Raw genomic sequence first — 115343 nt, forward strand, 5'->3', positions numbered from 1 at the left:
AATATTGCACTATTCTTTCGAGCTTCTTTACCAACATGGTCAAAATGTGTGTTAAATGTCCAAAAGGTATGCCCAGAAATTTTATCTTCTAAAAGCACAAAAGTACAGACACGATTGCACACCGCATCCCAACCCATAGATACGGTATCAGGTGTTTCAGACAGCCAAAATGTACCCGACTCTAAAACATTAAATTTATCCTTATTGTAAAAAACAGCCGAATATTCACCCTCATCATCACCATCATCTCGTCCAACCCCTACAAAGCTGTAATCCGTTAAAAGGCTATCCATATCCTTCATTTGGTTTGGCATTGCTTCTTGCACACCCAGTACGTCTGGTTCATGGAATTGTATCTGACTAATTAAGAATGGTTGTCTATTTGTCCAACTATTTTTTCCTTCTTTTGGATAATCTAATTTAATATTGTAGGTCATCACCTTAAACTCTTGTCCTTGAGCCGAAACTAATATAGCTACCATAATTATAAATACAAACTGCCTCATAATTTATTCTACATAAATGATTTCACTTTTTTCTGAAATGCCATTTTCGTTGAAAGCCTCAATCTGAAAATAATAGGGCGTATCACGATCCAAATTGCGCATAAAATGTTCGGTAGTATCATAAACTTGCCAAGATTGGTACAACTTGCCCTCAGCTATTCCCCATCGAATATTATACCCTTGGGCGTCTTCAACTGCATCCCATGAAAATGATGCGTCTCTTCGGTCATCTTCACGATTAATTTTAAAGTTAGATACCTTATTTGGCGCTTCACCCAAACCAAGACCAAAAACTCTAACTTCGGACATCGCGAAGTTGTTCCCCGGTACCTTTACGTTGTTGTATCGCACATATTTTGCTTTAACCGGTTCATCTAAAACTAGGTATGCATTTGGTGCATCTATATCGCTATTACTTCTATCGACTACTGTTGTCCAGTTTGTACCATCTTCAGAAGTTTCAATTGTGAATTGATGTTTTAAACCTTCAACACGTGTGTAGATTCCAGATTCATGATCGTGATAATTTAGCTGAATAGCGTGTACTGTTCCTGGATTCAGCAATTCAATAGCTATCCATTGCTTATCGTCGTTAGCTTCGGCAACCCAAAAAGTTTTTGGGTTTTCGTCTGTTAAAACGTTAGAAGTTATTTGTCCTTTGTCATTGGTTTCGGTTGGAATTTCCTTCACTTCAACTTCATCATCATTAGAGGTGAATTTCATGATTTGCTGAAGTGAAGACGATACGGTTACATTTCCTTTATACGATAATAACATCCACCCATTATGCTCGCCAGCTTTTGTTGGGTGATTTGGTCCAAAGCGTGGATAATCGCCATACGATGTGTTGCTGTACATTAAACCATCGTCGTCAAAATAGGTAGGAAACATGCATAAACGACGTTCCCATTGCGCATTAGACGCTAGAGCCATGGTGGCAAAATGCCAGTATTGACCGTTGGTTTGCCTTACAGTTATACCATGCCCTGCACCATTTGTAAATCCGCCAGGTTTAAAACTCATAGGATTGTTTTTCATATAGGTAAATGGCCCAAGAGGCGAATCACCAACATAAACCCCATCAGCATATACGTTAAACTGGGTGCCCGGTGCCGCATATTGCAAATAGTATTTTCCGTTATGCTTAGTCATCGATGCCCCTTCCATATACCCTTCTTTTAAGGTTGGGTGAAAGTTATTTTCTCCAAAACGCTCCCAACCATGCTCTTCCTCAACAAGATTAATCAACTCTTCCCTAACACCGGTTTCTAAAAAACGATCATCTTTATTAAGCATTTTCACTCGGATTGGATGCACATTAGACGAGCCCCAATACAAATACGTCTGGCCATCGTCATCAATAAATAATTCCGAATCTTGAATATTATTTGAAATGGAAGCTGTAGGTGTCCATGTCCCTTTTTTTGGATCATCTGTAAATAGAATACTACCATAACCGGCAGGATCACCAGCAAAATACACTAACGAATCTTTATAATTAAAAGCTGTAGGTGCATTGCTTCCTTCAAAAAACCATTGCTTTGGCTTTATAAAATTCCAGTTTACAAGATCCTTAGAGTGCCAATATCCAAACGATCGTGTGACAAACATATAGTACTCACCCTTGAACTCAATAACAGCAGGATCTGCCCCAGAGCGATAAGATTTATTTCTACTTGAATTATAAACCATATAAGTATAGTCTATATCCAAAGGGTTACAATAGGTTTGATTTTCTATTTTATCTTCTGAATTAGCTTTTACATTGGTGGTTTTTTTTGTGTTATTACACGAAAATGTCAGTAAAACTGAAATTAATATGAATAGATGTTTCATTAAAAAATATGTTTTGCTTTAGACAATCAGGTTTTAAGTACCTGAAAGATCTCGATTGTTATACTATAATTCTATATCCTTGTCAGCTACTGGATCATAAGCTGTGCCTGTTTTGCCTCGTAACCTTTCAAATTGTTTATAGGCACGCTTTACCCGCTCTTTAGGCGCCTGTTTAAATTCTTCATCTGTAACTCCGTATTTTTTTTGAAGCTCTACTAACTTCATCCTCAGTTGAGCTTCAATGGCATCATACTCAGGATTATCAATTTGGTTATGTATTTCTTTTGGATCTTCTTCTAAATCATAGAGCTCCCACGTGTCAATATCATCATAAAAATGCATCAATTTATAGCGGCTTGTCCGCACTCCGTAGTGTTTTTTAACCATATGGAACGCAGGGTAGTCGTAATAGTGATAATAGACGGCATCTCTAAAGTCATCACCTTCAAAAGAGGACTCTAATAAAGGACGCAATGACTTCCCTTGCATGTCATCTGGGATTTCTACTTGTGCATAATCCAAAAAGGTTTCTGCAAAATCCAGATTTTGGGTTAAAGCCTCGATAACAGTTCCTGGAGTAATAGCCTGCGGATATTTAACCAATAAAGGCATTGCCAAGGATTGCTCGTACATGTAACGCTTATCGAACCAACCTTTCTCCCCCAAATAAAAACCTTGATCCGTTGTATAAATAACAATCGTATTCTCTGCTAATCCATTAGTCTCTAAAAAATCCAATATTTTCCCAACTCCCTCATCAACCGAAGCAATAGTTGCCAAATATTCCTGAAGATAACGCTGCCCTTTCCACTTGGCCAATTCTCTACCAGACAAGTTTGCCTTATGGAACGCATCATTTTTTGCCTGGTATGCCCGATCCCATGCAGCGCGCTGCTCAGTAGTCATCCGTTCAAAATCTGTTTTCCATGGGTTCCAAGCTAAATCAGGACTGCCGAACTTTTTGGTCATTTTTAAATCATGCCCTTCATACATATCCTTATAAATGGTTTGCTGTTGCTCTTTTGAACCTAAAGACCCTTCATGATCTGTAAAATAGGTGTCCGGCAAATTAAATTGAATAGAGTCAAATTTATTGGCATGGCGCAAGGCTGGCATCCAATTTCTGTGGGGAGCCTTATGCTGCACCATAACCATAAAAGGCTTATTACTATCTTTAAGTGTACTGAGGTGCGCTAATGCATTCTCAGTTATGAGATCAGTGGCATACCCTTCAACTTGAGTTGTGTCAATTGTCTTTGTCCCTTCATTTTCCGAAATAAAGTCTGGATTATAATAGTTGCCCTGATCCTTCAGTATATTCCAATAATCGAATCCCTCGGGAAAACCATGCAAATGCCATTTACCTATAACAGCTGTATTATATCCTGCTTGTTGCAGTAGCTTTGGAAAGGTCTGTTGACCACCATCAAATTGTTCGCCGTTCATCCTAAACCCATTAAGATGGCTAAACTTACCTGTTAAAACTACAGCTCTACTTGGCCCACAAATAGAGTTGGTACAAAAGTTATTCTTAAAAAGAGCACCTTCTTTAGCAATCCTATCAATATTCGGTGTTGGCGCCAATTTACTTAATGGATGCCCGTAGGCGCTAATAGCCTGTTCTGCATGGTCATCCGCCATTATATAAACAATATTTGGTCGTGGTATCGGCTCAGTTTTCTCAATTTTTTCTGCTTCCCTATTTTTACAGGATTGAAGAGCAAAAAGAGCAATTAAAATGATGCTTATATATCTCATGGTCATTTTGTTTTAATAATTTTTGTTTGAATTACTTCTCCATTGAAAACGGTCTGCTCAAAAAATTGAAACACAGCATCTAGATCCTCAAAGGGAATTCTTGAAATTTCATGCCGACCTCCTTTAACAATATTGAAATAGTACGGTGAATCAAATTCTTCCAGTTTTTCGGAAATAGCTTCCGATCCATCCAACATTATATATCCATCTTTTGTAGGTGCACAATAATGGTGAGGAGCATTTCCATAAGGTACTAGTTGATCGTCAGTACCATGAAATAATACCGAAGGTATTGCATTTTCTTTTGTGATGTAACTGGCATCGACTACTGCACCGGCGCAAGAGAACACGCCTGCAAAAGCCACATTTTTATATGCTTCTGCATTGTCCAAAAAATACTCTCTCATAAATACGGCATTAAGACTGCCTTCTGCTCCAGCACTACTGCCGCCTGCAATAATCTTAGTGCTGTCTATTTGAAACATTTCAGCACGTTCTACTAGAAATTTTGCTGCATCCATATAATCGATAGCTGCTTGTTTAAAGGTCTCTAGTTTTTCGTCTTTAGGGCAATCACATCCAAAACCGGAAGGTTTGTTTTTTCTTAGCAATCGATAATCTATAGATACTCCAATATAGTTTTGCACATTGGAGACATACTTTACCAATTTATTATCATCTGGATAGGCACGGTGACTTCCAGAAAACCCTCCCCCATGCATCCAAAGTAGAACTGGCAAACGGTCATTTTCGGTTATGTTTTCTGGAGTAAATACATCTAATTTTAAGGTGTCAACTCCCTTAATTGAATAGATATAGGTCTCCTTCTTTTGACCAAAAAGCAAATGCCCTATGGTCAGTATAACTATTAAAGGAATGTATTTCATTTAGTTTATTTTTTCAATTAAAATTCCGCTAATCACAGGCTGTCCTTCAATTGGCTTAAGCGAAACCGACAATCCTTCATTACCTAAAACTTCAACCTTAGTACTTAAGGTAATTCCGTATTTTTCAATGTAAGCTTTTGCCATATTGAATTGCTTTTCAATAAGAATTCCGTTCATATAAATATCAAAAATGCGTTCTCTTTTAGTGAGAGATTCATTTGTGTCGGTAAGGTTATATATATTCTCTGAAGGGCGTATTTGAGGCTCAACAAAAAACAATGATACTTCGTAACAACCTTCTACCACATCAACCTTATAGTCTGTACAGGCTTCTAACATGGTTTGGAACAAGGGCTCGGATTCTGAATTTTTAATATTGTGCGGAATACCTTGATTTTTATCTTTTGTCATTGCAAAAGGTTTCCCATTAATAAAACCAAATTGCCCTCTTTTGTATGGTTGGTCTGCGACAAATGTAATCTCGCGTTCTGTATCGTTAAAATAGAAGTGAGCTCCGATATTAATACCAAAACGATTAAATTCTTTAAAATCCAAAGCTTTTATTCTTAAAACATCTACTTCTTTTTCTTCAGAGACTTTAGTATTTGATACTTTAATTCTATTTTCTCCATTTACGAATGGAACATTAATCTTTGCAACTCCATTTTTAAATTGAACGGTTTTCAATTTCTCATCGTTTAAAAAAACAGCAGCTTCCTTTTGATTGGAATACACTTGAATGGGATACGTTTCATCTTCAAATAGTGTTAAACCTTTTAAATGGTTTGTTGCAACCTTTACAAATGGCTCACTATCATCCAAAACTGCTTTGTACCAGTAGTAAATTTCCTTTGGTGTTCTATCATATTGGACTAGCCCTTTTTGATTAACATGCGGAATTGGATCTCCACGAAATTCTGATCCAAAATCTGCAAAATTCCATGCCGTCATCCCTGCTATAAACGGACGATCCATAATTTGTCTGTAATAAGATTGATGTAATTTTGCTTGGTAGCCAGTAGAAAAATCGAACTTTTTGGGTGTATCCGTAAAAATACGAACATCAGCTCCTGGCCCATATTCTGACAAAAACATAACCCGATTAGGAAAACGCTGATGTTGCTCGTCCAAAAAAGGGCCAAGATCTTCAATTTGTTTATCGTACCAGCCAAAATAAAGATTCCATCCCAATAACATAGGTAGATCAGCAATGCCTGTATCATTGTATACCTCATTTAGATGACAGGCCATCACTGTGATGTGGTTTGGAGCTAATTGACGCGTTACATCTTCGAGTTTAGCAGCAAGATTAACTGCGCTTTTTTTGAGATTTTCTTTGTCATTATCTGTCAATTGTCGATTGAACGCCAAGCGAATGAAAATCTCGTTCATATAACCAAACATAACTACTGAAGGATAATTATAATATTGCTTTATATGCTCCTTTTGCATGGCAATACTTGTGTCGAAATACGCTCTAGAATCCGTTACTAGATTAATAACTGGTATTTCGGTCCAAACTAAAATCCCTAATTTATCACACAGATCATAAAGTTTCCGTGAATGAGGATAATGTGCAAAACGTATCACATTTGCACCCATTTTTTTTATTAAATGAATATCATTCTCTTGAAGGTGTATAGGCAGAGCGTTACCGTATCCTTGGTAGTCTTGATGCCGATTTACACCGATTAACTTTATAGGTTCACCATTTAAAAAAAAGCCCTTATCAGAATCAACTGAAACCCATCTAAAACCAACGTTAGTGCTTTTAGAATCTAAAGTTTTTCCATCTTCATTCTTTAACTCAAGTTTTAGATAGTAAAGCCATGGACTTTCTGGTGACCATAACTGCGGATTCTTTACCTCGGGGAGCTCAATTTTTAATTCCTGAGATTGATTTGGTCGAAAATTAATAGTCTCAGAATACTGTATTAGAACATTACCTTGCGGATCGAATAACTCATATTTTAAAACAGAATTAACGGATTGGCTCGATATATTATTCAGTATAGAAGTTACTTCTACCTTAGCCTTTTCATTTGAAACTTCAGGGTAGTTAATATAGAAGCCATCTGATGCAAAATCATCTAAGCTAAAATGCTGCTTCTCTAACGAAATCAATTCCACGTCACGATAGATGCCACCATAAAAAGTGAAATCAGCATCTAGTGGCGGAATATCAACATTATGAGAATTATCCACCTCAACTTCAATTAAATTATAGGCATCAAAACTTAAGTATTCCGTTATGTCAAAATTAAATGCGGTATATCCCCCTTTATGGTTTCCGACCTTATTTCCATTAACATAAACTATTGCCTCTTGGTTAACGGCATTGAATTTTAAATAATGAATCTTAGAATCTCCTTCAGAAGGAATAAAAATCTGTTTCTGGTAATATCCTAATCCCCTACGATAACCTGGTTCATCATCAAAGGCATCCAGAACATTCCATGTATGTGGTAAATTTACACTCTTCCAACTAATTTTATCTTCAGAGTATCGCCACCCTGAATTGATAATCTTTGTTTGAGAAAAAACAATCCATGTAAACGAAAAACATAGCCAAAAAATGGATAATTTTCCAATACTATGTCTTCCAATCTGTTTCAAAATTTTAATTTATCAGAGTGAATTTTGATTTTAAACCTGTGCTAGAATTCGTTCCAACAAACACTTCAAACTCACCAGCTTCAGCAACAAAATCCAAATCATAATTGTAAAATTTTAAATCTTCCACAGTAATTTTAAATGAAACTGTCTGGGTCTGCCCTTTTTTTATCATTATCTTCTCAAAGCCTTTTAGTTCCTTTACTGGTCTTGTCACTGAACCGACAAGATCCCTGATGTACAGCTGAACTACTTCCATACCATCGTAGTCTCCAGAGTTGGTAACATCGACAGAAATGGTAAGCTCCCCGTCCATATTTATGGATGTTTTATCTAACTTTAAGTTACTATAATCAAATGTGGTATAGCTCAACCCGTACCCAAATGGGAATAGTGGCTCGTTGCGCACATCTAAATAGTTGGTTTTAAATTTTTCAAACTTTCCTTCTGTATTTCCTAAAGGCCTCCCGGTATTTTTATGGTTATAATACAGTGGTACTTGTCCAACATTTCGAGGGAAAGTCATGGTCAATTTCCCAGAAGGGTTTACATCTCCAAACAAGACATCGGAGATGGCCAAACCAGCCTCACTACCAGGAAACCAAACATTTAAAATAGCTGGCACTGTATCATTTTCTTCGACTATTGTCAATGGACGTCCTGCAAAAAGGACTAAAACGACAGGTTTTCCGGTTTTTAAAAGTGCATTCAATAAATCTTGCTGAACTTGAGGAATATCAAGGTTTGTTCTGCTACTGCTTTCACCACTAAACTCTGCAGACTCACCTATTGTGGCCACAATTACATCTGATTTAGCTGCTACTTGAAGTGCCTCGTCTAACAATTGCTGATCTGTTCTACCATCTCTTGGAATGGTTTTACCGAAGGTCGTTGCCCGTTTTTCTAATTCTAAATCATAATCTACATTACTTCCTTTAGCGTAAAGAATATTTACCTGGTCACCAACCGTTTGCTTTAACCCGTCTAAAACAGATACTGATTTTTCCTGATCCGTTGCAACACTCCAAGTTCCGGCCATATTATTCGCCGCAGTTGCTAAAGGTCCTATTAGAGCAATTGTCCCAGATTTTTTAAGAGGCAAAAGTTGATTGTCATTTTTTAGTAAGACCATAGACTCGGTTGCTACTTTACGTGCAAAACTTCTATTTTCACTTGTAAACACTTCTGCTTTTGCCCTATCTATATCGCAATATCTGTAAGGGTCATCAAAAAGCCCTAACTGGTATTTGGCTGTTAGAATATTCCTTACTGCATTATCTATCTCATCCTCGGTTACCATTCCCTTTTCAAAAGCAGACTTTAATGACTTTACGTAAGCGGCCGAGGCACTTGGAGAATCGCCAGCCATATCCATATCTATACCTGCTTTTAATGCCAATGAAACGACATCTTCCTCATTGCCCATACCATGTGCCATCATTTCCCAAATACCCGTGTAATCCGTTACCACAAAACCATCAAAACCCCATTGCTCTCTTAACAAGTCCGTTAAAAGCCATTTGTTTCCTGTTGCTGGAATACCATCAATTTCATTAAATGATGCCATTACCGAACCTACGCCAGCGTCAACAGCTGCTTTATACGGTGGAAGATACTCGTTATACATTCTAATACGACTCATATCTACTGTATTATAATCACGTCCGGCCTCAGGTGCGCCATATAGTGCAAAATGCTTAACACAAGACATTAAAGTATGGTTTTTACTTAAATCATCTTGCTGATAGCCTTTTACCATTGCCTTTGCAATTTCACTTCCCAAAAAAACATCTTCGCCATTACCCTCAGATACTCGGCCCCAACGTGGATCTCTAGAAATATCTACCATTGGAGAAAAGGTCCAATTTACACCATCCGCACTAGCTTCTTTTGCTGCTACTTGGGCTGTTTTTTCTATAAGCTCCATGTCCCATGAACATGACAGACCTAATGGAATTGGGAATGTACTCTTATAACCGTGAATAACATCCATTCCAAAAATTAATGGAATTCCTAATCGACTATTCTCAACTGCAATTTTTTGAGCAGCTTTTATTTTTTCTACGGATTTAATGTTGAAAAGACCTCCAACGCTTCCCTCCTTTATTTTTTTTCCTATACCAGAACTTTGAGATTGTCCGGTAGTAATGTCACCTGAAACAGGTAAATTTAACTGACCTATTTTTTCTTCAATGGTCATAAGTCCTAATATAGAATCTACTTTTGAAGCAAAAGGATTATCAGTTGATGATTTCGATGTTGTTTCAGTATTACAAGTATATAGAACTAGCGCTATTAAAATTATAAAACTGTTTCTGAAGTTAATTGATTTGTTCATTTTTTAATTTGTTTTTGAAAAAAGCCAAGGTAATAATCCTGATTCTGCAAAAGCAGGATCCCAACTATTATGGTTGGCATCGGCATATAGTGTAAAATTAGGTTTTCCTCCATTTTTGAGTATGGCGTTTACCATTTCAACAGATCTGAGCGGATTTACGACATTATCATTGGCACCATGAAACACCCACAAATCAACTTTTTCTGCATATTTCTTTGATAGCTCAACATTACCAGCACCACATATAGCAAATGCGGCTGCAAACACATCTGGCATTCTGGAAAGAATCTCAAAAGTGCCCATACCACCCATAGATAAACCGCCAACATATATTTTTTCTTTATTTACAAAAGGCTTCTCTATCATTTGCATCATTAAGTTCATCACCAATTCCATTGGCTTGGTTGGTTCCTTATCTGCAGGAAAGACAAGTTCTATTGGATAACTGCTACGATCTACATCTGCATTAGACCAATAACTATCTCTTGGGCACTGCGGAAATATAACAATTGCAGGAAATGCGCCTCTATTTATTTTATCGGTAAATAATTTGCTGCCGTGCACTAACTGTTTTTTATTATCATTACCTCGTTCACCTGCTCCATGGAGAAATAGTACTAATGGGTACTGTTTAGACTTATCAAAATTTTCTGGCAACAACATTCTATACTTTAAAGTGTCTGTTTCCTTGATGTAGTTTTCTTCAGTAAAAAGACTGTTTTGTTGTGCTAATAGACCCAGATTACTTAACATAAAAAGAGAAACAAACACAAGCTGTATATATCTATGTTTTACAGTCATATTTTTAATTTTAGATTTTAACATTTGTAAATGTAAACTGGTGTTCTGGCTCGGTATTAAACTTATCTAACCATGGTGAATATGTTTTTACCGAAATTGATTTTGCCATTACATCTACTTTTACAATTCTTAAGTAACCCGAATCCCCTTTTTCGACACCTGTTACATTTTTTTGATAGTTAGCTAGCATCTGATAAACATTGTTTCCATAATCGTTTTTGGCAACTAGTTGTCCTACACCAGAACCCAATATATGACCTGAAAATACCATTAAGATATTTTCATTTTTCTTAATGAGTTTTTCCCATATACCACCTCCGTCATTCACAGCATTTTCACCTTCATCTTTACCAATACCATACTTTTGTGGTAAATACCAATCGTCTCCATCTTGTAATGTATTGTCTTCGTACATGTAAGAATGTGTGTTTATAATAACGTGATGGTTCGGATGCTTCTGTATTAATTGATTAACCCAATCCAATGTTTTGTTTCTGGGGCCAAACTCTAAAGAAAAGACAAGCCACTTTTCGCCTGCCAGGTTATATTCTGAACAGTTATTATCAATTGACTCTTTAGGAAAAGTAGCAATACTATTAGAGTGTTTTACGTAATTGGCATGATTGAAGAATCGGTTGGCTAACGTTGTGTTTCTGATATCTGCAAATTTACCCTCTTCACTTCCCATATCATGATTGCCCAATGAGAGGTTATATGTAACTTTACCATCTAGCAAAGCAAATCCGTTTCTTGCAAATGCCCATTCTTCTTCAGAATTGTTTTGGGTAATATCACCTTCGTGCAAAACGAATGAAAATCGATTTTCGTTTTCAGAAATCCACTCCATTTGTTTCATAAACACTTCGGGAAACTCTTCAATGTATGTCTGAGTGTCTGGAAGCACGACAAACTCAAAACTATCTAAGGTACTACTATTACAGCAACCCTGTAGAAGAATAAAAATGAGTATGTAATACCTGTTAAACATATTTTGCTAATAATTAAAACCTAAAGCATCTAATCCGTTTTGAACATCTTCATTTTGCATAAATAAATTCCATAATAATCCTGTACGATAATTTTCTATCATAATGATTTGTGGACCTTGGTCAATTGCCAAATAGCGCTCAGTTACCCAATCGTATTGTGGACTAAACGCATCGTAAAAACCAGCTGGTCCCATTAAATCATTTTCATAGAAATAATGCATTGCAGCCAATGATTTTTCTGGTGTATATGGAATAGAACTTACTGCTGCTGTTGGTGAAATTGTACCATTATCATTTTCTGGGTCGTGGGCAGAGTAGCCTACCGATCCATCAGTATTTCTGGTATAGCTTGCGGTTAATCCCCAACAATCTGGTCCGTAATCGGTAAAATTATTTGGATTATTAACGCAGTATTGATAATTGATGTTGGTGTGATTAACATTTAAATCCCAGTAATTGGCATATTGATCATTTAGGCTCGTTGGATTAAGTCCTAAATACGAATAATGCGCCCAAAACAAAGGACCTGTACCAGTACCTGCATGATCTAAAATCAATGGTATGGAATATTGACTTGAAGAAGACACAATATTTCCATTACTTGCCCAACCTTCATTATAAGCTTCTGTAGGAATAGCATAATCGGGTGAAGCAGCTCCTAAAATAAAAGCTATTAGTGTTTCATTATAACCAACCAATTCTAAATTTATTGAAAATCCATTATTTGGACTCCAATGCCAAAAAAGTGCATTTTGGCTTTGAGTATACCAATTCCATTCTACGCCTTTCCAAAGGCTATCTGCCTGTGTTGCCAATGCCTGCTCTTCCGTTGAGCCATTCTTAAAATACTCCTTTACGCAGATAAGTCCTTGTGCCAAAAAAGCTGTTTCAACAAGGTCTCCACCATCATCTTGTGGGCTGAAAGGAATTGCTGCACCTGTTCCCCCATTAATCCAATGCGACCATGCTCCATGAAAACGATCGGCACCTTCAAAAAAATTGAGTATTTGACTTAGTCTTTGAGTCCCCTCTGCTCTTGTAATATATCCTCTTTCAATACCGACTAAAATTGCCATAACACCAAAACCACTACCGCCCGTAGTCACAACGTTTTGACTATCGCTTGGATTATTGGGATGGTATCGCTCCCTTGCTGCACCTGAATTCGATTCTGCAAAATCCCAAAAATACTTAAAGGTTGCCTCTTGTGTCAAATCCATTAACTCATCGTCAGTAAGAGCTGTTGGCGGCACTTCTGGATCTTCCCCATTAGGATCGTAAGGTTCTTCATACCCAGGGCCATTGTCAGAACCACAACTTATCAATACTATACTTAATAAAAATATCTTTAAAATTTTCATATTAACCCTTCTTTTCATATTTAAAACCAAGCTTATCTAAACCTGCATGAACATCTTTATTTTTCATAAACAGATTCCACAACAAACCTGTTCTATAATTTTCTATCATCACGGGAATTGGGCCTTGATCTATGGCCAAATATCTTGGATTGTACCAATTGTGCTCAAAACTAAACGCATCATAAGGGCCATATTTACCAATTAGACTATCATGGTTTTTATAGAGATTAGCTAACATATCCATGCTCTCTTTTGGAGTGTAAGGGAATGATGACAACGCTGCTGTTGGTGAAATAACTCCTAAGTCATTTCCTGGCCTATGGCCTTTATAGCCTTTTACAGAATAACTAGAAGTCAGTCCCCAAAGACTATCTCCGTAACCTTTAAAATTTTTAGGATTGTCCACGGCATATTTATAATGAATCTTGGCGTGGTTTTGGGTTAATTTCCAATAGTCAGCATACTGATCTGATAAACCCTTTGGATTTAGGCCTAAATAGGAATAATGCGCCCAAAATAAAGGTCCAATTTTAGCATCACTGTGTTCGTAATAATTTAGTACTAAATCTTCATTGTAATACGTTTCATCTGAAACAATAGCACCGTCTTTTGCCCAACCCTTTTCGTAAACAGACTTTGATATAGGATGGGTTGGAGAGGAAGCCGCCAAGACATACATGATTAAACATTCGTTATAACCACCAACTGGGAAATCCATTTCCCAACCAAATTCTGGTGACCAGTGCCAATACAATACATCTTCACCATTTTTGGTGTACCAATCCCATTCTACTTCTTTCCAAAGTTCATCAATTTTAGACACGAGTTGTTGCTCTTCCTCGTTTCCGTTTTTGAAGTATTCGGCAACCGTCAATAAGCCCTGTATTAAAAATGCTGTTTCTACCAAATCACCACCGTTATCCTTCTTGCTAAAGGGATATACTTTCCCCGTTTCACCATCTAGCCAATGTGGCCATGCACCATGAAAACGATCTGCCTTCTCTAAAAAATCTACAATCTTTAAATATCTATCTAAGGCTTCACCACGCTGAATAAACCCCCTTTCAATACCAACCAAAATAGCCATAAGACCAAAGCCGCTACCACCAGTAGTAACCGTATTTTTTGGAGATGTAGGATACACATCATCCATGTGGAGTCGCTCTCTTGCCAAGCCTGAGTTTGGTTCTGCACCATCCCAAAAATAATTAATGGTTTGTTTTTGCACAGTGTCTAAGAGTGCTTCATCCAACCATTCAATGGTTTCAGAAACTTCAGCAGGACCTTTTTGTTGTTTTGTTTTATCATTACAGTTAAAGAAAAGCAATACCGTAACTGTCAAAACAAAAAAGGTAATATGTTTTGATTGTATCATTAGGAAGTTTTAGGTAAACTTTAGCTGCAATTGTACAAAGCAATTGCAGCTAAAGTAGGAAAGACCAACTCAAATAATAATGTGTCTAACCTATTATTAAATTTATTCCATAGCTTGAATCTCAGCTTGCGAGAGCGCCTTTTTAAAGATTCGTAGGTTATCCATTGCACTTTCGTCGGATAAATGATTCCACCCGGTAAACCTAGGTGCACCCGACATAATGGACATGATATCACACTCCGACCAATCTACACCTGTAAAAGTGTTTTGACTTACCACCTGCCCATCTATATATACCACACATTCGGTATCTGAAATTGTAAATGCAATTTGTACCCAACCACTGCCAGGGGCAATGTCTGCTGCCGCGCCACCATCAAACCAACTATCTCCAGTACCGTTTCCAACATTTAATTTAATGCGTTGCATTCCTCCTGCATTTTCACGGAATAACCTAAACCCATTAGTTCTAAGGTTTTGAGTTTCTGGGAAATTTGCATTTTCTGAATCGGGTGGACCAATAACTAAAATTCCTGCTCTATCTGGTGTTGCATTGACATTATAATTGAATACTGCGGAAAATTCATTTCCAAGAAGACCCTCAGTTGGAAATGTTAAGTAAGAGTCTGTTGCCCCCTCGTAGGCATTACTGCCTTCAATAGCACCACCAGCACCAGTGAACCCAGGGCTACCAACCTCGGTACAATCTTCATCACTATAAGCGTCTGTATAACTTCCATTAAATGATAATCTGAAAGTTTCATCACTTTTTGCAATAAGTTCCAATATATCGTCTTGGGTTAAGGCCATATTGAATAGTCGCAGCTCATCCATATAGCTACTGTCAGAGTTATGTCCCCAACCTGTAAATCTTGGTGCACCGGACATGATTGACAGTATGTCACATCCTGTCCAATCTATTCCCGCAAAGGTATTCTGGCTAACAATCTCTCCGTTCTTATAGACTACAGCCTCTGTTGCTGAAATTGTGAAGGCAAAGTGTACCCACTCATCTACTGTTGGATCTACATCAGCAGCTGCGCCACCGTCAAACCATGATTCACCATCACCTCTACCTATATTTAATTTAAATCTTTGATTCCCCGCTGCATTTTCCCGAAAGAACCTAAACCCTGAAGTACGATTATTCTGTGCATCTGGATTGGCTTCGTCTGGTGGGCCAACAACTAATACACCTGCTCTGTCTGGCGTTGCGTTTACTTTTATCCAAAAAGCAGCACTAAATTCCGTACCACCCACAAGACCATCTGTTGGGAAAGTAAGATAAGAATCTGTTGCACCGGCATAGGCACTTGTTCCTACTCTTGCCTCTGGGGCAAACCCTGGATTACCAACTTCAGTGGCGTCTGTTACTGTTATTAATTCACTATAACTCCCATCAAAATTCATATAAAAGGTTTCCCCAGGAAACTGAGGAGTATATGGAGGCTCCTTGCTAAAATTTGTAGTTGCAATGGTCGTATTGCCTGCTAAATCTGTAGCAGATACTTGTAGGGTATGATCTCCGGTTGTAATGTTATCGTAAACAAATTCAGTTGAAAAGATTCTGTAATCAGTAAAGGAGTTATACGATGCTATTTCTTGACCATCTAATGTTACTACAATCAATGAGAGCTCAATATCGTCTTCAGCCCTAAACTCGATTGGAGTTGAAGTTATCGGGTCAGCAACTTGAATTTCAAAACCTTCAGTAGGTTTCATAATTGATACTAACGGTGCACCCGCATCTGGTCCTGGATCTACTTCGGTAATTGGATCTATACCCTCATCGCACGCTGAAAAAAGCATTATGAGGCATAATCCAAAGATATATTTAAATCTGTATTTCATGTCTATTAATTAATTATTGTTAACGTAGTTACGGAGTATAAAACTTAAATCTAATTGCTCTAATGGATAAGGTAAAAAGGCTTTTTCCATTGAGAAATTTCTACCGTCATAGCTCAGTTCATCAGTTTTACCTAATCTTAGCATATCGTAGTATCTGATTCCCCATTCCAATCCTAATTCAGCAAACTTTTCATCCATGACATCATTACTGGTTACCCCCGTTAGACTTGGCATATTTGCTCTTGCTCTAACAGTATTAACAGCTTGATCGGCTGAACCAGCCGTACCGGTAGCTCCACGAGTTAATGCTTCGGCATACATTAAAAGTACTTCAGCATAGCGCATTACTGTATAATTTTTGTTAGTTCCGTAAGCTGTTCTACCTGGTGTTAACTGGTTAGACGGCAGATAATGCTTGCCACTTGCAAAATAGGCTCTTGAATAATCGTTAATGACATCACCATCTCTTGTTGTATTAGAAACAAAACTTGGTAGATCGGAATACGCAGGATCAGTTTGAAGTTCTTCAATACCTCTATCTGTGAATAGGATACTAGTTTCTAAACGGACGGTTTCCCCTCTATCTAACATAAATTTTATGAACTTAAAGCTAGGCTCATAAAAACCCCATCCACTATTTGCTTCTGGTACCGCTGCTGTCCAATTCTGCGGGCCATAAAATGCATATAAATGTCCTACATTTTCACCTGAAGCTTGACCAAAGTCCGAATACTGGATTTCCCAAATATTCTCATTTGCAAGTTTGCCAGGTATCTTGAATAATTCATAAAAATCATTAAATAATTGAAATTTTCCAGAGCTAATGATTTGTCCAGTAGCATCTGCTACTCCTTGATAATCCTCAACTTCGAGATTGGCTATTGCTTGTACAGTTAAAGCGGTATACTTTGTGATTCCACCTGGTAAATCTTCTCTTTGGTTTGGGGCAACATCTAATAGAAACGGTACCGCTTCGTCCATTTGCTCAGAAATCCAAACCATCAGTTCGTCTTTAGGCAATACTTCTATATCAGTTACATTCAATGAGTTTATTTTATAAACATCACCAAAAAGGCGCGAAAGTTGCAGTGTCATAAAACCTCTCAACACTTTACATTCAGCAATATATTGATCTATAAGCGCGGAATTGACACCACCATCCCTAAAACGCTCCAATGCTTCAATCTGAGCTGTAACCTGAAGTATATCTTCAGCCCAATTCTCAAAAAACACATTGTACATCCAAAAGTTATTGTCGTAGATATAATTATCGGTATCAGCAAAGCCCTGTTGGTCTCCAAGACCTCCAGCATTTACATCATCGCCTCTAACAGAAATTAGAGGTATTTGCTCCCATCCAACACTTTGAAAAGATGCATAGGCTCCTACTAGGGCACCAAAAGCACCTTCTTGACTCGTGTAGTCAACGTCATCTGCAACAAGAAAGTTTTCTTGCTCCTCGTCTAATTTGTCCTCACAACCCAAAAATAGAATTGGAATGACTAAATACATTAATTTGAATATATGTTTCATAGCTAAAAAATTTTAAAATTTCACTGTTAAACCAAAAGAATAAACTGATGGTGTAGGGTACGTTTGAGTATCACGACCATCAAAACCAACTTCTGGGTTAAATCCATTAAAGCTTTTAGTCCATAAGAATGGCCTATCTGCAGTTAATGTTATACGCATTTCTGGCAAATTACTCTCTTTAAATGTATAACCAAGTTGGATATTTTGAATTCTAAAGAAGTCCCCGTCTTGCAAGAAAAACTCTGACAATCTTTGGTTCCAAACTTGTCTGTAGCCTTCAGATGAAGGGAAAGCATTTGTAGTTCCTTCTCCTCTCCATCTATTGATTGCCAATTCAGCATCTATATTGCGTCCTTGGGTTCTTATAACTTCTTGTCGGTTAGTATTTAATATAACGTTTCCACCTTGACCATAGAATGCCATATTAAGATCAAAAGCCTTGTAATTAAAACCAATATTACCTCCATAATAAAAGGTCGGTATCGGTGAGCCTAAGTATGCCCTATCGTCAGCATCCAAAATCCCATCGCCATTATTATCCTTAAATCTAAAATAGCCTGGTTGAATATTTGTTCCGTCTGCAATAGCGGCTTGTGCAGTTGGGTCAGCGGCAATTTCACCATCATTTTGATATACACCATTAATTTCCCATCCGTAAAATACATTAATTGGCTGCCCGACAACTACTCTTTGTCGCGCTTCAGCTGTTCCTCTCTCAATTGCAGTTTGCCCAAATAAGTCTGTAATCTCATTATCTAAAGTACTGAAATTACCAGAAATGGTATATCCGAGGTCTTCAGTAATATTTCCTCTCCAAGACGCAGCCACTTCAATACCTTTATTTCTCACACCTCCAACATTTTGAAGACTTACACCTGTACCTACAACTTGAGCCACTCCAATGACTAAGTTATTGGTGTCTTTAATAAAATAATCAGCTTCTAGCGATAAGCGATTATCAAATAAATAGGCCGAGAGACCAACATTTAATTCTTCAGTAAATTCCCAATTGATATCGTCAGAAACGGTTGTGAACTCAAATCCATTATAAAAAGTATCGTTAAAAACAGTATTCACTGTATTGGCACCCAATGGCACACTAACTGGCACAGCGTCATTTGCAACACGGCCCCACCCTGCTCTTAATTTTAAATAATTGAGAAAATCTATTCCTTCCATAAAAGATTCTTTTGAAACCTCCCAACCTACACCAAAAGCAGGTAGATAGACATAGGTTTCATCATATTTGTTGGTTCCTTCAGCTCTGAAAGTGGCATAAGCCAAATATTTATCCATTAACTTATACTCAGCTCTACCAAAATATGAAAACCCAAAGTTTCTAAACCCACCGTCATATGACGTCCTACTCGCTTGGTCGGTATTACCGATATACCAAGTTTTTTCATTATCTCTTAAAAAAGAACCATTGGGGTCAAAATTACCTCGCCCACCAAAGTTACGTCCGTAATCATCTCTATAGGAAGTACCCGCCAACAAGGTAAGGTCATGATCTTCGCCAAAAGTATTTTTATAAGTTAATACGTTGTCCCAAATATAATTTTCAGTCACACTATTGTTACGAACAATAAAAGAATCATCTACACTTCTCTGGTAATCATCTGTTACAAAATAAGGCAATAAAACTATTCTCTCATTAACCCCTAAGTAATTGTAAGACAAGCTAGTTTTGAAACTCAATTTAGAGGGAAGTATTTTAAAATTAGCATAAAAATTTGCCGTAGTTCTCCTTCTTTCTCCTCTTCGATCAGAGTTGTCTAACAATGGAAATGGGTTCTGAGAGCCTCTATACCCTATTTCCCGCGCATCTGAGTATGGCAATGGGTCCGCTTCTGTAAATAGTTCATCGAATACTGGCAATATAGGCACTGCAAAATAGGTCAACTGCCAAGCTGATCCTTCATCAGCGTATTGTACTGCATTACTGTATAACAAACTCCCACCAACATCTAACCAATCATTAACATTTGCATCGACCTTTGTCCTCAAATTATATCTTTGGTACTCATTCTTCATATCCAAAATACCATCTTGAGCAAAAAAGTTCCCCCCTATTGAGTATTTTATTGTTTCAGAGCCTCCATTGACTTGCAAATCATAATTTTCTATATCTGCAACTCTTAAGACTTCATCATACCAATCAGTATTAACGTCTGGCACATTTGGATTAATTCTGCTACGTCCAAATCTTTGAAAGGCTTGGTCAATACTTGAAATTTCGGATCCAGATCCAGACTCTAATGCAAATGTTGTAAACTGCTCAGCATTTGCCATTTTAATCACGTTTTGAGCTTTTTGCACTCCGTAATAACTTGTAAATGTTACTTCTGGTTTTTGATTGAATTTACCACTTTTTGTAGTAATCAAAACAACACCGTTAGCTGCGCGTACTCCATAAATTGAAGCTGCTGAAGCATCTTTTAATATGGATATCGATTCTATTTCACTTGCATTTAGGAAATCGATATTGTCAAAGAAGTTACCATCGACAACAAAAAGAGGAGAGGAATTGCCCGAAAGCGAATTAGTTCCTCTAATTCTAATTTGAGGTGTTTGACCAGGGGAACCCTGACTGCTAATTTGAACACCAGCAACCTGCCCCTGAAGCCCTTGGGCAATCTGAGCAGATGGAGTCCTTTGTAGAGTTTCTGATTCGACAGTGGAAATAGCACTAGTTAAATCAACTTTCTTTTGAGTACCATAGCCAACTACTACTACCTCATCGAGTGTAGAGTAATCCTCTTCTAATGAAATATTGAGTATGCTTTGATTTGTAATGGTAATGGTCTGAGTTTTAAAACCCAAATAACTAAATTCAAGTTTTTCACCAGCACTAACATTAACGGTGTACTCTCCATCAAAATTTGTTGTCGTACCTCTTGCAGTTCCTTGGACAATTACATTTACACCAGGTAAGGGAAGATTATCAACAGAATTTGTTACAATTCCAGTGACCTCTATTTGTTGACTCCAAGAAAACAAAGAAAAAAACAACAATAAAAGACTGAGTTTAGTTTTCATACATTAATTGATTTTGATTGTATTAGTTTAGCTTTAACACCAAATTTATAATGTTGTCAGCATATAATAATGGTTGTTATTTACATTTTAAATACGCCAATTAGGAGAAAATCTAAAAATTCTAGTGAAATTAGGTTTTGACGTAGTCTGAAATTAGCTAAAAATTAATGAAATACCTAATTTTTTAACAAAGTGACGTAGTATTGACGTACTTCATTTATGTCTATTAATTAAAATAAAGGGGTAATTAATCAATATTTAACAAATAATCCGTTAAAGAAATATCATCTTCTAAATTTAATTTCTTTTTCAGCCTATATCTGTGTGTTTCTACACCCCTAATAGATATGTTCATTAAAGGTGCAATTTCTTTAGTAGATAAATTCATTTTGATGTAGGCACAAATCTTTAAATCCCTGGAGTTCAATTTTTGATGTTTGTTATTTAAGCGCTCAAAAAATGCCTTGTGTACTTGATTAAAGTTTTCTTCAAAAACTTCCCATTCATCATTGTGCTCTATAGAATGATCAACACGTTTAATGAGCTTTTTATAATAATACACGTTACTAAACCCATTTTTGTTTGTAGCTAACGCCCTTTTAATATCTTGTAAGGTTTCATTTTTCTTAACCAAAGCCATGGCAGTATTGGCCAACTGCTTACTCTTTATATTAATCTCATTTTGCAGGGATTCATTCTTTAATTGAACAATCCGTTTTTCATTTTCTAATGTCTTTTCTCTTAATAATTTTTGCTGTTCTTTACGAAGTTTAATTTTTATAAGGCGTTGCTCCTTTATAATTTTTTTATGATGCATGTAGTAGAACAAAAGTACTGCAAGTAGTAATAAGAAAGCATATAAAATATAGCCTACCGTACCCTTATACCAAGGCGGCAACACATTAATGGACAAGGTTTTTATAGATGACGTGTCGCCTGAATAATATTTAGTTCTTAATTTGATATCGTACTCTCCACTCTTAAAGTTAGATATATCAAGAGTTCGATGTTCTACAGTAAACCACTCATCACTTAATGTTGGGATACTGTACTGAAAAAAATGATTGTTCGACTTCGGTGAAGACAGTTCTAAAATTAGTCCTTGATTGTGTTTTATTTCTATTAGCTCGTCATTTGATAATGAAGGAGAAATGAAATCGTCACCGACAGATATCGTTTCAATAGTAGGCGAAATAGGTTTATTAGTAGTTTTATAATTTGTATCAATTAGCATAAACCCATTATCCAAATTTAAAACATGAGTTGAATCGGAAATTTTGGAAATACGCTCATAACCAATAATATACCTATTCTTTATAAGGCTATTATCCAATACTCTCTCATTATATGGCTCAGTGAGGTTCTTAAGGCTAGTAATATTGCTTGACCCTTTTAAAGCTATTGGGCTTAAATTTGGCTCTGAAATTATATAACGATCTTTTCCTATTAAATCATTAAGTAAATCATAGGATACGATAGAGTCCAAAATGGGTTGATATTTTCTCCATCCGGTGTTTGTTTTAAAAACTGTCTCATTCTTTAAATTGTAAACCCTAATATTATACAAGGAATTTATTCCCTTTGAATCATAATTCTCTATGGAGGTTATGGATTCATAATTTTTATCAAAATTAACTTTGTATAAACCTTTATATGCATGTGCCACCCATGCGCTATATGTATCCTCGAAAACTAGAAAGCGTGACGGTATCGTAGTTTTTCCCATATGCTTAACAGACCATGCGTTGTTCTCTTTTTCAAACTTTACAAGACCAGAATATGTCCCTTGTATATAGGTCTTTTCTAACCCAGGAACTTTTTTAATTGTCCATCCACCTGTAAAATCTGAAATCTTTTTTATTTGATTACCTTCTACCACAAAAGTCCCTTCATTGTGACCGCAAAACAATTGGTCTTCAATAATTTTCAATTCCCAAACCTGTCCTTGGGAGCCTTCAATAAAATCTAGCTTCTTTTGAGAATTGAGCATAAAAAGCCCCGTGTTACTACCAATATATAATGTGTTTTTAAATGTAATAACGTCGTAAACCGCACCAAGCCTTCCACTTACATCATTATAAAAATAGTTAGGACTATCAATGTCCACACTAGCAATACCGTGATCTAAACCCAGCCATAATTTTCCTTCTGTGTCTATATGTTGACCTAATACAGTATTATTTATTAAACCACTCTCTTTATTTACGTGATATTTTAACTTTCCCTTTATGTTAATTATATAAACCCCGTCCTTAATAGTCCCTAAAGCCATGTCACCTGACTTCAGTAAAGAAAAATCATTCAATTGATTCTCTTCTATTAAGTTGTTAATTTGAAAATTTGTTGGTGTTAACCTATTATTCTCTATAAAGAAACTGCCTTTTAGAGAAGTCATTAAAAGCAACTTGTCATTATGGCTCGACAATGAAATCATTTTAGTATCGACTAGTTCTTGACTGAAAAAAAACTCTTTAAGACCTGTTTCATCAAGAAGAAAAATGCCTTTATTCAAAGTACAGATATACAACTTACCTTTAACAACATTACAAGAAATAATAGATGATTTTGGGTTGTGTTGCTCTATACTATTACCATCATAGATGTAGATATTAGAAAAAGATCTAAAAACAACTTTATCACCAAACTCAACAATCTCCCAAATTTCTTCATTTGAAGAAATTTGATTTTTGATGCTTTCGCTTAAAGAAGAATATTTTAAAAGGCCTTTTTCATTTTTTTGCCAATATCCAAATTCCTCATAGGAACCAGTATAAACCCTATTCCCCAATGCCAACACTGATCTTAGGGTTGTTTTGTTTGGTAGCTGATAAAACCTCCAACCCTTGGCGTCATACTCTAACAGCCCATTATTGTTAGCAACATATACTTTCCCGTTTTCTGCTCTAGTTACGTCCCAGTTTTGGTTTGCAGCTCTATACTCCCCTAAATCATAGTTTTTTATACCTGGCGAAAACTGAGCAAAACAGTGACCTGAAGAAATAAATAAAAAAATAAGCAAGAGTTTATTCACTATGCAGGTAAAATTTATTTGAAACGCTTTAAAAGTAACAATTAATAATGAACTATCACAGAGCTAGAGTATAGGTTAAAACTCAACTAATAATTCAAAATTATAATTAAGAAAAAGCAATAATTAATTTCAATTTTTATGCTAAGCGAAGTAAAAATTCATTTTGCACTGTAATCTATTAGAAGTACCTTCGACCAAACGTACTCATGTATGTTTTTTTAATATCAAAAAACAACTTATGTCTAAAACCTATTACGACCCAGCTGACCTTAGAAAATTTGGCAACATCACAGAATGGAGTGAAGAACTTGGCAATAAATTCTTCGACTACTATGGTAAAGTATTTGAAGAAGGGGCTTTAACAGCACGAGAAAAATCACTAATTGCCCTTGCCGTTGCTCATACCGAACAATGTCCCTATTGTATCGATGCTTACACTAAAGATTCATTACAACGGGGAGTGACTAAAGAAGAGATGATGGAAGCCATCCATGTCGGTGCCGCTATAAAAAGTGGTGCTACATTAGTGCATGGAGTGCAAATGATGAATAAAGTCAACAAACTAGAAATGTAGTTTCACCCATCAAAAACCAATTCTACAGAAATAGAAAACCTAATAGACCATTTATTCGTAAGAATAAATAAAGAATCCTAAAAAAATTTATGGCTACAAAGTCCTTAAAAAAACGCGAAAGCGACTTAGCAAATAGCAACAGACAACTCGAAATACTTTCTAATGGCATTTTTCAGAGTGGGGAACTCCCTAAGTTTAAAGATAAAATCGCTGAAACAAATCAATTTCCTCTAAAGGCTAAAAAATTAGAAATTCTTCAAATCAACGTTGGCTACATGTGTAATCAGGTTTGTGAGCATTGCCATGTCGATGCTGGACCTGATAGAAAGGAAATAATGACACGAGAAACTATGCGACAATGCATCGAAGTCATAAAAAATACAGGAGCACATACTTTAGATTTAACAGGTGGAGCACCAGAAATGAACCCCGATTTTAGATGGTTTGTAGAAGAAGCTTCGAAAGCGGGCATTAAAGATTTTATCGTAAGGTCTAACCTTACCATTATTCGTGCTAATAAAAAATATTACGACTTACCAGAATTTTTCAAAAAACATAACGTACATGTCGTGAGCTCTATGCCACATTGGACAAGAGGTAAAACAGACAAACAGCGTGGTGACGGTGTTTTTGACAAATCGATTAAAGCCTTACAAGAATTGAACGCTGTTGGTTATGGTATGCCTGATAGTGATTTAAAGCTAGATTTAGTTTATAATCCTTCGGGAGCTTATTTGCCAGGCGATCAAGCTTCCATGGAAAAAGATTTCAAAAAAGCATTGCTAGAAGACTTTGGTATTCACTTTCACAACCTATTTGCTATTACCAATTTACCTATTGCGCGTTTCTTGGATTATTTAATTGCATCAGAAAATTATGAAGATTACATGTATGCTTTGGTTGAAGCTTACAATCCGGCTGCAGTAGAAAATGTAATGTGTACTAATACATTATCCATTAGCTGGGATGGCTATTTATATGATTGCGATTTTAACCAAATGTTAGAGTTACCTGTAAATAGTAAAGCCAAACACATTTCAGATTACAATGAAGAATTGCTTGAAGGCAGAAACATTATGATTTCACAACATTGTTACGGTTGTACCGCTGGCGCAGGAAGTAGCTGCCAAGGTTCCGTTGCTTAAATTAAAATTACACTTTTAAAAATCAATACATGAGTTATTTAGATACAACACACGACGTATATAAAGAAGCAGCATTAACACCAGATGTTGGGTTGTGCTGTACAACAAATCCTATATGGGAACTACCTGGACTGAAAATTCCAAGAATTATGCAAGAGATGAATTACGGTTGTGGGAGCACCGTACATGCAAGAGATTTATCTAACAATCCAAAAATGCTATATGTTGGTGTTGGTGGTGGTATGGAGTTATTACAATTCTCATATTTCAATCGACAAAAAGGTGGTGTCATTGGTGTCGATGTGGTTGATGAAATGTTAGAGGCTTCTCGAGAAAATTTTAAAATTGCCGAGGAACAAAATAGCTGGTTTAAAAGCGAATTTGTTGATCTAAAAAAGGGTGACGCACTTAATCTCCCTGTTGAAGATAACAGTATTGATGTTGCGGCTCAAAACTGCCTATTCAACATTTTTAAAGCTGAAGATTTAAAACGTGCGATTGAAGAAATGTACCGTGTTTTAAAACCTCATGGCAAATTAGTAATGAGTGACCCTACATGTGAGCAACCCATGAACGACACTCTAAGAAATGATGAAAGATTGCGTGCATTGTGTTTAAGTGGAAGTCTGCCAATATCAGAATATGTTAAGGCATTGACAGATGTAGGATTCGGAACCATAGAAATTAGGGCACGTAAACCGTATAGAATTTTAAACCCTGAGGATTATCCGACTGATGAACTTATCTATATTGAATCTATAGAAGTTGCAGCTATTAAAGACCCTATGCCAAAGGATGGCCCTTGTGTCTTTACAGGAAAAGCGGCTATATACTTTGGTAAAGACGATTACTTCGATGACAAGAACGGTCATGTTTTGTTAAAAAATCAGCCTTTAGCAATTTGTGACAAAACAGCTTCAGCTCTTGCAAGCCTGGAACGAAAAGATATATTTTTTAGCGAATCTACGTTTCATTATGATGGTGGTGGCTGTTGCTAATGGTCTAAAAATTCATTTAAGCCAGTTATGAGAAAAAGTTGTGTTTTATTACTGCTTTTGTGTTTCACTTGGAATCCGATTTGTGCCCAAGAAAAACTATCAGACTTGTTAGAAAGGTTCAATACAGAATCTGTACCCTACATTTCCGTTCAGGAATTGGCCATGCCAAAATCTGATGCGGTTATTCTAGACGCTAGAGAAATTTCGGAGCATGAAGTAAGCCATATAAAGAATGCGATTCATGTTGGCTACAACGATTTTAATCTTTCAGAAACCCTAAGTCAACTACAAGACAAATCTGCTACGATTGTGGTGTATTGTTCTCTTGGTATTCGTTCAGAAACTATTGCCAATAAACTAAAATCCGAAGGTTATACCAATGTCTTTAATCTTTATGGAGGTATTTTTGAATGGAAGAATAATGGCTTTAAAGTGTATAATTCCGAAGGAAAGGAAACGGAAAATGTAGATGCTTTTTCAAAATATTGGTCGCAATGGCTACATAAAGGCCATAAAGTCTATTCCATCGAAGAAAAAAAGCCTAAGAACTAAATGAAAAACAAACACCAAGACCTCATCATTGTTTTCACCAGAAATCCAGAACTTGGTAAAGTAAAAACACGACTTGCCAAAGGCATTGGTGATGTGGCCGCATTGGATGTTTACAAAAAGTTACTGACCCATACAGAAGAAACCATACTCCCAATCAATGCTGACAAAGCTATTTACTACTCCGTAAAAGTAAGAGACAACGATATATGGAATAATGAAGCATATTTGAAGTATCAGCAAACTGGTGAGGATTTGGGCATTCGTATGTTGAATGCCTTTAAATCTGCATTTAAGTCTGGCTACAAAAAAGTTATCATTGTCGGTAGTGACCTTTATGATTTAAGAGCCACACATCTTGAAAAAGCGTTTTCGGCATTAGACCAAAACGATTATGTTATAGGTCCAGCAAAGGACGGAGGCTATTATCTACTCGGCATGACCCAATTGACTGGATCTGTTTTTAAAGATAAGGACTGGGGCACATCGACAGTATGTCAAAATACTTTGAATGACCTAGAAGGAAACAAAGTCCACATACTCGAAACCTTAAATGATATTGATTTTGCTGAAGATTTAAAGCCCTATGAAGATTTTAAATACGTATTTAAATAACTTCCTTTTTTGATAAAAGGAAGACGATTGTTTACCTTTGAATCAACACTAAAGAAATCAAAAATTAATGCTAAAATACATATTAGAAAGTACTGAATATCTCCAGAGCAAAGGCTTTGACAATCCTGAAGTCGGTATTATACTTGGCACTGGTTTGGGTCAATTATTAGAACATGTCGAGGTTTTGGCAGAGGCCAGTTACAATCACATCCCAAATTTTCCGACTGCAACTGTAGAGTTTCATAAAGGAAAACTTATTTATGGAACCCTTGAAGGCAAGACTGTAGTTATTATGCAAGGACGTTTTCATGTGTATGAAGGTTATTCGCTTCAAGACGTTACGTTTCCGGTTCGTATTATGGAAAAGCTGGGAGTTAAGACTTTATTAGTTTCAAACGCTGCTGGAGCTGTAAATTTAGATTTTAAGAAAGGGGAATTAATGTTAATTGACGACCATATTAACCTTCAAGGGAGTTCCCCGTTAGCATTTAAAGGAGTGTCTGATTTGGGTGAGCGTTTTACAGATATGAGTGCACCTTATGATGCGAAAATCAATTCAAAATTTGAAGCGATTGCCAAATCGAACGCTATTACTCTTCATAAAGGTGTATATGCTTCTGTCGTTGGCCCACAATTAGAAACTCGCGCAGAATACCGCATGCTAAAAATTATTGGTGCCGATGCCGTTGGTATGAGTACTGTCCCAGAAATTATTGTCGCCAACCATCTTAACCTAAAAGTGGCTGCGATTTCGGTATTAACAGACGAATGTGACCCGGATGATTTAAAACCCGTCGATATTGGTGAGATTATGGCTATGGCGGCTAAAGCGGAACCAGAAATGATTACCTTGTTTAAAGAACTGATTAAAACTCTTTAAGTTACTATTGGAAAAGTATTGGGACATACTAAAAAATTCATATTCTGGATACTGGAACTACCTTAAATATGAACTTTTTGATCTCAACCACTGGGACAACTACTTCTATGGCCTTATTATAATTTCCTTAGTGATTTGGATTTTGGAAATCTTATTCCCTTGGCGTAAAAATCAATCTATTTTTAGAAAGGATTTTTGGCTAGACACTTTTTATATGTTCTTTAATTTCTTTGTTCTCAACTTAATTATACTCATTGCTTTATCGAATACAGCCTCAGAGTTCTTTAATGATATATTAGGTTTTATAGGCTTATCGATATCAGACTTACAGTTATTCAACGTCCAAGAATTGCCGCAATGGTTAGGGTTATTTATTTTCTTTATTATTTCAGATTTTGTACAATGGAATACGCATCGCTTACTACATAGAATACCTTTTTTATGGAATTTTCATAAAGTACACCACTCTGTAAAGGAAATGGGCTTTGCTGCACATCTTCGCTACCATTGGATGGAACCTGTGGTTTACAAATCTTTGTTGTACATTCCTATTGCTATTATGGGTAATTATCCTCCACAAGATATCGCTATTGTTTACTTCTTTACTATAGCCATCGGGCATCTCAATCATGCAAATTTAGGTTGGGACTATGGTTTTTTAAAGTATGTTTTTAACAACCCTAAAATGCACATCTGGCACCATTCTAAAGCATTGCCACCACACTCTAAATATGGCTCTAATTATGGTTTAACACTGAGCCTGTGGGACTATCTTTTTAAAACAAACTATATCCCTCATAATGGCCGTGATATTGAATTGGGTTTTAAGGATGATGAGCATTTTCCGAAGGATTTTATAAAACAGGAATTGTATCCGCTTTCAAAAAAATAAAATCAATGTTTAGAATATATACATTTTACAAATCTGTTTTTATTTATTTTCCGTAAATATGAGCATGATAAGTATTGTTATTCCTGTTCTAAATGAAGCCGAAACTATAGAAAAGCTATTGTTTCATTTAGTGGATAATACCGACTTAAATTCTATTTCAGAAATTATTGTCGTAGATGGAGGTAGTACTGATGGTACACAAAAACTAGTCAAAGATTTAGACCTTAGTATACAGGTGTTACACTCAGAAAAAGGCCGTGCCAAGCAAATGAATCTGGGCGCTAAGGCAGCTAGTGGCGGTATTTTATATTTTTTACATGCGGATTCCTTTCCACCTAACAGATATGACAAATACATTATAGAGGAAATCAAAAAGGGAAACAATGCAGGTTGTTTTAGGCTTCAATTTGACCATAATCATTGGTGGCTTAGGTTGGCAAGTTGGTTAACGCAGTTTCGATGGAGAGCTTGTCGTGGTGGTGATCAAAGTCAGTTTATAACAAAGGAATTATTCAATGAGATTGGTGGTTTTGATGAATCTTACATCATCTACGAGGACAACATCCTTATCAATGAGCTTTATGCACGAAATGAGTTCGTCGTTATCAATAAAAAAATAAAAACCTCAGCACGCTTATATGAACGGCATGGCATCTGGAAATTACAATACCACTTCTGGGCCATCTATGTTAAAAAATGGTTTGGGGCTTCTGCTGATGACTTATTTGCTTATTACAAAAAACACATTAGTTGTTGATTTTATTTAAAAATACTGACCAATACCAAAAACAAAACCTTGTGTGGCATCTGGGGTTATTCCATAGCCATAATCAATTCTAAAAATGGCATTGAATATTTTTTTATGGATAAAGCGCAGTCCAATACCAGGATAGACTCTAAAATTTTGTGAATCCCCGAAATCCCCAAAATCACCCCCAGGATTTCTCCAACTACCAGCATCTATAAACGCATTACTTTGTAACACAAACCAGTTTTTTTCATACAATGTATGTCGATATTCAGTATTAAGAACAATCACTCCCGTACCACGATCTATGGTATTCCCTACTCCACGTATATTCAAATTATTATCTACTGAAAAGGGCGCAAAAGGAGAATCATTATTGGTAGCAATTCCTAATCGCAAGCGACTTGCCCAATTTCCTTTTGTCCCAACTCTTAAGAAATAGGAAAAATCATTCCAACCGATTAAAAATTCAGGCAATGCCTCATCTCTTGATGTGACGTATTGCCCATTAAATTGACTTCTAAATCCAGATAAATATTGATAGTAATAGTCAATGTTATTGTACTCGTATATGAATTTATACAACAGTTTTTTCACCCTTAAATCTTGTGGAATATTGGGGTCTGTAGCCCCAAATTTGTATTCATAATCTTCCGTAAAATAGTTTATGCCCAATTCCACACGGTGATTAAAGTTAAATTGATACAACCCCAAAACCTCATAAGATTCATTATTGTACTTATAATCCGCTGTGGTATTATTAAAAAACACAGGTTCTTGAGTCGTTAAATCTTGGTAGTTAATGGCAAGTCCTAAATTCCTTGAGAACAAATAAGGTGCTCTAAAATTTAGTCCTATAGAGTTATAGATATCCTTTTGATAAAATCCACCAAAGGTCATATTCTGACCTAAAAGATTAAACTCATAAAGTCCAAACCGATAGGCAAACTCATCATCATTGGTAGTATAAACGTTTGCTGAAGGAATGATTGTAAAATTTTCTTCAATATTGTAATAAACGTTATAGGTATTGGCTTTGTCGGCAGGAAAGACTTGATAATAAGCATGTGCTATCGAAGGCAAGCGCTTTAGCAGTTTTATATCTTCTTCAATCATAGAAGAATCTAGAACAACTCCTGCTTCAACTCGCGAAACGCGTTTAACAAAACTCGATTTTAGCTTTTTGTTTCCTTGTACTTTAAGGTCTGCAACTTTAGCATTTTGGGCATTCAATATGCTAAAACTAAAAACGAATACTGCTAAAATTAATTTCATCCTGTCTGTTTATAATACTGCCTTATAATATCTTCGGCAGGCTTGTTCTGTGGTGTAAATTGAGAATTGTCCATACCACCAACTTTATTGTGGTCTATGAACCATTTCCAAACAAAACCACCTGCAAACCACTCTTCTTTCCAAAAGGTTTCAAACAATGCTTTAGTTGTATTGACTTGAGCTTCCATATTTACTTGATCCATACTACGATCGTATCTCCATGGTTGTTTCCCAGCGTAATCCACACTTCTATATCCGAATTCCGTAAACAAAACTGGTTTATTATATTTTTCGGATAATTCCTTTATTACTGGTTTATGCTTTTCCCAACCTTTCATACTTGTTTCATACGTTGGTGTTTGTAATTCACACACAGGGAAATAAGCGTCTAAACCGATAAAATCTAATTGTCCCCAAAACGGAGTCCTTTTAAATTCGTCCCAATTAGCGGCGTAGGTCAATTTACCTGTGTAAATCTTTTTTATGTTTGTTATCAATGTGTTCCAATACTCTGGACGACGGTCAATAAATTTTTCAAGCTCAGTCCCTATACATAAAATCGGAACCTTTATTTCTTCTGCCAAATCAGCATATTCCAAAATAAATCTTGAATAGGATTCCTCCAACACCTTCCATTCTTCTTCAGTTTTCATATCCATATAACCTGTAAAATCACCACGCCCAATCCAAATCTGAGGCTTCAACATTACTTTGATGTTTTGAGCTCTCAATGCTTCTATATATTGTTTTGCACCATCTCTTCTCTCACCAAACCATTGCCGTTCCGTATTAAATATAATCTCAGGATTTTCTATATTTCTGATAAATCCAAACGGCATAATCGCAGCATAATTGGCATTGACCGCTACGACAGGTTTTATATGACTCTCATCAACAGTACCACGAGATGCCACAAAACTGACGCCATTAATTTTTTCAACTTGGCTATTACAAGACCATAAACAAATAACTAATAGACATAAAATTGGAAGCTTAAGACGTTTCATATTGTATTGGATTTTAAGCTTCTAATTTAAAGCTATTCCCTAAAACAACACTCTTAATCCTAAGTTAAAAGTTTCACCTAACCCAGTGTTGTTACCTCTCACAAAGTTGGTGTATAAGGTTTCAATATTTAAAACATCGGTTAACTGATATTTTAGTCCACCGCCTAAGGCTGTAAAATCTTGTTCAAAATTATTTCCAAAGTCAAGTCGTTGCGAGTGTTGCGCCAAGGCTAAAATTGTAAATTTTGAACTTGGAAAATAACTCAAAAACACACCTGGCGTGAGGTTTAAACTGTCATTAGCAAAACTGTCTTCATTTTTTCCAAAGCTATATTCTGTATTTAATTCCGTAAAAATTTGCCAATCACCAGAAGGAAATGTGTAATCATAGAAGAAACGATTTTGAAAAATAAAACCTTTCTGATCTAGAAACACACCATCTTCAACTTCATTATCAATTAATGGAATATGAAAGGCTGTTTGAATTGTAAAATTAGACACATTTTTAAGTGGGTTAAATTTTACGGCTGGTGCAAAAGATGTAAAACCAGAGCGTGCTGTACCAGATTCTCCATCAAAAGAAAAAACATCCAAAGCATCTCTATCTGCAACAACGTTAGACCTAAATTCTAACAACAATCCAATATTAAATCGACTACTTTCTGAAACCCCTGTAAACACATCTACCGTAGAGGTGAAAAAGGTCTCTCGAGACTCTGTGCCTTCGCTAAAGGTACTTTCTGTTTGGGTATAAAGGTTATTGAACCATTTAATATCCCACTGACCTTTATTCAATAATTTTGAAGGTGTATATTCTTGGATTACCGATTTCTGTACTTGGGCGTCATTCTGGGAATACCCAACAAATGTTAGTGCTAAAATGGTTATGGTTAGTAGTGTCTTTTTCATAATATATTGCCCAATTCAGTGAGCGGCTTATTTAATGCTTTGGTTACTGTTTGTTTAAATTCCAGTTATAAGGGTAGTAGGTTAATTTGTAATCATTCGGAATTTTTTCAGTGCGGTAAGTGTTTATAAAATCGATTTCAGATTGACCACTAAGGATAAAATCTTCGTTATACCATTTCATAATTTCTGAAGCCTCTACTCTTTTCTTTTTGTGATTGACCTTAATGAAATTGCCATTGATGGCCAATTTTGTTTGTTTATCTAATTGAGCGTCTAAGGTGTTTGGTTTGTATGCAGAATCGATTATTGGTGGGCAACCAACTGCTCCACATACCAAGACAAAATGAAATCTAGGATCTTCAAAATTACCTCGTAACAAATCATTTTCTATACTATTGAGTGTTATGGATGTTCCACCAACCTTATATTGAATTTTATCAAAAAAGCCTGAAACATCAAGAGGAGATTTTACTGGGTGATTATCAATAATTCCTTTAATAGTTAAAAGGTTGTAGGCATTGATCCAAAATGCTTTATATGTATTGGCATCAGATTTGTCAACTTCAATTTCCTCAGCTAAAGCTAAAATTTTTTGTAATTCTGATGGATTATCATGTATTTCTGAATAAGCTACTTTTCCGTTTCTTACATGTTTCTCCATGAAGTTATCTGTTTTCTCAAAAAATGTTTTCAAATCTTGAGCGGTAGTCATTACTGACATAAAAAGAGTACATATTAAAAGGTAGTTTTTCATAATTGCTTAAAACATTAAACTGTGTGAGGTCAATTCAGTCGCTAGCATTCTATGCATCTTACAAGATTTTTAAAGAATCTGAACGTCTTATATCACCCAAAAACCTTACACCTATTTTTAATTTAAATTCTTTCTAAATTGAAAAGACAACATAAGTTATTACCTTTAATTGCGACTTACCGTATAACTAACAATCATATACATGGAGCACATCGTAATTATCGGCAATGGTATTTCTGGGGTTACATTAGCCAGGCATATCAGAAAATTATCGGATAAAAAAATCACTATAGTTTCAGCCGAAACGGACTATTTCTTTTCGCGTACAGCTATTATGTATATCTATATGGGTCATATGACATTTGAACACACCAAACCCTATGAAGATTGGTTTTGGAAGAAGAATAGAATTAATCTCAAAAATGGGTATGTAAAGCAGGTTGACACTGAAAATAAAACACTGCATTTTGCAGAAGGTGACCAAATGACTTACGACAAATTAGTCATTGCCACTGGTAGTAAACCTAATAAATTCGGATGGCCAGGCCAAGATTTAGACGGAGTAATGGGCATGTACCACAAACAAGATTTAGACAATCTTGAACACTACGCGCCAAATAACAAAGTATGTAAACGTGCAGTGATTGTTGGTGGCGGTCTTATAGGTATTGAGTTGGCGGAAATGCTAAACAGCAGAAAAATCCCAGTTACCTTTTTAGTACGAGAGCGTAGTTTTTGGAATGGTGTTTTACCAAAAGGCGAAAGTGAAATGATAAACCGTCATATTAAAAATCATCATATTGATTTAAGGCTTTCAAAAAATCTCAAAGAAATAAAAGCAGACGATAATGGGAAAGTTAAATCTATAATTATAGAAGAAACTGGTGAGGAAATTGACTGTGACGTTGTTGGGTTAACGGCTGGAGTATCCCCAAATATTGATTTCCTTAAAGACTCTAAAATTGAAACAGGCCGAGGAGTAAAAGTCAATCGTTACCTAGAAACCAATATTAAAGACATCTATGCTATTGGTGATTGTGCAGAGCAACGCGAGGCTATCGGAAACAGAAGACCTATAGAAGCCGTGTGGTACACAGGTCGTATGATGGGGGAAGCTTTAGCACAAACAATCTGTGGCAATAAAATTAAATACAACCCTGGCCATTGGTTTAACTCAGCTAAATTTATGGATATAGAATACCAAACCTACGGTTGGGTGTTTAGTGAAGAAAACAAAAAAGATGAAGAGCTTCATTTTCATTGGAAGCACGAAGACGACACAAAGTGTATTACTATAGCTTACCACAGGGATACTAATACGTTTTTGGGCATCAATACTTTTGGTATTAGAATGAAGCACGAAACTTTTGACCAATGGTTGACCGAAGAACGTGACGTTGATTATGTAATTAACAACTTATCCAAGGCTAATTTTGACCCAGAATTTTATAGTCATTACGAGACCGAAATCCTATCTAAATATAATCAAGAATCGTTAGCTACAAAATTATAAGCATAACAATGGTGACTGAGGCTCTCGAAGTCACCTCATTAAAACATAAAACAGCGCTTCGAGAACCTCAGCGCCCAAAATAAACCATAAACCGTTTAATGATGAATTCACCGAAACCAAGTATGTCCATTACAAAACCTGAGGCATTTGATCTTTCTGTTAAGCAGAAAATCTCAACTGCAATTGGAGTGATTGGGCTCATTATTCTTTTGTTAGCAGCATTCAACGTCAACTTTCCTAACAAGCCTATATTCCTGACTGCATCCTTAATTATGATAAGTCTTGGTGCGATTTTATTTACAAATGACTTGTATCTCGGCAAACATCCTGGTATTAAAAACGATGGGGTAATGTTTAAATCCATTTCTTCAAGAGGGCTTTGGGCATGGATAACAGGCATTGCTCTAACCGGATTTTACATTGTACTTTATTTTAAAGCTACTTGGTTAGGTTTGGGTAAAAGCGGAGCTGAAAACACAGGTTTAGTTGCTCTTTTTGATCCATTAAGCTATGTACTCAACGGCGGAAAAGCCAGCCAATGGTTTGTTTATGGAACACTTTATACTGTAGCCATTTTAGTTTTCGGTTATAAGTTCTTATTGAAATACCGTCATAACCGATACGAACGTTTACGTACCTATTCAGTCATGTTCTTTCAGTTGGCGTTTGCCTTTTTAATTCCAGAGTTTATGGCAAGGTTAAATTCAGAATCGTTTAGTTTACCCTATTATGATTTAAAAAACATCTGGCCTCTCAACTATTATAACTTTGAAAAATATAGAGTTGATGCCTTTATCGACGCTGGGGATATTGGGTTAGCATTACTGATATTCGGGATCTTGTCCATTTTCGTAATCACACCAATTTTAACCTTCAAATATGGAAAACGCTGGTACTGTTCCTGGGTGTGCGGTTGTGGTGGCTTGGCAGAAACCTCAGGGGATTCCTTCCGCCATTTAAGTGATAAAAGACAATTCGCTTGGAAGATTGAGCGCTGGGTAGTGCATAGCGTGGTTGTATTTGTTGTGCTTATGACAACAGCCGTAATCTATTCCTATTTAGGAAATGATAGTAGTAAATACTGGTTGACTAAAAACACTTTTTTAATTGGTGTTGCGACTTTATTGACCCTGGTTTTTGCTTTAACAATGATTTTTAAAAGAGCACAATTAGCCAAAGATGCTAAATACGGGGCTATTGGTTATTTTGTAATCATTATAGCACTGATAGGCTTACACTATTTTAATGGATCAGAATTATTTTTATTTAAACCTGAACCACTTAGACAATCGTATGGCTTTTTAATTGGAGCTATCTTTTCTGGTGTTATTGGCACAGGCTTCTATCCTATTTTTGGTAATAGAGTTTGGTGTCGATTCGGTTGTCCAATGGCTGCAATCTTAGGTTTTCAACAGCGATTATTTTCAAAATTCAGAATTACAACAAATGGCGGACAATGCATCTCTTGTGGAAACTGCTCTACCTATTGCGAAATGGGAATTGACGTCCGTGCTTATGCCCAGAAAGGAGAAAATATTGTACGCTCTAGCTGTGTGGGATGTGGCATTTGTTCAGCTGTTTGTCCTCGTGGAGTTCTTAAATTAGAAAACGATTCTTTGAAAGGTCGCATCAATTCTAACGACATCTTATTAGGTAACGATGTTGACTTAATGGCATTGGTAAATCAGAAATAATGCGCCTTTTACTTGTTCTATGTTTTCTCTTTCAGTTTAGTACTGCTCAAGAAACCTATCATAAAAGCTACTTTGAAAATGGTCATTTGTCTTCTGAAGGCTGGTTAAATAACAATCAAAAAGTTAATTATTGGAAATACTACCATAGCAATGGAGAAATTAAAAGTGCAGGTCATTATATCAATGATAAAAAAACAAAATATTGGAGGTTTTATCGTGAAGATGGTACCTTAGAAAGTGAAGGGCATTTTAACCATGGTAAAAAACACATGTGGTGGCTTTTTTATGATGACAATGAAAAAATCAACCATAAGTGCCAACTGCAAGACAATCAAAAAAATGGGTATTGCTTAATGTATGAAAATGAAAAATTAGTGTCAGCAGTAAAATATTCTGAAGGTAAACGCATTAAAGAATGGACTAATTTTAGGGATTTTAAAAAGGAGAATAATTTAAGAGACCTACAATGACCAATATTAAAGTCATTATCCCGGCATATAACGAAGCAGATTCTATTGCATTAGTCATTAACGACATTCCAAATAGTGTGGATGAAATCATCGTTGTTAGCAATAATTCCACTGACAAAACCGAAATTAACGCAAAAAATGCCGGAGCAACCGTTCTTTCAGAACCTAAATCAGGTTACGGGAACGCCTGTTTAAAAGGACTGGATTACATTTCTCAACTAAAAACAAAACCAGATATAGTTGTCTTTTTAGACGGAGATTATAGCGATTATCCCGAATATCTTACCAAGATTATAACTCCGATTATTGAAAATAACATTGATTTTGTTGTAGGTGCAAGAGCTGAAATATTGCGAGAAAAAGGCGCAATGACCTCCCCACAAATATTTGGCAATTGGCTGGCTACCAATTTAATGAAACTTATATTTAAATCTTCATTTACTGATTTAGGACCTTTTAGAGCTATCAAATACTCTAAACTTTTAGAACTGAACATGGAAGATAAAACCTACGGTTGGACTGTAGAGATGCAACTTAAGGTTTTAAAGCATAAAATGACCTATACAGAAGTTTTAGTACCTTATCGTAATAGAATTGGTGTCTCAAAAGTTTCAGGAACGATAAAAGGAGCTATCTTTGCAGGCGTTAAAATCCTGACGTGGATTTTTAAATATAGCTTTAAAAAATGATTCTCGAATCAATCATTATTACCGTTTACACAATTGCGATAGTGCTTATATTCTTTTATGCATTAGCGCAGTTAAACTTATTATTCAATTATTTAGGGGCTCAAAAAAAACAGGAGGATTGTGAAACATTTGATTTTTCCAATCCAGATGAAATTCCTTTTGTGACCATTCAGCTACCGGTTTTTAACGAGATGTATGTTATGGATCGGCTTTTGGACAATATCTCTCTATTAGATTATCCAAAAGACAAACTAGAAATACAGGTATTAGACGATTCAACGGACGAAACTGTTGAAACCACGAGAAAACATGTAGAGGAACTCAAAGAAAAAGGCTTAGATATACATCATATTACCAGAACAGACCGTAGTGGTTTTAAAGCTGGTGCATTAAAGGAAGGGCTAAAAATTGCCAAAGGCGAATTTATTGCCATTTTTGATGCCGACTTTTTGCCAAAACCAAACTGGTTAAAGCGCACCATCCCTTATTTTAAGAATGAAAAAATAGGTGTCGTTCAAACCCGCTGGGGGCATATCAACAGGAATTATTCTTTATTGACGCGTATTCAAGCTTTTGCTTTAGATGCGCATTTCACGCTAGAACAAGTAGGAAGAAACAGTAAAGGTCATTTTATAAACTTTAATGGTACAGCTGGAGTTTGGAGGAAGACCTGTATTCTCGATGCTGGTAACTGGGAGGGAGATACACTTACAGAAGATTTAGATTTAAGTTACCGTGCTCAACTCAAAAACTGGGAGTTTAAATATCTTGAGGATGTTGAAACACCAGCAGAATTACCAGTTGTTATCAGTGCAGCACGTTCTCAGCAATTTCGATGGAACAAAGGGGGTGCTGAGAATTTCAGAAAAATGTTGTGGCGAGTTGTAAAGTCAGACAACATTTCTTTTAAAACTAAAATTCATGGTCTTTTGCATCTCTTAAATAGCACCATGTTTTTAAGCATTTTTACTGTTGCCGTTTTAAGCATACCAATGCTTTACATTAAGAACGAATATGCTCACCTAAGAATGTACTTTTACTTTATGAGTTTCTTTGTATTAAGTACCATCATTTTCTTTGTCTGCTATTGGTTTATGTATCGTAATATTTATGGTGGAGGGTTTAAAAAATTCTTCAGTTACATCGCCATGTTTTTTACTTTTTTTTCAATAGCCATGGGCTTTTCATTACATAACTCCATCGCTGTTATAGAAGGTCATATCGGTAAACGCAGTGAGTTTGTTAGAACCCCTAAATTTAATATTTCATCATTGAAAGATTCCTGGAAAGGCAATAAATACCTCCGTAAAAAATTATCCTTAAATGTTATTATTGAAGGGCTTTTAATGGTTTATTTTGCCTTTGGGTTATACAGTGCTTTTATCGTAGGAGACCAAGGGGGTGATTTTGGGTTGTTTCCTTTTCACCTTATGTTATTCATCGGTTTTGGGTATGTGTTCTTTAAATCCTTAAGCTCTAAAGTTTAGGATCTTTCTTCAAAAGGAATAATAAGTCCCTTCTCAAGATAATCTTTCAACCCTTTTAGCAGTAAAGCCCAACAAAAGGAGGAGTGCTTGTAATGGGCATTACATTCTGGCCAGTCCTTATGCCAAAATTTAACCAATACACCATTATCTTTTTCTTCTAAATCAAAACCAAAACTCGTAGGATCCCAATCTGGGTCTGACTTTGTCATTTTAAAGTGAATATGATCATTTAATTCGCAACTTTTAACTGTCGCAAACCAATTGTATTCATCTGTAAAGTTGAAGTTATACGTTTCACCAACCTTGAGTTTGCCAGTACACCTCAATGGCCACCAATTTACTAAATGGTCTGGTTGTGAAATTGCATTGTATACGTTAGGTAAGCTGTCTTTTACGACAAAATCATGAAAAATTGAATATCCCATAACTGAGGAATTTACCTTTAAAAGTAACAATTCTTTTTTATAAAAATCATTTTTAAATAATTCTATCTTTGAGCATGCTGTTGAACTCAACTCTTTTTAAATATCATAAGGTTCCGATACTATTTATTTTGTTGAGTGTATTGTTTTATGGTAGCTTTGCTTATGATTTGGTTCGTACTGATATTACAAAACTGCTTCTGCTTTATTTTGGTCTGTTTGTTTTTGCATTCCAACTTATAAAAACTACGGGGTTTAACTTTAGACTACTTGTTGTAGCCTCAATACTTTTTAGGCTAGTTTTTTTGGTTGCCACACCAAACTTATCTCAAGATTTTTATCGTTTTATTTGGGATGGGCAAATGTTCTCAGTAGGATTCAGTCCTTACTTAACTACACCTGATTACCGAATGGAATTGGGCATAATGTCTAACTTTCCAAATCAAGTAGAACTTTACAACGGTATGGGCTCATTAAGTTCATCACATTTTACTAACTACCCGCCAATAAATCAACTTTGCTTTTACTTAGGCAATCTATTTCCAGGACAAAGTATATTAAGCTCAGTTATTGGGATGAGATTAATAATCATCTCGGCTGATATAGGAATCCTTTATTTTGGAAAAAAGTTATTAGAACATTTAAAATTGCCATCTAGTAGAATTTGGTGGTATATGCTCAACCCATTCATCATTATAGAATTAACAGGGAACCTACATTTTGAAGGAGTCATGCTATTTTTCTTGATTTGGAGTTTGTATTTACTACATAAAGGAAAATGGAAATGGGCTGCTGTGCTTCTTGGGTGCTCCGTATCTGTTAAGTTAATTCCTTTAATGTTTTTACCACTCTTTTTTTGGTGGTTTCTAAGGAAAGAAAATATAACTCAAGGCCTTAAAAATCTGACTTTGTTTTACTTTATTGTAATTGGAACTGTTTTATTACTTTTCGTTCCTTTCTTCTCCCTTGAGTTTGTAAATAATTATTCTGAAACTGTAGGTCTTTGGTTTAGTAATTTTGAGTTTAATGCCAGTATCTACTATATCGCAAGAGAAATAGGGTATTCCATTACAGGCTATAACGAAATTGCTACCATTAGCAAAATACTCCCTGTAATTACTATACTTTTTATTCTAGGGTTTTCTTTTTTAAGAAAGAATACTGACTTAAAATCGTTAATAACATCGATACTTTTAGTCTTATGCATTTATCTTTTTTTAAGTACAACCGTTCATCCTTGGTATATTGCCACATTAGTATTACTATGTGTTTTTACTGACTATCGCTTTCCACTTGTATGGTCGGCAGTTATAATTTTAAGCTACTTAGCCTACACAAATGATAACAATAGTGAAAACCTCTGGATTATTGGGTTGGAGTATCTTATCGTGTTTTCAGCTTTTATTTGGGAAGTGTTTTTTGGGAATAGGATTTTTAAAAATCAAGTCAGTATATAAATAAGTGTCATTCTGAACAAAGTGAAGAATCTAAAATAGTTTAGTGAGATTCTTCACTTTGTTCAGAATGACATTACCTTTTCCTTTTAGCTTATACTTTTTTAAGCCCAGTTATAGTAAGGATTTCATAAGTATCTTCCATACCGTCATCATCTACTTCAACTTGTTCTTCTATTTTAAACGTAATCTCAAAGCTTTGACCTTCAAATTCCTTTGATTGTAGGTTTACTGCTTTTAAAGCTTCATCAGAGATATAATTGAAATACATATACTTTTCGTTACCATCTTCTTCATCCGTAATTAAGAAAATATAACCGTCATCCTCATCATAACCATCAAAAATCCCTTTTATAGTTTTTGTTGTCTCTTGTTTTTTTAATTGAACAATTGGGGAAGCATTTACTTTGGCGACTATCATTATTAATAGTATCGCCACGACAAATTTTGCCTTCATAACAAAATAAATTTAAATTAGAGTTAATCGATTTTGTTTGGAGGTTTTTGGCCACAACAAGCTCCAAGCTTTTAGTACACTACAGAACGTAGGATACACGTGTGCAAGACATTTTTTCTATTCTTATAGGCTATTCGTCTTCATCGAGTTCATCATTCTCCATAAGTTCTGGGTCTTGAACTGCATCTGGATCATCATCTTCAAAATCTTCATAATCCTCTTCATCATAATTTTCCATAGTAACTTCAAGCTTTGTACTCACCTTCACCAAATACTTGGTATCTTCAGTAGTCACCTCAACAGCTTCAACTAACTCATTCTTTGCATTTCTGAAAGAGATGATATGGTCGTCGTCATAACCATCAGGGTATTTCTCCACTAAAAGCGCTAATATTTCAGGGGTTAATTTCTGAAAATCAACAATGACTCGTTTTAAATTATCTTGTTTTGGTTTCATTAATAGGTTGTAGTTTTTGAGACTAAATATATTTTAAAAATACTATTTATCGTGATTCAACACGAATAACATCGTAAAAATCTTTTCTTCTGTCTTTTAAATTTTTCACTGCACCAAAGGAATGTAATTCTCTCAATAAGCTTAAATCTACATCGGCGACTAATATCATTTCAGAGTTTGTGGTAGCCTCAGCCTTGATTCCATTACTTGGAAAAGCAAAATCACATGGTGTAAATACAGCCGATTGCGCAAATTGAATATCCATATTATTTACGTTTGGTAAATTACCTACGCTACCAGCAATAGCGACATAACACTCATTTTCTATAGCACGGGCTTGTGCACATAAACGAACACGCGAATAGCCATTTTGTGTATCGGTCAAAAAAGGAATAAACAAAATATCCATGCCTTCTTCTGCTAATAATCGAGACAGTTCCGGGAACTCAGAATCATAACAAATGAGTACCCCTATTCTACCAGCGTCGGTTTCAAATGTTTTGAGTTGATTCCCTTGCTGCATACCCCATACTTTTTCTTCATCAGGTGTGACATGTAGTTTTTCATAGCGCTCCAAACTACCATCCCTCCTACACAAATAACCCACATTGTACAGTTTGTCATCCACAACTTCTGGCATACTACCTGTAATAATATTGATGTTGTATGAGATAGACAATTGTTGCATACGCTCTACAATTACTGAGGTAAAGTTTGCCAATTGCCGTATTGCATCAGGTTCGTGCATGTGGTTAAACTCAGCCATTAAAGGCGCATTAAAAAACTCTGGCATCACAGCAAAATCTGACCGATAAGCAGCGACACTATCAATAAAATACTCTACTTGCTGCATCATATCATCCAAACTCGGATAAGGACGCATTTGCCACTGAATAAGTCCCAAACGAACCACCGTTTTAACTGTGCTCGCTTTTTTGGTTGGTTTTGTGTAGTAGATATTGTCCCACTCCATTAAAACCGCGTATTCATTGGATGCTTTATCTCCTTCGAGATAGCCCTTTATGATTCGCAAAGGATGAAAATCATTAGAAATCTGGAAATTAAGAACAGGGTCATTTATCTCCTTCAACCTTACTTTTTCAATATATTCTTTTGGTGTTAATTGCTTCTGATATGTATGATACCCTGGCATTCTGCCACCAAAAACAATTCCTTTTAAATTTAATTCTTCACAAAGTTCCTTTCTGTAATCATATAAACGACGTCCCAAACGCAGACCTCGATATTCTGGTTTAATAAAAACATCAATACCATAAAGCACATCGCCTTCAGGATTATGATTTTTGAATTTATCACCTTCAACAATATCATTATAGGTATGATTATCTTCGATTTTATCATAATCTACAATCAGGGAAAGAGCGCAACCAGCGATAACACCATCAATTTTAATAACGACCTGTCCTTTAGGAAAAATAGTTGTCAGTCTTCTGATTTCACTTTTTTTCCAGACCGAATCTTTCATACCTCCATACACCTGAAGCGTAGCTTCTTTTAGTTCCTGAAAGTCATCAACTCCGAGATATTTCAGTTCAATATTTTCAATCTTTTGGTCTTCCATAATTACATATCTAAAAGATAAGCAAAAATAAGTGGCGCTACTATTGTAGCATCGCTTTCAATAATGAATTTTGGTGTGTTAATGTCTAATTTTCCCCAGGTTATTTTTTCATTTGGAACTGCTCCTGAATAAGATCCATAGCTTGTAGTTGAATCACTGATTTGACAGAAATAACTCCAAAACGGTGTATCAGTGCGCTCCATATCTTGATATAACATAGGCACCACACATATTGGGAAATCACCAGCTATTCCTCCACCGATTTGAAAAAATCCGATACCATTTTCAGAATTATCAGTGTACCAATCCGCTAAAAAGGTCATGTATTCAATACCAGATTTCATGGTGCTTGCTTTCAATTCACCTTTAAGAACATAGCTTGCAAAAATATTTCCCATGGTTGAGTCTTCCCAACCTGGGCAAATTATTGGTAAATTCTTTTCAGCTGCTGCATACATCCAAGAGTCTTTTAAATCAATTTCGTAATACTCCTCTAGAACTCCTGATAACAATAATTTGTACATATACTCATGTGGTAAATAACGTTCTCCTGCAGCCTCTGCATCTTTCCAAATCTTTACAATATGTTCTTGGATACGTCTAAAGGCTTCTTCTTCGGGAATGCAAGTATCTGTAACACGGTTTAAACCTTTTTCTAACAAATCCCATTCTTCTTGGGGTGTTAAGTCACGGTAATTTGGCACACGCTTGTAATGAGAATGTGCTACCAAATTCATGATGTCCTCTTCTAAGTTTGCCCCAGTGCATGAAATAATTTGCACTTTATCTTGGCGAATCATTTCAGCAAAAATCTTCCCTAACTCGGCAGTACTCATAGCACCAGCCAAAGAGACCAACATTTTTGCGCCATTCTTTAATTGTTCCTCATACCCTTTCGCTGCATCGACCAAAGCCGCTGCATTAAAGTGTAAATAATATTTTTCTATAAATTGTGAAATCTGTCCTTTAGTAGTCATCTTCTTCGTTATATTTTGAATTTTTAGAGCCGCTTGATTGATCGAAATTACTTTCAAAATCATCATCAATAGCTTCATCTATAAATTTATACGATAGCATTTTGTAATATAATTTTGCAGCTAAGAAATCTGAAGATTTATCGTGCTTATTAGGACACAACTCTACAATATCGAAACCGACGACATTTTTTTCTTCAAATACTTGCTTTAAAAATTCCAATGTTTCATACCACAACAAGCCACCTGGTTCTGGTGTACCCGTACTTGGCATAATTGATGGGTCAAAAACATCTAAATCTATCGTGATAAAGACGTTATCTGTCATTTGATCAATGGCGGAGTCCATCCAATTATCATCTATGGCCATATCGTGAGCAAAGTAGGTTTTTTCAGTATCCATCACTGTAGTTTCAATAACGTCCATAGAACGAATGCCTATTTGGATTAGATTGGTGGTTTGGCTAGCCTCATAAACTGCACAGGCATGATTACACTTAGAACCTTCATACTCCTTTCTTAAATCCGCATGCGCGTCTAATTGAAGTACTGTTAAATCAGGAAACATGTCATTAAAAGCTCTGATTGTCCCAATTGAAATAGAATGTTCACCGCCAAAAATAGTGACAAACTTGTTCTTCTTTATAAAGCGCTTGGTTGCCGCATGTACTGCCTCAACCATAGCTTCTGGCGAACTGTTTTCAGTTACAGCATCAGCTAAATAAACCCCTTGCTGATACACCTCCGACTCAGTTTCAATATCGTACAATTCCATATTTTCTGAAGCATCTAAAAAAGCCTCAGGGCCTTTATCAGCACCTTTCTGCCAAGTACTTGTGCCATCATAAGGCACTGGAATAAATACAATTTTTGAGGTCTCTAATTTTGCATATTCATCTGATATGCCAGCATATGTTTTAGTTTTCATATCCTAAAATATTAAGTAAGTCTTCACTTTTTTGTTGTTCTTTAAAAATTTTTGTTGTGAGGGCTCCATCACTTTCCTTTTGTATTAAAATGTGTTTTGGCGATGGAATTAAGCAATGCTGAAGTCCACCAAAACCACCTATTGTTTCTTGATAAGCACCTGTATTAAAAAAGCCGATATACAACGGTTTTTCCTTGCTGTACTTTGGCAAGTAAATAGCATTAACGTGCTGTTCGCTATTATAATAATCGTCACTATCACAAGTAAGTCCACCTAAAAGAACACGCTCATAACTATCGTGCCAGCGATTAATTGGCAGCATAATAAATCGTTTACTAATAGCCCAGGTGTCTGGTAATGTTGTAATGAATGACGAATTGATCATGTTCCATTTCTCACGGTCGTTTTGCTGTTTTTGATACAGCACCTTGTAAATAGCACCTCCGCTTTCACCGACGGTAAAACTTCCAAATTCAGTAAAAATATGCGGAACATCTACACCTTCTTCTTCGCAGACCTGCTTGATTTGAAATACAATTTCTTCAACCATGTATTGATAATCGAACTCAAACCCCAATGAGTTTTTAATAGGAAATCCTCCTCCTATATTTAAACTATCAAGCGTTGGACAAATCTTCTTAAGGCTTGTATATACCTTTAAGCATTTGTTCAATTCGTTCCAGTAATACGCATTATCCCTAATACCTGTATTAATGAAAAAATGCAGCATTTTTAGATTTACCTGCTCGTTATCCTGAATCTGGTTTTTATAAAATGGGACAATGTTTTTGTACCCAATTCCCAATCTTGAGGTGTAAAATTCAAATTTTGGCTCTTCTTCAGAGGCTATTCTTATTCCAACATTAAAAGTGGTATTGATTTCAGTGGACAGTAAGTCTAATTCTTCGTAATTATCAATAATCGGAATACAATTTCTATGACCGCTATTTATTAAATTAGCAATATTGGTGATGTATTGTTCCCGCTTAAACCCATTACTTAACACATAAGTATCGTCGGTTATTTTACCTTCCTTCTTTAAGTTTTGAACGATATCAATATCAAAAGCTGAAGAGGTTTCTATATGGATATTATTCTTTAAAGCCTCATCTAACACATGCTTAAAATGCGAACTTTTTGTACAATAGCAATAGTTATAAGTGGCCTTGTAATCGTTCTTTTTAAAAGCATCAGCAAACCATTTTTTGGCGCGTTGAATGTTATTAGATATTTGTGGTAAGTACGAAAACTTTAAAGGGGCTCCGTGCTCTTCAATGAGCTTCATCAAATCTATATTGTGAAAACGAAGCGTTTTATCCTCAAGTTTAAATTCTTCTTGAGGAAAGTGAAATGATTGATCGATGAGATCAACGTATTTAGTATTCATTGTGTGTTAATTGTCTTAAAATTCAAAAAATGTAAGTTACAAAATCTACCCTTGATATTAAGGTAAAGAAAGTGTTATCATATCTGAATTTGGCCATTTGTAGTTGGCACAAAGGCATAGACATGCTGACTGGCAGCTATAGAATTAACGGAAGTTAGCTCTAAAATTCGGTAACGCATCTTATACGCTGCTTTTGAATATGACTTCCTAATTTTCAAAAGCCCGAACATAAAAACATCTTTCAATGGTGTTCAGCTAAAAGCACAACAAATGTAGATTTTTTTTGAATATGAAAAACATTTTGAATAAAAAAATTACATTTTACAATTCGCTGTATATCAGCACATAAAATAAAGTTTAATCTAGGATTTACAGCAAAAAACCTCAGCTTTAGATATAAAACTGAGGTCAACACTCAAAAAATTGATTGATTAATCGAGATCTAAACGGATCCCTAATGAAATGTTGTTTTGTTTTATGACTTGGTCATCGAACAATTCGTTTAAATCGTATTTGGCATATAAAGACCAATCACCAACACCGATATAACCACTTAGTCCATAAACAAAAGTTGATGCGTTATAGTTACGTCTTGTTTTTTGCTTTACTCTATCTCCATTCTCTTCGTAGCGCAATTTTTGTTGTGTGCCTATACGTACGCCTCCATACCCACCAAGACCAACTTTAAACTGCCCATCAGTGGTATATCTCAATCTATCTTTATAGTCTCTCTTTTTTGACGGCCCAAATTCAAAATGAATTGGCACAACTAAATTAGTGACTCTAAACTGTGCGTTTTTAATATCTCCCGGAAAGTCTTCAAGTGTCGTTACCTCATCATTCTGAACAAAATATTGATCGTCCTTAATATCTAATTTATTCCACTGAAACGAAAATCCATATCGAAATCTTAAAAAATTAGACTTCTCAAAGACTCTGGTATTCCAAATCCAACCTAATTCTACAAATCCTGAACCTCCTAGCTTATATGGCGAGTCGCTTAAACTTTGTCCGTCAATAATGGTGTTATTAAACCCGATAGCAAATAATAGGTCGTTTGATGTTCTAATATCATATTTCGGTGGTTTTCTATTCGGTCTTAAGTCAAATACTACACCACCTGTACCTAATCCAATCTCTAATCGACCATTGTCATAATCTTCAAGATTTTCTTTATAAGGGTTACGTTTAATCAGTTCAATTTTTGTATCAATTATGGCCAAGCGATCTTCAATATTTAATGCCCTTTTTTGAGCAGCTTCCTTTTTTAAATCTTCGGCTTCGGCAGCTGTAATCTCCCCATTATCTAATCTAATATTAATGGCTTCTACTTCTGCTTTTAAAAAATCCTTTTCCTGTCCTGTAATTCGTTCTTTAGCTTCTTCTAAGCTTTCAATCTGTTGTTGCTTAAAAAAGCTCTTGGACTTTAGCGTGTCTTTCTGTTTCTCTTGAGCACATAATCCTGCCACACTTAGACATAGGATGAGTGCTACGATGTGTTTAGTAATCGTTGTCATTGTTCATTTTTTTGATGTTAAATTTTAAGTTTAATTAGTTATTACGTTCGGCAACTGCAGTTTTAACCTTCGTGTAACTGTCTTTAAGTGCCTCAAACACCTTGGTCCTAAAAGACTGCCCGAGGTCTTCTTCAACGTCTTGAAGTAATGCGTTTGCATCAACGACATTTGAGCCTTCTTTAAAAATTCGATTTTTGAGAATTTCGCGCTGAGCGCTTTTTAAAAGGGAATCGATTTGAGCATCGGTCACCTTTGTTTCTGTATTGGATTGAAACTTTACAATCTCAGCAACAGCATTATCTATTGCTGATTTGTCTATTAAAATATCCGTCTCCTTTTGTTTTTTTATTGTATTAATTAATGGCTCTTCAATCTTAACCTCTGCAATAGCTGAATTTTGAGTAGCTTTCTGAATTTTATTGGTCTTAATGAAAGGTTTTTTACTCTCTTTAATAGGTGTCAAACCTTCTTGATCTTCTTTTACTTCTGGAATATCTTCAACAGCAATCTCTTGCTTTATTTCTGGTAGTACCTCTGAATTATTTGGAAGTGCCTCTTCAATCATTGAATCCTCATTCACAATAACCGGTTCACTAGTGTTTTCAATACCCGAATTGAAATACGTCACTGAAATCATGACCAATGCAGCAACACTTGCAGCAATCCCTAGCCACCATATTCTGCGGCTGTTATTTTTCTTTTGCTCACTGTCTAATTTATCGGACAGTTGAGACCAAACCGCATCTGACGGTGTTATGTTTCGGCTTTCGAGCTTTTCCTTTATCTGCTCTTCAAATTTAATTGGTGCCATAATTAGTTTTGTTTAATTCTTTAATCTTTTTCTGCAGCAATTGTCTTGCTTTAAATAATTGTGATTTTGAAGTACCTTCAGAAATATTTAATATTTCTGCAATCTCATGATGCTTATACCCTTCAATCGCATACATCATAAATATCATTTTATAGCCTTCGGGTAAACGGTCTATCAGCTGTTGAATTTCATTTACAGCAATCGTACTGTTAATGGTATCGGCATAAGTATCTTTAACATTTACATCTTCTGTTGAGAATTCAATACTCTTTTTAGATCTCAAATAAGATATAGCCTCCCTAACCATAATCCGACGTATCCAACCTTCAAAACTCCCTTCATTCTTAAATGACTTTAAATGTTTAAACACCTTAAAAAAACCATTTAATAATACTTCCTCAGCCTGCTGGACATCCTTTACATAATAACGGCATACGCTCAACATTTTTGGAGCATGCAACTCATAAATAATATGCTGAGCTTCCCTATTGTTTTTTGAAGCTCTCTCTATGAGTTTTGTTTCGTTTTTATGAAGTTGAATAACTTTCAATTGCTAATCTTAGTTTAGTCCTATTGCTTTACAGAAGCTCTTCTATTTATAAAGACGCCAAATACTTAAAAATGGTTGTCTCGGAGTGTAAAAAAATTTTAATTAATATGTAATTATCTGTTTTAGAGCTATTTACAAATTATAAAACTACTTTTTTCTATCAATTACATAGTTTACCATGAGCTCTAAAGCGTCCTTAAATTCAGATTTAGGGTAGTTTTGTAAGAGTTGAAGCGCTTCAGTCTGAAAGGATTTCATTTTACTTTCGGCATAAGTCAATCCGCCTTTGTCTTTTACAAAGGCAATGACTTCCTTTACCCGTTTTTTATCCTTGTTGTGATTTTTAACAGAATTAATAAGCCAAGACTTTTCTTTCTTGTTGGAAGAATTGAGAGCATAAATTAAAGGCAAGGTCATTTTTTGTTCTTTGATATCAATGCCTGTTGGTTTTCCTATTTGAGTTTCCCCATAATCGAACAAATCGTCTTTTATTTGAAAAGCCATACCTATTAATTCCCCAAACTTTCGCATTTCTTCAACTTGAGCAGAATTTGGTTTAACCGATGCCGCACCAAGACTACAGCATGCGGCTATAAGCGTTGCTGTTTTTTGACGAATAATCTCGTAATACACCTCCTCTGTAATATCTAACCTTCGGGCTTTTTCAATTTGAAGTAATTCGCCCTCACTCATTTCTCGTACGGCTATTGAAATAATCTTGAGAAGATCGAAATCATTATTATCAATAGATAACAAAAGTCCTTTGGATAATAAATAATCACCTATTAAAACTGCAATTTTGTTTTTCCAAAGAGCATTTACAGAAAAGAAACCACGACGCCTGTTACTGTCATCCACCACATCGTCATGCACTAATGTAGCTGTGTGTATCAACTCTATCACTGATGCACCTCGGTAGGTGCGCTCACTCACTTCACCATTGTTCAGCATCTTAGCTACCAAAAACACAAACATAGGACGCATTTGCTTCCCTTTTCGGTTAACAATATAATGGGTGATACGATTAAGCAATGCCACTTTACTGGACATAGAAAGCTGGAACTTCTGCTCGAAGAGTTCCATCTCATAAGCAATAGGTTGCTTTATTTGTTCAGTAATTTTCAAATTTATAGATGAAGCGTTTTTACAAAAATACCGAAATCAAATCTTATGTGGTAAGAAATAATACTACACCCTATTTCGGTAGAGTGTTTTGTCAATACATTGAACCATCTTATCATTTTTAAGATCTACTCCAATAAAATCTTCAATTTTTTTGATTGATGTTTCAGGACTTTCCAAAACATCTTTATAGTCTATATAAATCATCTCTACAAAAGGTTCTCGTTCTTTCCAAATGTCAACATTTTTAAGATGCTTTTTGTAAGCATCAAACAAGCGTACTGGGAGGGTCTCTGGGTTTTTGCCAATCATTTTTTGCTGGGATTTTACAATTTCTGTTAAATCTCGATTCATAAATATGACTTTGTACCGAAACTGGGGGTCTAAAAATTTTAGTAATGGTGCAACCACCTTAACGCATTTGTTTTTAGCTTTAGGCAACCATGAATTATCCTTGTTGATAGACATTACTGGGTCAAATTCATAATAACCTTTTGGGTTGGATGTATCCGCCTCTCGTTTACCGTCTGAAAGCACATCGATCCCTCCTCTATCTAACATTTGCATCATTAGAGACGTTCCTGATCGCGGCAAACCAGAAACAACTACAATCTGATCTTTTCTATATTTCGATGTGGATTTATCTTTTAATTGAATGTCACTACTTAGCTTTTCTTCTACATTCTCAATGGCAGTTTCAGCTCTTACATGTTTTTTAGGCTTCAGCTTCGTAGCAGTTTCATAGGCCAACTTTGCATTTTCTAAATCCCCCATTTTCTCTAATGCCTCGCCTAATGTATAATGGGCTTCTGGGAAATACTTTACCAGTTCTATCGCCACAAGAGCGTGGTCAGCCGCTTCTTCAGCATTACCTAACCTTAAAAGCGTTTCTGCCATCGCTTGTTGGACTTTTGCACTGTCCACTTCAAATTTCAATGCATTTTCAAACGCATGCTTAGCATCTTCAAGTTTATTTAATTTTCTATATATAGTTCCGATTTGATACCATACCTCACTATTAGGTTTTTTGTCTTTGGCTTTCTCGAGTAGGGAAAGTGCTTTATTTATTTTTCCTAAACCTACAAGGATTTTTGCTTCTGAGAAATAGGTGTTTACTTCAAATGTTTTATCTCTCTTTTTTAATTCATCAAGATACGTACTCGCTTTTTTAAATTCTTTTTTTGTTATGCTAATTGATAGTAAATCAATATAATACGGAATAACATTGACCACATCATCACCTGCCTTAAAATTGGTTTGTAGAGGTTTACCGTTCTTATCTTTCTTTATATCCTCTTCTTTATATTTTGGGTACTTGGCTTCAACCAACTCTAAGAGTATGGTCTCAGCAGTGTCATAATCTTTTTTTCCAATTTTAACTCTAGCTAAATTATGCTTTAGGTCAGATTGCGTTTTTAACACTGCTATTTCAAGCTTTTCTTCTGGCTGATCTATATAGCCCAAATCCACTAATTGCTGTAAAGCTTCACTATCTGAAAGTATGTTATCCTGTGTATTTGATTTATACTCACCAAAATCACCTTTTACATCTTCCCAAGAGCTGATATAATTTGGACTATCCACTTTTTCGAAAATGTCTAAGGCCACTTTACCGTCCATATCTTTTCCTATCGGGAGCCCATATAAATGCAAGATTGTGGGTGCAACATCTATCAACCCCAAACCAAACACTTTTTGGTTCTTTTTAATATTAGGGCCAGCCGCGACGAAAATTCCAAACTGACGATGCTCAAGTGCAGGTGAAGCAGGGTATTTAGGTAAGTGCATAATCCTCCTGTTGCCCGACTCATAACCATGATCGGACATAACAATCACAGTAGTTTCATCATCTATCAGTTCTAATTTACGGGCAAGCATCATATCCTGAAAACGGTATGAACCAACAATGGCATCTTTGTAAATCTCAAAACGGTCTTTTGGTATTCCTTTTTGCCGAGGTGGATGGAATTTCATAAATGCATGACAAAAGTGATCAATCAAATCATAATAAACTGCTGAAAAATCCCATTCAGTAGTTCTTAATATTTGGGTAGTAGCGCAATGAACAGAAACATTTTCTGCCATTATCTTGGCAAAAGACATTAATTTTTTATCCTCTTCTTGATTGATCTCAGAAGCTTTAGGGAAGAACGGTAAGATATGAGCTTCGGTAATTTCCCAAGGAAACATTCTAAGGTCTTTTAATTCCTCATATTTAGTTTTTGGGTGAATAGCTTCTTTTGATACAGGCTTTAATTTTTTGGGATCAAAATTAACATTCTGAAATGTGTCAGAAACAACAACACCATTAATTGGTTCTGCAGGGAAACTTGGCCACCAACCAATGACATTACTTTTTAAATTTTGATTGTGAAAAATATTCCAAAGTGCTCTCGACTTTCTGGAATTGACAGTGACTTGCCGCACGCCAGACAAATCATCTTTAACCTCAATAAAGCCCATAACTCCATGTTTGTCAGGTGTTTTTCCTGTAGCTACACTAGTCCATAGCATTGGAGAAAATGGCGGGTTCATAGTACTCATATTACCATAAACACCTCTATCCATTATACTTTTTAAGGCAGGCATATGACCCTTTTTGATTAAGGGCCAAATTAGTTTCCAATCAGCAGCATCCCATCCAATAAGTAAAACTTTGGGTTTGGCCATCTACTTTTTTTTAGTCTGATTTTCTTTTCTCGATTCTCGCCATGCTCTTAATCCAAGGTCACCAAAAGCGAGAATCCCTAATGAGCCTTTAGGAGAAACATCTAAGGACTCTAGTTTATTTTCGAGTGGTAGTCTTTTTTTCAATTCTTAAGCTCTATTTAATTGTTTTAACCTGTTAGGTTCTGATAATCAAACTAATAAATTTTACCATTCATCGCTTAAAATAGCAACTTCATCATAAATGTAATTAAAATGTTTGATTTTTTCTTAAATTAAAGTTCTAATAATCAATCGTCAACGCCTTATGAATAAAACTACACAAAACGATTTCTCGAAACGAATAGGTCGCTATGGCGCGCTTGCAGCAGCGGTTTCTGGTGTAGCCAGCGCAGAAGGACAAATAGTATATTCAGACCCTGCAGATATAACAATCAATCAGGGATTCTTTTATAATCTCGATATCAATAGTGATGGTACTGTTGACTATGCTTTTACTGTTAACCCCAATACTGGAGCTAGTGCTGCATTTATAGTCGGGTCTAGTATTAATTCTATGAGTTATGTATCTAACTCTAATCAATTTATTGGAACTGTTGGGGCGGCAAGTATTAATGGCGGAAATTATCAATACCCGTTTAATTTAGCAAACGGGGATGTTATAAGTGCTAATCCTCCGAGTGGTTCTTTTTTGAGTATACAAGGCACTTTAAACTTTCAAACTTGTTATCCTGCCATGGAATTTTGTGATTCTGGAGGTGCAACGGTTGAAGGATTTATTGGATTGAGATTTGAAATTAATCCTGGTGAATTTCACTTCGGTTGGGTGCGTATAGAGTCTAGCCCAACAATGACTATTGTTAAAGATTTTGCATACAATGCAACTGAAGATGCTAGTTTATTGGCAGGTCAACAAACATTAAGTCTTGTAGAAGAAACATTTAATGATGTACGTATCGTCGCTTTAAATAAATCCATCGGTGTTTATAATGTTACAGAAACAACAGATTATAATGTATATGCCTTAACTGGGCAATCTGTTTTAAAAGGCTCAATTAGTGATAGAGCCCATACCATAGAGGCAAATAGTCTGCAAACTGGTATTTATATCTTAGAATTAAGAGATAAGCAAACAAACGCTGTTATTAGAAAAAAAGTAATTCTTTAAATATAATTTAAGTCTTATTTGCCAACTGGCCACAAGCAGCATCGATATCCTTACCTCGAGATCGTCTTACGGTGACTGTGATATGATTAGCTTCAAGTTTTGATATGTATCTATCAATACTTTCATTGCTCGCTTGTTGAAAATCTCCATCGTCAATTGGGTTGTACTCAATAAGGTTGACTTTACTTGGGGCAAACTTACAGAATTCAATGAGTGCATCAATATCCTTATCTGTATCATTGATACCATCCCAGACCACATATTCATAAGTAATACGTTTTTTGGTTTTTGCATACCAATGCTCTAAAGACTCCCTCAAATCCTTCAATGGAAAAGTGGCATTAAATGGCATAATTGAAGTTCTTACTTCGTCAATAGCAGAGTGTAGCGACACAGCAAGATTAAATTTCACCTCTTCATCAGCCATTTTCTTTATCATTTTCGGCACGCCTGAAGTCGAAACAGTAATACGTTTAGGAGACATACCTAAACCTTCATCAGATGTGATTTTATCTATCGCCTTCAATACATTGTTATAATTCATCAATGGTTCTCCCATACCCATAAAAACAATATTACTCAAAGGACGATTATGGTACAGTCGACTTTCATTGTCAATGGCAACTACTTGATCGTAGATTTCGTCAGGGTTAAGGTTTCGCATTCGTTTTAATCGCGAGGTAGCGCAGAATTTACAATCTAAACTACAACCAACCTGAGAAGATACACAAGCTGTTGTTCGGGTTGAAGTGGGGATCAATACAGACTCAACAATTAAATCATCATGGAGGCGAACGGCATTTTTTATGGTGCCATCTTCACTTCTCTGCATCTGATCTACCCTAATGTGGTTGATGACAAAATGTTCTTGAAGCATTTGACGGGTTTCTAGAGAGATGTTAGTCATGTCTTCAAAACTGTGCGCCCCTTTTTGCCATAACCATTCATACACTTGGTTACCACGAAAAGCCTTATCTCCTTGCTTAACAAAGAAATCCCTCAATTGATCTTTGGTCAATGCCCGTACGTCTTTTTTCTTTTTATCCATCTGCTGCAAAAATACTTAAAAGGTTGTTGAAGACCATAGTAATAAAAAAACCTCTTTCAATACTTATGAAAGAGGCTTAATTAAATAGTGTTATTTTATCTTAGATGATAAGCATGGCATCACCATAAGAATAAAACTTATACTTTTCTTTTACCGCCTCATCATAAGCTTTTTTGATAAAATCATGACCTGCAAAGGCAGAAACCATCATCAATAATGTTGATTTTGGTGTATGAAAATTAGTTATCATGCAATTCGCAATACTGAACTCATACGGTGGGAAAATAAATTTATTGGTCCATCCATCATAAGGGTTTAATGTTCCGCTTGAAGATACTGAACTCTCGATAGTCCTCATTGAGGTAGTACCAACAGCACAGACACGTTTTTTGTTAGCTTTACCATTGTTTACAATATTAGCAGCATGTTCTGTTATAACAATTTCTTCACTATCCATTTTATGTTTTGACAAATCTTCAACTTCAACCGGGTTGAACGTTCCTAATCCAACATGTAGAGTGACTTCAGCTGTCTGAATTCCTTTTATTTCTAAACGTTTTAGGAGATGTCTAGAGAAATGTAATCCTGCAGTTGGTGCTGCTACTGCTCCTTCATTTTTTGCATAAATAGTTTGGTAACGTTCTTGATCCGTCTCATCAACATCACGCTTTATATATTTTGGAAGCGGAGTTTCACCAAGTTGAGTTAATTTAGTTCTAAAATCCGAATACGACCCATCATAAAGAAAACGTAGTGTTCTCCCTCTTGATGTTGTATTGTCAATAACCTCAGCCACTAAAGTTTCATCCTCACCAAAATAGAGTTTGTTACCAATTCTTATTTTACGTGCTGGATCTACCAAAACGTCCCAAAGGCGCTGATCTTGATTTAACTCCCTCAATAAGAATACTTCGATACGCGCACCCGTTTTTTCCTTATTGCCATATAAGCGTGCAGGAAATACTTTTGTATTGTTTAAAATCATCACATCACCTTCATCAAAATAATCGATAATGTCCTTAAATAATTTGTGCTCAATGGTTTGCTTTTCTCTGTTAAGCACCATTAATCTTGCTTCATCCCTGTGGTCTGCAGGATATTCCGCCAATAATTCTTCTGGTAAATCGAATTGAAAGTGTGATAATTTCATATATGTTAATCTGATTTTTTTACGAAGTTGCAAATATACAACCTCAAGGTAGGCCTTGTCAAGTAATTACGTGTTTATTTAACCGTTATTCCTAATTTCTGAAGGTCAGTCCAAAAATCGGGATAACTTTTGGAAACCACATAAGCATCATTTATGCTAATGTCTCTTGTTAAAGCTAAAGGTGCAAATGCCAAAGCCATCCTATGATCTCTATATGTATCTATGGCAACATTAGGGGCAGGAGTTCCTGATTTTAAAACTTTTAAGGAGTTATCTGTTATTTCAATAGTTCCACCGAGTTTTTCCAATTCAGTTTTTAAGGCTACTAAGCGATCCGTTTCTTTAATCTTTAAAGTATGAAGCCCCGTTAAATGACAAGTTAAATCCAAACCATAGACCGTAACTGCAATTGTTTGTGCAATATCAGGAGCGTTAGAAAGGTCCAAATTGATAGGCTCTGCTTCACTAGAAATAGTTTCAGACTTACGCAGTATGATTTTGTTCTCTCCATATTCTGTTGTCACTCCAAACCTCTTATAAATGTTGGATAAAACAGAGTCGCCTTGAAGAGAATCTTCCTTATAGGCCGACAGTTGTATTTCTGTACCTAAATCACTCAGTGCAACAATGCTATAAAAATATGAAGCTGATGACCAATCAGATTCCACTACCATGCTTTGAGACTTGACTCCTGATATCTTAGGCATTACGGTGATTTTTTGGTCTGCGAACTTTGTTTCAATTTCGATTTGCTTCAACAATTGCAATGTCATGTTGATATAAGGGACGGAAGTTATTTTTCCATCTAAAGTTAACTCCAAACCGTTCTTTAATTTGGAAGCTATTAGTAGTAATGCAGAAATATATTGACTACTCACATTGGCTTTAAGTGTAGTACTACTTTTCGGTAATGGTCTTCCTTTTATCCTCAAAGGAGGAAAGCCTTCATTTTCTATGTATTCGATATCAGCACCTAGATCTCTTAAAGCATCTACCAAGATTGATATAGGTCGTTCTTTCATTCGGGAAGACCCTGTTAATATGGTGTTTCTTCCCTCTTGTATTGAAAAATAAGCGGTGAGAAAACGCATAGCAGTACCAGCATGATGAATATCGATCAACTCGTCATTAGAGCTTAGCGCCTTTTGCATTAACTGAGAATCGTCAGAGTTAGAAAGGTTTTCAATCTTTACTTCTGGATATAATGCCTTAAGCAGCAATAAGCGATTGGATTCGCTTTTAGATCCAGTAATTTGAATACTGTTTTTAGTCTTGATTTTTGACTTTAAAAGGTGGACTGTCATAATGAAGACAAACCTATAAATTTATGTAACAACAGCCTATTTTAATTTAGGATTATTGTGGTGACGATTATGGTCTCGTTTTGTTTTTTTATCCATCCGTTTATCAAAGGCATCTTGTAAGTCAACTCCAGTTTGATTTGCAAGGCAAAGAACAACAAATAACACATCAGCGAGCTCTTCTCCCAAATCTTTATCCTTATCGCTCTCTTTCTCGCTCTGTTCCCCATAACGTCGTGCAATGATGCGAGCAACTTCTCCAACTTCTTCTGTAAGTTGTGCCATATTGGTCAGCTCATTGAAATAACGCACACCATGTTCGTTAATCCAATTATCAACTATCTTTTGAGCGTTTTTTATGTTCATTTTAGGCTTTGGTTAACACTACTTGTTCATTTTGTTTTTTAATCATATTTTCAAAAAACGCTTTAAACACTCCGTAGTCTAATGGGTCTATTAATGATGTGTTAATATCTAGCGCTATATTAAATTGAAGGTATTTCCCATTGACTTTACTTACATAACTGAATGTTGCTGCTCCATTTTTAAATTCCATAATTTCACTTTCTGGCATAGTCTCTACTTTATAGTTTTCAGGAAGCATTATATTAACGGTATACTTATCCTGTATTGGCACGACAAAGTCAATAGGGTACTTTCTTTCTTCTAATTTAAAGGGGCTTTCATCTTGAGTAAGAAAAAATAGGGGAGAAAAATACAAGTTATCCCCTATATCATCTACAACACCACTTGCAGTATAACTATAGGAGTATTGATATGGTTTAGAAATATCTCTGGCATTTGTAACTTCTAGTTCTGTAATTTCTATATCCCCTTTTCCTTTTTCTAAATTTTTGATATGCTCTTCAGAATCCATAGAAGCATAACGTGTTCTATAATTTAAAGCAGATTGATCGGTTATACTTTTTCTAATTTTTCCGTCAACAGAAAAATCATCATTAATTTTTACATTTAAAAATGTAGATTCTGCTGATTGATTAGAAGGCCTTAAGGAGACCCATGATGATGATCCGTTATCTTTTATAACTCTACCTTGCCAATTTAAAATTCTTGTTGGTAGTACGTTAGCCGTGCTATAAACTTCTGATGCGTCAAGAAGTATATAACCATCTTGATTTTCAACCATACAAATAACATAATTAAAGCCTTTTCTAGTAGGGAATAAAGGAATACCATTATTTTTTGTACTTACCAATACAGGGTTTGCTTCAATTCCCTGTGACCTTAACATCGCTATTAAGGTAAGATTAATATCTGCCACATTTCCTTCTCCCTCCTTATAGGACTTACGAACTCCATTAAATGCAGAGTACCCATAAAAGCCATTCCATTTAATCTTTGATTTTATAAATTCTTGTAATACAATTGCTTTTTGATATGGATTTGTGATACCATCAACTAGTGGGGCAATATCCTCTTTAAAAAAGTTCGATTTATTGAGTTGATTTCCAAAATCACTATCGTTATAAATAGTTTTTGAAACATCCTCCCAATTATACGAATAGGATTCTCTTATACCTCCGTACTGATTAAGAATTGCCTTAAGCTCAAAGCTAAGTTTTGATCTATAATTATTAATATTACCTGCATAAGCTTCAGGTTTTAATGAAGGAATATCCTCTTCGTTTGCTGTAAGTATTTTATCCTCATATTCCAAAACTCCACCGGATGAGCTCCTGTCGTTTCTCATACCAGCATTGACGTAGTCGGTTTTTCCTGAAATTGAAATTTTACTTTGTTTTTTAGACGGTTTTAATTCTGGAAGATAATCTGCCTTTAAATTATAGGTTGTATTATAAACATAATACTCTGGAGAGGATATACTGAAATCAAATTTGTTAATAGGGATGTCGTACTGAAAAATTACATCATCAATATCTAAAAAGGGAGATATAACCTTATAGCTATATTCAATAATTGATCCATCCTGTATATTAGGCATTGTAATAGTTGTAATCTTTGAGTAATCGTTGTAATCTTCCTCAAATATCCCATCATTTTTTAATCTGTCTTTGACGACCTTACCTTTTTCAATATTATAAGTGGCTCCTTTTAATGAATTTACACTTTCACTTTTACCGCCACCACCGTCATAAAGGATTATCTTTTTTGTAGACCAGTCATAGCCCTCTTTATTATAAATTTTAATTCTCTCATGGACTTCTTTGGTCTGGACAAATCCTTTCGATTCATTGTACAAAAAATATATATTCTCATTTCTATATAAAACCGCTGCGTTAGCTGAGGAATCAATTGAGTGTATTGTCTCATTTAAATCTTCTTCAGATATTTTCCCAAATTTAAAATCTTGGGAGTATGTGTTATTAATAATTAGTAGCCCAATTGCTAGGAAAATGATTTTTCTCATAATTAATATTATAGATGATTAGCTTATTTTGATATTAATACAATTTTTGATTTATCAGCTTTTACTATTCTTTTCATAAAATCCCTAAACTTTTTATAATCTTCTTTTGTATAGTTCCCTTTATTCATAATAAAAGTACGGGAATATTTTAATTGGTTGTTATTCGTTTTTTCAATGCTAAAACTATATGTTCCAAACTTAGTTTCAAAACTATCATTGTCAGTCATTGCTTCTACTGACATTCCTTCTGGTAACAGAAAAATGAATTCATCTACATCTTTGTATCCACGTTGCACTTTAAAATCTAAATAGCGCTTGTCATATCTTGCCGGAAGTTGCGAAACCACATTAAATAAGTTTGGTTGTAAAATTAACCGACTGCCTGTTTTTGAAGCGTAATTTGCTGCAGAAACATTTAGACTCTCCGTATATAGAATTTTATCCTTGTTATTGTCTTGGCTTATGGAGTTTATAGTTAAGTTGTTGATGTTGTCCCAATAGTTTTTATAATATAATTCTTGATCTCGCAGTGGCTTAGTTTCTATGCCTTCATGTATTCCGTATTGATAACCTGTAGATTTTACAGAGACGTCTGCTTTAAATCCACCTGTTTCATCAAGTACTATTTTTGCTGTAGTAATTTGTTGACTATCCTCTGGTGAGTAAACTTTAGTATGTACTATTTTTCCTCCTTCTGGTGTTACCAAAAGTACATCTCTATCATCAGTAAAACCAGCTGTGAAACCAAATGGATTGGTTTGGCTTGTACACTCCAAAAAGACATTATCATTATCATCTGGCACACATAAAATAACATGGTTTCCCTCAGTAACAGAAAATTCTCTGTCAATGTTCTTTATGTTTCTATCACCCCAAACCACAGTGTAATAGGAAGGCACATCAACCACTTCTAGCAAAGCCTTTGTATAGTTTGTAAGACCCTTACAATCCCCATATCCTAAACGATCTACCTCATCCGCAAACATGGGTTTCCAACCTCCGATACCTACTTGAACACTGATATATCGAGTTTTATTCTGCATATAATCATAGACTATCTTAGCTCTCTCCATTTTATCGTCCACACCATTAGTTAGTGCTCTAACATCATCGATTGCCGATTGAGGCAAGTCGTCAGTACCTGTTATTAATTTATCATACATCCATTTCCCAAAATCTTCCCAATTATTATTAATACCATCAACTCCTTCCATATCAAATTGAGTCAAAGCAGACTTAAAGCATGGGGTTAAAGTTGAAAGATTGGGGCTGTATTCTTCGGGCTTAATACCTTTTAGTTTCTTTGCTACAAAATGGTTAGAACCAAGACTTTCAATAGCATAGTTGTCAAAATTCTCTTTTTTGGTCCTTACCTCTACACTTGAGTTATTAATCAGTTGATATTCTGAATACTGAACTGCTACGTAATAATCATCTATAGGTCTCCATTGCGGAATAAATGCAGTACTTCTTAGCTCCACTTCAGAATAATATTCTATTGTAAAAGGATATTTTAAAGGGGTATAGTCGAGATACTTTACTCGATTATCAGAATATAATGTTCCACCACTAACTGCACTTTGATCAATAAAATCCCTAGACTTGATTTTCTTTATTTCTTCACCTGCAGCATCATATATATGCGCTTCCAACTCCTTTATCTTTGTATTATCATCGTAAAATTCATAAGCATTATGGTCTCCTATACCATACTTATTGAAAATAGTAACTATCCGTTTAGTGGTAACGTACATTTTATTGTACGCCTCGATTTCAACAGTTTGTTTCTCGTAACGAACGACAGAATTTGCTCGCTTTGTTAGTTCTGAAGGTGTCAATAACGCGATGTAAACGTCATCAGACTGTGCAAAGGAATGGGACTGGAAAGCTATTAAAAGCAATAGAATTCCACTAAAAGCTCTTAGCATTAATGTATGGATTTCATTAGTATAGGGAGAGTGAATATAGAAAACACACTACATATAATGAAAAAAAAATTAAGAAAATTTTAGGTTTTGTTCTTAGAGTCAATAATAATAGTCACTGGCCCATCATTAACTAATGAGACTTTCATGTCTGCTCCAAACTCACCTGTCTGAACATTTTTTCCAAGGCTTTTTTGAAGGCCTACAATGAAGTCATTATATAACGGAATTGCAACTTCTGGTTTTGCAGCTTTAATATAACTCGGACGATTTCCTTTTTTTGTGCTTGCGTGAAGCGTAAATTGGCTTACTAGAATAACATCACCTTCAACATCCTGAATGGATAAGTTCATTAGCCCCTCAGTATCAGAAAAAATACGTAATCCAACAATCTTTCTGCATAGCCAATCAATATCGTCTTGTCCATCAGTATCTTCAATACCTAATAAAATAAGAAACCCAATACCGATATCAGCTACTTTTTTTGAATCAATAGTTACTGAAGCTTCAGAAACACGCTGTATAACTACTTTCATTCCAAATCCCAATTATCTGTTCTGTAATGCTCATCTTCACCTTCCAAAATTTGAAGATAACTTCTATATCTCGAATAAGACACTTCATCATTTTCCAAAGCCTCCTTAACAGCACATTTAGGCTCTTTTAGATGAAGACAGTTATTAAATTTACAATCTTGTTTTAACTCAAAGAATTCCGGAAAATAATCCCCCACTTCCTCTCGCTCCATATCCACAACACCAAATCCTTTAATCCCTGGAGTGTCGATGATCTTAGCATCGAAACTGAGATCAAACATTTCAGCAAATGTTGTGGTGTGCTGCCCTTGACTATGTTGAACAGAAATCTCTTTGGTTTTTAAGTCTAGACTTGGCTCAATAGCATTTACCAAAGTAGATTTACCAACACCAGAGTGCCCTGCAAACATATTGACCTTATGTTCCATTAAAGCCTTTACCTTATCAATATTCTTGCCTGTTTTAGCTGAAATACCTATACACTCGTATCCAATTTTTCTGTAGATACTTGCTAAATATTTTACTTCCATTAACGTCTCTTCAGTATAAGTATCTACTTTATTGAATAATAGGATAGTTTTAACCGAATAAGCTTCTGCGGTTACCAAAAAACGATCAATAAAACTCGTAAATGTCGGTGGGTTATCTAGCGTTATCAATAAAAATACTTGGTCGATATTGGCTGCAATGACATGGGTTTGTTTGGATAAATTAACCGATTTCCGAACAATATAATTTCTACGTTCTTCAATGCGTTTTATAACACCTGTTTCAGTATCGTTTTTAGTCTCAACATCGAACTGTACTCTGTCGCCTACCGCAATTGGATTGGTGCTTTTAATACCTTTAATTCTGAATTTCCCTTTAATTCGGCATTCGTAGAATTTACCGTTGTCTGTTTTAACGGTGTACCAACTTCCTGTTGATTTGTATACGGTTCCTATCATATATTATTTGTACGAAGCAAAATAACAATTTTTAAAATTATAATTTTCTTATATTCGATATATAATTCTAAACCTATCCTTCAATGAAAAAATTATTACTCCTATGCTTCTTAGGGTTAGCAACAACTATTGATGTTTATTCTCAGGTTGAATACAAGGTTATCACAAGTGTAGAATCTATTGTTCCTAGCGGGTTAGGTCGGTCTCGACTCATATCTGCTGTTGATGAGCGTAACTATGAAGATTTTACAACAGAACAAACAGAAGACGATAATTCTAGAAACAAATCTAGTCGAAAAGATATTCGAGTAAAAGATTTTGAAGAAACTAAGCTATTAAACTTCTATAATATTGGAGGAATAAGATTTCAAAATATCGCCGCAAATGATGCAGTAGTCGGATCAAAAATTAATGCTATGATTGAAGAAGGTTGGGAATTGGCTTTTGTGACCAGTGCCGTAGAAAGTGATTCTGGCAAAGATGATGGTCAAGGTATTTTTATTACTCGATACATTTTTAAGCGGAACAAATAAATCATTAAAAAAAGAAGGCTCGCAAATTGCGAGCCTTTTTATTATCTAAGCATTAATAATCTTCTCTTGATGATTAATAGATTCTTGGTGAATCGCCTTAAACACCCTTAAAATAAATTCTTCGCTAAGATTTTTCTCATCTCCTTGAAGAATCATTTTGCCTAAAATCTCATTCCAACGTTTTGTTTGCAGAATCGCAACGTTATGATCTTTCTTTAACTTTCCTATATCATCAGCAACAGTCATACGTTTACCCATAATATCAATGAGTTGATGATCAATCACGTCAATCTGTGTTCTAAGCGTATTGATTCTATTTTTAAACTCTGTTGCTTCACCAACTTCCTTCCTGATTTTTAGGTCTTCCATAAATTGGATAAGCGTATTAGGTGTAATTTGCTGTGCAGCATCACTCCACGCATTATCAGGATCGTGATGTGTTTCAACCATCAGTCCATCATAATTAAGATCTAATGCTGTTTGGCATAAATCGAAAATAATATCGCGTCGGCCAGCAATATGAGACGGATCTAATATTAACGGCAAATCTGGAAAACGGTTCTGGAGATCCACAGCCAATTGCCATTCTGGATTATTTCTATATCGTGTTTTTTCGTAAGTCGAAAACCCTCTATGAATAACACCTAGGTTCTTAATATCCTGAGTGTAAAAACGTTCAACTGCTCCTAACCATAAAGATAAATCTGGGTTTACAGGGTTTTTAATAAGTACAGTCTTATCTGTACCTTTTAAAGCTTCAGCTATATCTTGAACAATAAATGGGCTCACCGTAGTACGTGCTCCGATCCAAAGAATATCAACATCGTGCTTTAGTGCCAAATCTACATGGTTGGCATTAGCCACTTCAGTGGTCGTTAGCATACCTGTTTCTTGCTTCGCTTTTTGAAGCCATTTTAATCCCAAAGCTCCCACACCTTCAAAATTACCAGGGCGTGTTCTTGGTTTCCAAATACCTGCTCTTAAAACAGTCGCATCACTATCTTTTAATTGGTGTGCTATTTTTAATACTTGCGCTTCAGTTTCCGCACTACATGGTCCAGCTATGACCAATGGATGGTCTAATCCAAAATTATCTAGCCAGTTTCTTAATTCTTTTTTATTTTCCATTTCAATTTAGTTTCTAAATTTTTATTGTATTCCGTTTAAAATGTCTTTTATATGATTTGTGGTTTCCATCTCATCAAAAACAGCTTCAAAATCATCATTCTCCATAAGACTTTTAAAGTGTTTTAAATTCTGAATATATTCTTCTAGAGTTTCAATGACATTCGATTTATTTTGTTTGAATATCGGTGTCCACATGGCTGGTGAACTCTTTGCTAAACGCACCGTACTTTCAAAACCACTGCCTGCCATATCAAAAATATCTCGTTCATTTTTCTCCTTCTCAATGACTGTTTTACCAAGCATAAAAGAACTAATGTGTGACAAATGTGAAACGTAAGCAATGTGCTTGTCGTGCGCCTTCGGATTCATATACCTAATACGCATTCCTATATCAGAAAACAACTTCAATGCTTTTTCTTGAAGCTTAAAAGCAGTCTCTTCTACCTCACAAATAATATTCGTTTTGTTTTTATACAGTTCATTAATGGCTGCTTTGGGTCCTGAAAATTCAGTACCTGCGATAGGGTGTGCTGCTAAAAAATTCCGGCGTTTTGGATGCTCCTTTACCGCTAAACAAATATCTTCCTTAATTGAACCCGCATCAACAACAACCGTTTTATCTGAGACCTCATCCAATATTTTTGGCAATAACTCTATTGTGGCATCCACAGGAATAGCAATCCAAACTAAATCGGCATTATTGAGGTCTTTTATTTCTGCTTTATGGTCAATAATCCCTAATTCTATAGCTTCATCTAAATGGGTCTCATTAGTGTCAATACCATAAATGACAGAGCTAGGTATTGTCTTTTTTACGTCCAAGGCAAAACTTCCACCAATCAATCCAACTCCTATGATATAAATATTCTTCATTCTTATTTTACTCTTGCTATTGCTTCATTAATAACATCCGTTTCCGCACACAGTGAAAAACGAACGTATCCTTCTCCCTGACTTCCAAAAACAGTCCCTGGAGTAATAAACAAACTGTGCTCCTTTAAAACAAGATCGGTGAATTCTTCAGATTTTAAATGAGGAGGTAATTTTGCCCAAACAAACAGACCTGACGAACTATTGTCGTAAGTACAATTGAGTGCTTCTGCTAATTCCCATATCAATTTTCGACGTTGCTCATAGACATTTTTTAAACTCATAAACCACATTTTAGAACTTTTTAAAGCTTCAATTGCTCCTTTCTGAATGCCATAAAACATACCCGAATCCATATTGCTTTTCACCTTTAAAACAGCCGAAATATGATCAAAATGCCCTAAGACCATGCCTACTCGCCAACCTGCCATATTAAATGTTTTACTAATAGAATTGAGCTCTAGACAAACATCCTTAGCATTTCTATATCTTAAAATACTTTTTGGATGGTCGTTAAGGATAAAACTGTATGGATTATCATTTACGATTAAAATGTTGTGTCGTTTCCCAAAAGCTATAACACTATCATAAAACTTATTAGAGGCATTGGCTCCAGTTGGCATATGCGGATAATTGACCCACATAATTTTCACCTTCTCAAGGTCCATACGCTCAAGAGCAATAAAATCTGGCTCCCACTGCGTCTCTTCAGAAAGATTGTAATAAACTGTTTCAGCTTCTAATAAATTAGCAACAGCAGCATAGGTTGGATAGCCTGGGTTTGGTACTAAAACTTGGTCTCCCTTATTTAAAAATGCCATCGAAATGTGCATTATACCCTCCTTGCTTCCCATTAAAGGCAAAACCTCTGTCTGGGCACTTAGATTGACATCGAAATGTGTTTTGTAAAAGTCTGTAATTGCAGCTCTCAATTCAGGCAATCCTTGATAGCTTTGATATCTATGCGCCCCTTCATCCTCTAAACTTTGCTCTAAAGCCACAGATGCTTTTATCGGTGGTGCCAAATCTGGACTTCCAATACCCAAATTAATGATGGGTTTACCTTGGGATATTAAAAATGCTACTTCCTTTAACTTTTTAGAAAAGTAGTATTCTTCAACGTTCTTTAGTCGGTCAGCTACTTCTATCATAATCGTGCATTTTTATATTCGCCCAAAACTTTAAAATTCTCTGCCATGAGTTGTAAAATGGACTTTGCTTTTTCAAAATGTTCATACCCTTCAAACGTCACATCTACGAAAAATGAATATTTCCATGGCGTTTCAATTATAGGTAGGGATTGAATCTTTGTTAGGTTCAGTTTACAGTCGCTCATCACATTCAAAACAGTCGCTAAACTACCACGTTTAGAGCTTAATTCAAATTTTAAAGACGCTTTATCTATGCTGTCTTTATGGTTTTCATCCTTTTGTTTCTTTACGATAACAAAACGAGTTTCGTTATGTTTTATGGTTTGGATACTTTCTGCCAATAGTGACAAACCAAAAATTTCAGCAGCCGATTTACTCGCTATTGCAGCTATACCCTTTAATTGCTCATCGGAAATCAGTTTAGCAACATCAGCAGTATCCTTTGCCTCTACTAACTTGATATGAGGGTAATCTTTAAAAAACTGTTTGCATTGTAGCAAGGCCATAGGGTGCGAATGCACTTCTTTTATATCTTCAATACTCTGGCCAGAAAGTGCCATTAAATTATGTTGAATATCTAAATAATATTCCCCTTTGATGTGAAGGTTATGCGTATCAATCAATGCATAATTAGGGATAATAGAGCCTGCAATTGAGTTTTCAATGGCCATAACCGCCGTATCCGTTTTTCCATTCAAAAGGCTATCCACTAAAGTATCAAAGGTGAGGCACTCTAAAACCCCCATCGATGCATCATAGTGTTGCGCCACTATGTAGTGAAACGACCCTTTTATTCCCTGTATGGCTACCAAATTATTCATCATAAAAAAAGTCCCGATAAATTTCGAGACTTTTAAATTTTATAGTTTAACTATAACACACTAAGCCTCGTTCCTTTTGCTAAAAAAGAAATAAAACCAGTTAAAATATGTTACAGTATTAGACATTTTGTTACTAAATGAATGGCTAAAGTAACCAATTAATCGAAAAAACAAAATCTATAGTTTGCTTTTTTCTAGTTATATAGAAAGTTTTAAAGAATTCTTAGATGCAGGTACTTTAAATTATATAATAGTTATTTTTGAATAAACAGAATTGCGTATGTCTATAGAGGTTAGCAACATCACAAAAATATACGGTCAGCAAAAGGCCTTGAATGATGTGTCTTTTAAAATCAATAATCCTGAAATTGTAGGTTTCTTGGGCCCAAATGGTGCTGGTAAATCTACCATGATGAAAATTTTAACGACATATTTGGAAGCATCAGAAGGCAAGGCAAATGTCAATAGTTACGATGTTTTAAATTCTAAAAAAGAAGTACAAAAGTCTGTTGGTTATCTACCCGAAGACAATTCTCTATATACAGATTTATACGTTAAGGAATATTTGGGTTTTAATGCCAATGTCTATGGCGTTAAAAAAGAAAGAATACAAGACGTTATAGCGTTGACAGGGCTTACTCCTGAGGCTCATAAAAAAATTGGACAATTGTCTAAGGGCTATCGACAGCGTGTAGGCTTAGCCAATGCCTTACTCCATAACCCCGAAGTTTTAATATTGGACGAGCCAACCACGGGACTAGACCCCAACCAACTGGTTGACATAAGACGGTTGATTCGCACAATCGGAAAAGAAAAAACGGTTTTTCTGTCCACACATATTATGCAAGAGGTTGAAGCCATGTGCGATCGCGTCATTATTATTAATAAGGGGGAAGTTGTTGCTGATAAATATCTTGAAGATCTTAGAAAAGGGCAAGAACAAGTCGTCGTTGTAGAATTCGATTACCGGGTGGAAGATGCTTTTTTATTGAAGCTACCTAAAGTAAAAAGCGTTACAAATCCTCATGGTTTTATTTACGAAATTACGTTTTCTACCAGTGAAGATATGCGTTCTCACGTCTTTGACTTTGCACATGATAATAAATTGAAAATCCTTCAACTCAATCAAAAAAATGCGAGTTTAGAAAGCTTGTTTCGAGAATTGACAAGTTAAATATGGCTTTTGGTGAAGTAGTTATTGAAATTTTTGGTAGGCTTTTTATTGAAGCATTGCCTCCTTTATTTAAAAGAATCGGTGCTAGAGCAAAATGGTTGTTTTATTTGGGCAAAAAGGATTATAAATTAATTTTAAAACAAAATTGGAATCACACATTAGGAACTCTAATTTTTATAGGGGCCTTTCTATTATCTATTTACCTCTGTTTTAGTTTATAAACTAAATTTAATCAAAAATAAGTCGTCCCGTATATAACTCTTCGATATCAACTGTAGGTGGTTGATTTTTAGAAATCAGATTCCCTGTACCACGCAAAACACCCGTTAATGATAATTGGGGATTGACGACCATATCATTAGATCCACGATGAGATATGCTGACATTATCCGCAATAAGATTTTCTCCTTCAAAACGGCCAGTGCCCGCAAAGAAGCCAACGAATAAATCTCTTGTTCTTCCTGATAAATAAAAGAAAGAAATGTTGTTTGAAACAATTCTTAAGTTTTCTGAATCCACATTTAATCTAAAATCCCCAACAGTGAATTCTGTTTCTTCAGTAAAGTCTTCGGATATAAGATCTAAATCTGGATAGTTTAATACACCATCCGAGGAAATATCATATTGTGTCGAGGTTCTTATCTCCGTTAAATTCGGGGCAAAAACAAACACTTTTGTTATCCCAAAATCACGGACGTAATTACAAGTGTTGTTATCCGTAAGCACTAATTGATTACCAATAACTTCAGCTTTTACATCGGATAATAAATTTTCGCCTGTTTCAATGACAACAGCGTAGTCATCAGCTTGCTTTATGATCAGTTCAATATCTCTATTGACTAAAATACGGTCAAAATCAGGTACTAAAATTTCTTGTTGAATTATAGTTCCAGCAGTTTGGAAGCAGTCAGGCACGTTCTCACCACTACATCCTAACAATAGTGTTATCACTACTAAACATAACGTTTGTTTCATAATCGTACTCCTATTCCAAATTCAACAGCTTCTGCTTTCGCTCCGTGTGATTTTAAGGTCAATGCTCCAAAAAACTTATCAGCAAAGTAATACTTTAACCCAACCCTAAAATACGTCCTTCCTTCAAAGTCATACGGATAGTACACATAATACCCCAATTGAGTCACTACAGATAATTTATTGATAAATAATTCGTGCCCAGCAAAAACCCCTACACGCTTATAATCTTCATCACCTGATACATTTTCTTCAGGAAATGCAACAGATTTATAATAGATCAATTCCTTTAAAAAATTAGAAAAAAACACATCTGCCCCAAATTGAATAGCACTTTTATGGCTTAATCGTTTATCAGCATAGCCCGAAATAATATAAAACGCGTATTGACCACTACCCACAATATCACTTTCGTTAATACCAGTCCTAAAGGCCAAATTATATTTTATCGATTCTGTAAATTTTGAATCTTCATATCCCATATATTCAGAATCTTCATCATCCAAGGCATAGGTCAACCCTAAGTTGAAAGCCACTGTGTTAATACTAGTATTTGGCGCCTTTACATTGGCATTGGAATAATGCACCAAAGTCAAACCGCCTTGCAAACCAACACGATTAAATAACCGGTCTTGTTTATAATTAAGCATGGCATAAGTGCTACTTAAAATACGAGTCCCGAAAGCTATATTTTTAGAATTTTCTATCTTATCGTAAGGATTAGATGTGTGCGCCAAGCCTTGCCCTATACGCAACATTAACTTTCTGTTTAAGAAATAGAAATTAAAATGGCCATAAACTCCAATATTTTTTCCAAGATTGTCATTTCTTAAATTTTGAAATATTATCGAGCCACCATAATCAGGATAATTGTAACGTGCCTCCCAAGGGTCATTACCAAAGGTTTTTTTGTTATAGCTGAAAATAACACCTTCTGGATGCCCAGCGATAAGATGTAAAATATCATTATTATGAAGGGCGATATTTCCTGAAAAATAATCTAGACCAAAATAAGAATCACTAGATTTTTCTTGAGCAATCAATAATGTTGGGAATATAATAAAGATGCAAAGAAGCCTTTTCACTTTTTTATTTTGAAAGGCAAATGTAATGATAAATTGCAATTCAATAATTGCCTTTTTGCCTGTCGTCTTAGACAAGAAGTGTAGCAACTAATGATAAGGCAGTTAATACAAGAATTTGAAGAACAAATCTTAATTCTGTCTTATGTTTTTTAATACGTTTCATACTATTTGAGGGCTTTAAATTTTAATACAAAGAACAGCATAAAAGATTACTAATCTGTTAAGCAAATACCAATAAATTATTATTTACTTACCTGTTTCACATTTTGAGAGTGAAAATTAGTTTCACCGTCAGTTCGAGTGATTTTTGTCCCGAAAGATTTCGGGGCAAAAATCGTATCGAGAACTAATTTATGAGTAAAAAATTCCTCTTCTCGATACAAATTTTCCTCATTTCAATCGAAAAATCCACTCGAAGTGACGAATTGAGTAAAAATGTACAGCGAGTTAAACCACTATCGATTACTAAAACACTTCATTTGCGATTTGCTTTATATTATCGCTCTTCCCCATTGAGTAGTAATGTAATACCGGAATTCCGGCCTTCTGCAACTCCTTAGATTGTTCAATACACCATTCTACACCAACTTGCCTTACTTGGCTGTTATCTTTACACTTAATAATTTCTAACACTAAATCCTCTGGCAAATCCACACTAAAACGGTACGGAATCATATTAAGGTGCTTCTTGGTCGCAATAGGTTTTAACCCTGGGATAATCGGAACAGTAATACCTTCGGACCTGCACTTATCCACAAAATCAAAATATTTTTTATTGTCAAAAAACATCTGTGTCACTATATAATCCGCTCCGTTTTTTATTTTCTTCTTTAGGAAGTGGATATCGCTATCTAAACTTGGTGCTTCCATGTGCTTTTCTGGATACGCACCAACTCCAATGCAAAAATCTGTTGGTGAGGAATTTAAGAGTTCATCATCTAAATAAACTCCTTTATTTAAACTCGAAATTTGGGTCACCAATTCAGACGCATAACTGTGCCCCTCTTTTTCGGGAGTAAAATAGGTTTCTGTTTTAATAGCATCCCCGCGTAGGGCTACCACATTATCAATACCCAAAAAATCGAGATCGATTAAAAAGTTCTCGGTATCTTCTTTTGTAAAACCACCACATAAAATATGCGGTATGGCATCCACTTCATAGCGATTTTGAATAGCTGCACAGATACCAACCGTCCCCGGACGTTTTTTTACCACTTGCTTTTTTAATAAGCCATCTCCAAGATTTTTATAAATATATTCCTCACGGTGGTAAGTCACATCAATAAATGGAGGCTCAAACTCCATTAATGGATCTATATTATTGAATATTGAGGTTATATTTTGACCTTTTAATGGCGGTAATATTTCAAATGAAAATTGTGTTTTTCCGTTTGCCTTATTTATATGTTCTGTTACTTTCATCCTATGCCTGCGAAAGCAGGTATCTTTTTAAATTAAAATTATATTTTTTAATTGTGCGTTCCCGCCTTCACGGGAATGACAACTATGCCAAATTTGGACTTAACCATTTTTCAGCTTCTTCTTTTGAGATAGACCTTCTCTTAGCATAATCAATTAATTGGTCTTCTTTTATTTTTCCTAAGCCAAAATACTTGGCTTCTTTATTTCCAAAATAATAACCACTTACACTTGCTGCCGGCCACATTGCTAAACTCTCCGTTAGTTTAACACCAATCTCTTCTTCAACATTAAGTAACTTCCAAATCGTCTTTTTTTCTAAATGATCCGGACAAGCTGGATAGCCTGGCGCAGGACGAATACCTTTATAAGATTCTTTAATCAACTCTTGGTTGCTTAAATTTTCATCTTGAGCATAACCCCAATATTTGGTTCGTACTTCTTTATGTAAAAATTCTGCAAATGCTTCAGCCAATCGGTCGGCCAGAGCTTTTATCATTATTGAATTGTAGTCGTCATTGTTAGCTTCAAATTCTTTTGCCAACTCTTGGGTACCGAAACCTGTGGTGACACAGAATGTCCCCATATAATCTGTAATTCCAGAATCTTTAGGAGCAATAAAATCTGCCAAGGCTATGTTAGGAACACCATCTCGCTTCTTTAATTGTTGACGAAGGGTTAAGAATTTTAATGTTTTAGGTTGAACTGTATTTTTCTGAGATGCTGAATCACCTTCAGCATGCCCATCTGCTATTGTCACTTCTATATCATCATCATTTAGAGTATTTGCAGGGAATAATCCAAAAATCGCTTTTGCTTTCAATAATTTTTCATTGAATACTTTTTGAAGCAATTCTTGGGCATCCTTAAACAATTCTGTGGCTTGTTTCCCCACAACATCATCACTTAAAATTTCAGGGTATTTGCCATGTAAGTCCCAGCTTCTAAAAAATGGCGACCAGTCTATATAATCTTCCAATTTTCTGATATCAAAATCATCTATAGTCTGAATACCTAATTGATGTGGCTTAACGATTTCTGTTGTTTGCCAATCGATTTTAAACTTTCTTGACCTGGCATCTTCTAGTGTTCGGTATTCTTTTTCCTTAGTTCGCTTCAAAAACTTTTCCCTAAAACTATCGTATTCTTCACGAATCTGATTTTTATAAATACTGGAGTTATCCTGAAGCAAATCTCCAACCACAGTTACCGCTCTCGATGCATCATTAATGTGAACCACCGTGTTTTGATAATGAGGTGCAATCTTAACTGCAGTATGTGCTTTAGATGTTGTTGCACCACCAATAATCAAAGGAATTTTAACATTTTGACGTTCCAATTCTTTAGATAAATAAACCATTTCATCTAACGAAGGGGTGATTAAACCGCTTAATCCGATGATGTCAACTCCCTCTTTTACTGCAGATTCAATAATTTTTTCAGGAGGTACCATAACACCTAAATCCACGATTTCGTAATTATTACAACCTAAAACCACGCTCACTATATTTTTACCAATATCGTGAACATCACCTTTAACTGTTGCCATTAAAATCTTACCCGCAAATTCTTGTTTTCCATCTTTTTCAGCTTCAATAAATGGCTGTAAATATGCCACTGCTTTTTTCATCACTCTCGCCGATTTAACAACTTGTGGCAAAAACATTTTTCCGCTACCAAAAAGGTCTCCGACGACATTCATCCCAATCATTAAATGCCCTTCAATGACTTCAATAGGTCGTTCTACTGATTGTCTCGCTTCTTCTACATCTTCAATAATATAAGTATCAATGCCTTTAACCAATGCATGGGTAATTCGGGATTGTAAATCTTCGGTTCTCCACTCTTGAACAGCTGAATTATCCTCTTTTTTATTCCCTTTGACAGTTTCAGCATATTCCAACAAGCGTTCGGTAGCATCATCGCGTCTATCGAACAATACATCTTCAACATGCTCCAACAACTGAGGTTCAATTTCATCATATATTTCAAGCATAGTCGGATTAACGATCCCTAAATTCATCCCATTTTTTATAGCATGAAATAGAAACGCCGAATGCATAGCCTCTCTAACAGGGTTATTTCCTCTGAATGAAAATGACACATTACTTACCCCTCCAGAAACATTGGCGTAAGGTAAATTTTCTCGAATCCATTTTGTTGCATTAAAAAAGTCCAAGGCATTTTTACGATGCTCATCCATACCTGTAGCTACAGGAAAAATATTAGGATCGAAAATGATGTCTTGCGGAGGAAATTTGACCTCATTGACTAAAATGTCATAGGATCGCTTACAGATTTCAATACGACGCTCATAAGTATCTGCTTGTCCATCTTCATCAAAAGCCATGATGATGACTGCAGCACCATATCTTTTAACCAATTTAGCTTGGTGCTTAAATACGTCCTCACCTTCTTTAAGACTAATAGAATTGACAACAGCCTTTCCTTGGACAACCTGAAGACCTGCTTCAATAATTTCCCACTTAGAACTGTCAATCATAATTGGGATTCTGGCTATATCTGGTTCTGAAGCTATAAGGTTTAAAAATGTTGTCATTGCCTCAACACCATCTAGCATGCCTTCATCCATATTAACATCTAGGATTTGGGCACCACCTTCTACCTGATCTTTGGCAACTTCTAGTGCTTCTTCAAACTTCTCATCTTTGATTAGCCTTAAAAATTTTCGAGAGCCCGTGACATTGGTACGTTCGCCTACGTTTATAAAGTTACTTTCTGGGGTCACCACTAAGGGTTCTAAACCAGATAAGGTTAAGTGTTTTTTACAGTCTGTATCTACCATTATGCTATAACAGGATTTTTTCTCGGTTTATATTTTGAAGCAACTTCTGCAATGGCCTTGATATGCTCTGGATTTGTACCACAACAACCTCCAATAATATTGATTAGGCTTTCTTTTAAATAGTCTTCTATAAGTTGCTGCATCTCAGCTGGACTCTGATCATATTCCCCAAATGCATTTGGTAAACCTGCATTTGGATGCGCAGAAGTATAAAATTGAGTCTCCTGAGCCAAGCGTTTTAAATAAGGATGCAATTGTTCTGCTCCTAAAGCACAGTTAAACCCTACACTTAATAATGGAATATGGCTAATGGAAATTAGGAATGCCTCAACAGTCTGTCCTGATAAAGTGCGTCCCGAAGCATCGGTAATAGTGCCTGACACCATTATTGGAATATCTAATTGTCGTTCTTCCTTAACCTCTTCGATGGCGAATAAAGCTGCTTTAGCATTTAACGTATCAAATATAGTTTCTACTAAAAGTAGATCAACACCACCATCGATTAAAGCTTCAACCTGTTCTTTGTAAGCTGCTCTTAAGTCCTCAAAGGTAATAGCTCGATATTCTGGTCGATTAACATCTGGAGATAGACTTGCTGTACGGTTTGTTGGGCCTATACTACCCGCTACAAATCTTGGTTTATTTGGGTTTGCAGCAGTGAATTCTTCAGCAACTTTTTTAGCGATTTTAGCCGATTCAAAATTTAATTCGTAGACTAAATTTTCCATGTTATAATCGGCCATAGCGATGGTTGTACCTGAAAATGTATTGGTCTCAACAATATCAGCGCCAGCTTCAAAATATTGTCTATGCACTTCTGCAATAGCCTGAGGCTGGGTTAAGGACAGCAGGTCATTATTTCCCTTTAAAGACGATGGATAATCCTTAAAACGATCACCTCTAAAATCTTCTTCAGAAAAATTATAACGCTGTAGCATCGTGCCCATGGCACCATCTAAAACAAGAATTCTATTTTCTAAAACATTTTTAATGTTTGACATTTAAATCTATTTAAATTTAAAATGTCATCAGGAAAGTAAAGAGGAATTTACTTGGGGTTATCTGTCTAATCAAATTACTTTAATTAGTAGAATTTAGCACCTTCCCCGATTATGTCGGGAGGTTGCTAAGGCTTCAACGGGTCTATTCCCTCTGCCTTTCATGATAACAAAATTATTAGTAAGAACTAAGCTGCTAAATTAAGGGATATATCATTTATAACCAACTTTATTGAAACAAATCTGAAGACAAGTAACGGTCACCGATATCACATATTATTGCTACGATTACACCTTCATTGATCTCATCCGCTACTTTAAGTGCAGAAGCGACCGATCCGCCACTGCTCATCCCAGCAAAAACCCCTTCTTCTTTAGCTAAACGGTTTGCCGTTTTACGTGCATCTTCTTCACTAACCTCAATAATTCTATCTACTTTTTCTCTATTGAATATTTTTGGCAAGTATGCTTCTGGCCATTTGCGAATCCCTGGGATTTTAGCTCTGTCTTTGGGCTGTGCCCCGACAATGGTAATGTTTTTATTTTTTTCCTTTAAGAATGTTGAAACCCCCATTATGGTACCTGTGGTCCCCATAGCTGACACAAAATGAGTGATTTGCCCATCGGTATCTCTCCAAATTTCTGGTCCTGTTGTTTTGTAATGTGCTTTCCAGTTGTCATCGTTTGCAAACTGGTTTAACATAAAATAGCCCTTGTCTTTTTGAAGTTTTTCAGCAAAATCCCTTGCCCCTTCAATACCATCATCAGCTGGGGTTAAGATTAATTCTGCGCCATAAGCCCGCATGGTTTTAATTCGTTCCTCCGTTGAATTTTCGGGCATCACTAAAACCATTTTTACACCTAACAACTTAGCGATAAAAGCCAAAGCAATACCTGTATTTCCGCTTGTTGCTTCAACGAGAGTGTCACCTTTATTAATATCACCGCGTTTTAAAGCTTCAGAAATCATATTAAAAGCAGCCCGATCTTTTACACTCCCTCCAGGGTTTTTACCTTCTAACTTTAAGAATAAGCGAACACCCTCTTTTTTTAAAATATTCTGGGTTTCTATTAATGGAGTATTCCCTATCTGATCTATTATGGATTGGCTATTTATCATGATTCCTAGTGGTAATCTTTATTTCTGATTTGTAGGTTACTGTAGAATTTTCTGGTATGGATTGAGTAATCCAAACATTGGCTCCAATAATACTGTTAGCACCGATAATAATATCCCCACCTAAAATAGTAGCATTAGCATATATGGTGACATTGTCCTCTATAGTAGGGTGGCGTTTCTTAGAGGAAAATTCTTTTTTTACCTGTATACCACCTAATGTTACGCCTTGATAAATCTTCACGTTATCTTTTATAATCGAGGTTTCGCCAATTACAATTCCGGTACCGTGGTCTATAAAAAACGATTTCCCTATCGTTGCTCCGGGATGAATATCTATTCCTGTTTTACTATGTGCATATTCACTCATCATTCTAGGAATTAAAGACACCTCCAATTTAAGAAGTGCATTACTCAAACGATAAATGGCAATAGCATAAAATCCTGGGTACGCAAGATAGATTTCTCTGAGACTGGTCGAGGCAGGGTCATTAGCTTCAATCGCTTTTGCATCTAGATCAACCTGTTCCTTGATACTATTTATTTGTTTACAGAATTTAGACCAGACTTCCTCAGCACAACAAAGGTCTAGAGAATCAAGTATTTTTATAAAATCCTTTTGAAGTCTTTCTAATTCGGCCTCCCTATTTGTATCAAAAAGCACATAAAAAAGCCTATCGGTAAATATTTTAACATCTTCTCTTGTGCGGATATTTATTTTCATTCTTGCTGAAGGCTTCAATATGTTATGTTAAGATTGATTCAAATATCAAAAAAAATAAATACTGACGTCTTAATTTTAAGATAAAAAACAAAGTTATATAGCTTGGACCACTGCTTTTGGAGCTTCTTTTCTGCTACCATCAAAACCATCAATACCAGAAACCGTTGTATATTTTAACACATAGCGTTTATCTGGGTGGATGGTTTTGTATGCGGACTGGCACATTAGTGTAGCTTCATGGAACCCACAAAGAATCAGCTTTAATTTCCCTTCGTAGGTATTAACATCTCCAATAGCATATATTCCTGGAATATTGGTCTGGTAATCTAAAGTATCTACCTTAATGGCATTTTTCTCTATAGTCAACCCCCAATCACCAATGGGACCAAGTTTAGGGGAAAGTCCGAAAAGTGGAATAAAGTTATCAGCTTTAAGGTCAAAGGATTCTCCATTTTTAGTAATAGTCAATGCTTTAAGTTTATCATCTCCGTGCAATGCAGTGACCTCAGCAGGAGTGATAAGATTAACTTTCCCTAATAGTTTCAGTTCTTTTACCTTTTCAACAGAATCTAAAGCACCACGGAATTCGTTTCTACGATGAACGAGTGTTACTTCTGAAGCTATTTTGGACAGATAAATGCTCCAATCTAATGCAGAATCACCACCACCTGCAATAACTACATTTTTATCCCTGTACACCTCTGGGTCTCTTATGATGTAAGAGATTCCTTTATCTTCAAATTTGTGAAGATTTTCAATCTTAGGCTTTCTAGGTTCAAACGACCCTAAACCACCAGCAATTGCAATAATTGGTGCATTGTGTTTTGTCCCCTTATTTGTTGTAACAATAAAACTTCCGTCTTCTAGTTTCTCGATTTTTTCTGCGCGCTCACCCAAAGTGAAACCTGGTTCAAATTGCTTGGACTGCTCCAATAGATTTCTCACCAAATCGCCTGCAAGAATCTCTGGAAAACCTGGAATATCATAAATAGGCTTCTTTGGATATATCTCTGAACACTGACCTCCTGGTTGAGGAAGCGCATCGATTAAATGGCATTTTAATTTTAATAATCCTGCTTCGAAAACTGTAAATAGCCCTGTTGGACCGGCACCGATAATTAAAATATCTGTCTTTATCATAATTTATTTTTTAAGAAATGAGGGTTTTTGTGAATTGATTTAACTGTTCTACTTTTTCTTCAAAAGTACCTTTAATGGTTTTTCTATAATGGTTAAGATTAATTACTAAATCATCAATATTTTCGGGAATAACCTCTTCAAAAAATTGACGTAAACGTTTAGCTGTTGTGGGCGATTTTCCATTGGTTGAAATGGCAATCTTTACATTGCCCTTTGTCACTATTCCGCCCATATAAAAATCGCAATATGGTGGATTGTCTGCCACATTTACCAATTTACTTTGCGCTCTACAATCATTATAAATTTCAATATTAACTTCAGGGCTATCGGTTGTAGCAACGACGACATGTTTGCCTTCTAAATAGTGGGGCTTATAATGGTCTTCAATCCTTGTTACATCACCTTTTTCGGCTATACTAATGGTATCTTCCCTAAAGAAAGGTGCAACCATAGTTACGTTTGCATCTGGGCTTGACTTTAAAAGAAACCTCAGTTTTTCCTCAGCGACAAAGCCTCCACCAACGATTAAAACCTTTAGGTTCTTGGATTTTAAAAAGATTGGATACAGATTGTTTCTTTCCATAATTAATACGTTTCTGATCTTGTTTTTAAAGACGCAAAATCCGCTTTGGCATAAAGGCCTGAAAGGTCAACACGCTGATTAACCACCTCACCTATAACTATAATCGCTGGGGAAGACAACTGCTTTTTTTCGACAATAGCTTCAATAGTGCTTATTGTTCCTATCCCTACTTTTTCTTTTGGCGTGGTACCATCTTGAATAATAGCTACAGCAGTTTCTGACTTTCCTTCTTTAGAAAACACCTGAACAATTTCTGAAAGCTTACCCATACCCATTAAAATAACCACTGTTGCTGTTGACTTAGCCGCCAAAGCTATATCACCCGAAATATCGTGAGATCTAGTTGTCCCGGTAATTACCCAGAAACTTTCTGAAGCATGACGCTTTGTAACAGGAATGCCTTGGTAAGCTGGCACAGCAATAGATGATGAAATACCAGGTACGACTGCCACCTCAATGGCATAATCCCTGGCATATTCAATTTCTTCTGCACCACGACCAAAAACAAAAGGATCACCACCTTTTAATCGTACCACATGCCCATATCTTAAAGCACGGTCAACAATCAACTCATTTATTTGATCTTGATGATAAGCGTAACATCCCTTACGCTTACCGACAAAAATTAATTCTGCCTTGGAAGAGGCATGCTCTAATAGACTTTCATTTACAAGGGCATCATATAAAATGACATCGGCAGATGCTATAGCCTTTAACGCCTTAAGCGTAATAAGTTCTACATCTCCAGGTCCCGCCCCAACTACTGTTAATTTTGCTGTACTTTTCATCTTCTTATGCTTTAATTTCTACTTCTTTTTCTCTAAATACCCGTACTGCCTCTAAAAAGTCCTTGGCATTTTTTATGTAGGTTTTTGCAAATTCCTCTTTTGGAGCATACTCTCGTATTTGATACACTAAATCTGAAAATGAAATTCCTAGATTGAGTCTTTTGGTATCTATAAAATGTTCTTCAAATTGTTTTATAATTCCAGCTTGTGTATTTGTGGAAATCTCTTCTGATAGTAAAATGGCTTTTGCAGAATTTACCATAGAACTGTACGCATGATAAATAGCACTAGAGTAAACTTTATTAGAAAATGCTTCGGTGGCTTCCTCTATTTTCTCTTCACTTTCTAAAAATAATGTTGCTACCAAGTCAATAACTACACCTGCACATTCACCAATTCCTATGGCCTTAACATAGGCCTTTTCATTACCCCAATCGATAAAATCATCTTGTGTTAAATGTTCTGCGCTTGATAAGTCGGTAAGCAGTTCATAAAAATACTTCTCTCCTTTTTCAGCGTAGTAATCCTCAAATTTTTTAGGATGACCATTTTTCTCATAATCATTTAAAATTCTTCGTAATGCTTCAGGGCCTCTTTTACTTGGTATTTTAACAACCTTATCTGCAAAGACACCACTCCCATTACCTTTATTACCACCACCTAATAATACTTGTAGGGCAGGTGCCACCCGTTTATCCTTAGTACGAATTGACATTCCTTGAAACCCTATATTGGCCATGTTGTGCTGACCACAGGCATTCATACAACCACTAATCTTTATAACTAAGTCTTCTTTGTTTAAATATTGCGGATATTCTGTTTTTATGATGCGCTCTAACTCTTCTGCTATACCAGTACTACTCGCTATTCCTAGGTTACACGTGTCCGTGCCAGGGCATGCTGTAATATCTACAGCCTTGTTATATCCTAATTCGGTAAACCCAAGTGTCTTTAATTGAGAATAGAAAAATGGAAGCAGCTCTTCCTTAACGAACGGTATTAAAATATTTTGTCTCAAGGTCAATCGGATTTCACCTGCGGCATAACGTTCCACTAAGTCTGCTAAAAGCCTTACCTTGTCGGTATAGAAATCGCCTAAAAGCACCTTAATACCAATAGCCACATAACCTTCTTGTTTTTGCGATATACAATTCGTTGTTTTCCATAATTCAAAATCCTTCTTATCGTCCAGAGTTGTCTTTGGAGTTTCGACATCTACAGGTACTGATGCTTTATAAGCCTTAAAGTCTATATCTATCGTTTTATATGTTATAGCATTTTGCTCTTCGGCCACTAAGTTTTTGAATGCTTCTAAACCGATGTTTTTTATCAAGAATTTCAACCTAGCCTTTGCCCTACTTTTACGTTCGCCATGGCGATCAAATATTCTTAAAACACCTTCCATTACTGGAATGATTTTATTCGCAGGTAAAAACTCATACAATACATCAGCATGTCTTGGTTGAGACCCTAAACCTCCTCCGAGAAGTACTTTAAAGCCTCTTTCTCCATTCTTAATTTTTGCGATAAATCCTAAGTCGTGCATATAAGATAATCCCGTATCTTCATCAGAAGAAGAGAAGGACACTTTGAATTTTCGCCCCATCTCTTGACAGATAGGATTTCGTAAAAAGAATCGAAAAAGTGCATCTGCGTAAGGTGAGACGTCAAAAGGTTCATTAACATCAATGCCAGCCGTTTCACTTGCAGTGACATTACGCACGGTGTTACCACAAGCCTCTCGTATGGTCACATTATCACGCTCTAGTTCTTCCCAGAGTTGAGGAGTTCTATCCAAATCTACATAGTGAATTTGAATGTCTTGACGCGTAGTAATATGTAAACGACCACGAGAATACTCATCAGAAACATCCGCTATTCGTCGTAACTGGTTGCTTAGCACTTTTCCATAAGGCAACTTAATACGGACCATCTGTACCCCTTGCTGCCGTTGACCATAAACACCCCTTGCCAATCTTAGGCTTCTAAAACGCTCTTCGTCGACATGTCCTTCTTTAAAGAGCCTGATTTTTTTATCTAACTCTATAATATCCTTCTCAACAATTGGATTCTCTATTTCTGTTCTAAAACTCTGCATGATTTATTCTTTTTTTACTGGAAGTGGATCCCACATTCCCTGTGACTCAATACTTTTGTTGGGTCGAAATACGCTGTGTTTTTTGGCAATTTATTTTCTGCTATATAAGTGTCCAATTCTGCATCACTCCAATAGTAAAAGGGACTTACTTTTAAGATGCCGTCTTTACTATAGCTTAAAATATCTTTTGAATTTCGATATTCATTCTGCCTAACACGGATATTTGTAAACCACACTTCTGGGTTGTGCGTCTTTATAGCTCTGTTAAATGGCTCAATTTTCACCATCTCTGTAAACTCTGCATGTTTCGGGTCATCAACATCAGGAACACCGATAGTGGCCTCAATGGTTTCCTTGGTTTGCAAAGGCACATAACGATTAATGTTAAGGTTGTAACGGGTTATTACTTTTTGGGCATGCTCATAAGTTTCGTCATTATTAAATAAGGTATCAACCCAAACGACATCAATATTGGGGTCTTTATGATGAAAGGTACTGAGTAGAACCGCAGAATATACCCCAAAACTGGTAGTAACAATTCGTTTATCTGATTGTGCTAGTGCCCAATCAATAATTTCTGCTGGAGTCTTGTGACGTAATTCTTTATTTAGTTCCTGAATATTTAATTGCATATCGTTCTTTTTATATTTAGTATAATCCTATAGATTTAATAGGAATTAAAACAAAACTATACTTTATTTTTTAAAACTCGCTGTGAAAATTGGTTAAATGTTAATTAAATCGGCTAATGACCTATTGTTAAAAATATTGAGGGTACTGTCCCTTACTTCTATCATTAAGTTATGTACTGCACAGAGATCTTCATCAGGACAGTCATCACAGGTCTCATAAAAATTAAGACTTACACAAGGCACCATAGCTATTGGTCCTTCTAGAATTCTCATAACAGGTGCCATCATAATTTCTTCTGGCTTTTTTAATAGATAATAGCCGCCGCCCTTTCCTTTTTTACTACCCAAATAACCTGTTTTGCGCAAGGTGAGTAAAATACTTTCTAAAAATTTTTGCGAAATATTTTCGTTCTTGGCAATAGTACTAATTGGCGTTGGACTTTTGTCTGTTTGACTTGCCAAAAACGTCAGTGCTTTAATACCATATTTTGTCTTTTTTGAAAGCATCCGCTAAAGATACTTATTTTACTTTTTATCCCAATGCTTGATTAATATCTTCAATAATATCTTTAATAGTTTCTAACCCGACCGAAACCCTAACTAGACCATCAGTTATACCAACTTCTTGTCTGTCCTTTTCCGTAAGCTTGGCATGTGTTGTCGATGCTGGATGCGTAACAATTGTTCTCGTATCCCCTAAATTTGCTGAAAGCGAGCACAACTTAATACTGTTTAAAAATTTCTTGCCAGCGGCTACACCGCCTTCTACCTCAAAAGCGACTACATTACCTCCCAACTTCATTTGCTTCTTGGCAATGGCATATTGTGGGTGCGATTTTAAAAAAGGATACTTCACATTTTTTGTTTTAGGGTGGTTTTCTAAAAACTCAGCAACCTTTAGGGCATTTTCACAATGTTTATCAACCCTTACCGCCAAAGTCTCTAAACTTTTAGATAACACCCATGCATTAAAAGGGGATAACGCTGGCCCTGTATTTCTAGAAAACAAATATATCTCCCTGATTAAATCTTCACCACCAACAGTAACACCTCCCATAACCCTACCTTGACCATCAATAAGTTTAGTTGCAGAGTGGATGACCAAATCTGCTCCAAATTTAATAGGGTTTTGCAAGTATGGTGTTGCAAAACAATTATCAATAACCAGCAAAAGATTGTGTTTTTTAGCAACTTTTCCCAGATATTCTAAGTCGAGAATATCGACTGCAGGATTTGTAGGGCTCTCTGCATATAAAATCTTAGTGTTTGGTTGTATCAATCCTTCAATATCCTCTACTTTTTGCACATCAAAATAACTGGTAGTAATATTCCATTTTGGTAAAAACTTAGTAAACAAACTATGGGTTGATCCAAAAACACTTCGTGCAGAAACAATATGGTCTCCTGAATCTAATAACGCAGCAAATGTTGAAAACACGGCTGACATGCCAGTGGCAAAAGCATAGCCAGCTTCAGCACCTTCCATTTTACAAATCTTTTCTATAAATTCTGATGTATTAGGATTTGTGAAACGGCTATAGATATTTCGTTCTTTTTCTTCAGCAAAAGAAGCTCTCATATCCTCAGCATCTTCAAAAACAAAACTCGATGTTAAGTATAATGGGCTAGAATGTTCTAAAAATTCAGAACGTTCAATTTGAGTTCTAATAGCTTCTGTTTCGAAATTCTTTGAGTACATATTGTTTAACTTGCTTGTATAAAAAATGGCTGAAAACTATCGTTTTTTTTTAAATGCTTCTGAAAAATTGGGCTTAACAACCGGTTGAGTTGTTGAAATTCAATTAAAAAAGCATCATGTCCATGGATGGATTTAATCTCCCCAATAGATACATTCTCTTTTTCAGTTTTTAAATCCACAAATGTTTTCCAGTTCTCTTCAGGCTTAAAAAATAAGTCTGAATTGATGGTTACAATATGAATATGCGACTCAATAATTTTTGCAACTTCAACAAAAGACCTTCCGTCACTTGTAATATCTACCGTCTTTAAAATATGATTCATCATTTTATAGGCTGATAGCTTAAATCGCTCATTAAGTCTATCTCCATGATGGTTTAACCAACTTTCAACATTATAAACTGAAGGAGTTGCTTTGGTTCGCTTAAACTTTTCTGAAAAAGACTCTGGTGTTCTATAAAATGTCATGGCATGGAGACGAGCGTCCTCTAAAGGATATGATGAATTTTCTAAAATACGCTCTTGGATATGGCAATTGGCAATTAACCAATCCGTAGCCCTCCAATCGGATGCCACCGGAATAACATATTCTGCCAAATCTGGACGCAGCACAGCTAATTCCCATGTTATGCCGCCACCAACTGAACCGCCAATATTGGCAAACAGATGATGGATATTCAATTCATTTAATCCTATTGAAAACAATTGAGCAATATCCTTAGCCGTAAAACTTTTGTAGTCATCGACATAGGGTTCCTCATACTTGTTGTAGCCATTACCCGGAATATTAAAGGCTAAAACAGCATAGTGGTTTGTATCAATGATTTTATCCTCACCGATTAAAGAATTCCACCAGCCACCTTCGCCAGTTACAGTTGAATTCCCTGTTAATGCATGGTTGACCAAAACTATTGGCGCCTTATCCAAAGGTTCACCAAAAGTTTGGTAAGACAACTGAATGTCAACCGTCTTACCTCCCTGATTGGTATAATTTAAGATTTCTATGTATTGTAAATCCTTCATACTATGATTTAAGCAAGTACAGCTGATGTAACTTCTTTAAATGCTTCTTTTAAATCTGCTTTTAAGTCTTCTAAATTTTCCAAGCCAACTGACAAGCGTACTAAATCTTTTGTCACGCCAGTGCTTTCTTGCGCGTCTTCACTTAACTGCTGATGCGTTGTACTTGCTGGGTGAATAATCAAAGATTTTGTGTCCCCAATATTTGCCAATAGGGAAAATAGTTGTGTTGTATCAGCAACTTTTTTAGCCGCCTCAAAGCCTCCTTGCAATCCAAAAGTAACCACACCACTTTGACCTTCCGGAAGGTACTTATCTGCCAATGCTTTGTAATTACTAGATTCAAGTCCAGGGTAATTTACCCATACCACTTCTTCCTGAGATTGAAGCCATTTGGCTAACTCCAAAGCATTCTCACTATGCTTTTTTATTCGTAGCTCTAGCGTCTCTAAGCCCTGTATGATCTGAAACGCGTTAAATGGACTTAAAGCTCCACCGTAATCCCTAAGGCCTTCGATTCTCACCTTAGCAATAAAAGCTGCTTCTTCTAGTGCTTCACTATACACCAAACCATGATATCCTGGTGATGGATCAGTAAATTCTGGGAATTTTCCGTTGGCCCAATCAAAAGTCCCTGCATCAATGATAACTCCTCCAAGGGCAGTTCCGTTACCATTGATGTACTTGGTTAAAGAATGAATAACAATATTGGCACCATACTCAATTGGGTTCAGCAAATACGGTGTCGGCACAGTATTATCGACAATTAAGGGCACTTTAAAAGCTTTAGCTTCTTTTGAAATGGCTTCAATGTCCAAAACATCTAATTTTGGATTTCCTAATGATTCAATAAAGAAAGTTCTTGTATTTTCTTGGGTAGCTTTCTTAAAATTTTCTGGATCTGATGGATCTACAAAAGTGGTTGTAATACCATGTCTAGGCAACGTAACGCTCAACAAATTATAGGTTCCCCCATACAAACTGCTCGAAGCTACTATATGGTCTCCAGCCTTTAGTAAGGTTAATAGTGTTGTTGCAATTGCCGAAGTCCCAGAAGCTGTCACTACAGCAGCAATACCACCTTCTAAAGCTGCAAGTCGCTGCTCTAAAATGTCGTTTGTTGGGTTGTTGATCCTTGTGTAGATGTTTCCTGTTTCAGCTAATGCAAATAAATTTGCTGCATGATCTGAATCGTTGAACACATACGATGTGGTTTGATAAATCGGAACAGCTCGTGTTCCACCATTTTGGCTAACATCGTGCCCTGCGTGCAACGCTTTGGTTGCAAATTTTTGTGTACTCATTTTTCTAAGTTTTTGAGTTAATAAATAAATTAAACCAAAAGCCAAATAAGCCTCTCGAGAAGCATACTTAATAGAAAAATGTTATAAAGAAAATGCTAATTACAGATGAGTAATTAGTCTTGAGTTATCTATCCGTACTTGCGAGAAATGATTCGCAGTTGCAGTAGAATTTAGCACCTTCATTGATAAATTCAAAGGGTTGCTAAGGCTTCAACGGGTCTATTCCCTCCGCCTTTCTTGATAACATTTCAGTAAGTTTTTGAACTTTGTGAGTACAAATATTGCAATAGAAAAATTACAATTCCAAATTTTTTAAAAGCTTTTTTATAAATTAACTTTTTGATTCCGCTAAGTATTTGTTTCTAATGACCTCATTTACAGGGATGTTTTCAATACGGCTTTCTAACCAAGATAAAATATCTAAATACAGGAAGGCCCTACGCTCATAAGGATGGTCTTCATACACCTTTAACCTTTGATGCAACCCTCTAAAGGCATCTTTGATGTCATGCGGATAAATATCAGGCAAGCCACGAATAAAACTAATCATTTCTTTCTGTACTTTATGAAGATCATTCATCTTCAATAAAAACTTGTAAGTAGATCTTAAAAGAGATTCTAAATGATAATCCAAACCAGCTTCGTAATGTGCAACAACGTTTAGTACTCTTGAGAAGCAAAGCAAATCCTCCCTCATTTTGAGCGATTTGTTAGAAATAATCTTGTCTAGGTACCTTATACAATTTTTATAATCTCCAACACCAAAATACAAACTGGCAATCTTATAGTAAAATACCATGATATGGTGCTCATCGATGCGGTCTTGGTAATGCCTAATATCTTTAACAAGATCATCTAAGTGGTCTAAGCCATCGTTAAACCGTCCTTGCATAAAAAAGAGATTAAAGCGATTATTATTGAGATATAAAAAACATAAGCCCTCAATATTGTCATCCTTTGGAAAGTCCTTTTGCGAAATCCTGTTCTCGAAATCTAAGAACGCTTTTTCAAAACGGCTATGGTCTCTTATAAAGTACAAAGCTTCAAGCAAGTACTGGTTGCCTTTTAAATAAGAGACGGGATTTAGCTGAATCATTTCTGGGTTCGATTCATATAAATTCACCCATTTTTTTGCATATCGAAAACATCGTGAAAAATCCTGAATCAAAAAACTGTGCCATAAATAAGCATTATAAAGCAACAATTTTTCTCGAAATCCTAATTCCGATATTTTAAATTCTGGTAATTGTTCTTTAAAATATGTTGAAATCTCTTTGCTTTCCGCATCACTTTTTACATAGCCAGACTTAAGAATAATACTATACAGCTGTAGGGATAGATTAGATAGTTTACTCGCAATGACATTCAATTTATTGAGGTTTTCTGCCTCAGAAATCAATTCTTCTGCTCTATTATTAATACTTCTGGTAATGTATTGAGTTTCGATAATCTTCTCTAACTCCACAATCTCATAAGCTATATTTTTTTCTTCATTCTGAAGTGCTAGTTCCTTGGATTTATCTAAAATTTTTAAGCTTTGGTTATAAAGTCCTTTGTGGTATAAAATGGAAGCAAAATCGAGTTGCTCTCGTATTTGAGATCGAATATTTTGATGAGAAGGATTTAGTTTTAGACTTATTAAAATCTGTTTGTAGAGATGTGCTTTTACGTTAGCCAGCTGACTTTTTTTAACAATGCCACTCTTCAGTATTTCCGCTTCGTTATAACGCGAAGCCTTGTCCAAAATGTTGAAAAGGTTTAAGAATTTAGAGTCAGAATTCACATCTAATCGTCCAACATACAATTTAAACTGTCGCTTTTCTGATTTGGTGAGAGATTTCACCAATAAAAATAAATTATCCTTTTGTCCTTTTGTCATCGCATATAAATCAGTGTAAAATACTGATTTTAAATATTTTAAATTCTTTAATTAGGTTTGAACATCGTAAAAGTCCATTTCAAACCATATACAATAATAAATCCAAAGTATAAATTCGTAGGACAACAGAAAAATATATTTAGATAAATGTTAAATTCTAATATTCAAATCTTCGACACCACCTTAAGAGATGGAGAACAAGTTCCTGGTTGTAAACTAGATACACAACAAAAATTAATTATTGCCGATCAGTTAGATCAACTTGGGGTTGATGTCATTGAAGCTGGCTTTCCTGTATCCAGTCCAGGCGATTTTAAATCAGTTAATGAAATTTCTAAACTCATAAAAAATGCAACTGTTTGTGGTTTAACGAGGTCTGTGGAGAATGATATCAAAGTTGCTGCTGAAGCCTTAAAACATGCTAAATACCCACGTATTCATACTGGGATCGGGACTTCCGATTCGCACATCAAACACAAATTTAAAAGTACAAGAGAGGCTATTTTAGATAGAGCTTACAAAGCGGTAAAATATGCCAAGACTTTTGTCGAAGATGTGGAATTTTATGCCGAGGATGCAGGCCGTACAGACAATGACTATTTAGCCAGAATTTGCGAAGCGGCCATTGAAGCTGGAGCAACGGTTTTAAATATTCCGGATACCACAGGTTATTGTTTACCAAGCGAATACGGTGCCAAAATGAAGTACCTAAAAGAAAACGTAAAAGGGATTGAAAAAGCAATTCTATCTTGCCATTGCCACAATGATCTTGGGTTGGCAACTGCCAATTCAATAGAAGGTGTAATTAATGGCGCACGCCAAATCGAATGTACTATCAATGGTATTGGCGAACGTGCTGGTAATACAGCTTTGGAAGAAGTTGTGATGATCTTAAAGCAGCATCCATACCTACAATTAGATACTAATATTGACACATCCATGTTGTATGGTTTAAGCCAACTCGTCTCTGATAAAATGGGTATTTACACCCAACCAAATAAAGCGATTGTTGGCGCTAATGCTTTTGCTCACAGCTCTGGCATTCATCAAGATGGTGTGATTAAAAATCGTGCAACCTATGAGATTATCGACCCTAAAGATGTCGGTGTCACCGAATCTGCAATTGTATTAACAGCAAGAAGTGGTAGGGCTGCTCTAGCTTATAGAGCCAAAAATGTAGGTTATGAATTGACCAAACTTCAATTGGACGAAGTGTATGAGAACTTCTTAAGCTTTGCGGACAAGAAAAAAGAAATTGACGACGATGATATCCACCAAATAGTGGAAACCAGTAAAGTCTATCGAGAAATAATGGCTTCAGCTTAGAATTTATGGGAAAAACATTATTTGATAAAGTTTGGGATACTCATGTTGTAGATACCATTAAAGATGGTCCTCAAATACTTTATATTGACAAACACCTTATACACGAAGTCACAAGCCCTCAGGCTTTTAATGAATTAGAGCAAAGAGGTGTACCTATTTTTAGACCCGATCAAATTGTTGCTACTGCTGATCACAATACGCCAACAACCAATCAGCATCTTCCAGTAAAAGATGAATTGTCTAGAAACCAATTGGCACAATTATCAGAAAACTGCAAAAAAAATAATATCACATTATACGAGTTAGGCCATAAGTACAATGGTATAGTCCACGTAATGGCACCAGAACTTGGGATTACACAACCTGGGATGACCATGGTATGTGGAGATTCTCATACCTCAACCCATGGAGCGTTCGGAACTATTGCTTTCGGAATTGGCACGAGCCAAGTCGCCCAAGTTTTTGCAAGTCAATGTTTGTTATTAACCAAACCAAAAAGCCTTAGAGTTACGGTCAATGGTAAATTGAAAAACGGTGTCCTACCAAAGGATGTTATTTTATATATCATTTCAAAATTAGGCACCAATTCTGGTACTGGCTATTTCTGCGAATATGCTGGTGATGTTTTCAAAAACATGAGTATGGAGGGTCGCATGACCGTATGCAACATGAGTATAGAAATGGGTGCACGGGGAGGCATGATTGCCCCAGACCAGAAGACATTCGATTATATAGAAGGTCGAGAGTTTGCTCCAAAAGGTGAAGCATTTAACAAAAAAGTGGCGTATTGGAAAACATTGCCCACAGATAAAGATGCCAAATTTGATAAGGAATATCACTTTGAAGCCTCGGACATAGAGCCAATGGTGACCTATGGAACGAATCCAGGAATGGGTATAAAAATTTCTGGGTCTATACCCAAAGACACAAACGCATCGTTTCAAAAGGCATTGGATTACATGAATTTTAAAGCCGGCGAATCTTTAATTGACAAACCAATAAACTTTGTATTTATAGGAAGTTGCACCAATTCAAGAATTGAAGATTTTAGAGTTGCCGCTAACTATATTAAAGGAAAACGTAAGGCCGACAATGTCACCGCTTGGTTAGTGCCAGGCAGTAAACAAGTCGAAGCTCAAATCATTGAAGAAGGATTAAAAGATATTTTTGAAAATGCCGGTTTTGAGCTACGCCAACCCGGGTGTTCGGCATGTCTGGCCATGAATGATGATAAAATTCCTCAAGGAGAATACTGCGTATCAACATCCAATAGAAATTTTGAAGGCCGGCAAGGTCAAGGCTCACGTACGATTTTGGCTAGTCCTTTGGTCGCAGCAGCAACAGCTGTGAAAGGAAAAATTGTGGATATTACTAAACAACAGTTGAATTAGATGGAAAAGTTTATAACATTAACGTCTACAGCAGTTCCATTGGAAATAGAGAATGTAGATACAGATCAAATCATCCCTGCACGGTTTTTAAAAGCTACAGATCGTGAAGGTTTTGGCGATAATGTGTTTAGAGACTGGCGGTATAATGATGATGGCTCTTTAAATGAATCCTTTGTTTTAAATAATTCAAAGTATTCAGGAAAAATATTGGTTGCCGGCAACAATTTTGGTTGTGGTTCTAGTCGAGAACATGCTGCATGGGCCATTGCAGGCTATGGCTTTAAAGTGGTGGTAAGTAGTTTCTTCGCCGATATTTTTAAGGGCAATGCGCTAAATAACGGCATCTTGCCTATACAGGTATCTAATGAGTTCTTAAAACATTTGTTTTCAGAAATTAAAGCTAACCCTTCAACAGTATTGAAGGTAGATCTAAAAGAACAACGTCTTTCAGTTAAAACCAGCAAGCGATTTGAAACCTTTAAAATAGATCCTTATAAAAAAACATGCCTTATTAATGGCTATGATGATATAGATTACCTGATAAGTAAAAAAGAAAAAATTGAAGCTTTTGAAGCACAAATAACATACTGATAAATATGTCAGTTCGAGAGATGCCAAATTAAGCAGCATATCGAGAACAAAATAAATTATAACTAACAAATTAAAAGAAAGCAGGTGATCCCGAAAGCTTTCGGGACTGCCTTCGCAGGAATTATGAAATTAAATATTGCTGTACTCCCAGGTGATGGTATTGGGCCCGAAGTCACTAAACAGGCCATAAAAGTTTTAAAAGCTATTGCTTTAGAATTTGATCATCAGTTTATTTTTAAAAACGCAGACGTTGGTGCTATTGCCATAGATAAGACCAACAACCCTTTACCAGACAAAACACTTGATCTTTGCAAAAATACAGATGCTATTTTGTTTGGAGCCATCGGTGACCCAAAATACGACAATAACCCATCGGCTAAGGTAAGACCAGAGCAAGGCTTATTAAAGTTAAGAAAAGAATTAGGCCTGTTTGCTAATATTAGACCAGTCAAAGCATACGATACATTATTGGATAAGTCTCCATTAAAGCGTAAAATTATTCAGGGTACAGATATTAGTATTTATCGGGAGTTGACCGGAGGTATTTACTTTGGAGAAAAACACATCAGTGATGATGGTAATACTGCTTCTGATCTATGTGAATATTCAAAAACTGAAATTGAGCGTATTGCTCATTTAGCTTTTAAAGCGGCACAAGCCCGAAAAAATAAAGTCACGTTAGTGGACAAAGCGAATGTCCTTGAAAGTTCTCGGTTGTGGCGTAAAGTTGTTAAAGAAGTTGCTGAAAACTACAAAGATGTAGCGCTTGATTTTCTTTTTGTAGATAATGCTGCCATGCAAATAATCCTAAACCCAAAGCAGTTTGATGTTATCCTTACTGAAAACATGTTTGGCGATATTATATCTGATGAAGCCAGTGTTATTGGTGGTTCCATTGGGCTATTGGCTTCTGCATCTGTCGGAGAAAAATACGCCATGTTTGAGCCGATTCATGGGTCATACCCACAAGCAAAAGGAAAAGGCATTGCAAACCCCATAGCATCCATACTTTCTGCCGCTATGTTATTAGATCATTTTGAACTACATAAAGAAGCTCAAATGGTAAGAGATGCAGTAGATAAATCCTTAAAATTAAAAATTACGACACCAGATCTCAACCCTGATATTGCTAATATCACCACAACGAAAGTCGGTGATTTTATCGAAGATTATATTAACAATCCGGATGACACTAATTTAAATTTTACCAATATTCATTTGGGACAGTCCACAATTATTTAGAGTTCAGTCTGCTTTAAAATTGTTGAAAGAGCATCATTATTGGTGTTCTTTCTGTTTTGGGAACTTATTCTTAATCTTATCCAATCCTAGATTATGGATGCTACCAATATGTGTGTGTTGTTTTGAGCTGTCTGGTTCGTAGGAGCCCTCTTCAACCTTTTTACCAATAACCTGATAGGCTTCCCTAAAACTCATACCACCTTCGACTAAGGTATTCATATTATCTACCGTGAATAAATACTGGTATTTTTCATCATTCAGGTCAATATCTTTTACTTCTATTTGGGCAATTGCGAAGTTGAAAATGTCTAAAATCGTTTTTACATCTTCAATAGCATTAATCATGTTTTCTTTGAGGAGCTGGTAATCTCTATGGTAACCGCTTGGTAAATTATTTGTAATTAAAACCATCTCTGTTGATAAGGCCTGAATTTTATTGCATTTTCCTCTAATCAACTCAAACACATCCGGGTTCTTTTTATGGGGCATAATACTGCTTCCTGTAGTCAAGGCATCTGGAAACGAGATAAATCCAAAATTCTGACTCATATATACACAAATATCCATAGCGAATCTACTCAGTGTATTGCATAAGCCACCTAAGGCACTTGCCATAGACCTTTCACTTTTGCCACGGCTCATTTGCGCAGCGACGACATTATATTTTAAATCAGCAAAATCTAGCAACTCAGTCGTTAAATCTCTGTCAATAGGGAATGAACTCCCATAACCCGCAGCTGAACCTAATGGGTTTTGATCAACTATGTTCGAAACGGCTTTTAGCATGTACACATCATCTATCAATAGTTCGGCATAAGCAGAAAACCACAGTCCAAAAGAAGAAGGCATAGCAACTTGTAAGTGCGTATAACCTGGTAATAGTTGGCTTTTGTGTGTATTGGCTAAATTTAAAAGCGTATCAAAAAAGGATTCTATTTTTGTATGAATAGAGTTTAACTCTTCCTTATAGTACAGATGCAAGGCTACTAAAACCTGATCATTTCTGGAGCGTGCTGTGTGAATTTTTTTTCCAGTTTCGCCTAACTCATTGGTTAATTCAAATTCTATCTTTGAATGCACATCTTCAAACTGATCTTCAATTTTAAAAGTTCCTGACTCTATTTGAAGTCTTAAAACCTCTAAACCAGCCTCTAACTTCTGTAATTCTTCTGCATTAATAACTCCTATTTTATGCAACATTTTTGCATGTGCTGAAGATGCCTGTACGTCATATTTAGCAATGTGCATATCAATTTCTCGATCGTTACCAACCGTAAATTGCTCTATCTTTTTATCTATGCTTATGCCTTTATCCCACAATTTCATATTTCTAGTTTTTTTAATTTTAGAATCAAGAGTCAAGACCGCTTCGCTGTAAGAACAAAGATGCCTTTCTGTTTAACTGAAGCATTCATCTTGATTCTTGAGTCTTTTTTCTTTTTTCTTTTTCACAATACTTTTTCCAACAATTCAATATAAATAGTAATTCCTTCTTCTATTTCTTTTAAATAAATAAATTCATCAGCCGTATGTGATCGTGTGCTATCTCCAGGTCCTAATTTTAAGGAAGGACAGGTCAACACGGCCTGATCTGACAATGTTGGTGAACCGTAGGTTTCTCGTCCTAAATCAATTCCTGCTTTAACTAAAGGGTGTTCTACAGAAATTGAAGACGAATTCAACCTTAAACTTCTTGGTACAATACTATCGCACAGAGACTCTTTCTGTAAAACTTCTGCAATCTCTTTATTAGAATAACAATCATTCACTCTAACGTCAATGACCAAATCGACTTCAGATGGCACAGCATTGTGTTGTTGACCAGCATTAATTTGAGTAACAGTCATTTTAACTTCGCCTAATGCTTTTGAGGTTTTTTCAAATTTAAAATCCTTAAACCATTGCAAGACTTCAATGGTATTATAAATAGCATTATCCGTATTTGGATGTGCGGCATGACTTGCCGTCCCCTTTACTTTGGCATCAAAAACAACTAGGCCTTTTTCGGCAACTGCCAAATGCATTAAAGTAGGCTCGCCAACTATGGCTACATCTATATTAGGAATGACGGAAAGCATACTGTTTAATCCATTTGCACCGCTACTTTCTTCTTCTGCAGAAGCCACAATAACTAAATTATAGGCTAAATCCTTCTTATTATAAAAGTAGGTAAACGTAGCCATCAGCGACACCAGACATCCTCCCGCATCATTACTCCCCAAGCCATATAATTTTTCGTCTTCAAAGATAGCTTTAAATGGATCTTTTGTATATCCATTGTTAGGTTTTACAGTATCGTGGTGTGAATTTAACAACAATGTTGGTTTGCCTTCTTCAAAGTATTTATTGACTGCCCAAACATTGTTCACAGTTCTCTTATAAGACATATCATAGTGTTGAAACCATCTTTCGATACGCAAGGCAGTTTTGTCTTCCTCCGACGAAAACGATGGTGTCTCAATGAGATCTTTTAGCAATTGAATGGCGTTATCTCTTAGCTCTTTTATTTTCATTTTCTTATCGTTGTATAACTTACATTTGGTTGAAATAACATATTAGAGGATCCAATACAAACCCTAGCAACTCCCTTATTTACTGCAGAGATACAGTTGGTGATTTTGGGTAACATGCCTTCTGAAATTACTCCTTCATCAACAAGATTTTTAAATGAATTTGAATCAATCGTTTTAATGACTGAGGCATTATCTGAAACATCCTTTAAAACACCATTTTTTTCAAAACAATAATACAGCTCCGTCTTATATACTTTTGAAAAAGCAATTGCCAATTCTGAAGCAATGGTGTCTGCGTTAGTATTTAAAAGTTGCCCTTTGCCATTATGCGTTATAGCAGAAAAAACTGGGCAAACATTGACGTCAATTAAGGTTTCCAATACCTGAGTATCTACTTTTTTTACATCACCTACAAATCCAAAATCAATTGGCTGAGAGGGTCGCTTGACTGAAACAATTGTATTTCCGTCAGCACCAGTAAAGCCAACAGCATTACAGTCATTTGCTTGTAATTGAACTATTATAGACTTATTTATTTTACCGGCATACACCATGGTAATAATATCTAAAGTTTCAGCATTAGTAATACGCCTTCCATCAATCATTTTTACCTCTACCTGCATGTCGTTTGCTAATCTTGTTGCTAATTTACCACCTCCATGAACCAATAGTTTTGGGCCTTCGAGTTTTGAAAACTCTTTTAAAAAAGAGTTCATTGCATTTTCATCATCGATGATGTTTCCCCCAATTTTTATGATTTTAAGTGTTTTCATATTTAGTTCTTTTGTCTCCTCGAGCGCAGTCGAGAGGTAATAGGTCTCGACTGCGCTCGACCAGACAGACTATTTACTTATAATTCCTCCAATATCTTCTTTAATACAATTTGAGCTGCAAAAGTTCTATTATTGGCTTGCTGTAACACGACAGACTGATCGCTATCTAAAACAGCATCTTCAACCACAACATTACGTCTTACCGGCAAGCAATGCATAAACTTAGCTTGCCCAAGTTTCTCCTTGGTTAGCATCCAATTATTATCCTGGCTAAGTATTTGACCATAGTCGGAATAGCTACTCCAATTTTTAACATAAACAAAATCCGCATCCTTTAGTGCTTCTTCTTGATTGTAATTTACAGGTACGTTTTTTACAATTTCAGGGTTTAATTCATAGCCTTCTGGATGCGTCACACTAAAATCAACATCACGGTTTTGCATCATTTCAACAAATGAATTCGCCACGGCTTGTGGTAGAGCCTTTGGGTGTGGAGCCCATGACAACACTACTTTAGGGCGTTCTTTAGTCTTAAACTCTTCAACGGTAATGGCATCTGCCAAGGCCTGTAGCGGATGTGCTGTTGCGCTTTCCATACTAATTATCGGAACACTTGAGTATTTTAAAAAGCTAGTAATGACATGTTCTGAAGCATCCTTTTGCTTGTTCTTAAGCGTTGGAAATGCCCTTACAGCAATAATATCTGCATATTGTGAAATAACACCTGCCGCTTCCTTAATGTGCTCAGAGTTATTTAAATTCATGACTGTACCATCTTCAAATTCTAAGTTCCACGCATCATTGACATTCAACACCATCACATCCATACCGAGATGTTTTGCTGCTTTTTCAGTACTTAACCTTGTTCTTAAACTTGAATTAAAGAAAAGCATGACTAAGGTTTTGTGCTTTCCTAATTCTGAAAAGAGAAATGGATTTTTCTTTAATTCAATCGTTTCCTTGATGGTGCTTGAAAAATCTTTTATGTTATGAATTGTTGTATAATTTTTCATAATTCATTTTTTAAAGCTTCAAAAAACTGTTCTATATGTATTTTCTGAATTGTCAAAGGAGGTAGGATTCTTATCAAATTTGGATTCTTAGCGCTACCTGTAAATATCTTATGCTTAAAAATGAGGGTTTTTCTCAATTCAGCAACAGGAAAATCGAATTCCAAGCCTAACATCAAACCTCTTCCCTTTATCGCCTTAAGATGTGGTAATCCATTTGCTTTTTCTTGAAAATATGTTGACATATTTTTTACGTTATCCATAAGCTTTTCATCTTCTATAGTCTTAAGAACTGAAAGTGACGCAGCACATGCCAAATGATTACCACCAAATGTAGTTCCCAATAAACCAAACGAGGCTTTTATTGATGGATGTATTAAAATACCGCCAACGGGAAAACCATTACCCATCCCCTTTGCCATAGAAATAATATCTGGTGTAATACCATGCTTTTGAAAAGCAAAAAAATCACCAGTCCTTGCAAAACCAGATTGTACCTCATCGGCAATCAACATGGTATTGTGTGCTTTACACAATTGTTCTAGACCTTGATAGAATTCATAGGTGCTTTCATCGAGCCCACCAACACCCTGAATACATTCAATAATAACAGCACAGGTTTCATTCTGTTTTAGTATTGATTCTACAGATTTTAAATCCCCTAATTCAACAAAATCCACATGTTGTTGGGCATTTATTGGAGCTACTATCTTTGGGTTATCCGTCGCTACGACAGCTGCGGATGTTCTTCCATGAAATGAATTCTTAAACGCTAGGACTTTATGTTTACCATTATGAAAAGAAGCTAATTTCAATGCGTTTTCATTGGCTTCTGCTCCCGAACTGCATAAGAACAAATTGTAATCCTTACAATCTGACAATGTCTCTAACTTTTCTGCCAACTGTACCTGAAGTGGATTTTGAATAGCATTACTATAAAACCCCAATTTCTCAACCTGATTTTTAATGGCGTTGACATAATTAGGATGTGCATGCCCAATTGAGATAACGGCATGTCCTCCATAAAGATCCAAAAACTCTTTGCCCTTATCATCATACACATAGACATCTTTTGCACTTACAGGAGTGACATCATACAAAGGATATACATTAAATAAACTCATATCTGCTCCTTTTTTATGTTGTTTATCTTGTTGAATGAAGCCACCATCCCCTGAATCAGCGAGGAACTTAATCCTTTGTGCTCCATTTCATTTAAACCTTCAATCGTACAACCCATGGGTGTTGTAACACGATCGATTTCTTCTTCTGGATGGTTGCCATTGTTAATCAACAAGCTTGCAGCACCTTCAGACGTAAACATAGCCAACTCTTGAGCTTCCTTTGCATCAAATCCTAATTGTATAGCAGCCTGTGTTGTTGCTCTTATAAGACGCATCCAAAATGCAATACCACTGGCACAAACTACCGTTGCTGCTTGCATTTGACTCTCTGGTATTGCCAATGTATGTCCAAGCCTGTTAAAAATGGCTTTTGCCACTTTTAGGCGTTGTTCCCCTTTGTTGTTACTGCACAAACAGGTCATGGATTTACCTACAGCAATAGCGGTATTAGGCATCGCTCTAATAATAAATTGATCACTGCCCACTTGAGCCTCAATTTTGGAAATTAAAAAGCCTGTTACTGTTGAAATCAAAACATGGTTCTCTCTTAAATGAGAACTAATATCATTTAATATGCTTTCAAAATGTGAAGGCTGAACTGCAAATACAATAATATCTGATTCTTTAACTGCTTGTGCATTATCTGAAGTGATATATACATTCTTATAACCATCAAACTCCTTAAGCTCATCAATACTTCTGCGAGTTAAGTATAGGGTTGTGATGGCATTATTGGTAATTAAGCCTTTGGCGATAGATTTACCTAAGTTTCCTGTTCCTATTATTGCAATTTTCATCTTAGTGACCGCGAAAGCGGTTATCTTTTTAATTATACATTTTCAATTACTATTTGAGACCTTTCGACTGCGCTCAAGGTGACAACGGTTTAAAAATAATTAGCCTTTAACTGAAGTCCTTCAGATTCATCAAAGCCAAACATTAAATTCATATTCTCGACCGCCTGTCCAGAAGCTCCTTTCAGCAAATTATCAATAGCACTTGTAATTAGCAGCTTATTTTCATGTTTGTGCAAATGAATCAAACACTTATTTGTATTTACAACCTGTTTTAAATGAATATCATTTTTAGATATAAATGTGAATGCCGAATCTTTATAAAACGATCTATACAAATTTTGTGCATCTTCTAAGCTACCTTCATATTGTGTGTACATAGTTGCAAAAATTCCTCTTGAAAAATTACCGCGATATGGCATAAAATTCACTTCCGACGAAAATCCTTCTTGCAATTGCTGTAATGACTGATGAATCTCACCCAAGTGCTGATGTGTGAATGGTTTGTAATACGAAAAATTATTATCGCGCCACGTAAAATGAGTGGTTGGAGACAAGGATGTTCCTGCTCCCGTCGCACCCGTAACAGCCTGTATATGTACATCTTTTTTTAAGTTACCTGAATGCGCCAAAGGCAATAGTCCTAATTGTATAGCCGTTGCAAAACACCCTGGATTAGCAATATAATTTGATGTTTTAATCACGTCTTTCTGAAGTTCGGGAAGGCCATAAACAAAACTCTTCCCATTGAAAATTGCGTCAGCGTTTAGCCTAAAATCATTACTTAAATCAATGATCTTTGTAGCATCTGAAAATTGATGCGTTTCTAAAAATGACTTGCTATTGCCGTGTCCCAAGCATAGAAACAAGACATCTACTTCCGAGTTAATTTTATCAGTGAACTCAAGCTCAGCAGAGCCTATAAGGTCTTGATGTACCTTATATACCTTATTCCCAGCATTTGATGTGCTGTAAATAAAATCAATCGTTACTTCTTTGTGATTAAGCAACAGCCGGATTAATTCTCCTGCCGTATAGCCTGCTCCTCCTATGATACCAACACTTATATTTTTCATATAAAATTTTCTTTTTAGACCTACAAGGTTTTTGAAACCTTGCAGGACTTCTTTAATTATTCACTTGTTGATAGATTTTATTTTGATTGCCATTGATTTTAATAAAGCCCTTTGCTTCTTCAGCCGACCAGCCTTTATTTTCTTCACCGTAACTCCCAAATTTGGGATTCATTAAGTCGTGCTTTGAAGAAATCCCGTCCAAACTAAAATGGTATGGCTTAAGTGTGACAGTAACATCGCCAGACACTTTATCTTGACTGTTTTTCAAAAAAGCCTCCATGTCTCGCATCACAGGGTCAAGATATTGCCCTTCGTGCAGATGCATACCATAAAAATTTGACAAATAGTCTTTATGTTGCAATTGCCACTTCGTCAGCGTATGCTTCTCTAATAAATGATGCGCTTTAATAATAATTAGAGCTGCTGAAGCTTCAAAACCAACACGCCCTTTTATCCCTACTATGGTATCCCCAACATGAATATCTCTTCCTATAGCATATTGCGATGCCATGTCGTTTAACACTTCAATATTTTTTACTGGGGTATCTTTTTTCCCGTTAATAGCAATCGGCTCTCCTTTTTCAAAAGTTATGGTTACTTTTTCGTTGCCTTCCTTAACTAATTGCGAAGGGTATGCAGATTCTGGTAAAGGATTCCCTGAGGTTAAAGTTTCTTCACCTCCAACACTTGTTCCCCAAAGGCCTTTATTTACTGAGTACTTCGCTTTATTCCAAGACATATCAACACCGCTAGCAATCAGGTAATCAATCTCTTCTTGTCTTGTCAACTTATTATCCCTAATCGGTGTTATGATTTCAATGTCTGGTGCTAAGGTTTGGAAAATCATATCGAAACGTACTTGATCATTACCAGCTCCAGTACTACCATGAGCGATATACTTTGCACCAATACGTTTTGCATATTCTATAATTTCTATGGCTTGGATGATTCGCTCCGCACTTACGGACAATGGATAGGTGTTATTCTTAAGCACATTGCCAAAAATTAAATACTTAATCACCTTATCATAATAAGATGCTACGGCATCAATATTTTTATAGGTGGACACTCCCATTTTATAGGCGTTACTTTCAATGGATTTAATTTCTGCTGAAGTAAAGCCACCAGTATTTACACTTACAGCATGGACATCATAACCAGCCTTACTGAGGCTTACAGCACAATAGGACGTATCTAATCCGCCACTATAAGCAATCACTAATTTATTTGAATTCTTCATTTATTATCTTTTTTAAGAAATAGGCTTTGTTTTATACTTTTTAAACGCTTAAAGGCCTTTTCTTTTACTTTTTTAGACGTATCATTCTTCGTATTGGGGTCAAATAGCATTCCTGTACACAAACACATAGATTGGTTTGTGCGCTGTAGCACATCATAATTTTTACAGGTTTGGCAGCCATCCCAAAACGTTTGATCAGTTGTTAATTCTGAAAACGTCACTGGTTTATAACCTAATTCACTGTTCATTTTCATGACTGCTAAACCTGTTGTAATACTGAATATTTTGGCATCTGGATACTTAGTTCTTGAGTGCTCAAAGACTACTTTTTTGATCTGTTTTGCTAAGCCTCTATTTCTAAAATCTGGATGAACTATGAGACCTGAATTTGCAACAAACTTACCATGGCTCCATGCTTCGATATAACAAAAGCCTGCGAAGGTATCACCGTCTAAAGCAATAACCGCGTTACCATTTTCCATTTTGGTTATGATATACTCTGGCTTACGTTTTGCAATACCCGTACCCCTCACTTTTGCAGCATCTGCAATAGTGTCACAGATAATTTCTGCGTAGTGGCTATGTGATTTATTAGCAATAACAATTTGCATTGTAATTGATTTTTAATTTATAATAACTAATGATTTGGAGATTTGAAAAAGAACCGGACACACCTAAGTTCCATAATATAGAAGCACCCTTACGGGCGACGTGGAAACCTGCGGCGTACACAAACAACCCTACTTATAAAGGTAATTGAATATTGAAGCGATAAAATTGAAATTGAATAAAACATGATAAAAAAATATAAATAGATGACTAACTAAAATGAGATGTATTAGCGGCGGCGGCGCAATGTTCTGCGCTCTCTGGGTGTTCTATTTATATTTTTAGTTGCTTTCACGATGTAAACATATAAATTATTTTTTACAGAACAGGTTTAAAACGAATAGTTTGTAAAATATTTATGACTTTAATCTGTTTTTATTCTCTTTTTTGTGAATATCTCAATATTCAACTATAAAATATAATCCGTACTTATAAAATTAGACGCTTTGGTTTCTAATAATTCTTCTAAAATAGCATTATTATAGTCATTATCCTTTGAGGCGACAAAAGTTCGGATTGAGAAAGAACGCATTGCATCGTGAACGCTTAACGTACTGAATGCTGAATCCTTTCGCCCTGTGAATGGATACTTGTCTGGTCCACGTTGACAAGAACTATTTAAGTTGACGCGACAGACTAAGTTTACTAATGTATCAATTAAAGGTGCCAATACATTGATGTCCTTTCCAAACAAACTCACTTGCTGACCGTAATTAGATTCTGCCATATCATCTAATGGTTGCTGAATATCACTAAAGGACACCACAGGAATTACAGGCCCAAACTGTTCTTCTTGATAGACTCTCATATCTTTACTGACAGGATATAAAACAGCAGGGTAGATATAGTTATCTGTTATTTCACCGCCTTTTTTATTTAAAACTTTTGCTCCCTTTTCTTGTGCATCATCAATAAGTTCCTTGATATATTGTGGCTTGTCGGGTTCTGGTAATGGAGTCAATTTTACTCCGGCATCCCACGGGTTTCCGAATTTTAAACCATCTACTTTTTCAGAAAAACGACGGTTAAATTCTTTGACAATGTCTTCATGCACATATAATATCTTTAGAGCCGTGCAACGCTGACCATTGAAAGATAGTGTTCCTGTAATACATTCTTCAATGGCTAAATCCAAATCAGCATCTGGTAAAACGATTGCTGGGTTTTTTGCTTCTAAACCTAAGACCAAACGCAATCTATTCTTTTTTGGGTGACTACTTTGTACGGCGTTTGCAGATTTACTATTACCGATTAGCGCCAATACATCTACTTTGCCTGTAGCCATAATTGGCGGAGCCAAAGTTCGCCCTCTACCATAAATGATATTAACCACACCCTTTGGAAAACTATTCTGAAAGGCTTCCAACAATGGTGAAATCAATAAGACTCCATATTTTGCAGGCTTAAAAATGGCTGTATTACCCATAATTAATGCTGGGATCAGTAAACAAAAAGTTTCGTTTAAAGGATAATTATAAGGTCCTAAGCACAGCACTACCCCGAGTGGGCCACGCCGTATGTGCGCACGCACTCCGCCTTCCATTTCAAATTTAGCTGAATCTCTATCAATCTGTTTATATTCTTCAATGGTGTCATAAATATACTCTACGGTTCTATCGAATTCTTTTTCAGAATCAGGTAGATTTTTACCGATTTCCCACATTAATAACTTTACAACCTCAGCGCGTTTGGTCTTCATCTGAGACACAAACTTTTCCATGCATTTAATACGGTCAGCCACTTTCATCGTCGGCCAAAGTCCTTGACCTTTATTATAGGCAGTACTTGCAGCATCCAATGCCTCAATAGCTTGTTTTTCACCCAATGTTGGAATAGTGCCCAATAAGGTTGGCTCATAATCCCATGTTGAAGAAGAAATAGTAGAAAACACTTCGGAAATTTCACCTTTCCATGTTTTTAATTTTCCTCCTACTAAATATGTGTTTTGATGTTTAAGCTCTGTAATTTTAAAAGCTTCTGGTATTCCCATAATTGTATGTTTATTAAACCAAGAATTGAAATAAATCTGGTTTATCGTTTAAGTAATCACCATAAAAGTTACGTAATTCCATTTTGGTGATCAATGGTTCTAGGTCATCAGCTGATTTTAATTCGATACCAACTACAGCAGCTCCGTTTTCTCTATTGGTCTTTTTAGTGTATTCAAAGTGTGTGATATCGTCTGTAGGTCCTAAAATCTCAGCGACAAACTCACGTAAAGCACCTGCACGCTGAGGAAACTTGATAATAAAGTAGTGTTTTAAATTAGCATGTAATAAGGCGCGCTCCTTTATCTCAGCTGTCCTGGTTATATCATTGTTACTACCACTTATAATACACACTACGTTTTTACCCTTTATCTCATCCGAAAATTGTTCTAAGGCCGAAAGACTCAAAGCACCAGCAGGTTCTACAACGATCGCATCTTTATTATATAGGTCTAAAATTGTCTCACAAATTTTCCCTTCATCTACTGTGACTACACGGTGCAAAGTTTCTTTGCAAATCGCAAAATTTAAATCCCCTACACGTTTTACCGCAGCACCATCCACAAAACTGTCTATTGTTTTTAAAGTAATGTTTTTATTATTCCTGATTGAATTTAGCATAGCCGGCGCTCCTTTAGGCTCTACACTTATGATTTTTGTTTGTGGTGATAAAATTCGAAAAACTGAGGATAAACCAGCCGCAAGTCCGCCGCCACCAACGGCGACAAAAACATAGTCAATAGGGTGTTCATTAATCTGATCTATAATTTCTAAACCAACCGTAGCTTGACCTTCAATCACCTTTTTATCATTAAAAGGATGGATAAATGTTTTATTTAGTTCGTCGCGCTGTTGCATTGCGGCGTCATAAGCGTCATCATAAGTGTCGCCAACTAAAACTACATCTATATAATCTTCACCAAAAAGTTGTACCTGCTCAATTTTTTGATTGGGTGTTGGTGAAGGCATAAAAATTGTGCCTTTAATTTTCAGTAATTTACACGACAATGCAAATCCTTGAGCATGATTTCCTGCACTTGCACAAACAATTCCATTTTCAATTTGTGTCTCATTTAAGGATGCAATTTTGTTATATGCACCACGTATTTTATAGGATCGAACTTCTTGTAAATCCTCTCTCTTAAAATAAATATTTGCACCAAAATGTTTAGAATATCGAGCACTCTTCATTAAAGGTGTTACAGTGGCTATACCCTTGAGTTTTTCTGCCGCAGCCTCAATCGCCTCTAATGTTGGTCTATATACTGTAGTAGTTTCTTTCATAAATTGCCTGCCCAGGCTGTAAACTCTTCCTGCTTTTGTTCTATTTTAATATTGAGACACTTCGACTGCGCTCAGTGTGACAGTGTCGTTTTAAGCTAAAACTGAATCCTCAACCGTTTTGGCGGTTTCTATTTTTTTCATTGCCGTCATTGCTCCTCTCAATCGTTTCCCTACTGCTTCAATTGGATGATTTCTTATGGAGTCATTAACTGCAATTAAATCCACATTATCCACTGCATTGGAATCTGAATATGGTTTCCCTATAATAGATGTATCTACTGTTTTCATAAAGTCCTCCAATAATGGCTTACATGCATGATCGAATAAATAGCAGCCATACTCAGCAGTATCTGAAATGACACGATTCATTTCAAATAATTTTTTTCTTGCGATGGTATTGGCAATTAATGGCAGCTCATGTAATGATTCATAATATGCTGAATCTTCAATAACCCCTGCACTTACCATAGTTTCGAAGGCTAATTCTACACCAGACTTTACAAAAGCAACCAATAACACTCCGTGATCAAAATACTCTTGTTCTGAAATATGATCTGAGGTCAGCTCTGTTTTTTCAAAAGCGGTTTCTCCAGTTGCTTCTCTCCACTTTAAAAGGTTAACGTCATCATTTGCCCAATCTTCCATCATGGTTTTTGAAAAATGTCCAGAAATAATATCATCCATGTGTTTTTCAAATAATGGGCGCATAATTCCTTTCAGTTCTTCAGACAATTCAAAAGCTTTCAATTTTGCTGGATTTGACAAACGATCCATCATATTGGTAATACCTCCATGTTTTAGAGCTTCGGTAATGGTTTCCCAACCAAACTGAATCAATTTAGCGGCATAACTCGGCTCTATACCTTCATCCACCATTTTATCAAAAGATAAGATCGCTCCTGTTTGCAACAAGCCACATAAAATGGTCTGCTCACCCATTAAATCAGACTTCACCTCAGCTATAAAAGAAGACGCCAAAACACCTGCTCTATGTCCACCAGTTGCAGCGGCATAAGCTTTTGCTTGCGACCATCCTTTTTGCTCCAGGTCATTTTCGGGATGCACTGCAATTAAGGTTGGCACACCAAATCCTCTTTTATATTCTTCACGAACCTCAGTACCAGGACATTTTGGCGCTACCATTATGACGGTTAAATCCTTACGGATTTGCGTACCTTCTTCCACAATATTAAAACCATGGGAATAACTCAATGTTGCTCCTTGTTTCATTAGTGGCATTACAGATTTAATAACGTTTGTATGCTGTTTATCTGGTGTTAAATTCAACACTAAATCTGCTGTTGGTATCAATTCTTGGTATGTCCCCACATTAAAATCATTTGACGTTGCATTTTTATAAGATGCGCGTTGCTCATCAATTGCTGCTTGTCGTAATGCATAAGAAATATCCAATCCGGAATCCCTCATATTTAGACCCTGATTCAATCCTTGGGCACCGCAACCAACAATTACGATTTTCTTTCCTTTTAGTGCATTAACACCATCTTCAAATTCTGAAGCGTCCATAAATCGACACTTTCTTAATTGCTCTAATTGTTCTCTTAATGATAAGCTGTTAAAATAATTTGCCATTGTTCTTTTTTTATTGGTTAAATGCGGCGAGCATTTCTGATATTTTCATTTCGTCTTTAGTTACTGCAATTCGACCAGATCGACTAAATTGCATAATCCCAAATGGGCTTAATTCTCTATATAAAAGGTCAACTTCTTCTTTTCGACCTGATTTTTCTATCACAAAAAATTCGCGATTAACAGTGACAATTCTTGCACTACTGTCCTTAATAATATTCTGAATTTGGCGTTCTTCAAACAATAAATCTGATTTCATTTTGAAGATGCACGATTCTTGATAAATGGTTTCAGACTCAGTATGATAAAATGCTTTAATCACTTCAACCTGTTTATCGATCTGTCCGATAATTTTTTTCATCTGACCCTCACTGATATTAACCACTATAGTAAATCTTGAAACACCTTCAATTTCTGAACGAGAAGTATTAATGCTCTCGATATTAATATGTCGCCTTTGAAAAATTGCTGATATTCTATTGAGCAATCCAATGTTGTTTTCAGTATATACCGTAACTGTATATTGGTTTATTTGATCTTCCATAATTATTCTAATCTTATATCTGATACCGATGCTCCAGAAGGTACCATAGGGAAAACATTATCTTCTTTTTCTACACAAACTTCTAAGAAATAAGGTTCTTTACTGGCAACCATCTCTTTTACCGCATCTGCTAATTCATCGCGTTTAGTCACGCGTTTTGCATTGAGATAATAGCCTTTTGCTATGGCAACAAAATCTGGGTTTGTCATTTCTGTTGAGGCATAGCGCTTATCAAAAAACAACTGCTGCCACTGTCTCACCATACCTAAAAAATCATTGTTCAATACAACAACTTTAACAGCGGCTTTTTGTTGAAATATGGTACCTAATTCTTGAATAGTCATTTGATATCCTCCATCACCCGAGATTGAAATGACTTCCCGCTCCGGGGCGGCCATTTTAGCACCTATTGCTGCAGGCAGGCCAAAGCCCATGGTTCCTAATCCACCAGAGGTGATATTACTTTTTGATGTATTGAATTCCGCATAGCGACAAGCTATCATTTGGTGCTGTCCTACATCACTAACTATAGCAGCTTCACCTTTGGTCTGTATATTGATTTCCTTCAACACCTCACCCATGGTTAAACCTTCTTTAGTTGGATTCAAATCGTGCTGTATGACTTTATCATATTCTATGGCATATAAATCCTTGAATTTTTGGTGCCATTCTGAATGAGAGTTTGGATTAATCAAAGGGAGAATTGCTAAAAGACTAGCTTTGGCATCTCCCAAAACAGCAACATCTGTTTTTACATTTTTGTCAACTTCAGCAGGGTCAATTTCAAAATGAATGATTTTAGCTTGTTTTGCATAAGTCTGAAGATTCCCTGTAACCCTATCATCGAAACGCATCCCTATGGCAATGAGAACATCACATTCATTAGTCAACACATTTGGCGCATAATTACCGTGCATCCCAACCATACCTATATTAAGCGGATGCTTAGAAGGAATAGCAGAAGCTCCTAAAATAGTCCATGCAGAAGGGATGCCAGCCTTTTCAATAAAGGCTTTAAACTCTTCTTCTGCTTCACTAAGAATAATCCCTTGCCCCCAAACCACCATTGGCTTTTTGGCATTATTAATCAATTCTGCCGCTACACTTATGTCGGATTCGTTTGTTTCTGGAACAGGTGTATAACTTCTTACAGCTGTACATTTTTCATAAGAAAAATCAAACTCCTCAAACTGCGCATCTTTAGTAATGTCAATTAATACGGGTCCAGGGCGTCCGCTCTTGGCTATATAAAATGCTTTAGCCATCACCTCAGGGATTTCAGATGCTTTGGTAATTTGATGATTCCATTTAGTTACCGGTGTAGAAATGCCTACAATATCTGTTTCTTGAAAGGCATCACTTCCTAATAAATGAGAAGGCACCTGACCAGTGATACATACCATTGGTGTAGAATCAATTTGAGCGTCTGCTATACCAGTAATAAAATTAGTAGCACCTGGACCAGAAGTCGCGATAGCCACACCTACTTTACCAGAAATACGTGCATAGCCTTGAGCTGCATGGGTTGCACCTTGCTCGTGGCGTGTTAATACATGATGTATTTTATCTTGATACTTATAAAGCTCATCATAAACAGGCATTATAGCACCGCCTGGGTAGCCATATAAAATATCCACTCCCTCTGCTAAAAGACATTTAATAATGGCTTCACTGCCAGAAATACGTTCTTTGGTTTGTGACGTATTGGTTTCTGTTTTTATCGTTTGAATTCCTTTCATTATGATTTCACTTTTCTAAAATTCATCAGTTACACAGCCTTTTGAAGCTGATGAAACTGTTCTTGCATATTTATAAAGTACCCCACGGTTAAATTTTAATTGCGGTGCTTTCCATTTCTGTCTTCTTTTTTGAAGTTCTTCTTCAGAAACTTCAACCGAAATCGTATTGGTTTCTGCATCAATAGTTATAACATCACCATCTTCTACAAAAGCAATTGTACCACCTTCTTGAGCCTCTGGTGTTATATGACCAACTACAAAGCCATGTGTACCTCCAGAAAACCGCCCATCTGTTATAAGGGCTACATCTTTACCAAGACCTGCCCCCATAATAGCGGCTGTGGGTTTCAACATTTCTGGCATTCCTGGCCCACCTTTAGGTCCTTCATAACGAATAACAACAACATCTCCCTTTTTTACTTTACCATCTCTAATACCATCGTTCGCTGCGTATTCGCTTTCAAAGACTTTGGCTTTTCCTTTAAAACATAAACCTTCCTTTCCAGTAATTTTTGCTACACTTCCTTCAGAGGCTAAATTCCCATAAAGCATTCTTAAGTGTCCTGAAATTTTTATCGGTTCTTCGATTGGTTTTATAACGTCTTGCCCTTGGGACAAATCGTTTACATCTAATAAGTTCTCGGCTAATGTTTTACCAGTAACCGTTAAACAGTCGCCGTGCAGCAATCCTTTTTTCAATAAATATTTTAATACCGCTGGGATGCCGCCAACAGCATGTACATCCTCCATCAAGTATTTTCCACTAGGCTTTAAATCTGCTAAGAATGGTGTATTATCACTTATATCTTGAAAGTCTTTTAGCGTAAAGTCGATATTTGCAGCTCTAGCAATCGCCAAAAAGTGCAACACGGCGTTTGTAGAACCGCCTAAAATGGTTACCAACCTAACAGCATTTTCTAGAGACTTTCGGGTGATGATGTCTAAAGGTTTTATATCTTTTTCAAGTAAAACCCTAAGTGCTTCACCAGCTTTAACAGATTCTTGTTTCTTTTTATCACTTAATGCTGGATTTGAAGAGTTAAACGGCAATGACATCCCTAAAGCCTCTATTGCAGATGCCATAGTATTTGCAGTGTACATACCGCCGCAAGCACCTGCTCCCGGACATGCTTTTTCAACAATATTCTGATACTCATTTTCCGTCATTGTCCCTGCAACCTTACTCCCCCAAGCTTCAAATGCAGATACTACATCTAATTTTTTACCATTATGGCAGCCAGAATCAATTGTACCTCCATAGACTAAAATCGATGGACGATTCAAGCGAATCATGGCCATTAAAGCACCAGGCATATTTTTGTCACAACCTACAACTGTTATCAGTCCATCATAGCTCATGGCCTGCACAACTGTTTCCATAGAATCTGCTATAATATCCCGAGAGGGCAATGAATAACGCATCCCTGGTGTCCCCATTGATATACCGTCACTCACGCCAATAGTATTAAATATTAAACCAACGACATCTTCGTTTTGCGTGCCCTGCTTTACCAGTTTTGCCAAATCATTAAGATGCATATTACAAGGGTTACCTTCATAACCAGTACTCGCTATTCCGACAATTGGTTTATAAAAATCTTCTTTGGTTAATCCAATAGCATGAAGCATTGCTTGCGCTGCTGGCTGGGTTGGATCTTGTGTTACTGTTTTACTGTATTTATTTAATTGACTCATATTATGATTCGCAAAATTGAATTGCTCAACTAAACTACTGTATTCATCACTTCTTGACTGTGAAATACGACTTGGCTAAGCTAAATTCAATGTTAGTGTCATTCTGTTAATTATTTGATTTTTAGTATTTTAAGTTTTATTATATATGACGTTCAAGTCTGTTAAATTTTTGAATAAAAAAAGCCTTCCGATTAAGGAAGGCCTTGATATATTTTATTTTCAATCTATCATACCATCCCTTGGCTTTGCGAAATAATCACAATGCTTCTAATAGAAATGGTGTTGACGATGTTTTTTCTCATTATAGATTCAAAGGTTTAAAATATTAATTTAATGTCCAAAAAGATTGATGAAACATACCTAAACCCTGGGTAAATCTCCTTCACCCTTTAAAGGTAAATTAGATGTTCCCATAAGATACTTATCGACATGATGAGCAGCTTGTCTCCCTTCAGAAATTGCCCATACAATTAAAGATTGACCTCTCCGCATATCACCTGCAGAAAATATGCCCTTAACATTAGTTTGGTAATCTTTGATGGTTGCTTCGATATTTGTTCGGGCATCCATATTGAGTCCAAACTGATCTGCCAAAGTTTTTTCGGAACCTGTAAATCCTAAAGCCAATAACGCCAAATCACAATCCCATGTTTTTTCTGTATTCGGAATTTCCAAGAGTTCTGGTCGTTGACCTTCTTTAAATACCCATTCCACTTCTACTGTTTTTAATCCCGTAAGATTTCCATCCTTATCTCCTAAAAATTCTTTTGTTGAGATGCTAAAAAAACGCTCTACCCCTTCTTGGTGCGATGAGCTTGTACGCAGTCTCATTGGCCAATACGGCCAAGGCTGATGTGCTGGACGACCCTCAGTAGGCTTACTCAAAATTTCAAAATTTGTTACTGATTTTGCACCATGCCTATTTGATGTACCAATGCAATCAGAGCCTGTGTCTCCACCACCAATAACGATTACATGTTTATCAGTTGCCTTTATTTCTTCCTGAAAATTCTTTTTTCCGTCTACACGCTCATTGTTCTGCTTTAAGAAATCCATCGCTTGTACAACCCCTTTAAGATGTGATCCTTTTATAGGGATACTTCGTCTTACAGTTGCTCCTCCACATAAAACAACAGCGTCGTAATCATTTTTTAAGCGCTCAACGCTTACATTTTTTCCGACATGTGCATTGGTTTCAAAAACAATGCCTTCCTCCTTTAAAACATCAAGACGCCTGTCGATCACATTTTTTTGAAGTTTAAAATCTGGTATTCCATATCGCAATAATCCACCTGGTTTTTCATCGCGTTCAAAAACAGTAACTAAATGACCAGCTCTGTTAAGTTGCTGTGCTGCAGCCAGACCTGAAGGTCCAGAACCTACTACAGCTACTTTCTTTCCTGTACGCTGTTTTGGCGGATTGGCCTTAACCCATCCAGCTTCAAAGGCTTTTTCAGCAATATTCTTTTCTATGTTTTCTATGGAAACTGGATCTTCATTTATCCCTAAAACACAAGCTTCCTCACAAGGTGCCGGACACAATCTTCCTGTAAATTCAGGGAAATTGTTGGTAGCGTGTAATACCTCAGCGGCTTGTTTCCAACGTCCCTTATAAACATGGTCATTAAAATCGGGTATAAGATTGCCCAATGGACATCCGCTATGACAAAACGGGATACCACAATCCATACATCTTGCTCCTTGACCTTTTAATTCCTTTTCTTCTAAAGGCTGAGTGAATTCTTTATAGTTTTTGAGACGCTTTTTTACTGGTAAGTAAGGCTCGTCCTTTCGCTCAATTTCCAAAAATCCTGTAATCTTTCCCATGTCTTTAAGCTTTTATTTTTTGTTCTTCTTCCAATCTTAGTAGAGCTTGTCTATATTCCTCTGGAAGCACCTTAATAAATTTAGGCAATTCATTTTCCCAATTCTCTAAAATTCGCTGTGCCAACGGACTTAAGGTCG

99 protein-coding genes and 2 riboswitches (2 of these 101 cut by a window edge) are annotated in these 115343 nt (G+C 36.0%); of the genes, 22 read left to right on the forward strand and 77 right to left on the reverse strand.

Going from position 1 to position 115343, the window contains the following annotated elements:
• The 14 genes from ACFEMA_RS03090 to ACFEMA_RS03155 all read right to left on the reverse strand — a co-directional run.
• Nucleotides 1–482: the 5' portion of an endonuclease/exonuclease/phosphatase family protein gene (locus ACFEMA_RS03090; protein ID WP_411766535.1), read on the reverse strand. It extends 322 nt beyond the left edge of the window; the window shows 482 of its 804 coding nt (coding positions 1–482); its start codon is at nt 480–482; its stop codon lies off the left edge, out of view.
• A gap of 27 nt (nt 483–509) precedes the next feature.
• Nucleotides 510–2342, reverse strand: coding sequence for a family 43 glycosylhydrolase (locus ACFEMA_RS03095; protein ID WP_411766536.1), 1833 nt, complete (start codon nt 2340–2342; stop codon nt 510–512).
• A gap of 63 nt (nt 2343–2405) precedes the next feature.
• Nucleotides 2406–4100 (reverse strand): sulfatase, encoded by a 1695-nt coding sequence (locus ACFEMA_RS03100; RefSeq protein ID WP_411766537.1) that lies wholly within the window; start codon nt 4098–4100, stop codon nt 2406–2408.
• Nucleotides 4101–4102: 2 nt separating this feature from the next.
• Entirely contained in the window at nt 4103–4987 is an 885-nt protein-coding gene (locus ACFEMA_RS03105; protein WP_411766538.1) for an alpha/beta hydrolase, read from the reverse strand.
• Nucleotides 4988–7603, reverse strand: coding sequence for a glycoside hydrolase family 2 TIM barrel-domain containing protein (locus ACFEMA_RS03110; RefSeq protein WP_411766539.1), 2616 nt, complete (start codon nt 7601–7603; stop codon nt 4988–4990).
• A gap of 4 nt (nt 7604–7607) precedes the next feature.
• A complete protein-coding gene (bglX, locus tag ACFEMA_RS03115) occupies nt 7608–9938 on the reverse strand; it encodes a beta-glucosidase BglX (RefSeq protein ID WP_411766540.1) in 2331 nt (776 codons plus the stop codon).
• A 3-nt stretch (nt 9939–9941) separates the two neighbouring features.
• Nucleotides 9942–10739, reverse strand: a complete 798-nt coding sequence (locus tag ACFEMA_RS03120; RefSeq protein WP_411766541.1) for a prolyl oligopeptidase family serine peptidase — start codon at nt 10737–10739, stop codon at nt 9942–9944.
• 10 nt (nt 10740–10749) lie between these two features.
• The gene (locus tag ACFEMA_RS03125; RefSeq protein ID WP_411766542.1) at nt 10750–11727 is read right to left on the reverse strand and encodes a metallophosphatase; all 978 of its coding nucleotides are present in this window, start codon (nt 11725–11727) and stop codon (nt 10750–10752) included.
• 6 nt (nt 11728–11733) lie between these two features.
• Nucleotides 11734–13089, reverse strand: a complete 1356-nt coding sequence (locus ACFEMA_RS03130; RefSeq protein WP_411766543.1) for a glucoamylase family protein — start codon at nt 13087–13089, stop codon at nt 11734–11736.
• 1 nt (nt 13090) lies between these two features.
• On the reverse strand, nt 13091–14464 hold the full coding sequence (locus ACFEMA_RS03135) for a glucoamylase family protein (RefSeq protein ID WP_411766544.1): 1374 nt from the start codon (nt 14462–14464) through the stop codon (nt 13091–13093).
• A 102-nt stretch (nt 14465–14566) separates the two neighbouring features.
• On the reverse strand, nt 14567–16315 hold the full coding sequence (locus ACFEMA_RS03140) for a LamG domain-containing protein (RefSeq protein WP_411766545.1): 1749 nt from the start codon (nt 16313–16315) through the stop codon (nt 14567–14569).
• A 9-nt stretch (nt 16316–16324) separates the two neighbouring features.
• Entirely contained in the window at nt 16325–17848 is a 1524-nt protein-coding gene (locus ACFEMA_RS03145; protein ID WP_411766546.1) for a RagB/SusD family nutrient uptake outer membrane protein, read from the reverse strand.
• A gap of 12 nt (nt 17849–17860) precedes the next feature.
• Complete coding sequence (locus ACFEMA_RS03150) at nt 17861–20887, reverse strand: SusC/RagA family TonB-linked outer membrane protein (RefSeq protein ID WP_411766547.1); 3027 nt, start codon at nt 20885–20887, stop codon at nt 17861–17863.
• A 247-nt stretch (nt 20888–21134) separates the two neighbouring features.
• The gene (locus ACFEMA_RS03155; protein WP_411766548.1) at nt 21135–23918 is read right to left on the reverse strand and encodes a LuxR C-terminal-related transcriptional regulator; all 2784 of its coding nucleotides are present in this window, start codon (nt 23916–23918) and stop codon (nt 21135–21137) included.
• 238 nt (nt 23919–24156) lie between these two features.
• Between ACFEMA_RS03155 and ACFEMA_RS03160 the strand changes: the two genes are divergently transcribed.
• The 8 genes from ACFEMA_RS03160 (at nt 24157) to ACFEMA_RS03195 (ending at nt 30328) form a co-directional block, all read left to right on the forward strand.
• Nucleotides 24157–24492: an arsenosugar biosynthesis-associated peroxidase-like protein gene (locus ACFEMA_RS03160; protein ID WP_411766549.1), complete on the forward strand. Its 336-nt coding sequence runs from the start codon at nt 24157–24159 to the stop codon at nt 24490–24492.
• A gap of 89 nt (nt 24493–24581) precedes the next feature.
• Nucleotides 24582–25637 carry an arsenosugar biosynthesis radical SAM (seleno)protein ArsS gene (gene arsS / locus ACFEMA_RS03165; RefSeq protein ID WP_411766550.1) on the forward strand — a complete coding sequence of 352 codons (1056 nt, stop codon included), beginning with the start codon at nt 24582–24584 and terminating at the stop codon, nt 25635–25637.
• 29 nt (nt 25638–25666) lie between these two features.
• Complete coding sequence (gene arsM / locus ACFEMA_RS03170; protein WP_411766551.1) at nt 25667–26635, forward strand: arsenosugar biosynthesis arsenite methyltransferase ArsM; 969 nt, start codon at nt 25667–25669, stop codon at nt 26633–26635.
• 105 nt (nt 26636–26740) lie between these two features.
• Nucleotides 26741–27187, forward strand: coding sequence for a rhodanese-like domain-containing protein (locus ACFEMA_RS03175; RefSeq protein ID WP_411766552.1), 447 nt, complete (start codon nt 26741–26743; stop codon nt 27185–27187).
• Nucleotides 27188–27799 carry a TIGR04282 family arsenosugar biosynthesis glycosyltransferase gene (locus tag ACFEMA_RS03180; RefSeq protein ID WP_411766553.1) on the forward strand — a complete coding sequence of 204 codons (612 nt, stop codon included), beginning with the start codon at nt 27188–27190 and terminating at the stop codon, nt 27797–27799. It abuts the gene before it with no gap.
• A gap of 67 nt (nt 27800–27866) precedes the next feature.
• The gene (locus ACFEMA_RS03185) at nt 27867–28679 is read left to right on the forward strand and encodes a purine-nucleoside phosphorylase (protein WP_411766554.1); all 813 of its coding nucleotides are present in this window, start codon (nt 27867–27869) and stop codon (nt 28677–28679) included.
• 7 nt (nt 28680–28686) lie between these two features.
• Nucleotides 28687–29571 (forward strand): sterol desaturase family protein, encoded by an 885-nt coding sequence (locus tag ACFEMA_RS03190; RefSeq protein ID WP_411766555.1) that lies wholly within the window; start codon nt 28687–28689, stop codon nt 29569–29571.
• 64 nt (nt 29572–29635) lie between these two features.
• Nucleotides 29636–30328, forward strand: a complete 693-nt coding sequence (locus ACFEMA_RS03195; RefSeq protein WP_411766556.1) for a TIGR04283 family arsenosugar biosynthesis glycosyltransferase — start codon at nt 29636–29638, stop codon at nt 30326–30328.
• A 6-nt stretch (nt 30329–30334) separates the two neighbouring features.
• On the opposite strand, the gene ACFEMA_RS03200 is transcribed toward ACFEMA_RS03195, so the two are convergent.
• The 4 genes from ACFEMA_RS03200 to ACFEMA_RS03215 are packed head-to-tail and all read right to left on the reverse strand — an operon-like array spanning nt 30335 to nt 34171.
• Entirely contained in the window at nt 30335–31594 is a 1260-nt protein-coding gene (locus ACFEMA_RS03200; protein ID WP_411766557.1) for a POTRA domain-containing protein, read from the reverse strand.
• Entirely contained in the window at nt 31591–32601 is a 1011-nt protein-coding gene (locus ACFEMA_RS03205; RefSeq protein ID WP_411766558.1) for a glycoside hydrolase family 113, read from the reverse strand. The genes ACFEMA_RS03200 and ACFEMA_RS03205 overlap by 4 nt, the downstream gene beginning before the upstream one ends.
• Nucleotides 32602–32640: 39 nt before the next feature.
• Nucleotides 32641–33510 (reverse strand): hypothetical protein, encoded by an 870-nt coding sequence (locus ACFEMA_RS03210; RefSeq protein ID WP_411766559.1) that lies wholly within the window; start codon nt 33508–33510, stop codon nt 32641–32643.
• Nucleotides 33511–33553: 43 nt separating this feature from the next.
• Nucleotides 33554–34171, reverse strand: coding sequence for a DUF547 domain-containing protein (locus tag ACFEMA_RS03215; protein WP_411766560.1), 618 nt, complete (start codon nt 34169–34171; stop codon nt 33554–33556).
• Nucleotides 34172–34466: 295 nt separating this feature from the next.
• Between ACFEMA_RS03215 and ACFEMA_RS03220 the strand changes: the two genes are divergently transcribed.
• The 5 genes from ACFEMA_RS03220 (at nt 34467) to ACFEMA_RS03240 (ending at nt 40117) form a co-directional block, all read left to right on the forward strand.
• Nucleotides 34467–35777, forward strand: coding sequence for an NAD(P)/FAD-dependent oxidoreductase (locus ACFEMA_RS03220; RefSeq protein ID WP_411766561.1), 1311 nt, complete (start codon nt 34467–34469; stop codon nt 35775–35777).
• A 122-nt stretch (nt 35778–35899) separates the two neighbouring features.
• On the forward strand, nt 35900–37471 hold the full coding sequence (locus tag ACFEMA_RS03225) for a 4Fe-4S binding protein (protein WP_411766562.1): 1572 nt from the start codon (nt 35900–35902) through the stop codon (nt 37469–37471).
• Nucleotides 37471–37941, forward strand: coding sequence for a toxin-antitoxin system YwqK family antitoxin (locus tag ACFEMA_RS03230; protein ID WP_411766563.1), 471 nt, complete (start codon nt 37471–37473; stop codon nt 37939–37941). Before ACFEMA_RS03225 ends, ACFEMA_RS03230 begins: the two co-directional genes overlap by 1 nt.
• Complete coding sequence (locus ACFEMA_RS03235; protein WP_411766564.1) at nt 37938–38630, forward strand: glycosyltransferase family 2 protein; 693 nt, start codon at nt 37938–37940, stop codon at nt 38628–38630. The genes ACFEMA_RS03230 and ACFEMA_RS03235 overlap by 4 nt, the downstream gene beginning before the upstream one ends.
• On the forward strand, nt 38627–40117 hold the full coding sequence (locus ACFEMA_RS03240) for a cellulose synthase family protein (protein ID WP_411766565.1): 1491 nt from the start codon (nt 38627–38629) through the stop codon (nt 40115–40117). The genes ACFEMA_RS03235 and ACFEMA_RS03240 overlap by 4 nt, the downstream gene beginning before the upstream one ends.
• Here the strand turns inward: ACFEMA_RS03240 and ACFEMA_RS03245 are convergent.
• Nucleotides 40114–40542: an SRPBCC family protein gene (locus ACFEMA_RS03245; protein WP_411766566.1), complete on the reverse strand. Its 429-nt coding sequence runs from the start codon at nt 40540–40542 to the stop codon at nt 40114–40116. The two genes, ACFEMA_RS03240 and ACFEMA_RS03245, sit on opposite strands and share 4 nt — an antisense overlap.
• A 74-nt stretch (nt 40543–40616) precedes the next feature.
• On the opposite strand from ACFEMA_RS03245, the gene ACFEMA_RS03250 reads away from it, so the two are divergent.
• Nucleotides 40617–41996: a glycosyltransferase 87 family protein gene (locus ACFEMA_RS03250; RefSeq protein ID WP_411766567.1), complete on the forward strand. Its 1380-nt coding sequence runs from the start codon at nt 40617–40619 to the stop codon at nt 41994–41996.
• A gap of 91 nt (nt 41997–42087) precedes the next feature.
• Here ACFEMA_RS03250 and ACFEMA_RS03255 read toward each other — a convergent pair whose 3' ends face one another.
• The 12 genes from ACFEMA_RS03255 to ACFEMA_RS03310 all read right to left on the reverse strand — a co-directional run bounded on the left by ACFEMA_RS03255 (nt 42088) and on the right by ACFEMA_RS03310 (nt 54592).
• On the reverse strand, nt 42088–42450 hold the full coding sequence (locus ACFEMA_RS03255) for a hypothetical protein (RefSeq protein WP_411766568.1): 363 nt from the start codon (nt 42448–42450) through the stop codon (nt 42088–42090).
• Between the two features lie 130 nt (nt 42451–42580).
• Complete coding sequence (locus ACFEMA_RS03260) at nt 42581–42907, reverse strand: hypothetical protein (protein WP_411766569.1); 327 nt, start codon at nt 42905–42907, stop codon at nt 42581–42583.
• A 46-nt stretch (nt 42908–42953) separates the two neighbouring features.
• Nucleotides 42954–44489: a bifunctional GNAT family N-acetyltransferase/carbon-nitrogen hydrolase family protein gene (locus ACFEMA_RS03265; protein WP_411766570.1), complete on the reverse strand. Its 1536-nt coding sequence runs from the start codon at nt 44487–44489 to the stop codon at nt 42954–42956.
• A 2-nt stretch (nt 44490–44491) separates the two neighbouring features.
• Nucleotides 44492–45466 carry a deoxyhypusine synthase family protein gene (locus ACFEMA_RS03270; protein WP_411766571.1) on the reverse strand — a complete coding sequence of 325 codons (975 nt, stop codon included), beginning with the start codon at nt 45464–45466 and terminating at the stop codon, nt 44492–44494.
• Entirely contained in the window at nt 45456–46391 is a 936-nt protein-coding gene (gene speB, locus ACFEMA_RS03275; protein ID WP_411766572.1) for an agmatinase, read from the reverse strand. The genes ACFEMA_RS03270 and speB overlap by 11 nt, the downstream gene beginning before the upstream one ends.
• Nucleotides 46381–47778, reverse strand: a complete 1398-nt coding sequence (locus ACFEMA_RS03280; protein WP_411766573.1) for an arginine decarboxylase — start codon at nt 47776–47778, stop codon at nt 46381–46383. The genes speB and ACFEMA_RS03280 overlap by 11 nt, the downstream gene beginning before the upstream one ends.
• Nucleotides 47779–48209: 431 nt before the next feature.
• Nucleotides 48210–49295 (reverse strand): hypothetical protein, encoded by a 1086-nt coding sequence (locus ACFEMA_RS03285; protein ID WP_411766574.1) that lies wholly within the window; start codon nt 49293–49295, stop codon nt 48210–48212.
• 34 nt (nt 49296–49329) lie between these two features.
• Entirely contained in the window at nt 49330–50106 is a 777-nt protein-coding gene (locus tag ACFEMA_RS03290) for a hypothetical protein (protein WP_411766575.1), read from the reverse strand.
• Nucleotides 50093–50656: an RNA polymerase sigma factor gene (locus ACFEMA_RS03295; RefSeq protein WP_411766576.1), complete on the reverse strand. Its 564-nt coding sequence runs from the start codon at nt 50654–50656 to the stop codon at nt 50093–50095. The genes ACFEMA_RS03290 and ACFEMA_RS03295 overlap by 14 nt, the downstream gene beginning before the upstream one ends.
• A 147-nt stretch (nt 50657–50803) precedes the next feature.
• Nucleotides 50804–51781: a polyprenyl synthetase family protein gene (locus tag ACFEMA_RS03300; RefSeq protein WP_411766578.1), complete on the reverse strand. Its 978-nt coding sequence runs from the start codon at nt 51779–51781 to the stop codon at nt 50804–50806.
• 63 nt (nt 51782–51844) lie between these two features.
• The gene (locus tag ACFEMA_RS03305; protein ID WP_411766579.1) at nt 51845–54448 is read right to left on the reverse strand and encodes an alkaline phosphatase family protein; all 2604 of its coding nucleotides are present in this window, start codon (nt 54446–54448) and stop codon (nt 51845–51847) included.
• Nucleotides 54449–54592 carry a hypothetical protein gene (locus ACFEMA_RS03310; RefSeq protein WP_411766580.1) on the reverse strand — a complete coding sequence of 48 codons (144 nt, stop codon included), beginning with the start codon at nt 54590–54592 and terminating at the stop codon, nt 54449–54451.
• Between the two features lie 160 nt (nt 54593–54752).
• Between ACFEMA_RS03310 and ACFEMA_RS03315 the strand changes: the two genes are divergently transcribed.
• Nucleotides 54753–55613, forward strand: coding sequence for a T9SS type A sorting domain-containing protein (locus ACFEMA_RS03315; protein WP_411766581.1), 861 nt, complete (start codon nt 54753–54755; stop codon nt 55611–55613).
• Between the two features lie 7 nt (nt 55614–55620).
• Here the strand turns inward: ACFEMA_RS03315 and rlmN are convergent, their stop codons facing one another.
• The 8 genes from rlmN to rsgA form a co-directional block, all read right to left on the reverse strand.
• A complete protein-coding gene (gene rlmN, locus ACFEMA_RS03320) occupies nt 55621–56661 on the reverse strand; it encodes a 23S rRNA (adenine(2503)-C(2))-methyltransferase RlmN (protein WP_411766582.1) in 1041 nt (346 codons plus the stop codon).
• A 100-nt stretch (nt 56662–56761) separates the two neighbouring features.
• Nucleotides 56762–57811 (reverse strand): tRNA preQ1(34) S-adenosylmethionine ribosyltransferase-isomerase QueA, encoded by a 1050-nt coding sequence (gene queA / locus ACFEMA_RS03325; protein ID WP_411766583.1) that lies wholly within the window; start codon nt 57809–57811, stop codon nt 56762–56764.
• A 74-nt stretch (nt 57812–57885) separates the two neighbouring features.
• Complete coding sequence (locus ACFEMA_RS03330; protein ID WP_411766584.1) at nt 57886–59115, reverse strand: 3-phosphoshikimate 1-carboxyvinyltransferase; 1230 nt, start codon at nt 59113–59115, stop codon at nt 57886–57888.
• Nucleotides 59116–59151: 36 nt separating this feature from the next.
• Entirely contained in the window at nt 59152–59478 is a 327-nt protein-coding gene (locus ACFEMA_RS03335; RefSeq protein WP_411766585.1) for a nucleotide pyrophosphohydrolase, read from the reverse strand.
• A 1-nt stretch (nt 59479) separates the two neighbouring features.
• Nucleotides 59480–61501 carry a DUF3857 domain-containing protein gene (locus tag ACFEMA_RS03340; RefSeq protein WP_411766586.1) on the reverse strand — a complete coding sequence of 674 codons (2022 nt, stop codon included), beginning with the start codon at nt 61499–61501 and terminating at the stop codon, nt 59480–59482.
• 23 nt (nt 61502–61524) lie between these two features.
• Nucleotides 61525–63429: a DUF3857 domain-containing protein gene (locus tag ACFEMA_RS03345; protein WP_411766587.1), complete on the reverse strand. Its 1905-nt coding sequence runs from the start codon at nt 63427–63429 to the stop codon at nt 61525–61527.
• Between the two features lie 80 nt (nt 63430–63509).
• Nucleotides 63510–63962, reverse strand: coding sequence for a D-aminoacyl-tRNA deacylase (gene dtd / locus ACFEMA_RS03350; protein ID WP_411766588.1), 453 nt, complete (start codon nt 63960–63962; stop codon nt 63510–63512).
• A complete protein-coding gene (gene rsgA, locus ACFEMA_RS03355; protein ID WP_411766589.1) occupies nt 63959–64909 on the reverse strand; it encodes a ribosome small subunit-dependent GTPase A in 951 nt (316 codons plus the stop codon). Before rsgA ends, dtd begins: the two co-directional genes overlap by 4 nt.
• Nucleotides 64910–64992: 83 nt before the next feature.
• Here rsgA and ACFEMA_RS03360 point away from each other — a divergent pair, with 83 nt between their 5' ends.
• Nucleotides 64993–65442 carry a hypothetical protein gene (locus ACFEMA_RS03360; protein WP_411766590.1) on the forward strand — a complete coding sequence of 150 codons (450 nt, stop codon included), beginning with the start codon at nt 64993–64995 and terminating at the stop codon, nt 65440–65442.
• A 45-nt stretch (nt 65443–65487) separates the two neighbouring features.
• Here ACFEMA_RS03360 and ACFEMA_RS03365 read toward each other — a convergent pair whose 3' ends face one another.
• Genes ACFEMA_RS03365 through ACFEMA_RS03380 form a run of 4 tightly spaced genes read right to left on the reverse strand, consistent with a single transcriptional unit; the run spans nt 65488 to nt 69412 of the window.
• Complete coding sequence (locus ACFEMA_RS03365) at nt 65488–66570, reverse strand: chorismate mutase (RefSeq protein ID WP_411766591.1); 1083 nt, start codon at nt 66568–66570, stop codon at nt 65488–65490.
• A 21-nt stretch (nt 66571–66591) separates the two neighbouring features.
• On the reverse strand, nt 66592–67443 hold the full coding sequence (locus ACFEMA_RS03370; RefSeq protein ID WP_411766592.1) for a prephenate dehydrogenase: 852 nt from the start codon (nt 67441–67443) through the stop codon (nt 66592–66594).
• Nucleotides 67444–67445: 2 nt separating this feature from the next.
• Entirely contained in the window at nt 67446–68591 is a 1146-nt protein-coding gene (locus ACFEMA_RS03375) for a pyridoxal phosphate-dependent aminotransferase (RefSeq protein WP_411766593.1), read from the reverse strand.
• Entirely contained in the window at nt 68588–69412 is an 825-nt protein-coding gene (locus ACFEMA_RS03380) for a prephenate dehydratase (protein WP_411766811.1), read from the reverse strand. The genes ACFEMA_RS03375 and ACFEMA_RS03380 overlap by 4 nt, the downstream gene beginning before the upstream one ends.
• 280 nt (nt 69413–69692) lie before the next feature.
• Between ACFEMA_RS03380 and gldA the strand changes: the two genes are divergently transcribed.
• On the forward strand, nt 69693–70586 hold the full coding sequence (gldA, locus tag ACFEMA_RS03385) for a gliding motility-associated ABC transporter ATP-binding subunit GldA (RefSeq protein ID WP_411766594.1): 894 nt from the start codon (nt 69693–69695) through the stop codon (nt 70584–70586).
• Nucleotides 70587–70588: 2 nt separating this feature from the next.
• Entirely contained in the window at nt 70589–70807 is a 219-nt protein-coding gene (locus ACFEMA_RS03390; RefSeq protein ID WP_411766595.1) for a hypothetical protein, read from the forward strand.
• A gap of 7 nt (nt 70808–70814) precedes the next feature.
• Here the strand turns inward: ACFEMA_RS03390 and ACFEMA_RS03395 are convergent, their stop codons facing one another.
• From ACFEMA_RS03395 to ACFEMA_RS03475, 17 genes are all read right to left on the reverse strand, one after another.
• Nucleotides 70815–71561, reverse strand: coding sequence for a head GIN domain-containing protein (locus ACFEMA_RS03395; protein ID WP_411766596.1), 747 nt, complete (start codon nt 71559–71561; stop codon nt 70815–70817).
• On the reverse strand, nt 71558–72643 hold the full coding sequence (locus ACFEMA_RS03400) for an acyloxyacyl hydrolase (protein ID WP_411766597.1): 1086 nt from the start codon (nt 72641–72643) through the stop codon (nt 71558–71560). Before ACFEMA_RS03400 ends, ACFEMA_RS03395 begins: the two co-directional genes overlap by 4 nt.
• A gap of 465 nt (nt 72644–73108) precedes the next feature.
• Nucleotides 73109–74065 (reverse strand): methylenetetrahydrofolate reductase [NAD(P)H], encoded by a 957-nt coding sequence (gene metF / locus ACFEMA_RS03405; RefSeq protein ID WP_411766598.1) that lies wholly within the window; start codon nt 74063–74065, stop codon nt 73109–73111.
• An 82-nt stretch (nt 74066–74147) separates the two neighbouring features.
• A complete protein-coding gene (metH, locus tag ACFEMA_RS03410; RefSeq protein WP_411766599.1) occupies nt 74148–76868 on the reverse strand; it encodes a methionine synthase in 2721 nt (906 codons plus the stop codon).
• Nucleotides 76868–77869 carry a homocysteine S-methyltransferase family protein gene (locus ACFEMA_RS03415; RefSeq protein ID WP_411766600.1) on the reverse strand — a complete coding sequence of 334 codons (1002 nt, stop codon included), beginning with the start codon at nt 77867–77869 and terminating at the stop codon, nt 76868–76870. Before ACFEMA_RS03415 ends, metH begins: the two co-directional genes overlap by 1 nt.
• A gap of 54 nt (nt 77870–77923) precedes the next feature.
• Nucleotides 77924–78039: riboswitch (SAM riboswitch) on the reverse strand.
• Nucleotides 78040–78095: 56 nt separating this feature from the next.
• Complete coding sequence (cysM, locus tag ACFEMA_RS03420) at nt 78096–78986, reverse strand: cysteine synthase CysM (protein WP_411766601.1); 891 nt, start codon at nt 78984–78986, stop codon at nt 78096–78098.
• Complete coding sequence (gene epsC, locus ACFEMA_RS03425; RefSeq protein WP_411766602.1) at nt 78976–79707, reverse strand: serine O-acetyltransferase EpsC; 732 nt, start codon at nt 79705–79707, stop codon at nt 78976–78978. The genes cysM and epsC overlap by 11 nt, the downstream gene beginning before the upstream one ends.
• Nucleotides 79708–79800: 93 nt before the next feature.
• Complete coding sequence (locus tag ACFEMA_RS03430) at nt 79801–80847, reverse strand: NAD(P)/FAD-dependent oxidoreductase (protein ID WP_411766603.1); 1047 nt, start codon at nt 80845–80847, stop codon at nt 79801–79803.
• 10 nt (nt 80848–80857) lie between these two features.
• Nucleotides 80858–81430, reverse strand: coding sequence for a bifunctional precorrin-2 dehydrogenase/sirohydrochlorin ferrochelatase (locus ACFEMA_RS03435; protein WP_411766604.1), 573 nt, complete (start codon nt 81428–81430; stop codon nt 80858–80860).
• A gap of 2 nt (nt 81431–81432) precedes the next feature.
• Complete coding sequence (cobA, locus tag ACFEMA_RS03440) at nt 81433–82218, reverse strand: uroporphyrinogen-III C-methyltransferase (RefSeq protein ID WP_411766605.1); 786 nt, start codon at nt 82216–82218, stop codon at nt 81433–81435.
• A 4-nt stretch (nt 82219–82222) separates the two neighbouring features.
• A complete protein-coding gene (locus ACFEMA_RS03445) occupies nt 82223–84316 on the reverse strand; it encodes a HEPN domain-containing protein (protein ID WP_411766606.1) in 2094 nt (697 codons plus the stop codon).
• Nucleotides 84317–84330: 14 nt separating this feature from the next.
• Complete coding sequence (locus ACFEMA_RS03450; RefSeq protein ID WP_411766607.1) at nt 84331–84948, reverse strand: phosphoadenosine phosphosulfate reductase family protein; 618 nt, start codon at nt 84946–84948, stop codon at nt 84331–84333.
• A gap of 93 nt (nt 84949–85041) precedes the next feature.
• A complete protein-coding gene (locus tag ACFEMA_RS03455; protein ID WP_411766608.1) occupies nt 85042–85455 on the reverse strand; it encodes an RrF2 family transcriptional regulator in 414 nt (137 codons plus the stop codon).
• Between the two features lie 25 nt (nt 85456–85480).
• Nucleotides 85481–86647 carry a trans-sulfuration enzyme family protein gene (locus ACFEMA_RS03460; protein ID WP_411766609.1) on the reverse strand — a complete coding sequence of 389 codons (1167 nt, stop codon included), beginning with the start codon at nt 86645–86647 and terminating at the stop codon, nt 85481–85483.
• A 5-nt stretch (nt 86648–86652) separates the two neighbouring features.
• On the reverse strand, nt 86653–87669 hold the full coding sequence (locus ACFEMA_RS03465) for an alpha/beta fold hydrolase (protein WP_411766610.1): 1017 nt from the start codon (nt 87667–87669) through the stop codon (nt 86653–86655).
• A gap of 8 nt (nt 87670–87677) precedes the next feature.
• Nucleotides 87678–88970, reverse strand: a complete 1293-nt coding sequence (locus ACFEMA_RS03470) for an O-acetylhomoserine aminocarboxypropyltransferase/cysteine synthase family protein (protein WP_411766611.1) — start codon at nt 88968–88970, stop codon at nt 87678–87680.
• A gap of 121 nt (nt 88971–89091) precedes the next feature.
• Nucleotides 89092–89217, reverse strand: a riboswitch (SAM riboswitch).
• Between the two features lie 84 nt (nt 89218–89301).
• The gene (locus ACFEMA_RS03475; protein WP_411766612.1) at nt 89302–90849 is read right to left on the reverse strand and encodes a hypothetical protein; all 1548 of its coding nucleotides are present in this window, start codon (nt 90847–90849) and stop codon (nt 89302–89304) included.
• 147 nt (nt 90850–90996) lie between these two features.
• Between ACFEMA_RS03475 and ACFEMA_RS03480 the strand changes: the two genes are divergently transcribed.
• The 4 genes from ACFEMA_RS03480 (at nt 90997) to leuB (ending at nt 95399) form a co-directional block, all read left to right on the forward strand.
• The gene (locus ACFEMA_RS03480; RefSeq protein WP_411766613.1) at nt 90997–92175 is read left to right on the forward strand and encodes a 2-isopropylmalate synthase; all 1179 of its coding nucleotides are present in this window, start codon (nt 90997–90999) and stop codon (nt 92173–92175) included.
• A 5-nt stretch (nt 92176–92180) separates the two neighbouring features.
• Nucleotides 92181–93566: a 3-isopropylmalate dehydratase large subunit gene (gene leuC / locus ACFEMA_RS03485; RefSeq protein WP_411766614.1), complete on the forward strand. Its 1386-nt coding sequence runs from the start codon at nt 92181–92183 to the stop codon at nt 93564–93566.
• A complete protein-coding gene (gene leuD, locus ACFEMA_RS03490) occupies nt 93567–94157 on the forward strand; it encodes a 3-isopropylmalate dehydratase small subunit (protein ID WP_411766615.1) in 591 nt (196 codons plus the stop codon). It begins immediately after the preceding gene.
• A 123-nt stretch (nt 94158–94280) separates the two neighbouring features.
• The gene (leuB, locus tag ACFEMA_RS03495) at nt 94281–95399 is read left to right on the forward strand and encodes a 3-isopropylmalate dehydrogenase (RefSeq protein WP_411766616.1); all 1119 of its coding nucleotides are present in this window, start codon (nt 94281–94283) and stop codon (nt 95397–95399) included.
• A 36-nt stretch (nt 95400–95435) separates the two neighbouring features.
• Here leuB and argH read toward each other — a convergent pair whose 3' ends face one another.
• The 17 genes from argH to gltB all read right to left on the reverse strand — a co-directional run.
• Nucleotides 95436–96725 carry an argininosuccinate lyase gene (gene argH / locus ACFEMA_RS03500; RefSeq protein ID WP_411766617.1) on the reverse strand — a complete coding sequence of 430 codons (1290 nt, stop codon included), beginning with the start codon at nt 96723–96725 and terminating at the stop codon, nt 95436–95438.
• Between the two features lie 122 nt (nt 96726–96847).
• Nucleotides 96848–97912 (reverse strand): M20 family metallo-hydrolase, encoded by a 1065-nt coding sequence (locus ACFEMA_RS03505; RefSeq protein WP_411766618.1) that lies wholly within the window; start codon nt 97910–97912, stop codon nt 96848–96850.
• On the reverse strand, nt 97909–98685 hold the full coding sequence (gene argB / locus ACFEMA_RS03510) for an acetylglutamate kinase (protein ID WP_411766619.1): 777 nt from the start codon (nt 98683–98685) through the stop codon (nt 97909–97911). Before argB ends, ACFEMA_RS03505 begins: the two co-directional genes overlap by 4 nt.
• Before the next feature lie 77 nt (nt 98686–98762).
• Nucleotides 98763–99698 carry an acetylornithine carbamoyltransferase gene (locus ACFEMA_RS03515; RefSeq protein WP_411766620.1) on the reverse strand — a complete coding sequence of 312 codons (936 nt, stop codon included), beginning with the start codon at nt 99696–99698 and terminating at the stop codon, nt 98763–98765.
• Nucleotides 99695–100819 (reverse strand): aspartate aminotransferase family protein, encoded by a 1125-nt coding sequence (locus tag ACFEMA_RS03520; RefSeq protein WP_411766621.1) that lies wholly within the window; start codon nt 100817–100819, stop codon nt 99695–99697. Before ACFEMA_RS03520 ends, ACFEMA_RS03515 begins: the two co-directional genes overlap by 4 nt.
• On the reverse strand, nt 100816–101616 hold the full coding sequence (gene proC / locus ACFEMA_RS03525; protein ID WP_411766623.1) for a pyrroline-5-carboxylate reductase: 801 nt from the start codon (nt 101614–101616) through the stop codon (nt 100816–100818). The genes ACFEMA_RS03520 and proC overlap by 4 nt, the downstream gene beginning before the upstream one ends.
• An 89-nt stretch (nt 101617–101705) precedes the next feature.
• A complete protein-coding gene (gene argC / locus ACFEMA_RS03530; protein ID WP_411766624.1) occupies nt 101706–102689 on the reverse strand; it encodes an N-acetyl-gamma-glutamyl-phosphate reductase in 984 nt (327 codons plus the stop codon).
• Nucleotides 102690–102741: 52 nt separating this feature from the next.
• Nucleotides 102742–103929 (reverse strand): argininosuccinate synthase, encoded by a 1188-nt coding sequence (gene argG, locus ACFEMA_RS03535; protein ID WP_411766625.1) that lies wholly within the window; start codon nt 103927–103929, stop codon nt 102742–102744.
• A complete protein-coding gene (locus ACFEMA_RS03540) occupies nt 103926–104540 on the reverse strand; it encodes a GNAT family N-acetyltransferase (protein ID WP_411766626.1) in 615 nt (204 codons plus the stop codon). The genes argG and ACFEMA_RS03540 overlap by 4 nt, the downstream gene beginning before the upstream one ends.
• Nucleotides 104541–104947: 407 nt before the next feature.
• Entirely contained in the window at nt 104948–106528 is a 1581-nt protein-coding gene (locus tag ACFEMA_RS03545) for an NADP-dependent glyceraldehyde-3-phosphate dehydrogenase (protein ID WP_411766627.1), read from the reverse strand.
• Nucleotides 106529–106541: 13 nt separating this feature from the next.
• The gene (gene ilvA / locus ACFEMA_RS03550) at nt 106542–107810 is read right to left on the reverse strand and encodes a threonine ammonia-lyase (RefSeq protein WP_411766628.1); all 1269 of its coding nucleotides are present in this window, start codon (nt 107808–107810) and stop codon (nt 106542–106544) included.
• Between the two features lie 90 nt (nt 107811–107900).
• Entirely contained in the window at nt 107901–109403 is a 1503-nt protein-coding gene (gene ilvC / locus ACFEMA_RS03555; protein WP_411766629.1) for a ketol-acid reductoisomerase, read from the reverse strand.
• Nucleotides 109404–109413: 10 nt separating this feature from the next.
• Nucleotides 109414–109944 carry an acetolactate synthase small subunit gene (gene ilvN, locus ACFEMA_RS03560; RefSeq protein WP_411766630.1) on the reverse strand — a complete coding sequence of 177 codons (531 nt, stop codon included), beginning with the start codon at nt 109942–109944 and terminating at the stop codon, nt 109414–109416.
• Between the two features lie 2 nt (nt 109945–109946).
• On the reverse strand, nt 109947–111683 hold the full coding sequence (ilvB, locus tag ACFEMA_RS03565) for a biosynthetic-type acetolactate synthase large subunit (protein ID WP_411766631.1): 1737 nt from the start codon (nt 111681–111683) through the stop codon (nt 109947–109949).
• A gap of 15 nt (nt 111684–111698) precedes the next feature.
• Entirely contained in the window at nt 111699–113378 is a 1680-nt protein-coding gene (gene ilvD, locus ACFEMA_RS03570) for a dihydroxy-acid dehydratase (protein WP_411766632.1), read from the reverse strand.
• 360 nt (nt 113379–113738) lie between these two features.
• Complete coding sequence (locus ACFEMA_RS03575; protein ID WP_411766633.1) at nt 113739–115205, reverse strand: glutamate synthase subunit beta; 1467 nt, start codon at nt 115203–115205, stop codon at nt 113739–113741.
• A gap of 4 nt (nt 115206–115209) precedes the next feature.
• Nucleotides 115210–115343 carry the 3' end of a glutamate synthase large subunit gene (gltB, locus tag ACFEMA_RS03580; RefSeq protein ID WP_411766634.1) on the reverse strand. 4372 nt of this gene lie beyond the right edge of the window, so 134 of the gene's 4506 nt are visible here — the last part of the coding sequence; the start codon falls outside the window, past its right edge; its stop codon occupies nt 115210–115212.

Origin of the sequence: Winogradskyella sp. A3E31, assembly GCF_046720935.1 — a bacterium.
Classification (GTDB): Bacteria; Bacteroidota; Bacteroidia; order Flavobacteriales; family Flavobacteriaceae; genus Winogradskyella.

Bases quoted from the DNA above. Each gene is read 5' to 3' on its own strand.
- ACFEMA_RS03095 (WP_411766536.1), bottom strand. From the start codon at position 2,342: ATGAAACATCTATTCATATTAATTTCAGTTTTACTGACATTTTCGTGT.
- ACFEMA_RS03100 (WP_411766537.1), bottom strand. From the start codon at position 4,100: ATGAGATATATAAGCATCATTTTAATTGCTCTTTTTGCTCTTCAATCC.
- ACFEMA_RS03105 (WP_411766538.1), bottom strand. From the start codon at position 4,987: ATGAAATACATTCCTTTAATAGTTATACTGACCATAGGGCATTTGCTT.
- bglX (WP_411766540.1), bottom strand. From the start codon at position 9,938: ATGAACAAATCAATTAACTTCAGAAACAGTTTTATAATTTTAATAGCG.
- ACFEMA_RS03120 (WP_411766541.1), bottom strand. From the start codon at position 10,739: ATGACTGTAAAACATAGATATATACAGCTTGTGTTTGTTTCTCTTTTT.
- ACFEMA_RS03125 (WP_411766542.1), bottom strand. From the start codon at position 11,727: ATGTTTAACAGGTATTACATACTCATTTTTATTCTTCTACAGGGTTGC.
- ACFEMA_RS03130 (WP_411766543.1), bottom strand. From the start codon at position 13,089: ATGAAAATTTTAAAGATATTTTTATTAAGTATAGTATTGATAAGTTGT.
- ACFEMA_RS03135 (WP_411766544.1), bottom strand. From the start codon at position 14,464: ATGATACAATCAAAACATATTACCTTTTTTGTTTTGACAGTTACGGTA.
- ACFEMA_RS03140 (WP_411766545.1), bottom strand. From the start codon at position 16,315: ATGAAATACAGATTTAAATATATCTTTGGATTATGCCTCATAATGCTT.
- ACFEMA_RS03145 (WP_411766546.1), bottom strand. From the start codon at position 17,848: ATGAAACATATATTCAAATTAATGTATTTAGTCATTCCAATTCTATTT.
- ACFEMA_RS03150 (WP_411766547.1), bottom strand. From the start codon at position 20,887: ATGAAAACTAAACTCAGTCTTTTATTGTTGTTTTTTTCTTTGTTTTCT.
- ACFEMA_RS03160 (WP_411766549.1), top strand. From the start codon at position 24,157: ATGTCTAAAACCTATTACGACCCAGCTGACCTTAGAAAATTTGGCAAC.
- arsS (WP_411766550.1), top strand. From the start codon at position 24,582: ATGGCTACAAAGTCCTTAAAAAAACGCGAAAGCGACTTAGCAAATAGC.
- arsM (WP_411766551.1), top strand. From the start codon at position 25,667: ATGAGTTATTTAGATACAACACACGACGTATATAAAGAAGCAGCATTA.
- ACFEMA_RS03180 (WP_411766553.1), top strand. From the start codon at position 27,188: ATGAAAAACAAACACCAAGACCTCATCATTGTTTTCACCAGAAATCCA.
- ACFEMA_RS03185 (WP_411766554.1), top strand. From the start codon at position 27,867: ATGCTAAAATACATATTAGAAAGTACTGAATATCTCCAGAGCAAAGGC.
- ACFEMA_RS03195 (WP_411766556.1), top strand. From the start codon at position 29,636: ATGATAAGTATTGTTATTCCTGTTCTAAATGAAGCCGAAACTATAGAA.
- ACFEMA_RS03200 (WP_411766557.1), bottom strand. From the start codon at position 31,594: ATGAAATTAATTTTAGCAGTATTCGTTTTTAGTTTTAGCATATTGAAT.
- ACFEMA_RS03205 (WP_411766558.1), bottom strand. From the start codon at position 32,601: ATGAAACGTCTTAAGCTTCCAATTTTATGTCTATTAGTTATTTGTTTA.
- ACFEMA_RS03210 (WP_411766559.1), bottom strand. From the start codon at position 33,510: ATGAAAAAGACACTACTAACCATAACCATTTTAGCACTAACATTTGTT.
- ACFEMA_RS03215 (WP_411766560.1), bottom strand. From the start codon at position 34,171: ATGGAGAAACATGTAAGAAACGGAAAAGTAGCTTATTCAGAAATACAT.
- ACFEMA_RS03220 (WP_411766561.1), top strand. From the start codon at position 34,467: ATGGAGCACATCGTAATTATCGGCAATGGTATTTCTGGGGTTACATTA.
- ACFEMA_RS03225 (WP_411766562.1), top strand. From the start codon at position 35,900: ATGTCCATTACAAAACCTGAGGCATTTGATCTTTCTGTTAAGCAGAAA.
- ACFEMA_RS03230 (WP_411766563.1), top strand. From the start codon at position 37,471: ATGCGCCTTTTACTTGTTCTATGTTTTCTCTTTCAGTTTAGTACTGCT.
- ACFEMA_RS03235 (WP_411766564.1), top strand. From the start codon at position 37,938: ATGACCAATATTAAAGTCATTATCCCGGCATATAACGAAGCAGATTCT.
- ACFEMA_RS03240 (WP_411766565.1), top strand. From the start codon at position 38,627: ATGATTCTCGAATCAATCATTATTACCGTTTACACAATTGCGATAGTG.
- ACFEMA_RS03245 (WP_411766566.1), bottom strand. From the start codon at position 40,542: ATGGGATATTCAATTTTTCATGATTTTGTCGTAAAAGACAGCTTACCT.
- ACFEMA_RS03250 (WP_411766567.1), top strand. From the start codon at position 40,617: ATGCTGTTGAACTCAACTCTTTTTAAATATCATAAGGTTCCGATACTA.
- ACFEMA_RS03255 (WP_411766568.1), bottom strand. From the start codon at position 42,450: ATGAAGGCAAAATTTGTCGTGGCGATACTATTAATAATGATAGTCGCC.
- ACFEMA_RS03260 (WP_411766569.1), bottom strand. From the start codon at position 42,907: ATGAAACCAAAACAAGATAATTTAAAACGAGTCATTGTTGATTTTCAG.
- ACFEMA_RS03265 (WP_411766570.1), bottom strand. From the start codon at position 44,489: ATGGAAGACCAAAAGATTGAAAATATTGAACTGAAATATCTCGGAGTT.
- ACFEMA_RS03270 (WP_411766571.1), bottom strand. From the start codon at position 45,466: ATGACTACTAAAGGACAGATTTCACAATTTATAGAAAAATATTATTTA.
- speB (WP_411766572.1), bottom strand. From the start codon at position 46,391: ATGAAAACTAAAACATATGCTGGCATATCAGATGAATATGCAAAATTA.
- ACFEMA_RS03280 (WP_411766573.1), bottom strand. From the start codon at position 47,778: ATGAATACTAAATACGTTGATCTCATCGATCAATCATTTCACTTTCCT.
- ACFEMA_RS03285 (WP_411766574.1), bottom strand. From the start codon at position 49,295: ATGACAACGATTACTAAACACATCGTAGCACTCATCCTATGTCTAAGT.
- ACFEMA_RS03290 (WP_411766575.1), bottom strand. From the start codon at position 50,106: ATGGCACCAATTAAATTTGAAGAGCAGATAAAGGAAAAGCTCGAAAGC.
- ACFEMA_RS03305 (WP_411766579.1), bottom strand. From the start codon at position 54,448: ATGGCCAAACCCAAAGTTTTACTTATTGGATGGGATGCTGCTGATTGG.
- ACFEMA_RS03315 (WP_411766581.1), top strand. From the start codon at position 54,753: ATGAATAAAACTACACAAAACGATTTCTCGAAACGAATAGGTCGCTAT.
- rlmN (WP_411766582.1), bottom strand. From the start codon at position 56,661: ATGGATAAAAAGAAAAAAGACGTACGGGCATTGACCAAAGATCAATTG.
- queA (WP_411766583.1), bottom strand. From the start codon at position 57,811: ATGAAATTATCACACTTTCAATTCGATTTACCAGAAGAATTATTGGCG.
- ACFEMA_RS03330 (WP_411766584.1), bottom strand. From the start codon at position 59,115: ATGACAGTCCACCTTTTAAAGTCAAAAATCAAGACTAAAAACAGTATT.
- ACFEMA_RS03335 (WP_411766585.1), bottom strand. From the start codon at position 59,478: ATGAACATAAAAAACGCTCAAAAGATAGTTGATAATTGGATTAACGAA.
- ACFEMA_RS03340 (WP_411766586.1), bottom strand. From the start codon at position 61,501: ATGAGAAAAATCATTTTCCTAGCAATTGGGCTACTAATTATTAATAAC.
- ACFEMA_RS03345 (WP_411766587.1), bottom strand. From the start codon at position 63,429: ATGCTAAGAGCTTTTAGTGGAATTCTATTGCTTTTAATAGCTTTCCAG.
- dtd (WP_411766588.1), bottom strand. From the start codon at position 63,962: ATGAAAGTAGTTATACAGCGTGTTTCTGAAGCTTCAGTAACTATTGAT.
- rsgA (WP_411766589.1), bottom strand. From the start codon at position 64,909: ATGATAGGAACCGTATACAAATCAACAGGAAGTTGGTACACCGTTAAA.
- ACFEMA_RS03360 (WP_411766590.1), top strand. From the start codon at position 64,993: ATGAAAAAATTATTACTCCTATGCTTCTTAGGGTTAGCAACAACTATT.
- ACFEMA_RS03365 (WP_411766591.1), bottom strand. From the start codon at position 66,570: ATGGAAAATAAAAAAGAATTAAGAAACTGGCTAGATAATTTTGGATTA.
- ACFEMA_RS03370 (WP_411766592.1), bottom strand. From the start codon at position 67,443: ATGAAGAATATTTATATCATAGGAGTTGGATTGATTGGTGGAAGTTTT.
- ACFEMA_RS03375 (WP_411766593.1), bottom strand. From the start codon at position 68,591: ATGATAGAAGTAGCTGACCGACTAAAGAACGTTGAAGAATACTACTTT.
- ACFEMA_RS03380 (WP_411766811.1), bottom strand. From the start codon at position 69,412: ATGAATAATTTGGTAGCCATACAGGGAATAAAAGGGTCGTTTCACTAC.
- gldA (WP_411766594.1), top strand. From the start codon at position 69,693: ATGTCTATAGAGGTTAGCAACATCACAAAAATATACGGTCAGCAAAAG.
- ACFEMA_RS03390 (WP_411766595.1), top strand. From the start codon at position 70,589: ATGGCTTTTGGTGAAGTAGTTATTGAAATTTTTGGTAGGCTTTTTATT.
- ACFEMA_RS03395 (WP_411766596.1), bottom strand. From the start codon at position 71,561: ATGAAACAAACGTTATGTTTAGTAGTGATAACACTATTGTTAGGATGT.
- metF (WP_411766598.1), bottom strand. From the start codon at position 74,065: ATGAAAGTAACAGAACATATAAATAAGGCAAACGGAAAAACACAATTT.
- metH (WP_411766599.1), bottom strand. From the start codon at position 76,868: ATGGTAGATACAGACTGTAAAAAACACTTAACCTTATCTGGTTTAGAA.
- ACFEMA_RS03415 (WP_411766600.1), bottom strand. From the start codon at position 77,869: ATGTCAAACATTAAAAATGTTTTAGAAAATAGAATTCTTGTTTTAGAT.
- cysM (WP_411766601.1), bottom strand. From the start codon at position 78,986: ATGATAAATAGCCAATCCATAATAGATCAGATAGGGAATACTCCATTA.
- epsC (WP_411766602.1), bottom strand. From the start codon at position 79,707: ATGAAAATAAATATCCGCACAAGAGAAGATGTTAAAATATTTACCGAT.
- ACFEMA_RS03430 (WP_411766603.1), bottom strand. From the start codon at position 80,847: ATGATAAAGACAGATATTTTAATTATCGGTGCCGGTCCAACAGGGCTA.
- ACFEMA_RS03435 (WP_411766604.1), bottom strand. From the start codon at position 81,430: ATGGAAAGAAACAATCTGTATCCAATCTTTTTAAAATCCAAGAACCTA.
- cobA (WP_411766605.1), bottom strand. From the start codon at position 82,218: ATGAAAAGTACAGCAAAATTAACAGTAGTTGGGGCGGGACCTGGAGAT.
- ACFEMA_RS03445 (WP_411766606.1), bottom strand. From the start codon at position 84,316: ATGCAGAGTTTTAGAACAGAAATAGAGAATCCAATTGTTGAGAAGGAT.
- ACFEMA_RS03450 (WP_411766607.1), bottom strand. From the start codon at position 84,948: ATGCAATTAAATATTCAGGAACTAAATAAAGAATTACGTCACAAGACT.
- ACFEMA_RS03455 (WP_411766608.1), bottom strand. From the start codon at position 85,455: ATGCTTTCAAAAAAGACAAAATATGGTATTAAAGCACTGACGTTTTTG.
- ACFEMA_RS03460 (WP_411766609.1), bottom strand. From the start codon at position 86,647: ATGTACTCAAAGAATTTCGAAACAGAAGCTATTAGAACTCAAATTGAA.
- ACFEMA_RS03465 (WP_411766610.1), bottom strand. From the start codon at position 87,669: ATGAAGGATTTACAATACATAGAAATCTTAAATTATACCAATCAGGGA.
- ACFEMA_RS03470 (WP_411766611.1), bottom strand. From the start codon at position 88,970: ATGAGTACACAAAAATTTGCAACCAAAGCGTTGCACGCAGGGCACGAT.
- ACFEMA_RS03475 (WP_411766612.1), bottom strand. From the start codon at position 90,849: ATGACAAAAGGACAAAAGGATAATTTATTTTTATTGGTGAAATCTCTC.
- ACFEMA_RS03480 (WP_411766613.1), top strand. From the start codon at position 90,997: ATGTTAAATTCTAATATTCAAATCTTCGACACCACCTTAAGAGATGGA.
- leuC (WP_411766614.1), top strand. From the start codon at position 92,181: ATGGGAAAAACATTATTTGATAAAGTTTGGGATACTCATGTTGTAGAT.
- leuD (WP_411766615.1), top strand. From the start codon at position 93,567: ATGGAAAAGTTTATAACATTAACGTCTACAGCAGTTCCATTGGAAATA.
- leuB (WP_411766616.1), top strand. From the start codon at position 94,281: ATGAAATTAAATATTGCTGTACTCCCAGGTGATGGTATTGGGCCCGAA.
- argH (WP_411766617.1), bottom strand. From the start codon at position 96,725: ATGAAATTGTGGGATAAAGGCATAAGCATAGATAAAAAGATAGAGCAA.
- ACFEMA_RS03505 (WP_411766618.1), bottom strand. From the start codon at position 97,912: ATGAAAATAAAAGAGCTAAGAGATAACGCCATTCAATTGCTAAAAGAT.
- argB (WP_411766619.1), bottom strand. From the start codon at position 98,685: ATGAAAACACTTAAAATCATAAAAATTGGGGGAAACATCATCGATGAT.
- ACFEMA_RS03515 (WP_411766620.1), bottom strand. From the start codon at position 99,698: ATGAAAAATTATACAACAATTCATAACATAAAAGATTTTTCAAGCACC.
- ACFEMA_RS03520 (WP_411766621.1), bottom strand. From the start codon at position 100,819: ATGAGTTTATTTAATGTATATCCTTTGTATGATGTCACTCCTGTAAGT.
- proC (WP_411766623.1), bottom strand. From the start codon at position 101,616: ATGAAAATTGCAATAATAGGAACAGGAAACTTAGGTAAATCTATCGCC.
- argC (WP_411766624.1), bottom strand. From the start codon at position 102,689: ATGAAAAATATAAGTGTTGGTATCATAGGAGGAGCAGGCTATACGGCA.
- argG (WP_411766625.1), bottom strand. From the start codon at position 103,929: ATGAAGAATTCAAATAAATTAGTGATTGCTTATAGTGGCGGATTAGAT.
- ACFEMA_RS03540 (WP_411766626.1), bottom strand. From the start codon at position 104,540: ATGCAAATTGTTATTGCTAATAAATCACATAGCCACTACGCAGAAATT.
- ACFEMA_RS03545 (WP_411766627.1), bottom strand. From the start codon at position 106,528: ATGGGAATACCAGAAGCTTTTAAAATTACAGAGCTTAAACATCAAAAC.
- ilvA (WP_411766628.1), bottom strand. From the start codon at position 107,810: ATGAAAGAAACTACTACAGTATATAGACCAACATTAGAGGCGATTGAG.
- ilvC (WP_411766629.1), bottom strand. From the start codon at position 109,403: ATGGCAAATTATTTTAACAGCTTATCATTAAGAGAACAATTAGAGCAA.
- ilvN (WP_411766630.1), bottom strand. From the start codon at position 109,944: ATGGAAGATCAAATAAACCAATATACAGTTACGGTATATACTGAAAAC.
- ilvB (WP_411766631.1), bottom strand. From the start codon at position 111,683: ATGAAAGGAATTCAAACGATAAAAACAGAAACCAATACGTCACAAACC.
- ilvD (WP_411766632.1), bottom strand. From the start codon at position 113,378: ATGAGTCAATTAAATAAATACAGTAAAACAGTAACACAAGATCCAACC.
- ACFEMA_RS03575 (WP_411766633.1), bottom strand. From the start codon at position 115,205: ATGGGAAAGATTACAGGATTTTTGGAAATTGAGCGAAAGGACGAGCCT.